The sequence below is a fragment of the Stenotrophomonas thermophila genome (assembly GCF_001499715.1).
GTDB classification, from domain to species: Bacteria; Pseudomonadota; Gammaproteobacteria; order Xanthomonadales; family Xanthomonadaceae; genus Stenotrophomonas; species Stenotrophomonas hibiscicola.
Window position 1 is genome coordinate 57,672 of record NZ_CVIW01000045.1, and the last position, 111,727, is coordinate 169,398.

The window sequence follows — 111,727 nt, forward strand, 5'->3', positions numbered from 1 at the left end:
GTAGCCGAAGATCCCTTCCGATTTGGCGCCAGTCAACTGATTGATCACCGTGTCCGTCCACCAGCCCTCCAACCGTTCGAAGACGTACTCCCGGTGCTCGCGCCGGACGCTTCGCATGTGCTTGTCCCTTATGAGCGCCGGAATGTCGCCGATGCGTGGACTTCCATCGAGGATCAGGATGCGTTCGAGAAAATCTTGCTTCTCCGGGTCGTTCAGTTCGTTGAACGCCGTGGCGATTGGCGCGATGAGCTTTGAAGTCGATTGGGCAAGCGCGAGATCTGCCAATTCGGTCAGCGTTTTCGCCTCGCTGGAGGCGATGGGCTGATCTGGAAGAAGGCGGGCTAGGAACGAGCCAGTCGATACTGCGCCGGTGGTGAACAGAAAGAACCGCAGGTTCGACGCAGCGCGGCCGTCCCGCTTGTACCGCGCCAGCCAGATGTTGACGGACTTCCAGAAATCCGTGGACAGGTCGGTCAACCTGTCGCCGACAGCCTTGTGTTTGAGTGAGGCCAAGGACTTGCCGCCGCCGCCGTCGATAAAGTCGAGGTCGTCGTCCTTTTCTAGGAATACGGCAGTGTCTTCCGGCAATTGAAGCAGTTGTAGCAGCGCAAGACGCGCCTGGTAGATATATCCTAGACCCTGCTCGCCGGCTGAAAACTTATCGGTGGGCGCCTCGGCCATGTCAAAGTCCTTGTACTTATTCTTGATGGCGGGCGCGACGATAGGGTAGGGGCGCATCGCACATCTTCCGATGCGCCGCACCAAGCTCCGATCCCCCTGGCTACGGCCGCAAACCCGCCCCATGCCAGTCTATTTTGGCAATAGTAACAAATCGTACTAGCTGGGGGGCTTAAGGGGGTTCGCGACTATGGCGTCGCATCGGTACTTCCACGACCTTGAGCCTGACGCGATTCTGGAGATTGTTGTGCTCCTCGAAGTAGCGCGCGGTAGAGTGTTTTTTGACCATGCCATTGAGCCGCAACTTAACCGATGAAAAGCATTTCTTTGAATCTGGAACCACCAGATGGAAATGCAGTCGGCGACCTTGGTACTGCTTCGCAAGGTATGCATCGGCCTTGTGCAGAATCCAGCGAACTTCATTGGCGCTGATGCGCTTTCCGAGCATGTACTTGCACTGGACGTAGATGGTCTCGTCATCGCGTTCAAGAACGAGGTCTATGCCGTTGTCCACGAAACCAAACTGGAGCCCTCGATAGGTCACCGCGTAGCCCTCGGCCTCAAACTGTAGACCGACATGACGCTCGTACACATAGCCCCATTGCGAAGGTGAGAGCGAGGCATAGAGGAAACTGTGAAGCACCTTTCCATCATGAACCACGTGTAGCAACTTCTCCGCACTGTCAAAAACCAGGCGGCCGGATCTCAATGCGCGCCCGAGTCGTAGCCGTTCCTTTGTCGCGCTGTCTTCCTTTGCGGTTTCAGTCGTCATGGTCCCTGCTGTTCGATGTCGATGATCCTTCTCTACGTTTACAAACGATAACGCAAGTGGGCGTCACCCGGCCGAGCCGGGTCGCGCTGTCGTGCTGCGCATCGAGCCTCGCTGCGCGAGTCTCGCCCCTTTGGGGCTTCCATCGTTCCCTCACTCCGCTCGGCTGACACCTTCGGCCCGGCTTCCAGCTCCAGGCCTGCGCGCTTCGCTTGCGTGGGGTCTGCGCCAACGCTGCGGCCGTTGCCTGTCCAGCCGTCTCCCCTGACTTCATCACCTTGTCCGCGACTGTAGCCCGTGGCCGTGCGCCATCAAGGCGCGCCGGGCCGTGTCCTCGCTGCGCTGCGGGCCGCACCACCCCGACGCTTTCCTCCTTGACGGCTTCCGTCCGCGCGCTCCTGACCGTCGCGGGCGATGAACTCAGGAAAGACGGTGGCAACGAGGCCGGCCCAGGTCTCCGCGCCGACCCCACCGGAAAGCCGAAAGGCGGGCTCCGAATCTAGGAATCCGGTGTGCGGTTTCAACGGCAAACCCCTTGTCAGGAGAAAAACCATGCAACTCGCAACCCGTTTCGCTTCCCGTTCCCCGGTGCTGCGCTCGGAATATCCCTTGTCCGACGACCAAATTCGCGCCGTAGCCCCGTCCATCTTTGCGGAGGCCCCGCATGAAAGCCGCTCGGAACGGTACAGCTACATCCCCACCGCCGCCTTGCTGACCGAACTGCGCAGGGAAGGTTTTCAGCCCTTCATGGTGTGCCAGACCCGCGTTCGGCAGGACGACCGCCGCGACTACACCAAGCACATGATCCGGCTGCGCCATGCCAGCCAGATCAATGGCCGCGAGGCCAACGAAATCATCCTGCTGAACTCCCATGACGGGACGAGCAGCTACCAGATGCTCGCCGGCATGTTCCGCTTCGTTTGCCAGAACGGCCTCGTTTGCGGCGACACCGTGGCCGACGTGCGCGTGCCCCACAAGGGCGACGTGGCAGCGCAGGTCATCGAAGGCGCTTACGAAGTCTTGCACGGCTTCGACCGGGCGCAGGCATCCCGCGATGCCATGCAGGCCATCACGCTGGACGACGGCGAGGCCGAAGTCTTCGCCCGCGCCGCGCTGGCGTTGAAGTACGACGAGGACAAGCCCGCGCCCATCACGGAATCGCAAATCCTGATGCCGCGCCGGCACGACGACAGCCGCGGCGACCTGTGGAGCGTATTCAACCGCACGCAGGAAAACCTCATCAAGGGCGGCCTGTCCGCCCGCGCGGCCAACGGTCGCCGCCAGACCACGCGCCCCGTGCAGGGCATCGACAACGGCATCCGCCTGAATCGCGCCCTCTGGCTGCTGGCCGACGGCCTGCGCCAGTTGAAAGCCTGAACCCCACGCGGAGGGGCTTTCATCATCCCGGCCCCTCCATTCCTCCCGCTGTTGTTTCGCTATCGAATGGAGATACCACCATGAACGCCGTTATCCAAACCGAAACCCGCGCCGTCACCACCGCGCTTGAAGTGGCCGACCCGACCAAGAACCTGATTCTGGTTCCGCTGTCGCGGCTGCTGGCGCGCCGCTCCAAGCGCAACGTGCGCACGACCCCGCGCCTGTCCATCCCCGAACTGGCCGCGAGCATTTCCCGCGTCGGCCTGTTGCAAAACCTCATCGTGATTGCCGCCGCCGATGGCGAGCAGTATGAAGTCGTCGCCGGCGACCGTCGCCTGACCGCCTTGAAGCTGCTGGCGAAGAAGAAGCGCATCCCCGCAGACGTTGAGGTGCCATGCCTGCTGGTGGCCGACGCTTCGGCGCGAACCGTCAGCCTTGCCGAGAACGTGCAGCGCGAGAACATGCACCCCGCCGACCAGTTCGTCGCCTTCGCCGCGCTGGTCAAGGAAGGCCGCCCGGTGGAAGACATTGCCGCCGATTTCGGCGTGTCCCCGCTGGTGGTGCAGCGCCGCTTGAAGCTGGCGAACGTGTCGCCGCGTCTGCTGGCCGACTACCGCGCCGAGGCCGTGACGCTGGAACAGTTGATGGCCTTGGCCGTCACCGACGACCACGCCGCGCAGGAAACCGCCTTTTATGGTGCGCCGACGTGGCAGCGCGGCCCGTCCGCGCTGCGCGAACGCCTGACCGAACGCGAAATCAACGCCACGCATCCGCTGGTGCGTTTCGTCGGACTGGACGCATACGCGGCGGCAGGCGGCGGCATCCGCCGCGACCTGTTCGCCGAAGGCGATGCCGGAACCTACCTGACCGACGCCACGCTGCTGGAAACGCTGGTGCGCGACAAGCTGGACGCGCTGGCCGAGGACGTGCGCGCCGAGGGTTGGGCGTGGGTGGATGCCACGCCGCACATCAGCCACGCCGACCGGCAGGCGTTCCTCAACGCGCCGCGCCAGCGCCGCGAACCGAACGCCCGCGAAGCCCGACGCATCGCTTTGCTGCAAACCCGCCTCGAAAAAATCGACGCCGAACTGGAAGACGCCTACGACGCCGAGGACGAGGACAAGACCGGGGTGCTGGAATCGCGCCGCGAACAGGTGGTCGAGGAACTGCAAGCCGTGGAGGACGACTTGCAGGACTACGCCCCTGACGTGCGCGCGGTGGCCGGTGCCATCGTCACGCTGGACCGCGAAGGCGAAGCCGTGATTCATCGCGGCCTGCTGCGCGAGGCGGAGGCCAAGGCGCTGCGCACACTGCAACGCCTGCGGCAGGGTTTCGACAGCGCAGAGAACGAAGCCGGGAACGATGACGAAGGCGAGGACGCCGAGCAGACCCGGACCGCCGCCGTGTCCGACCGGTTGGCCCAGCGGTTGAGCGTCCACCGTACCGCCGCGCTGCAAATCGAAGTCGCGCGGCATCCGCAGGTGGCGCTGGCCGCGCTGGTGCATGGCATGGTGCAGACCGTCTTGCAGCCCGACACCTACGGCGACGGCTTACCGCTCGGCTTGCGCCTGACCGTGCAGGACCGGCTGGAAGGCATGGCCCCGGACTGGCCGGAATCGCCCGCCGCCGTGGCGCTGCGCACGTTGCAGAAGGTCGCGGGCGAAGCCTTGCCGCAGGACAGCGCCGAATTGTTCACCGCGCTACTGGCGAAGTCGCAGGACGAGCTGGTGCGGCTGCTGGCCGTGTGTGTCGCGGCGACGGTGGACGCGGTGACGCCGCGTGCGGTGCAGCGCCAGCCCGGTGCGGAACTGGCGCAAGCCGTGGGGTTGGACATGGCCGTATGGTGGAAACCGACCGCCGAGGGTTATTTTCGGCACGTGCCGAAGGCGGCGATTCTGGAAGCCGTGGGACAGTTCGCGCCTGAGCACGTCACCCGGCTGGCGAAGTTGAAGAAGGCCGACATTGCCAGCGAAGCGGAACGGTTGGCCGAGGGTATCGGCTGGATGCCCGCCATCTTCCACGCCGAAGGCCCGCAGCAGGTCGCACAAGATGGGGCCACAGATGCGGATACCGAAGCGCCGGAGGATGCCGCCACCGTGGTGGATGAGCAGTCGCAGGCCGAGGCATTGGCCGCGTGACCGTGGCTGCAGGCAAGCGCCCCGGTTCTGGCCGGGGCGCTTCATGTCGAGGATTCCGCCCCTGAGCCGCAACGCCACGAGCCGCCCAGGGATGGCGGCGACCTATGCCCCCGGCACGGTACGCGCCCGTCGCTGGCATGGCGACGGCGACGTGCGCGGCTACCGTCCGCCTCGTGGCTTGACGGCCCGCGCCGACCTGACCGATCTGCATCCCATCACGGGCCGCGCCTTGCCGCGTGCCGAGTGGTGGATTGTCGAAACGAAGGAATAGCCCGCACCGGCCCCAAGCCGTTCCGCCTTGGGGCCGGTGGTCAAAAATCCGGGCGCGGCAGTGGCCGCGCCCGGTTTCAACATCCAAAGCAAAACGCCCCGTCGCCGCCTTCGATCAGGCGGCGACGGGGCGAGCGCGCAACGGCCTTGCGCGCGGGACGGCAATCGGCGCCCGCGACGCGGGCAAGGTTTCGATGGCGCCCGCCGCAAGGGGCGGGGCTTGTGGGGCTACGCCCCGGCTTGCTGCGGAAGGTTGTGCGAAAGCGTGCCGTCCTCGACGCTGGTGGTTCACCGCCTGTACGTCGCGAAGGACGGTTCACCGACACGCCATCCGGTCTCGCCCTATGGAGCTTCCACGCCGTGCCTCAAACACGTTGCCGCACGCTGCGGCAAGGGGCGTTCTCGTCTGTCGTTGGCGTGTTGGCCTTGCCCGCGTCAGGGCGCAAGCCAGTGCAGCCGTCACGCAGGGATGCCGAGTCGGCCATGTCTCCATTCGGGACAGGCGGCCCGTGCGTCCTTGGCTTGTCGTGAATCCTGGCGAGGGCGCGGCTGCGCCTTGGGCTTCATGGCCGCAACCTTCCAGCGCAAACAATTTCCCCGCCGCTGCGCGGCTTCCTCGCGCAGCAAATTCTTTGCGCTTCCAGGTTCTCCACGTTGTTGCGACCGCTGCGCGGTGCAGCCCGCCCATCCCCCGCCGGCCGGTTCACAACAAGGACGCACTGGCGCGACCTTGTTCAACCCGAAAGGAGAAAACATCATGGCCAACATCGGCACCTTCACCGCAGAGAAAGACGGCTTCACCGGCACGCTCCGCACCCTGACGCTCAACGTCAAGGTCAAGCTGGTTCCCAACGACAAGGGCGGCAACGAGAACGCCCCCGACTTCCGCCTCCAGGCGGCCAGCCACGACATCGGCGCGGCGTGGAAGAAGACCAGCGAGGCCGGGCGAGACTACCTGTCCGTGACCCTCGACGATCCTTCGTTCCCGGCGACGGTCTATGCCCGCCTGATCGAGAACGAGGAAGGTACGCACGACCTGATCTGGTCGCGCAGCAAGCCGGCGGCCTGACGGCCGCCCATCGCGCCCCGTCCATTGCGGCGGGGCGCCTTCCATCGGCGGTCTACGTCGCCGGTGCCGCGAGTTGGGCTTCCGTCGCGGCCATGAGGGTTGCCGTGCTGCACCCGAGCGCGCCGGCGATCTTGAAGATGATCGCCAGCGTCGGCATGTGCTCACCGCGCTCCACCTTGCCCATGTGGGAGCGCTCGATGCCGGCCAGGTTCGCCAATGATTCCTGTGCAATCCCGCGCTCCGAACGGAGCGCACGCACCGCCGCGCCGAAAGCCTTGGCCAGCTCGGCATCGAAGGTGGTGACGCCGGCCGGTCGGCCGGGCTGGACGGAGCGCTTCTGCATGGACAGAAGCGTCCGGTCGCGGGACAATTAAAACCACGTTATCTTTAACTCATCGATGGTTCGCTTCCGTGCTTTTACGGAAATCCGCATGGGCGGATTCCGACAGAATCGGGGAACCGCATCCGTGCTTTTCGAGACCTCCACAATTCCGCTTCCGCGTTTCCGTGCATGTACGGATTTGATGGCTTGCGCATCCATGCTTTTGCACGAAAACACAGACCCGTCTTTGCGGTTCCGCGCTTCGACGGAAAAGCGTGTCCGTGCATCCTCGGCTTCGTGGAGTTCCTGACCGTGACCCAGCCGCTGACCACCGCTGGCGAGCGCGCGCAACTGCTTGCCAACGGCGCGGCACGCGCCGCCGGCCAGAGCATCGACCCGCTGCCGGTGGTGCGGCTGTTCACGCCGGATGCGCACGCGACCTGGCTGCTGGCCGCGCTCGACCCGGCCGATGGCGATACTGCGTGGGGACTGATCGACCTCGGCATCGGAATGCCAGCGCTGGGGACGGTCAAGCTGTCCGATCTGGCGGCCGTCGTCGGGCCGCAGCAGCGGCCCGTCCTGCGTGACCTGTATTTCAACGCGGCTCGGCCGCTATCGGAGTACGTCCGGCTGGCGCAGCGCGATGGCTCGATCCCCGACTAGCCAAGGCTGATTGTGTCTTTCTCGGTCTAGTTCCAGACGACTACGGTCTGGATCGGCATTCATGTGTCATGGAGGCGCGGTTCTGACCGAAAGAGACATGATGCGCGGTGCGGCTTGCGGCAGGGTGTCCGGTGCTGCGCGCCTTTTTTGGGGCTGCGCGGCCGTCGCATTCGGACGACGCGTGCAAGGCTTCGGAGCCGATCGGTCTTGACACCCCTCGTTACGGCGTGAGTTTACGCACTCCTGATGGCGCATTGATGTCGTGATGCTGTAGATCCCGCGCCCGAGGCCCGTGGCGACGTTCCTGCCCGACAGGAGGTCGCGTCATGGCTGATCGAAGCACCGATTCCTGGTATCCCACCGCCGCGTACCTGTACGCGCTGCATTTGGACGGCCCCGCGCTGGCTTGGGAGTACCTGCGCCGCCATCCCGACTACCGGCGCGACTGGCTGCGCCGTCGCCGCCGGCCTGAGGCGGCGCACGCCTGGGGCCTGCGCCTGCTGGAAGACCCGGCCCTGGATGCGCGCGATGCGCATCCAGCCTGGTTTCCCGATCACGATGGCGTGATCCACCTCCACCCGGATGCCGACCCGCCACCCGAGGCCCATCCTTTCGAGTTCTGGCGCATCCCCGGTCACAAGCACCTGATCCACGACGGCAAGCGCCTGGTGCTGACGGCGCGCTGGCCTGGCTGCTGCGTACGGCTCGCACTGGCCCCGGGCCTCGCCGATGGCATGGCCTACCTGTATGCCGTCCGCGCGTGCACCGCGCCCTGCGCGAGCTACCGCACGATCACGACCGAACTGGACAAACTGGCAACGGTGGACGGGGCCGTGCCTGCGGCAGCGGCACGCTCGCGCCCCACATCCGCCGCACTGCTGGAACTCCACACCCTGCAGGCGCTCGACGCGACCCTTGCGGGCGCGTCCTTGCGCGAAACAGCCGCGGGACTGTTCGGCACCGAGGCGGTGGCCACCGACTGGTACACGGACGGCGGCCTGCGCTCGCGCGTGCGCCGTCTTGTGCGGCGCGGCCAATCGCTGATGCGCGGCGGCTACCGCCGCCTTGCACAGCTCGAATGACCTGGGGAGGGTCGTTTCGTCCACGCCGCAAAACGACCCTCGGCAGGACGCGCCGCTTTCCCAAGACTGCCTCCATCCGGTCGCGCTGTGTGGCCGGGCGTTCCTGACCGATGGAGGTTCATCCGATGCGACCCGCACCCTTGCGGCCTGCTGCCGCTGCCGCCACCACGCCGCCGCAACCCCAACGCTATCTCACCAACGACGAAGCGGCCGAGTACCTGCGGCTGTCGCCGCGCACGCTGGAGAAGCAGCGCGTGATCGGCGGCGGACCGAAGTTCCGAAAATTCGGTCGCCGCGTCATGTACGCGGTGGCTGACCTCGACGCCTGGGCCGACCAGCGCAGTTTCGAGGCCACGTCCGACCCCGAGTATGCCGAGCACCACTCGGCTGACAGCCGTGCGCGCTGATCGGCGGCTCGCCGGTGGCCATCGCCATGTCCAGCCCATCGCGGGAGCGGGAACAGCTCGACCTGTTCCGCGCCTTGCCGGGCGACATGGCGCCGCGCGACGCCCAGGACCTGATGGCGTATCCATTCTTCTCGCTGGCGAAGTCGCGGCGCACGGCGCCGATCGACTTCCGCAGCGGCAACGTCACCATCCGCGTGGAGGGCACGCAGGAACACGGCATCGCCACGATTTGGGATGCGGACGTGCTGATTTGGGCCGCTTCGCAGATCGTCGAAGCGCGCGACGCGGGCCTGCGCCCGTCGCGCCTGATGCACGCCACGCCCTACGAGATCCTGCGCTTCATCGGGCGCGGGGTGTCGCTGCGCGACTACCAACGCCTCAAGGCCGCGCTCGACCGGCTGCAATCGACCACCGTGGCGACCTCCATCCGCGAGACGACCGGACGGCGCCTGCATCGCTTCTCGTGGATCAACGAGTGGAAGGAGCTGGCCGACGCCCGCGGCACGCCGCTGGGCATCGAGCTGATCCTGCCGGACTGGTTCTATGCCGGCGTGCTCGACGCCGCGCTGGTGCTGACCATCGACCCGGCGTATTTCCGGCTGACCGGCGGCATCGAGCGATGGCTATACCGCCTGGTGCGCAAGCACGGCGGCAAGCAGCCCGGCGGCTGGCAATTCGACTTCAAACACCTGCACCGCAAGTCGGGCAGCACGGCCAAGCCCTACGACTTCGCCTGCGACCTGCGCGCCCTGGTGGCGCGGCAGTCCATGCCGGGCTACGTCCTGGGCATCGTGCGCATGCCCGAGGACGGGGCCGAGTTGCTGACCTTCCGGCCCGTGCCACAGACGGCACGGGGGTAACTGCGGGAAAACGTGTGGACGGCCTCGTGCTATCAGGCGTGCCGGGTATCGTGCTATCGGGCGTGTCCCTATCGTGCCATCAGGCGTGCGGAATCGCCGCAAAGCCAATAATGGCGCGGGTTTCGGCCCTCTCTAACTTCCCTAACTTCAAATCTCTAACTTTTGATAGAAGCGCGCCGTTTCGGTGGACAACCACGAGACGGCACGGCCAAGCCGGCTTTCCAGCACGGAGGGCCGCGCCATGATCGTTGCGTTGCTCAACCAGAAAGGCGGCGTCGGCAAGACCACGCTCGCCACCCATATCGCCGGCGAACTGGCGATGCGCGGCCAGCACGTCGTCCTGCTGGACGCCGACCCGCAGGGTTCTTCGCTGGACTGGACGCAGCGCAGAAGCCAGCAGGGCTTGCCCCGGCTGTTCAGCGCCGTGGGCCTCGCCCGCGAAACGCTGCACCAGGAAGCGCCGGAGCTGGCCCGCCGTGCCGATCACGTCATCATCGACGGCCCGCCGCGCATCGCCGCCTTGGCGCGTTCCGCGCTGCTGGCGGCCGAGCGCGTGCTGATCCCAGTGCAGCCCAGTCCCTACGACGTGTGGGCCAGCGCCGAGATGGTGACGCTCATCCGCGAGGCGCAGGTGTTCCGGCCGCAGCTAGCGGCGGCCTTCGTCATCAACCGGCGCATCAGCACCACCATCATCGGTCGCGAGGCGCGGCAGTCGCTCGCCGAGCAACCGCTGCCGGCGCTGCACGCCGAGGTGCGCCAGCGCATCGTCTTCGCCGACAGCGCGGCCGCAGGTCGGCTTGCACGCGAGACGGCACCGGACAGCGCCGCCGCACGCGAGATCGCCGCGCTGACTGACGAGCTGCTGCGGTGGCCGACATGAGCCAGCGCAACGGCAAGCGCGTTGGCATCGGCGCACGTCCGCCCGCGAACCCGCACGCCGAGGCGTGGATTCGCCAGAGCGATGCGGACGGCCTCCAGAAAGGCGACCTCTACACCGCGCGCCTGACCCTCGACATCACGCCTGCGATGCGCGCGCGCATCAAGGTGTCGGCGTTCACCCAGGGGGTGACCGTCGCCGAACTGCTGCGCGCTTTGCTGGAACGCGAGTTTCCGGAGACGACACCATGAACGCGCAATTCTCGGCGGCCACGGCTGCCCCGCCGCCATCGCTCGCGGTGTTCGCCGGCCAGGCCGGCGCCGCACCACTGACCCGCGTATCGCTCGCCTACGTCGAGCAGCGCATCAACCTCTACCTGCGCTTTGGCGAACCAGCGCGCACCATCCGGCTTGACCGCTGGCGGCGCGTCGCGGTGTTTCTGCCGGGCGCAATGTTCTGCCGCATCCGCTGGCAAGCCAACGACTACGGCACGATCCGCTGGCAGCTCATGGTGATGCAGGCTTGCACGCCGCTGGACGCGGCGCAGCGCATCCCGGGCGTGCTGCCCGGCGCGTGCCTGCTGCTGCAGGCCGAAGGCGAACCCGCCGTGCGCGCCGTGCTGGCGCAGCTCGACGCCATCGAGGCGCTGGGCATCGCGCCCGCCGACGTGTCGCCCGCGTACTGGCGCACGCTCGGCAACCGTCTCGCCGCGCGCCTGCCGCTGCCGGCATACACCGCCGAGCGGCACGCCGCCTGGCTGGCCGGGAAGGTGCTGCCATGACGACCATTTCCCCATCCTGCATCGCGCCGCATCCTCGCTCGCGCTTGCGCGCTCGCCTCGTGTTGGCGGGCCTGTCCGCCTGCGGTCTCGCCGCGCTGGCCTGGGCGTCCTTGGTGTCGCCGCTGCCGCGCCTGACCTACAACCCGTCCGATAGCGTGGCGGTCGGCTGGTATCGCGTCGAACCGCTCGACCACCGTGCCGGTTCGCTGGCACCTCCGTTGCCCGTGGACAGCATCGTGCTCGTCCCGCTACCGGCCGGGGCCGCCGCGCTGGCTGCGCAGCGCGGCTACCTGCCGACGCGCGTGCCGCTGCTCAAGCGCATCGGGGCCGTCGCGCCGCAGGAAGTGTGCATCGTCGGCCGTAGCGTGCGCATCGACGGCGTGCCGGTGGCCACCGCGCTGCCCGCCGATCGGTTGAGCCGGCCGCTGCCGTCGTGGACGCAGTGCCGCCGCCTCGAACCGGGCGAGCTGTTCCTGTTGAGCACGACCAATCCGGCGTCGTTCGACAGCCGGTATTTCGGGCCGGTTGCTGCATCCGCCGTGCTCGGCATCGCGCATCCGATCTGGCTGGAGGCACGCCGATGATGGCCGCCGATTCGCTGCGCTTCATCGTGCCATCCGGCGTGCCGTCCTGCTGGCCGTCGTCGTGTCGTCGCGCGTACCGTGCGAGCGCATCCGCACCGCACGTCGCGCAACATCCGGCGTCGCTTTCCCACGTGCAGGCGTCTTGCCTCGAACGCGCCCGGCTGGTGGCCGTGGCCGAGTTCGCCGGCGCGCTGGCTGCGAGCAGCGCCGCGCCGTCGGGCCGCCGACGCCCGGAGCGACAGCGCGGGGCAAAGGCGGAAGGCAAGACAAAAGGGTTCGGCACTTTGCCGACCGCAAAGCCAGTCTGCACATGGGGGGAACGCGGCACGGAGCAGCTTCGCCGCCGTGCCGCGTTCGGCGCGAGGGTCGCGCCAATGCAGGCATGTCCGCGTGCTTCGCACGCCAGGACACCCCGGAGCTTGCGGGGAGCGCAACCGTGACCGACCGCCGCGACGACGATTTCCGTGTGCGTCCCAGCGCCCCGAAGAACCATGGCGAGGGCTTCGTTTCCAAGGTGCTCAAGCAGGCGGGCAAGGTCAGTGGTGGCAAGTCGTCAGTGCGGCGCCCCACTGGCGCACGCACGGGCCAGCGTCCTGGCTCGCGGCTTGGGCGCGGCCATACGGCGGCACGCTTTGCCGGCGCAAAGCTCACCCGCATGTCGCGGCGTGTGACCATCAAGACTCTGCTGGTCAATCAGCGCAACGCCAGCCCGCAATCGCTCGCCAAGCACCTGCGCTACATCGAGCGCGACGGCACGGGCCGTGATGGCGAACCGGGCCGGGCCTACGGGCCGCAGACGGATGAAGCCGACCTCGACGCTTTCAAGGAACTCTGCGCCGATGACCGGCACCATTTCCGGTTCATCGTTTCGCCCGAAGACGGCGCGGAATTGGGCGACCTGTGCACCTACACGCGGCATTTAGTGAACCGCATGGAAGCAGACCTGGGCACCCGGCTCGATTGGGTGGCGGTCGATCACTGGAACACAGACAGCCCGCACACGCACCTGATCGTGCGCGGGCGCGACGACACGGGCAAAGACCTCATCATCGCCGGCGACTACATCGCCCACGGTTTCCGCCATCGCGCCGCCGAACTGGCAACGGAATGGCTGGGGCCGCGCACCAAACTGGAGATCCAGCAGACCTTGCAGCGAGAGGTGGAACAAGAGCGGTGGACAAGCCTCGACCGCACCTTGCAGCGCGAGGCCGACGACGATGGCCGGATGCAGATCGAACGCTTCAACGAACCGGCGCTGCAACGCCAACGCCTGCTGCTGATCGGCCGCCTGCAACGCTTGCAGCGGCTTGGCCTAGCCGACGAAGTACAGCCCGGCACCTGGGACATTCATGCCGATGCCGAGAAAACCTTGCGTGCCTTGGGCGAGCGTGGCGACATCATCCGCGCCCTACAGCGGGCCATGAGCGGCCAGCCGCGCGAGCTGGCGGTGTTCGAGCCGGGCGAGGGTGGCCGCGCCATCGTCGGCCGCGTAGCCGCTAAGGGGCTGGCCGACGAGCTGCACGGCCGCGGTTATCTGGTCATCGACGGCGTGGACGGCAAGGCCCACTACGTTGCGTTGGACGCCCGCGACGAACTGGCGAACTATCCCACCGGTGCGGTGGTGGAGGTGCGCGGTTCCGCCGAGGCGCGGGTCGCCGACAAGAACATCGCCACGCTGGCGAGCGATGGCCTGTACCGCACCGATCATCATCTTGCCATCGAGCAAGGCCGGGCCAAGGCTGGACGCGATCCGCAGGAGGTTGTCGCGGCCCATGTCCGTCGGCTGGAAGCCCTGCGCCGGGCCGGCATCGTGGAGCGCGTGGCCGAAGGGCTATGGAAGGTGCCTGAAGACCTGGCCGAGCGTGGCCGCCAGTACGACGCGCAGCGTCTGGGTGGTGTCGCCGTAGAGGTGAAATCGCACCTGCCCATCGAGCGGCAGGCCCGCATCATCGGCGCCACCTGGCTCGACCAGCAACTGATCGGCGGCGGTCGGGGATTGGGCGACCTGGGCTTTGGTGGCGACGCCAAGCAGGCCATGCAGCGGCGCGCCGTCTTCCTCGAAGAGCAGGGGCTGGCCCAGCGGCGCGGGCAGAGTGTGATCCTCGCCCGAAACCTGCTGGGGACACTGCGCGACCGGGAACTGGCGCAGGCCGCCAAAGATATTGCCGCCGAAACCGGCCTGGCGCATCGTCCCGTCACGGATGGGCTGCGCGTTGCCGGGATCTACCGGCGTAGCGTCATGCTTGCCAGCGGGCGTTATGCGATGCTCGATGGTGGCATGGGTTTCTCTCTTGTGCCCTGGAAGCCAGTGATTGAGCAACGGCTGGGGCAGCAGCTTGCTGCGACGATACGCGCTGGCTCGGTGTCGTGGGAGATAGGGCGTCAGCGATCGATTTGACGTTTCGTCACCACGGATCAATGCGTCGGTCCAGGGTTGGTTCAATCAGTTCACGGTGATGATCGTCATGATACGTCTTGGATTGCAGTTGATCTTGCAGGAGTCGGGGCAGCGAGCGATCGGAGCGGCGACAGAGCCTAAGCCGTGGACTTTCGGATGTAAGGAAGAATCAGGTACACCTGCAAGCAGGCAGCGAGTCCGGCTTCGAGCCAGATGAAGACATTGATGCGCGGAGCGATGCTGCACATGGGCGCGAAACGGTAGTGACCCAGCACGAGCAGGTTGCAGCCGACATAGCCCATCAGGACAAGAACACCGGCGTTGCGCGGCCCGAGCCGGATCAAGCGATAGGCCACCCATGCCAGCGGTGTCATCAGGAACCAGAATGCATCGATCATGGACCGATTGATCCAGGGCGGTTCCGGGTATTCGGCGAAGAACAGGAGATTGTCCGCGTAGTGAAGGATGCTCCCCAGCACCGTGGCGAGCAGGATCCATTTGAGGCCGCGTTGCCAGCGCTCTGCTTTCATCGTGCCGGTACTGTAGGCGCCAGGCTCGCGAACCACTCCAGCATTCCTCGCCAGTAAGGTTCGGCCGGCGCTCGGAAATAGCCCATGTGTCCGACCGTGCCTCCCGCTTGCCTGGGATCAAGGTCCTTTCGCTGCAGCGGCGCGTTACGGTAAGCCTCGACGAACGCGTCACGCGATCGTGGCGAAGCCCACAGGTCGTCCAGCGCATTGGCCGCCACGATTGGCGTTTGCACGGTCGCGTATTCCCGCTCGATCCCGCGCATGGCCGGATCGTCGAAGAAATAGCGAGGGAACTGGCACCAGTGCCGCCATTGCCGGTACGCATCCGCGGGCAGGTCTTCGCCCATGCGCAGCATCGCCCAGGGGCAGTAGCCCTTCCACCAGGTCAGCACAGGCAGTACCAGCTTCCACATGGCCAATACGCGCAGCCGCTCGCCCAAGGGCATGTAGCCATGCCAGCCGGCACCGGTGCCGAAGACGTAGAAGCCCGCCACCTTGCGATGGTTGGGCAGCAGACCGAAGGCGTGCCCACCGTAGGAATGTCCGACGACGTACAACGGCACCGATGGATCCTCCATCGCGTCGACGGCGGCCGCCAGATCTAGCCGCGCCCAATCCAGCAGGTCCATGCGGAACCCCCTGAGCGAGCGCGGACGCGATCGACCGATTCCCCGGTAATCGAAGGTCAGGACCTCAAAGCCCTGAGCGCTCGCGAATCGGGCGAAGCGCTGGTAGAAGCCCTGCGGAACCGCCGTGGCGCCGGCAACAACCACGTGCCCGCGCAACGGGTTTCGGGCCGGATAGCGGCAGGCGCCCAAGACATAGCCGTCGGCAGCGGCCAGCTCCACAGCAAGGGTGTCATCAGTCATGGTGGACTCATATATGACAGTCGTAATAGAACTGATACGCTAAACTATGACAACTGTCATAACAAGGGTTTTTCTCCATGAGCCCCCGCCAATCCGATGCCCGGCAGCGCGTCGTCTCGACTGCGGCCGAGATGCTGGCGCGACATGGCCTCAATGCAACCAGCATCCGCGAAATGGCCAAGCGCGCCGAGGCACCAGTCGGTTCGACGTACCACCACTTCCCCGGTGGCAAGCAACAGGTGGTGGTCGAGGCGGTGCAGTTCGCCGGAGCACAAGTCAGCGCGAGCCTGGAGCGATACCTGCAGGCGGGCACCGCGGCGGGCCTGCGCGGGTTCCTGGGAATGTGGCGTGAAATCCTGCTGCGATCGGACTTCCGCCTCGGATGCCCGGTAATGGCCGCGGCAGTCGAAGAACCGATCGACGAGATCGCTGCCGAAGCCTTGAGCGCAGCGGCGCAGGTTTTCAGTGACTGGGAGGCGAAACTGGCCGCCTCCCTGGCTACGCAGGGGCATCGGCCCGAATCTGCATCCAGGCTTGCCACTTTGATCATTGCGAGCGTGGAGGGTGTGATCGTTTTGTGCAAGGCACATAGAAGCATTGCGCCGTTCGATCGGATTGCCGGGGCGTTGGAGCGCCTTGTCGCGTGAGCTGTACAAGTCCAGCTGCATCCATCTGTCCGCACTTGGCCAACAGCAAACGGCCACCCGTTGAACCGGTAGGTCGATCAGAAATTTGTGGTTTGGCCGATGAGGACGCTTGGTGCGTACAAGTGGAGGTGCGATCGGAGTGACCGCAGGGTCATGCGTTTCGCTCATAGTGATCACCGGGCGGCCGCGGTCGGCCATGCATGGCAACAGGAGCCGGGCGAGCAGGTAGTGGGCGAGGTGGTTGACCGCGAGGGTCAATTCGCAGCCGTCCGCACTGCGAAGATCGTTGCTGGCGTTCTGCATGCCGGCATTGAGAATCAGGATGTCGATACGGGCATCGCCGAGCTGCTTTTTTCACCCTGTCTGCGAATTCGCGGACGCTGGTGAGTGAAGCGAGGTCCAGTGGAATGATCTCGACACCAGGTGGCACGGTCCGTCCGCTGCCTCGGGCACCGGTCATGACCCGTATGCCGGGCTGAGCGGCGATGTGCCGGATGGCATGCGTGCCCAATCCGGTGGCACCGGTCATGACGACGATGCGCCGCGCCTTGGTGTGATTCGTGCTGATGCACCGTTTCCGATCAACGCAGGCTCTGGTGGAGCGGGGGACTGGCTCGTCATCGCGATTGGCCTTTCATGCACGCGCTAGCGTGATGGCACGTTCGGGACAGGCCGAGACGCAAAGGCCACACGCTTCGCACGCACCCGCGTTCGGCATGAACGCCTGTTTCCAGCCGTGGGCAAACCCCTTCACCTTGCCGACCCACGAGAGATCGGCCCGCTCGGACTTGGGCAACACGCCGAGCACGAACACGTCCTTGGGGCAGGCGGGAACGCAGTCGCCCTTGCCCTCGCATCGATTGCGGTCGAGTACCGGCACGAATTTGCCGGGCGCTTGCTTGCACGGGGCAGCTTGAGTTTTTGGATCGCTTTTCATGAGGTCCTTGCAGGGCGGGCTACTCGATTGCAGCCACGCACGTGGTCATAGCGAAAGGGTTGTGGGGCATGGCGTAAAGTGTCTCAAAGTGTCGATGTGGCATCAAGTGACATTTTAATGTAGGATGGCGCCTATGACAGAAAAAAATCTCGGCCTGCGCGAGCGGCACAAGGAGAACACCCGCCAAGAGCTGTTCAGCTTCGGGCTTAGGTTGTTCATGGAGCAGGGCTTCGACAACACCACGATCGACCAGATCGTTGGGCCGTTGGGCATCGCCAGGCGCACCTTCTTTCGGTACTTCAAGGTCAAGGAAGACTTGGTCTTTGCATGGAATGCCGAGAAGACGGCCGAGCTTGTCGACGAACTGAACGGCAGGCCGCCCGAGGAGGCGCCTTTCGAAGCGGTTTGCGGGGCGCTCTCCAGCCTGCTCAGGCGCTATGACGCCAATCCCGACATGGCCTTCGCGCTAATGCGCCTGTTGAAGGAAACGCCTTCGCTGGTCGGCAGGGAATGCGAGAAGCGGATGATCTGGGAGCAGGCGCTTGCGGCCGCGCTGGTGCAGCGCGTGGGTGAGCACGCGATGAGCCCCCTCAAGGCGCGAATCGTCGTGGGCACGGTCATGGCCGCATGGACGGCTGCTCTCGACGAATGGTACGAAGGCGGCGGCCAGGCGGATCTACGGCCCATCGTGGAGAAGGCATTCTCCATGGCCCGCGAGCGATGACAGCGGCCACGTCCGACAACGTGTCGCATCCGCGCGATGGCCGCGGGTCGCTTCACGCCGCATGCGCACTGGCGGCCATGCTTTGCGTTGGCGGCTGCACGACACAGCCGCCGTACTCAAGGCCCCAGCTCGACATGCCGAATGCATGGGCCAATGCGCGGGCTAGCACGCCTGTCGATGGCGCGGAATCGGTGCGCGACGACTGGTGGACGCAATTGGGCGACCCTGCCATCGACGTGCTCGTCGCTTCTGCCTTGGCCGATAACCCGACGCTCGCGCAAGCGGCTGCACGCGTCGATGAAGCACGCGCAGGATTGGGCGCGAGTCGCGCCAGACGTGCTCCGCAGCTTGATGGCAATGGTGCGCTGTCGCGAGGCAAGTCGCAGAGTCAGACGGGTGGCACCGACACGATAAACGCCACCTCGGGTTCCTTGGGCACCAGTCTCTCGTGGGAGCTTGACCTGTGGGGACGCGCCCGTGCGACGGAAGAGGCGGCTCGCAGCCGTCTCGATGCGCGCAACGCCGATGCAGAGGAAGCCCGACTGTCCCTGGTGGCGCAGATCGCCGATGGCGTCGTGGCCTTGCGCGCCTGCAACTATTCGCTTGCCATTCGCGATCAGGATATCGGCTCGCGTGAAACAGAGCTTTCGCTGATCCGGCAGCGCCTTGCCGTCGGCAATGTCGCACGCGTGGAAGAAGCCAGCGCACTGAGCGCGCTGGCCTCCGCGAGAACCAATCGTCTGAGCCAGGAAGAGACCTGCATGACCCTGGTGGACGCCCTGGTTGCGCTCAGCGGTCGTGAGGCAACGACGATTCGGAGCCTCATGAGCCGGCCACCTTTGCCGTTCGGCGGTGCCTCGACGGCATCCGCTATCGGCCAACAGCATGAAACGGCGGGCATTGTGCCCACCGCACCGCCAGCCCGTCCGGACCTTCCCGCAACTGTCCTTCTCCAGCATCCCGCCGTCCGGTCGGCAGAGCGGGAACTTGCAGCCAGCTATGCCGAGATCGGCGTTGCGCGTGCCGAGAGGCTGCCCCGCGTCGATCTGTCCGCGCTCCTCACCGGGCAGTGGATTCGCACGCTGGGTTCGACGATCCACTTCGATACTTGGTCCGCCGGTGCGGCGGCGTCCGTACCGATTTTCGATGCAGGCCTAGGCGCTGCCAACGTGGATGGCGCCGAAGCGCGATACCGCGTAGCCCTGGCGGGCCTGGCATCCACGCTGCGTACCGCCACGCGTGATGTCGAGGATTCTTTGGCCGCGCTGTCGTCGGCCGAGCAGCGTGCGGACACGTCCCGGCAGGCCGCCGATGCGGCGGCTGTCGCGCTGCGAGCGAACGAAGCCCGGTATCGCGCTGGCGCCATCAGCTTGTTCGAGCTGGAAGGCTCGCGCCGACAGTTCAACGGCGCGCAGGAAAGCGCCATCGCCGCTGCTTCCGATCGTGCGCGGTCCTGGGTCTCCCTCATGCGCGCCACAGGGAACCCGCCGTTGTCGGCCGCAGCATTGGGACAGCCCGTGGCCATGGAATCGGCCGACACCCCGACCGAAACCCCTGTCGCCGGCAACGAAAGTCATCGCTGATGAGCCAAGAACACCGCAACCCGCCCACTCAGGGGCACTTCCGAAGGACCCGGACTGCGTATGCCGTGGGCGCGATTGCTCTGATCGCGGCGGTACTGGCGGTCGCCGTCGTCAAGCGCGACCGGACTCCTGCCGAAGCCATTGCCATTGCCGCTGCCGTGCCGGCGCTCACCGTAACCAGCGCCGCCCCTCGGGAAGTCTCGTGGCCGGTGGAGATCAGGGCTTCGGGCGCGATCGCTGCGTGGGAAGAAGCCAGCATCGGCGCACAGATTGGCGGCTATCAGCTCATCGACGTTCGCGTCAATGTCGGGGATGTCGTCAAGAAGGGGCAGGTCATCGCACGTTTCGATCCGGCTCTGCTGCAGGCGGATCACGCGCAATTGAAGGCGAATGCCGATCAGGCCGCCGCCAACCGCCAGCGTGCTCTGACGCTGCAGAGCAGCGGCGCCATGAGCGATCAGGACGTGCTCCAGCTCGTGACGCAGTCCAAGACCGCCGACGCCTTACTCGCCGCCAATCAGTTGCGGCTGCGTTACACCGACGTCACCGCGCCGGACGATGGGATCATCAGCGCCAGAACGGCAACGCTCGGCACCGTCGTTCCCGTGGGCCAGGAACTGTTCCGCATGATTCGCCGGGGACGCCTGGAATGGCGCGGCGAATTGACCGCCGAGCAGCTCGCCCAAGTCGAGGTCGGGCAGGAGGTCGCGCTTGAGCTTCCCGACGGCAAGACCGCGAAGGCGACGGTTCGCCAGACCTCGCCCATCCTGGACAGTGCCGCGCGTCTGGCCATCGTTTACGCCGACATCGAACCGAGAAGCACGGCACGGGCCGGCATGTACGCTAACGGCAGGCTTGGACTCGGGACTGGTCCGGCGCTGGCCGTGCCCGCCGAGAGCGTGGTCATCCGCGATGGGCGCAACCATGTCCTGGTACTGGCCGACACCAGCGCCACGCCCCGTGTTTCGCTGCGAAGCGTCACCGTCGGCCGACGTAATGGCCGGGAGGTCGAGATCACCGGGGGACTTGGCAAGGACGAGCGTGTCGTCGTCCAAGGTGCAGGGTTCCTCAAGGATGGTGACTTGGTGCGTATCTCCCAAGGACAGCCAGCGGGAGCGGCTAGGCCATGAACTTCGCTACTTGGTCCATTCGCAATCCCATCCCCTCGATCCTGCTGTTCGCGCTGCTGGCGCTTGCCGGGTTGTGGGGATTTCAGAAGTTGCCGACACAAGACTTGCCCGACCTTGATCTGCCGATGGTCACGGTGGCGTTGTCGCAGCCGGGCGCGGCCCCCGCTCAGCTCGAAACGGAGGTCGCACGCAAGGTCGAGGACGCGCTCGCGACCTTGAGCGGGCTGAACCATCTGACCACATCAGTCACGGATGGCTTGGTGTCGATCCAGGTGCAATTCGTACTGGAAAAGAATCTGTCGGACGCGCTGATCGAGACCAAGAACGCGGTGGACGGCATTCGCTCCGACCTCCCGCCTGATCTGCTGCAACCGACGGTCAGCGCGTCCAACAGCGTCGGTGCTCCCGTGCTCACCTATGCCATCGCTTCCTCCCGCCTCAGCGAGGAGCAGCTTTCCTGGTTCGTGGACGATACAGTCGCCAAGACCGTGCTCGGTGTGTCAGGTGTTGGCCGGTTCGAGCGGCTTGGCGGCATCGAACGCGAGGTTCGGATCGAGGTCGATCCGCTGCGCATGTCTGCCCTTGGCATCACCGCGGCGGATGTCTCCCGAGCGTTGCGCCAGGTACAGCAGCAGTCCTCGGGTGGCCGCGGGCAGCTCGGCGGCGAGGAGCAGTCGGTTCGCACGATCGCCACGGTTCGCCAAGCATCGGAGCTTGCGGGCCTGCGGATCTCGCTATCGAACGGCACGAGCTTCAGGCTGGACCAGATCGCGACCATCATCGATGGTCAGGCTGATCCCACGCACGCGGCCTTGCTCGATGGCAAGCACGTGGTCGGCTTCAGCGTGTATCGCGCCAGGGGCTTTGACGAAGTGCGGCTGGCCGAGGGCGTTCGCGAGGCCCTGGCCGGCCTCCAGCAGGCCGATCCGGCGCTCAGTCTGACGGAGATTTCTGGGTCGGTCGGCCAGACGCTGGAGCAGTACGAAGGTTCGATGGCCATGCTGTACGAGGGCGCCATCCTGGCGATGATCGTCGTCTGGCTCTTCCTGCGCGACTGGCGGGCGACACTGATCGCCTCGACCGCTCTGCCGCTGTCCATCCTGCCAGCGTTCGCGGCCATGGCCTGGCTAGGTTTCACGCTCAACACCGTCACGCTGCTGGCGCTCGCGGTGGTCGTCGGCATCCTGGTCGATGACGCCATCGTCGAGATCGAGAACATCGAGCGCCATCGCCACATGGGCAAATCGATCCGGGAGGCCGCAGAGGATGCCGTGACCGAGATCGCCCTGGCCGTCATGGCGACCACCATGAGCCTGGTGGTCGTATTCCTGCCGACCGCCATGATGAGCGGCATTGGCGGCTTGGTCTTCAAGCAGTTCGGCTGGACCGCCGTGATCGCCGTGCTCGCGTCGCTGCTCGTCGCGCGCCTGCTCACGCCAATGATGGCGGCCTACCTGCTCAAGTCCGAGCCGATTCCCGAGAAGGAAGATGGCCGGGTCATGCGCTGGTACATGGCAACGGCGCGCTGGTGCCTGAAGCACCGCAAGACCACCTTGGGTGGCGCGGTCATCTTTCTGGCCGCTTCCGTCGCCCTTGTGCCCTTCATCGAGACGGGTTTCATCCCGGCCTCCGACAGTGGCACGACAACCGTGAGCATCGAGTTGCCGCCGGCCAGTTCGATGGGGGACACATTGGCGGTTGCCGAGTCTGCGCGCAAGGCCGTCAGCGATGTGGATGGCATCGCCCACGTCTTCGCCACGGTGGGCACTGCGCAGAGTGCCGGGCCAGGAGGCTCGCGTGCTGGCGAGGTTCGGCGTGCGTCGCTCACGCTCACGATGGGGCCGCGAGGCGATCGGCCATCGCAGCAGGTCATTGAGAAAGCTGTGCGAGAGCGACTGCTCAACGTTGCAGGCGCGCGCTTCGCCGTCGGTGGTGGAGGGCCGGGTGAAAAACTTTCGATCATCCTCGCCAGCGACAATGCCGAGGTGCTCAAGGCGAGCGCAGAGGCGGTGGAATCCGAACTGCGCGACGTCAAGGGCCTCACGGGCATCGCCTCCACCGCGAGCCTAGAACGTCCCGAGATCATCATCCGCCCCGACCCAGAACGCGCGGCCGAGCGTGGCGTGACGACCGCAGCGATCGGCGACGTGGTACGGGTGGCGACGAGCGGCGATTTCGATTCGCAGGTCGCGCGCCTGAACCTGGACAACCGGCAGGTCTATATCCGTGCGCGCATTCCCGATGCAGCACGGCAGGACATCGACACGATCGGCAACATGCGCGTGCCGGGCCGCGATGGACCGGTGCCGCTTGCCAGCGTTGCCACTCTGTCCGTGGAGAGTGGTCCTGCGCAGATCGATCGCCACGACCGCCTTCGCAACGTCACCATTTCGGCTGACCTGGGGGGCACCGCACTCGGAACGGCGCAAGCGGCAGCCGCCAACCTGCCTTCGATCAAGTCCCTTCCATCCAGCGTGAAGGTGGTCGAGGCCGGCGATGCAGAGATCGTCGCCGAACTCGGCGCGGGCTTCGGTATGGCGCTCGTGGTTGGTGTCCTGTGCATCTACTGCGTGCTGGTGCTGCTGTTCAGGGACTTTCTTCAGCCGATCACCATCCTCTCGGCCATACCGCTGTCCATTGGCGGCGCGTTCCTCGCGCTGCTGGTCACGCGCAGCCAGTTGAGCGTGCCTTCAATGATCGGGCTGGTCATGCTGATGGGGATCGTCACCAAGAACTCCATTCTGCTCGTCGAGTACGCGGTCATCGGCATGCGCGATCGCGGCTTGTCGGTTCACGACGCCTTGCTGGACGCGTGCCACAAGCGCGCGCGTCCCATCGTGATGACCACCATCGCGATGATCGCCGGCATGTTGCCCATCGCGCTGGGGCTTGGCGCGGATTCGAGCTTCCGCCGGCCTATGGCCATGGCGGTGATCGGCGGCCTGATCACATCGACCGCATTGAGCCTGCTCGTCGTGCCTGCCGTGTTCCTGTACGTGGACAAGTTCGAGAAATGGCTGGCATCGCTCGGTTTCTTTCGGCACACCGAGCGCGCCACCGCCGGCGCGGGGGCGCTTGAACGATGACACAGCAGCCTTCGCCACGACGCAGCACTCTCGCGGCGCGTCCGTCGCCTCCCTACATGGCGTGCGGAGTGTGGACGGAGTGGAGCGAGACGACGCGGGGTCGTCAAAACGAGATGGAAGTCAGGCGGACGGTGAAGTGCGGCCGTCTGCCGATGGTCCGCGAGCCCATCGGCGCATTTTGATGGCGCGGTCCGCCAGCGGCCGTTCCCCTGCATGGGGAGAGGCATTCTTCACGTTCTCCTTGAAAGGGATCAATCATGTCATCACGCCTTCATTGCGCAGCCCGGCTGCGACACCAGCCGTCTTATGCGGCGCTACCGATTCTGGTCGCAGGCATTTTTTCCACCCCCGCCGCATTTGCTCAGGCCGACGATACGAAGAAGTCTGCGAGAGGCCAGGCCATGGCCGAAGCCGAGCGCAGTGAATCGACGTGGGGGATCGGCGTCGCCGGTGGCATGCAGTACCGCGTTTACCGGGACTTCGATAACCGCGTGCGTGGCTTGCCGATGATCACCTATGAGAACAAGTGGATTCAGATGGCAGGTCCTGGCTTGGACGTCAAGCTCCCGTCGTTGGGGCCGGTGTCTTTCAGGCTGCGTGGCCGGTATGCCATGGAGGAGTTCGATTCTGGCGACTCGCCGTACTTCGCGGGTATGCGCGACCGGGATTCGAGCTTCTGGGTCGGCGGTGCCGCCATTTGGCGCACCGGCATTGCCAATCTGTCCGCCGAAGTGCTGACCGATGCCATGAGCAACAGCGAGGGAACGCGGGCGACGCTGCAGATCGATCGGCGTTTCACCGCAGGCCCGATCGGCCTGACACCGCGGCTCGCGGCAGAGTGGGTGGACAGCAAGTACGTGGATTACTACTACGGCGTGAGGTCGGACGAAGCGCAAAGCTGGCGCCCGGCCTACAGCGGCGGTTCCTCGGTCAATACCGAAATCGGACTGCGCGTTGACTGGCAGCCTGTGCCCAAGCACACGGTGTTCCTCGATATGGGCGCCAAGCACATGGGTAGTTCGATCCGCAACAGCCCGCTGGTCGAAAAGAGCACGCAGTACGGCGTGGGCCTCGGCTACCTGTATCGGTTCTGAGAAAGCGATTCACGGCATGGCCCGTTCAGGGGCTTTTGCTGTGTTTCGGATTTGACTCGAAATGAGCGGGACGCGGGGCATCGGGAATGTGTGCTGGCCGGCCACTTCCAACTGCGTTCATCTCGATCTTCTTTTGTGGGGAGGGGTAGCTATGGCAACTCGCAATGGCTCCAGACGTTTCAGGAATCTCGACGGTAGCGCGGCTCCCGGTACCGTGGTGCCAGCATTTCGCATGTTGGTCCTGGACAGCCTTGCCGGGCGTGGCCGCGGTGTTCCAAGAAAAGCACCCGTCCCATGTGTCGAGGCCGACCTCGCAGCGATCGCCAATCCGCCGGGACCTGGAGAAGGCGCTCGCCTCACCTGGATTGGACATGCAAGCTGGCTGGTGCAGCTAGAGGGCAAGTCGTTTCTCATTGATCCGATCTTTGGCGACCTTGCCCTGGGGCCGGGGGGCGAAATGTCCCGGCCGGCGTGCTGCCCGAAAACCTGCCGCCCATCGATGCCGTGCTGATCACGCACAACCACTACGACCACCTCGATCTTCCCTCCCTACAGCAGGTCGATGCGCCGGTGATCGCCGGCCTGGGCATGCAGGCGTTCCTCGCAAAGAAGGGCATTCCCGCAAGCGAACTGAATTGGTGGGAATCCACCGCGCTTGGCTCCGCCAAGGTGTCTTTTGTGCCTGCCCAGCATTACAGCCGTCGTGGCCTCACCGACGCCAACGAAACGCTATGGGGCGGATTCGTCGTCGAGGGGCCATCCGCCAGCATCTATCACTCGGGCGATACGGGATATTTCGACGGCTTCCGGGAAATCGGCCGTCGCTTTCCGGCGATTGACGCGGCGCTTCTACCGATCGGCGCCTACGAACCGGCTTGGTTCATGCGGGCGCAACACATGAATCCAGAGGAAGCTGTCCAAGCCTATCTGGACTTGGGTGCGCGGAGCTTTTTCGCCATGCACTGGGGGACGTTCAAGTTGACCTACGAGCCGCTCGATGAACCTCCGGTTCGCCTGGCGGCGGAGTGGAAAAGACTTGGGCTGGCTGCATCAGAAAAGCGAGTTCTCGCCGTCGGCGAAACCACAGAAGTGCGACGTCCAAATGAATAAGCCGGCTCTACATCGGCGACCCGCGCCGTCACCCGCTGCAACGCCACGCCAACAACGCTTCATCGACGGCGCATGCGAGCCGACCATGTGCCAAGCTGAAGTGCCAGGGCTGGAGACGCTTTGCTCCATTCGCTTGGCGGCGAAGCGCTCCGGCCGCTTGCCCCATGTAGCGAGTGAATCCCCTGCGTGGAAAGGCTGGATGGCGATTGGGGCGATGCTCTGGAGTGGCTCGGCGCTGGCTGAGGAGCGCTGCGACCGCAAAGGCATTGCGGCCGAATCCACAGTGAATCTGCGGATCGACAACGACATGTTCGGCGGTCTCGGGCAGGACCAGGGCTACTCCAATGGCTTCCTGCTCACGCTGGTTTCGCCGAACCTGATCCACCGTGCGGATGACCCATGCCTGCCCGATATCGCCAGACGGTTGAACCACGCGTTCTCCGGCTTGCAGCCTGGCGGGTTCGATGAGTTGAACATGACCATCGGGCTCGGTCAGACGATGTACACGCCTACCGACCGCGAGCCGCGCGAACTCATTGCGGACGACCGGCCTTACGCCGGCGCATTGATGTTCAGCGTGGGCTACAACGCTCGAAAAGGCGACGACCTACGGACTTCGCAACTGCGGTTGGGCATCGTGGGGCCTGCTGCCAAAGCCGGAGAAGTTCAGGACTGGTGGCACGGCGTCATTGGCGTGGACAGGTTCAATGGCTGGGACAACCAACTGCACAACGAACCCGTGGTGCAGTTCATTCACGAGCGGCGCAAGCGCTTCGCGTTGCAGCAGCCTGCTGGTCCATGGCGGTGGGATGCAATCGCCCATTGGGGCGGCAGTCTGGGCAACTTCGCCACCTACGCCAATACCGGGATTGAGTTTCGGTTCGGCTACTTGCTGCCGGACGACTTCGGTACGGCGCCATTGCGGCCGGCGGGTGAGAACACATCGCCGATCCGTACGAGCCCGACAGAGGGCTGGCGCGGCCACTTCTTCGTCGCTGCCGATGCACGTTGGGTCCTGCACGACATCACGCTCGACGGCAATACCTTCCGCTCCAGCCACAGCGTGGACAAGCGCCCACTGGTTGCAGACATCGGCTTCGGTTTCGCATTTACCCATGGTCACTGGCGTTTCGCCTTCGCGCGCTACCACCGGACCCGCGAGTTCGAGGGACAGCGCGAACGACCGGCCTTTGGGAGTTTCACCATTGGCAGGCGGTTCTGATGGACGAAATCGCGTTCTCGTTACAGCGACTAGAACGTCGCGCAGATGGCCTGACTCAAGGAGAAACGAAGTGAGACCCATGAGCTCGAAATACATCGTCGTGATGACCGGAGCCACAAGTGGCTTTGGCCGATTCACACTGCAGGATCTGGCCGCTTCCCCCGACACAAGGGTCATCATAGGCGCTCGTGGAGAAAATCGCGCCGCGCCGAAAGGCGTTGATGTGCTGCCGCTTGATCTTGCCTCTCTAGCCAGCGTCCGCGACTTTGCTGGCGCGGTGATACGGCAGCTTGGGGATGAGCGTATCGACATCCTTGTCCTCAATGCAGGCCTTCATGGCACACCCGCCGATCAGCGCAGCGCCGAGGGCTATGGCCTCACGTTCGCCGTGAATCACCTTGCTCACTATCTGCTGGCGCGCCTGCTGCTGCCGCATATCGCTGAGCAGGGTCGAGTGGTGATCACGTCGAGCAACATGCACAACCCGCCCATCAAGGCGATCGGGCCCAAGACGCTCGACCTTCGGGAGTGGGCGTATCCGTCGAAAGGCGGTTCGGGTGACGGCATACGCTCCTACACGGCCTCGAAATTGTGCAACCTCATGACGGCGTTGTGCCTGGCCAGACAGGACGCGGTGATAGCACGCCAGATTGATGTCATCGCTTTCAATCCTGGCCTTACGGGTGGCGCCGCCGGCCGTGAAGCGTCAGCTTTTCAGAAAGCGATTCTCGGCATCGTGATGCGCACGATCTTTCCTGTAGTCGGGCTCTTTCGTCCCGAGTTCGTCATGAACGCACCCGAACACTCGGGCAGGATGCTGGCTGACGTGGCACTGGGAACACTTTCCCCACCGAACGGACGCATCTACGTCTCCCTGGTCGAGGGAAAACCTACGTTCCCCGATCCCTCGGCGCTGGCATGCGATCGTGATGCACAAGACCGATTGTGGCGGGAGAGTGCCAATATGGTTGGTCTTGAGGAGTCACTCGCATGAGGTTCCCGAGAGGGTTGGTTCGCTCCATAGGTCACCTAATCGGGAGCTTTCTGCAATGGACAACCTGACTCATACCCTAGTCGGCGCGGCTTTGGGGCAGGCAGGGCTCAAGCGCCGGACAGCACTCGCAATGCCGGCATTGATGATCGGGGCGAATCTGCCCGACGTAGATGTTCTGTGTGCTTTCTTTGGCAACGGTCTCGTGTGCCGGCGAGGCTGGACGCACGGTCCGGTCGGATGGCTCGTCTTGCCCGCGGTTCTCACGCTCGCGCTGGTGTGGTTCGACCGATGGCAAACGCGCAGAGCGCCGAGGCCTGGCGCCAGGCCAGTCGTCAGGCCCCATCAGCTTCTGCTGCTCAGCTATATCGGCGCGTTGTCTCATCCTTTGCTTGACTTGATGAACAGTTGGGGCATCCGCCTTCTGATGCCGTTCTCGGAGCGATGGTTCTACGGCGATGCGCTTTTCATCGCCGACCCTTGGATCTGGCTCGCGCTTGGCTTGGGAATCTGGATGTCCCGACGCCGCGAGCGCTCGGGCACAAGCAGAGCCGAGCGTCCGGCGGTAGCTGCCTTGCTGGTGGCCACGCTCTACAGCGGGGCTATGGCTGCCGGCGGGCGGGTGGCGGAACAGCGTGTCGCTCGCCAGTTCAAGGTTTTGGGCCTGGGGCAGCCGCTGCAGGTGTTGGCCAACCCCGTCCTCGCCGACCCGTTTAGGCGCCGGATCATCGTGCGGACGGCGGATGCGTACGGCTTCGGCGACTTCCGCTGGCTTCCGTCGGCTCACTTGTCGTTGGATCGCCAACTCGTTCCTACGCATATGGACCAGCCGGCCATTGCCCAGGCGGCTCGGCAGAGCAAGGTGGTGGCCGATTTTCTGTATTGGTCGCGCCTGCCGTTTGCGACGGTCCACTCCAGCGCTGGAAGAACCGTCGTGACGGTCGGTGACGCGCGGTTCGGGGCGCGGCCGGATGCCGGAATTTTCTCGGTAACGGCCACCGTGCCGGCAGAGCAGGGCGCTCAAGCAGCTACCGATCATTAGCGACGCGTCATCGAGACGTCCAACTCGCCCGGCAGCCTCATTTGCCTTGCATGAGCAGCACGATCCGACCAGGCGGGCGCGGGCCGAGTTCCGCATTCCTGATGGTGGCCAAGGCATCGGTGAACGGTGCTTCCAAGCCGATCCATGAGCGCAGTTTGCCTTCGTTGGCCAAGCCTGCGAGTTCCTGTAGGTTCTTGAACCCTGCCGTGGCGAACACCATGCTGTAGCGCCCTGAAACGAAGCCGCGCAGCATCCTGCCAGGGGTGGGGTTGATGTCGACGAAGCGGCCTTTCGGTTTCAGCAACGCCAGTCCCTCGGAAACGGACAGCGTTCCGAGGGTGTCGAACACCGCGTCGTAACGCCCGTTCGATGCGAACGACGCCTTGTCCGCATAGGTGAATACCGGATCGACGCCGGCGGACCTGACGCTGGCCACGGAAGCTGGGCCGCAAGAGCCGCTGACGTGCGCGCCATGCGCCTGCGCCAACTGCACTGCGGCACTGCCCACGGCGCCACTGCAGCCATTGATGAAGATGCGCGAGCCCGGCTGCGCCTTGGCAGCACCGACGATGGCGGCCCAGGCGGTCGCCGCCGGAATGGGAATACATGCGGCCTCGCTGAACGAAAGGGAGGCGGGCTTGCGAACCACCAAGCGTGCGTCGGCATCAACGACTTCGGCAAACGCGCCCTGTTTCTTGATCTCCACCGTGCCGAACACTTCGTCACCGGCCCGAAAGTCTGTGACGTCGGTGCCGACCTGCTCCACCACACCAGCGAAATCCGAGCCCATGCCTTGCGGGAATTTTCTGCCGGTGACGATCTTCATGACGCCTTGGCGGATCTTCCAGTCGAGCGGATTGATGGCCGCAGCCTTGATCCGGACCCGCACCCGTCCCGGGGCGAGCTCCGGCAATATGTGCTCTCCCAATGACATCGTTTCGGGGCCGCCGTAGCGGCCGAATTGCACTCGTTTCATGGACCTTCCGTTTGCTGGTTGATTGCGGCCGTCTGGCTGCTTCTATGGGGCTATGGGTTCGAACTTGCCGAGGCATTGGAGTCCCCGGCGATGTTGGTGACGGCAGTCCGAGGACTCTCCTCGTTGCCCAGCGTGGCCAACATGACCGAAGTCTGCCAATCGAAGTACGGATTGAACGTGAGCCTCGCGTGGACCTTGCCGTCCTCGCGGTAGCCCCAATCCGAGTACCACACGGGCGCTCCCTGTTCGCAAGCTTGAGCCACGCGTTCGGCTTGACCGTTCAGACAGATGCGAAGGCTGCCCTTGTCGCCATAGAGCGGATTGGCCGGTGAGAACATCAGGCCCATGTGCGAAAACTGGCTGATGTGCTGCTCAGGAAGCCGGTCGCCTCGGATCAGGATGCGTGCAGCGTCGGTCAATGCCTTCGGTTTCGTTCCGTACCAGATCAACCGGCTTTGCGGATTCGTGAAACGACGCTGGAAGACATCGAGCAGGTAGTCCGTATCGAGAACGGAATCGTGCTGCGCGACCACCATGAAGACTGGCTTGTCGTAGGTCCGCTCGCGCAGCAGACGCCGCGCGATGACGCTGGTGCGATAGAACTGCGCGTATCCGTTGGTCGGCACGTTCATGTATCGCACTGGGGTTTGCATGGGGAACGAGCCATTGGGGCTCATCAGCCAGGGACGGACCAGCGCAGCCAGCGGCGCAACCCAGTCGAACGGCATGCTTTTGAAACCGGGCGAGAACAGCACCAGGCCCGCGATCTCTGGATGGCCGTAGGCGTACTCCAACACCAGGTTGGCGCCGGTGGAGAACCCGCCCAGGTACACCGGTCCGTCGACATCGTTCTCAAGCGCCAGCGTCTGCTCCTGGACGATGCGCTGCCATTGCTCGGCCGTCACGGCCAGCAGGTCGTCGGGGCGCGTGCCGTGCCCGGGAAGGAGTACCGTGCGCACGAGAAATCCCTGTGCGGCCAATGCATGCGCGACGTCATGGAACGACCAGGGCGAGTCGCCCAGTCCGTGGACCAACAGAATGCCTTTTTGTGGCGGCGCATCCATGCCTTGTGAAGCGGGGCGCCACTCCTGCGGACCGTTCCACTGCAATTCCGCTTCCTCGTCGGGCAGCTGGAAATTGCGCGCAGCGCGCATTGCCATGAGCGTTTCGCTTCGGTAGTCGTCGAAACTCACCGAAGCAATTGGCCCATCGACCTTTGGCGCCGTCGTGCAAGCGCCCAACAGGCTGGAGGCGGCCAAGGCAAGCGCCGCCAGCGCAAGAATTCCGAACAGGCGAGAGGCCCAAGGGCGACGCCCCGATTTACGCCAATTCGGCATGGTCTTCTTTCGTCAGGTGGATGTTGCCGGCTGCGATGTTCTCTTCCAGATGCGCGATGGCACCTGTACCGGGAATGGCGAGCATCACCGGAGAGTAGGCCAGCAACCAAGCCAGGGCGATCTGGGCGGTGGTGGCGCCATGCCGGGCGGCGATGCGCACCAGCCGCCCGTCGTCGAGCCTTTGCAAGCCGCCGCCCAGCGGGAAGAACGGGCAGAAGGCAATGCCATCGGCAGCGCATGCGTTCAACAGGCTGATGTCGTCGCGCTTGCCGAGGTGGAAGTGGTTCTGAACCGCCGCCACAGGCGCGATCGAGCGCGCCTGGGCGAGGTGCTCGATGTCGACATTGCTGATGCCAAGGTGCCGGATGAGCCCTTCCTCGCGCAGCTTGGCCAAGGCTTCGAAGCGCTCGGCCAGCGACTCGCCGTGCGGCACCGTCATTTCGCCGATGCGCAGGTACACCAGGTCGAGGCGATCCAGCCCCAGGCTGGCCAGATTCTCTTCGACAAGCCTGCGCATATCGGCGCCCGTGGCGGGCCGATGGCTGCCCTCCGTGTTGAACACGACGCCGACCTTGGTCGCGATCACCAAGCCGGAGTGATAGGGATGCAGCGCCTCTCGGATGAGTGGATTTGCGCGTACCGAACCATCGCTGCTCTGGTAGAACTCTGCGGTGTCGATCAGGTTGACACCGAGTTCCACGGCCCGGCGCAGCACCGCGCGTCCAGTTTCCGGGTCGCGCGCCGGGCCGCGAAAACCATTGCACGGCAGGCGCATGGCACCGAAGCCAAGCCGGTTGATGGGAAGATCCCCGCCAAGGCGGAACTCGTTGGGATTGGCAGCGGACGTGTTCATTACGTTCTCCTGTGAAGTTGGAATACGCGCGAGGCGCGAGTCAAGCGCGTCCAAGCCGCTCGGCGACCCGGTCGAAGATGTATTCGGTGGCCGTGGCGTAGCCCCCAATCTGGCAGTGCGACTGCGCCGTCGACGTTTCGTCGAACAACAGGTATTCCTTGGGGCACTGCAAGGCGTCATAGAACTTCTTGGCGCCGTGGAAGACCTCGCCGGTGCCGTCCAGGACGAACGTTTCGCAGGTCACTTGGTCCAGAATGGCCGAGTTGTCATAGGGCTGGAGGGCCTGCACTACATCCTTGATCGAGTTGGGCACGCCGTGCTTCCAGGCGTAGTCACTCACCAGATTCCGCAGCTGCTCAGGAAGCTCGGCCAGCGGCCGGTTAGCGAAATGTTCCAGTTGCTTGATGATCTCGCGCCCCCAGCTGATGTTGCCGGGGTCAGTGATGCAGAGCTTGATGCGTTTGTCGAACGCGGCGGCGCGGGGTGCCAGATAGCCGCCGAAACTCAAGCCCATCAACGCGATGTTGGACGCATCGATCTCGGAGAACTTTTCCAGCGCAAAGTCGATCAGTGGGCTGACGACCCTCTCCCAGTCCGGGCGGAACGTGAGATTGTTCAACCTCAGTGCGAATCCCTGGCCTGGACCATCGTAGGTAAGACAATGAATGCCGCGCTGAAGCGCGCCCTCGCAAACCCATCGCGTGTCTTCGGCCCAAGTATCCCGACCGGGCGTGACGATCAGCAGCGGAGCCTTTTCTTCCGCGTGGGGTGACCTGTAGAAATAGCCGGGAAGAAAGCTGCCCTCGTACGGGATTTCAATGCGCTCACCGGGGTAGCCGGACAGCTTTATATAGCGCTCGTAGCAGGTGGAGCTGGCGACTGCATACTCACGCATGCGCTTATCTTCGAACCGGCTGAAGTACAGCAGTGCGCCGCGCCAGTAAGTCGAAGCGCGGAGGTAAGCGGTCGATGCAGTAACCCGCTTGTCTTTCCTTTCCGCTTCTTCAGCCCTGTCTTGCAGCCGGCTGGCCAAGGTGGCCCACGCATTGATCCAGGATTCTTCATCGCTGCCGTTGAGCTGGTACACGACGTCCATGACTTCACCGAAATCGGTCATGCCGTAGGGCATCAGGCTCAACGTGTGTTTGATCAATGCATCAATCAGGACGTTGTCATTGAAGAATTGTGGTTGCGCCCAATGCTTTCCCGACAGTGACGGGGCACTTCCACTGGCGCTTTCTCCATTCATGCTGTTGGATTCGGTCGGATTCTTGCCTTGAGTGTTCATAGTTCGTCTCCTGCTACTTGGGCGCCCCGAGGGATGCGCCGTGGAGGAAAGTACTGACGGCTTGGTCGACGATCTCGTCGACCTCGCCATCGGACAACGGAGCGGAGGCCAAACCCGAGGCTGCGCGCAGCTTGGCGTTGCTGGCCACCATGCTGATGAACTGTTCGGCCAGCGACTGGGCAGGCACCGCGCTTGAGAGCCCCTGTCCAGGCAGCTGCTGCTGTTGCTGTTGCGCGATCCATGCAGCGAGAATGCTTACGGCCTTGCCGTAGCTGACGTCCCACATTGCTTGTGCGACATCGGGAAAGCGCCGCCCCTCGTTGACCAACAACCGGTGCAGCGCCAAGGTGCGTGGCGACAGCGCCGATTTCAGCAACTGCCTGCCCAGCCGTGGAAGCACATCCGCGGGTTGCCCGGTGATGTTTAGCTGTTCCAGCGGCTTCGCCACTTCCGCGCACAGGCGGGTCATCGCCTCCTTGAACAAGCCTTCCTTGCCGCCGAAGTGGCTGTAGATGGTGCTGCGCGAGCCGCCGACGCGATCGATCAGGTCATCCACGGCAACGCCATCGAAGCCGCGCTCGAGAAACAGTTCCGCCGCCACGGAAGTTAGATCCCGCAGGCGCTGAGCCCCCTTCGCAGTCCGGTGCTTGGGAGGGAGGGTTCGCTCTTTGTCAGCCAAGTCGGTTTGCCTTTGTTTGCTCTCAATATGTACTGTACTATACAGTACAAAACAGAGCTTGCCAACCACCTTGTCCTTTTCCAACCAAGGCGATCGCCACCGCTGGCTGGGGGCGGCCGCGACCAAAGAATGGATTGCGCGATGGAGATCAGGCATCTGCGATGCTTCATGGCAGTGGCGGAAGAGCTTCACTTCGCGCGGGCGGCTGAGAAACTGCACATTGAGCAGTCGCCGCTTTCGCGTGCCATCAAAGAACTAGAAGAGGATCTTGGCGTTCAGCTATTCGCCCGCACCACCCGCAGTACCCGACTGACGCGCGCGGGCCGAATGTTCCTGGAACACGTGCCTCGTGTATTTGCCTCGCTGCAGCAGGCTCGTGACAGTGTGAAAGCCGCCGCCAACGGCTTTCACGGCCAATTGCGCATCGCTTTGTCTGACGGCATCACGCCTACCTGCTTCTCGGCCCTCTTGGCACTTTGCCGACAGGAAGAGCCTGAGATCGAGATTCGCTTGACCGAGATTCCCTTGTCGCAGCAGATCAAGGGACTGTACGAAGATCTCTACGACGTGGGCTTTGCTCAGTTGGATGAAGCAGGTGATGGACTTCTTGCAGAACCGATCTGGCATGATCCATTGATGGTGGCGGTGCCTGCACGTCATCCGTTGCTCGCCTACAAGCGCATACCTCTGGACGAGATGCTGCGCTATCCCTTGGCACTCTGCGATCCGCAAGCATGCGAAGGACACGCCCGGCAAGTTGATCGCGCTTTGCGTCAATCGAGTCTGGAGCCGTTGATCGCCGAACGAGTGGCGTCGTTCGATCTGATGATGACCCTGGTATCGGCAGGTTTTGCGCTGGGATTGGCAGGCGCGTCGCAGATTGCCGCAGGCCGCGAACCAAGCGTGGTTGCCCGTCCACTTGCTGACCGTTCGCACGTGCTCACGACTTACCTGTTGCGCATGGATAGGGAGCCGTCGGATGCCTTGGCTCGTTTCATCGAACGAGTCTATGCCATTGAACCACCAAGAGGAAAAACCTCTGCTGTGCGAGAACGAACTGACCCACCTGAGGAGATTGAGCCATGAAGAGGATCATCCCACTTCTGCTTGCTGCAACGCTGGCGGCGTGCAGCAAACCAGAGCCAACCGAGACGAGTGGCAAGTCCGCGCCAATCGAAACGGCGGAATCGCTCGCCGCCAATCCCGAACGCCTGAAGGAACTGCGACAGCGGTGCAAGACAGACCGCGCCAAGCTGGGCGACGAACTATGCAACCGCGTGGCCGAGGCGACGAATCGGCGCTTTATGGGTGATGGCGAAACCCGATACACGCCGCCGAAAGAGCAGCCGAAATTCTGATCGTGGGCGAATAGGCACGGGTTTCCGCTTCCTCGCCCGATACGCCGCAATGTGCCCAAGCTTGCGGCGTCTTCCTGCTATTAGCCCTCGCGCGAAATCTTGCTTTTTCCTCGACCTTTGTCCCGATAACGGTCTTTGACCGGCCCTTTACCTGACCTCGATTCTCGCGGGTGTGGCACGCCTTTGTGTGCCGCATGCCACACGGGAGAAAGCGGAGGCCGGGATGCAGGGTCAAGGTGTGCTGTTCGGGCAAATCGGTGTCGTGTTGGGCATCGTGATCGCCGGCGTGTGGGGCGCCACACAATGGACAGCCGCCGCCCTGGGCTATCAAGTACGCCTGGGCTCGCCCTGGTTCGATTTCTTCGGCACGCCGGTCTATCTCCCTTGGCGGCTCTTCGAGTGGTGGTACTTCTACGGCGCCTATGCGCCGCGCGTCTTCGACACCGGCGGCGCCATCGCGGGCGGTAGTGGTCTGGTGGCCGTAGTGATCGCTATCGCGATGTCAGTCTGGCGTTCGCGGCAGTCGAAGCTGGTCACGACCTACGGCTCGGCGCGCTGGGCCGAAGCCGCCGACATTCGCAAGGCGGGTCTCGATAAGCCGGCCGGCGTTTTCCTCGGTCTGCATCGCGGCCAATACCTCCGGCATGAAGGGCCGGAACACGTCCTGACCTTCGCGCCGACGCGCTCGGGCAAGGGCGTCGGCCTGGTGGTGCCGACGCTGTTGAGCTGGCCGGCGTCCGCCGTCGTTCACGACATCAAGGGTGAGAACTGGCAGATCACCGCTGGCTGGCGCTCGCGCTTCTCGCATTGCCTGCTGTTCAACCCCACCGATGTGAAGTCAGCGGCCTACAACCCGCTGCTCGAAGTCCGACGCGGCGCGCATGAAGTGCGCGACGTGCAGAACATTGCCGACATTCTCGTTGACCCCGAAGGGGCGCTGGAGCGCCGCAACCATTGGGAGAAGACCTCGCATGCGCTGCTGGTCGGCGCCATCCTGCACGTGCTCTACGCGGGAGAGGACAAGACGCTGCGCGGCGTCGCCAATTTCCTCAGCGATCCAGCATGCCCGTTCGAGCTGACGCTGCACCGGATGATGACGACGCGGCACTTGGGGGATGCGTCGCATCCGGTGGTGGCCTCGGCCGCGCGCGAAGTTCTCAACAAGAGCGACAACGAGCGATCGGGCGTGCTGTCCACCGCCATGTCGTTCCTCGGCCTGTACCGCGACCCGACGGTGGCCGAAGTCACCTCACGCTGCGACTGGCGCATCGCCGACCTGATCGCATCCGAGCATCCCGTCTCGCTATATCTCGTCGTGCCGCCGTCCGACATCAGTCGCACCAAGCCGCTGGTGCGCCTGATCCTCAATCAGGTTGGACGGCGCCTGACCGAATCGCTAGACGGCAGTGACGGCATCGCGCGCCGCCACAAACTGCTGTTGATGCTCGACGAGTTCCCGGCGCTGGGCCGACTCGATTTCTTCGAGACGGCGTTGGCGTTCATGGCCGGCTACGGCATTCGCAGCTTCCTCATCGCGCAGTCGCTCAACCAGATCGACAAGGCCTACGGCCAGAACCATTCCATCCTCGACAACTGTCATGTCCGGGTGACGTTCGCCACTAATGATGAACGCACGGCCAAGCGCATCTCCGAAACGCTGGGCACGGCCACGGAGCTGCGCGCGCAGCGCAACTACGCCGGACATCGGCTGGCACCGTGGCTGGGCCACCTGATGGTGTCGCGGCAGGAAACGGCGCGACCGCTGTTGACGCCGGGCGAGGTGATGCAGCTCCCGCCCGACGAGGCCGTGGTGATGGTGTCCAGCGTGGCCCCCATCAAGGCGATGAAGCTGCGTTACTACGCTGATGCCAACTTCAAGCGGCGCGTGCTCCCACCGCCCGCACTTGCTGCCGGGCGCTACTTGGATGCGCCGCCAGCCCGGCCCGACAACTGGAGCGGGCTGGCCATCCCCGCCGTTCCGGCTGCGTCCGCCACCGTCGGCCTGGTGGACGACGACACCGGCACCGCGGATGACGGCGGCCCGCGCCGGCAGCCGGAGCTATCCGAGGTCGCCGAGTACAGCCCCGAACCGCGGCCGGCCGACAACGACCTGGCGCTGCTCGATGACGACGCCCTGCCGTTGCCGCTTCCTCGCCAACTAGACCCGGCCATGCAGCGCACGGCTCGGCTGGCGTCCCTCGACCCCGACGACGGAATCCAGCTATGAGCCAGTACCGTCTCAACCTGTTCATTCCGCCCGAGCACGCCAAGCGCCTGGACGAACTGGCTGCCAAGAAAGGCGTGTCCAAGTCGTCCATCGTCGCGGCGGCGCTGGCGTCCTGGCTGTCGCCCGACGCGGGCGACCAGCGCGAAGCCGCCATCGCCAAGCGGCTCGACCGGCTGTCGCGCCAGTTCGAGCGTCTGGAGCGCGACCAGAACATCGAGATTGAGACGCTGGCGCTGTTCGTCCGCTATTTCCTGACGGTCAGCACGCCGGTGCCCGAAGCCCATCAGGAAGCGGCCCGTGCACAGGGCAAGGCGCGCTTCGAGCAGTTCGTCGAACAGCTTGGCCGCCACCTGCTGCGTGGGCGCAGCCTGGTGCGCGACGTGGTGGAGGAACTGCAGCCGGATACGGCACGGCTGGACGATGCGGCGGCGCTGGCCGAGGCGCAGGAGCGTGCGTCATGAGCGCCGTACCGCAGTCCTTTACTACCACGTCGCTCGACCGGCGCATCCGCATGTTGCGCACGGCGATGGGGCCGCTGATCGCCGCCGCGCTGGAAGACCCGGACGTGGTGGAAATCATGCTCAACCCCGACCACACGCTCTGGGTTGATCGGCTGTCGTCGGGTCGCGCGCCGCTTGGCGCGGAGCTGTCCGAGGCGGACGGCGAACGCATCATCCGTCTGGTCGCCGCCCACGTCGGTGCGGAAGTGCATCGTGGCCAGCCGCTGTTGACCGCCGAATTGCCGGAAACGGGCGAGCGCTTCGAGGGCATCCTGCCACCGGCCGCGCCGGGGCCGGCCTTCGCGTTGCGCAAGCGTGCGGTTGGCGTCATCCCGCTGGAGCGCTACGTCACCGATGGGATGATGACCGTCGAGCAGGCTGCGTTCCTGCGCGGCGCGGTACGCGAGCGGCAGAACGTCCTGATTGCCGGTGGCACCAGCACCGGCAAGACCACGCTTGCCAATGCTCTGCTCGCGGAAATCGCCGCCACCGGCGACCGCGTGCTGGTGCTCGAAGACACGGTGGAACTGCAATGCGCGGCGCGCGACCACGTGCCGCTGCGCACGCGCGCCGGCGTCGTGTCCATGACCGAGCTGGTGCGCGCCACGATGCGCCTGCGCCCCGACCGCGTGATCGTCGGCGAGGTACGCGGCGGCGAGGCGCTGGATCTCATCAAGGTATGGGGCACCGGCCACCCCGGCGGCATCGCCACGATCCATGCCGGCTCCGCGCTGGGCGCGCTCCTGCGCCTAGAGCAACTGATTCTCGAAGTGGCCGTGAATCCGCCGCGGGCGCTCATCGCCGAGGCCGTCAACGTCGTGATCCACATCGCCGGTCGCGGCCGCCAGCGCCGCATCGAGAGCATCGCCCGCGTCCTTGGCTTCGACGGCGTGGGCTACCGCCTGGCGGACGCGCTGGAGGCGCCGCTTCCCGAGCTACCGCTGTCTTTCCCGTCCCCCGACCACCTTGGAGAACTGCCATGACGCAGACGCATGCCCCTGCTTTCCGCCTTTCCGTAAATCCGGCTTCGTGTTCGGCGCGCCTGCGCCGCTTGGCCGGGCCAGCGCATCACGGTCTGCTGCTGGCCGCCGTGATGCTGATGACAGCCGGCACGGCGAAGGCCGCCGGCTCCTCGATGCCCTGGGAAGGGCCGCTGCAGTCCATCCTCGAATCCATCCAGGGGCCGGTCGCGCGCATCGTCGCCGTCATCATCATCATCGCCACGGGCCTCGCGCTGGCCTTTGGTGACACGTCGGGCGGTTTCCGCAAGCTCATCCAGATCGTCTTCGGGTTGAGTATCGCCTTCGCGGCGTCCTCGTTCTTCCTGTCGTTCTTCAGCTTCTCCGGCGGGGCCGTCGTATGAGCGCGACCATAGACCTGCCGGGCTTCGAGGTGCCGCTGCATCGCTCGCTGACCGAGCCGATTCTGTTGGGCGGCGCGCCGCGCACCGTGGCCATCGCCAACGGCACGCTGGCCGCCGCCGTGGGCTTGGGCCTGCAACTGTGGATTCCCGGCGTCGTGCTCTGGATCGTCGGCCATTCGCTGGCGGTGTGGGGCGCGCGCGTCGATGCGCAGTTCATGCCTGTGTTCGCCCGGCACATCAAGCACAAGCCGCTGCTGGACGTGTGACGGGAGGACGCCGCGATGCTGAATCTCGCCGAATATCGCCAGCGCCCGGCCTTGCTCGCCGACTGGCTGCCGTGGGCTGGTTTGGTCGCGCCCGGCGTGGTGCTGAACAAGGATGGTTCGTTCCAGCGCACGGCGCGGTTCCGTGGGCCTGATCTCGACAGCGCGACGCAAGGCGAGCTGATCGCCACGACGGCGCGCTTGAACAATGCGCTGCGCCGGCTCGGTGCCGGCTGGGCGCTGTTCGTCGAGGCCGAGCGCCGTCCGGCGGCGGACTATCCGCACTCGGATTTCCCCGAACCGCTGTCCTGGCTGGTGGACGAGGAACGCCGCGCGACCTTCGAGGGTGAGACCGAGGACGAAACGCTCCGAGGGAGCGTTTCGCGGTCGAACGGCAACCACTTCGAGAGCGGCTATCACCTCACGCTGCAATACCTGCCGCCGGAGGAGTCCCGCGCCCGCGCGGCCAAGCTGCTCTACGAGAACACACCGACCGCCGGCGTGGATTGGCGCGAACGCCTGACCGCGTTCGTCGCGGAAACCGGGCGCATCTTCGACCTGCTCGACGGCGTGATGCCGGAAATCGACTGGCTCGACGACGCCGACACGCTGACCTACCTGCACACGACCGTCTCGACGCGGCGCTACCGCATCGACGTGCCGGCTGTGCCGTTCCATCTCGATGCGCTGCTGGCTGACATGCCGCTGGTTGGCGGCCTTGCACCGATGCTGGGCGACGCACACCTGCGCGTGGTGACGGTGCGTGGCTTTCCGACCTCGACCTGGCCGGGGATTCTCGATGACCTCAACCGGCTGGGCTTCGCCTACCGCTGGAGCACGCGCTTCCTGTGCATGGACAAGGCCGAGGCCGAGAAGGAGCTGGGCCGCCTGCGTCGGCAGTGGTTCGCCAAGCGCAAGAACGTCCTGGCCCTGCTGCGCGAGACGATCTTCCAGCAGGAAAGCCCGCTGGTTGATACCGACGCCAGCAACAAGGCTGCCGATGCGGACGCCGCCCTGCAGGAGCTGGGTAGCGACCAAGTGGCCTTCGGCTACGTCACTGCCACGGTGACGGTGCTCGATGTCGACGCCGACGTGGCCGACGAGAAGCTGCGCAGGGTGGAGCGAGTCATCCAGGGCCGCGGCTTCGTGACCATCCCCGAAACCCTCAATTCCGTGGAGGCGTGGCTATCGTCGGTGCCGGGCAACGCCTACGCCAACGTGCGCCAGCCCATCGTCTCGACGCTGAACCTGGCGCACCTGATGCCGGTGTCGGCGGTATGGGCCGGGCCGGAGAAGAACGACCACCTCGACGGCCCGCCGCTGATCGTTACCCGCACCGAAGGCGCGACGCCGTTCCGGCTGGTGACGCACGTCGGTGACGTGGGCCACACGCTGGTCGCCGGCCCGACCGGCATGGGTAAGTCCGTCCTGCTCGCCACGCTGGCGATGCAGTTCCGCCGCTATCCCGGTTCGCGCATCTTCGCCTTCGACATGGGCCGCTCCATGCGGGCGACGGCGCTGGGCCTCGGTGGCGAGTATTACGAGCTCGGCGCCGATGGCGCGATCGCGTTCCAGCCACTCGCGCGCATCGACCAGGAGGGCTATCGCACCTGGGCGGCCGAGTGGGTCGAAGGCCGCCTGTCGCACGAAGGCGTCGCCGTCGGCCCCGACGAGAAGGTGGCCATCTGGTCGGCACTCGGCAGTCTCGCCGGTGCGCCAGTCGAACAGCGCACGCTCACGGGCCTGTCGGTGCTGTTGCAGTCGAACGCGCTGCGCCAGGCGCTCTCGCCCTACGTGCTCGGCGGCGCGCACGGCAAGCTGCTCGACGCCGACCACGACCGTCTGGGCGCGGCCGACGTGCAGTGCTTCGAGATGGAGGAGCTGATGCACAGCAAGGCCGCGGTACTGGCCGTGCTGGGCTATCTATTCGCGCGCTTCGAGGAGCGTTTCGACGGTGCGCCGACGCTGCTGATCCTCGACGAATCCTGGCTGTTTCTCGACGACCCGGTATTTGCCGCGCGCATCCGCCAGTGGCTCAAGACGCTGCGCAAAAAGAACGTCAGCGTCATCTTCGCCACGCAGTCGCTGGCCGACATCAAGGATTCGAGCATCGCGCCGGCGATCATCGAGAGCTGCGCCAGCCGCATCTTCCTGCCGAACCCGCAGGCCACCGAGCTGCAGATTCGCACGATCTACGAAGGCTTCGGCCTCAACAGCCGGCAGATCGAGATCGTCGCGACTGCGCAGCCCAAGCGTGACTACTACTACCAATCTCGCACAGGCAATCGCCTGTTCGACCTCGACCTGGGGCCGGTCGCACTCGCATTCGCGGGTGCTTCGACGCCCCAAGACCAGCGCGCCATCGACGGCGTGCTGCGCGATGCCGGCGCTTTCGGCTTCGCCGGCGCCTGGTTGCGTCATCGCGGCCTCGATTGGGCGGCCGACCTGCTGCCGTCCGCGCCCTCCGCCGCGTCCTTTCTCGCTCGTCAACCCCAGGAGATTTCGCCATGAAAACCCGTGTGCTTTCCACGGCGCTTGCCGCCGTGCTGTCCGGCTCGCTGCTGCTCGCGCAGCCGGCGTCGGCCATCACCGTCATCGACCCGACCAACCTCGTGCAGAACACGCTGACCGCGATTCGCACGATGGAAATGATCGAGAACCAGATCAACCAGCTCCAAAACGAGGCGCAGATGCTCGCCAATCAGGAGCGTAATCTGGCGAGCCTGCCGTTCAACGTGGCCAACCGGTTGCGCTCGACGCTCGCCACCACCGAACGGCTGATCGCTCAGGCGCAGGGACTGGCGTTCGAGGTGCAGAGCATGAACGCCGAGTTCGCGCGTTTGTATCCAGAGCAGTACGCCGCCACCGTAAGCGGCAACCAGATGTACCAGGATGCGCGCCAACGTTGGCAGAACACGCTCAACGGGTTGCAGACCGCGATGCAGATGCAGGCGCAGGTGTCGCAGAACCTGTCCGACGACGAGGGCGTGCTGGCCGACCTGGTGAGCCAGAGCCAGTCCGCGACCGGCGCGTTGCAAGCCACGCAGGCGACCAACCAGCTTCTGGCCCTGCAGGCGAAGCAATCCATCCAGACGCAGCAGCTCCAGCTCACGCAGGGCCGTGCGACGGCGCTGGAACTGGCACGGCAGGCCGCCGCCGTCGAACGTGGCCGCGAAGTGACGCGGCGCTTCCTCGGCACGGGCACGGCGTACACGCCGCAGCCCGTCACCTTCTACGGCAACTGACGGACACGGCCATGAAACGTGCGCCCGTCCTGTTCGCCTTCGCGTGCCTGCTGGCCAGCTGCGGCCGGCCGCAGGCGCTGTCGGTCGATGCGCTCGCCGCCGACCCGGCGCGGCTGCACGCGCTCACCGCGCAGTGCCGCCGCGGCGAGCAGGACGGCGCGTTCTGCGCGCGGGTCGCGCAAGCCGACCTCCGCCGCTTCCTTTCCGGGCAGGCCGGCCCGGACGAATACCAGACGCTCGCCGACCTGCCGCCGATTCCGGCCAGCTTCGACGAACCCATCGCCGCAGTGGAGGGCCGGCAATGAACGACGTCGCCATCATCGATCGCTTCCTCAACACGTTCTCCACCTACATCGACTCCGGCTTCGGCCTGCTGCGCGGCGAAGTCGCGTTCCTGACCGCGACGCTGGTGGCCATCGACATGACTTTGGCCGGTCTCTATTGGGCGCTTGGCCACGCCACCGGTCAGGGCGAGGACGTGATAACCAAGCTCATCCGCAAGGTGCTCTACGTCGGCGCCTTCGCCTACATCATCGGCAACTTCAACTGGCTGGCCAGCATCGTGTTCCGCTCGTTCGCGGGCCTGGGCATGACCGCCACCGGTTCGCTGAGCATGGAGACGTTCCTGCAGCCGGGACGGCTGGCCAAGACCGGCATTGATGCCGGCATGCCCATCCTCGACCAGATCAGCGAGATGGCCGGCTTCCCGGAAGTGTTCATCAACATGACGCCCATCGTCGTGATGTTCCTCGCCTGGCTGGTGGTCATCGTCTGTTTCTTCGTGCTGGCGGTGCAACTCTTCATCACGCTGATCGAGTTCAAGCTGACCACGCTCGCCGGCTTCGTGCTGGTGCCGTTCGCACTCTGGAACAAGACCGCGTTCCTTGCCGAAAAGGTGCTCGGCAACGTCGTGTCGTCCGGGGTCAAGGTGCTGGTGCTGGCCGTCATCGTCGGCATCGGTACGGGGCTGTTCGCTGAGTTCCAGGTGACGCCGGACGAGCCGTCCATCGACCACGCATTGGTCGTGATGCTGGCCTCGCTTGCCTTGCTGGCGCTCGGCATCTTCGGGCCGGGCATCGCCACGGGGTTGATTTCCGGCGGGCCGCAACTCGGTGCCGGCGCGATGGCCGGCGCAGCACTGGGCGCAGCGGGAACCGCCGTCGCGGTCGGCGCGGCTGCTACCGGCGTCGGCGGTGCCGTGGCGGCCGGGGCGCGTATGGCGCCAGCCGCCGCGAAGATGGCCGCCAGCGGCGCGCGTGCCGCTGCTTCAACCGCTGGTAGTGCGCGATCGGCGTTCCAAGCCGGTTCTGCCGCTGCCGGCGGCGGCGCGAAAGGCGCAATGGCGGGCCTGGGAAACGTCGCCAAGACCGGCGCCAAGGCAGTCGGCCAGAAGGCCGCTGCCGGGGTGCGTTCGTTCGGGCAACGCGCTGCCGCCGCGTTTCGCGCGGACGGCGCTGGGCCCGCAGGCGGTGCTGCCGCATCAGGTCAAGCCGCCAGCGGAGAAGCCCCGACCAATCCCGCCGGCCAACAGCAACCCGCGTGGGCCAAGCGGCTGCATCGCCGCCAGCAGATTGCCCATGCCGCCACCACCGCCGCGCACACGCTGCGCGGTGGAGACGGCGGCGGCTCGGCACAAGGACCGAGCCTGGGCGATTCCGATTCATAAGGAGAACGAGCGATGCGATTCAAGCGACCGCAGGTGCGCTACGCCGATACGCCGCAGCCTGCCACCCCGTATCAAACCGCCGCGCAGGCGTGGGACGAGCGCATCGGCTCGGCTCGCGTGCAGGCGAAGAACTGGCGGCTGATGGCCTTCGGCTGCCTGGTGCTCGCGCTGCTGATGGCCGGCGGCCTGGTCTGGCGCTCGGCGCAGTCCATCGTCACGCCCTACGTGGTGGAAGTGGACAAGACTGGCCAGGTACGCGCGGTGGGCGAAGCCGCCACGCCGTACCGGCCGGCCGACGCGCAGATCGCCTACCACTTGGCGCACTTCATCACGCTGGTTCGCTCGCTTTCCGTCGACCCCATCGTGGTGCGGCAGAACTGGCTCGACGCCTACGACTACACCACCGACCGCGGCGCGGCCGTGCTCAACGAGTACGCACGCACCAACGATCCGTTCGCGCGCGTCGGCAAGCAGTCGGTGACGGTGCAGATCACCAGCGTCGTGCGTGCCAGCGATGCCTCGTTCAACGTGCGCTGGACGGAACAACGGTTCGTCAACGGCGCACCGGCTGGCACCGAACGCTGGAACGCCGTGGTTTCCATCGTCCAGCAAACCCCGCGCACTGAGCAACGCCTGCGCAAGAACCCGCTCGGCATCTACGTCAACGGCCTGTCCTGGAGCCGCGAGCTGGATGCGTCCGAAGGAGCCAAACCATGAACTCGCATTTCCGTACTTACGCTTTCGTGCTGACGCTCGTGGCCCTGTCGGGCTGCGCCTCGCAGGGCAAGCCGCCACCGCGCATTTCGCTCGATGCGCCGGTCCAGGCTCAGCCGCTGCCCGAACCGCCCAAGCCGGTCGAAGTGGTGGAGGTGCCGACGGTGCTGCCGATGCCAGCGCAGATGAAGCCGCTGCCGGAGCCGGACGACACCAAGCCCGCACCGGAACCCGCCGACGAAACCGTGCGCGTGTCGCGCGCCAACGCCGAGGCGCGCATCGCGCCCACGCGCGAGGGCTACGTCAATGCGATTCAGGTCTGGCCGTTCACCGATGGCGCGCTGTATCAGGTCTATGCCGCGCCGGGGCGCGTCACCGTCATTTCGCTCCAACCCGGCGAAGAACTGGTGACGGTAGCCGCCGGCGACACCGTGCGCTGGATCGTCGGCGACGCGTCCAGCGGCGCCGGCAATGAGCTGCGCGTCAGCGTGCTGGTGAAGCCCATCCGTTCGGGCCTCAAGACGAATCTGGTCATCACCACCAGCCGGCGCACCTACCTGATAGAGCTGACCTCGACCGACAAGGCGTGGATGGCCTCGGCGTCCTGGGACTATCCGAAAGACCGGATGCTGGCCTTGCAGCGTCAGGTGCAGGCCGCACAAGCGGCGGCTCCGGTCGATAGCGGCTTGTCGCTGGAGAACATCCGCTTCCGCTACGCGATCAGCGGCAGCAATCCGCCGTGGAAGCCGCTGCGCGCCTTCGACGACGGCGAGAAGGTCTATATCCAGTTCCCGCCCGGTATCGCCCAAGGCGAACTGCCGCCGCTGTTCGTTATCGGCGCGCAGGGTGACGGCCAACTCGTCAACTACCGCTTCCGTTCGCCGTACTACATCGTGGACAGGCTGTTCGGCGCGGCCGAACTTCGCCTGGGCGGCGACAAGGGCGACGTGGTGCGCATCGAGCGCACGGATGGCACGCGGGGGAACTGACCATGAGCCAGGACGAAACCCCGGACGTGCCCATTCCCGATGCCGCGCCGAAGGTCGCACCGGAGAACGTGATGCTGCGGGCGCAGCCGCGCCCGGTGACGCGCCTCAATCGGCGCACGCTCGCCGTTCTCGCCGGATGCCTGGCGGTCGCGGTCATGGCTGCCACAATGTGGTCGCTGCAACCGAAACCGCGACGCAGCGACAGCGACCCGGCTGAGCTTTACAACGTCGACCGCGTATCGAAGTCCGAAGCACTCGACCAACTCCCCACCGACTACTCCAAGCTGCCGCCGAAGGTGCCGGAGCTGGGGCCGCCGCTACCGGGCGACTTGGGGCCGGCCATCGTGAAGTCGCAGCCGCCGGCGGTGGCCAGCTACTCGCCACCCGGCCAGGACGCGGCGGCGGCCGAGCGCGATGCACTGCGCAAGGAGGCCGAAGCGGCGGCGGGTTCGTCGGTGTTCTTCCGCTCCGGCAATCAGCACGCCACCGCCGCACCCGCGCAGGCCACTTCGGCCGTGCCGGCTTCCGGCCCGGCGGGCTTCGACCCGCAGGCCGCCGGGCCGGCCTCGACGGCGGCGCAGCCCGCCGACCCGACCGCCGTGCAGAACCGGCAAGACCAGAAAGAGGCGTTCCAGAAAGCCGGAATCACGGAAACCCGCAATTCCGGCAACCTGCAAATGCCGGCCTCGCCGTATCAGGTGATGGCCGGGACAGTGATCGCGGCGGCGCTGGTGACGGGCATCAAGTCCGACCTGCCGGGCGATGTGATTGGCACAGTGACGGAGCCTGTGTACGACACCGCAACCGGCCGCTACCTGCTGATCCCGCAGGGTTCACGCATTTTCGGCCGCTACAACAGCCAGGTTGCCTATGGGCAGAGCCGGGTTCAGGTCGTCTGGAACCGGATCATCCTGCCGGACACGTCTTCGCTGACGCTCGACAACCTGGCCGGTACCGACCAGGCCGGCTATGCCGGCCTGGAGGATGGCGTCGATTGGCATTGGGATCGCATCTTCGCCGGCGCGGCGCTGACGACGCTGCTGGGCGTCGGCGCCGAGCTGGCGGCGCCGGAGAATAGGCAGGACGGCGATCGCGTCATCATCGCCGGGCGCGACAGCTTGCAGGACAGCGTGAACCAGGTCGGGCAAGAGATGACCCGGCGCAATCTCAACATCCAGCCGACTTTGACCGAACGGCCCGGCCTCCCGGTGCGCATCATCGTCAACCGCGACCTGGTACTGCGGCCGTACCAGCCGCTGTTCTTCAACCGGGGGACTTCGCGATGAGCACGACGCGCAGGCTGCGGCTGGGGCCGCTGCCGAAAACCGAGAGCATCAAGCTGACCTTCGCATGCCCGGCCAGCCTCAAGGCCGACCTCGACCGCTACGCGGCGCTGCACGCGCAGACCTACGGCGAGGCGGTCGATGCCGTGGCGCTGATCCCGCACATGCTGGAGGCGTTCATGGTCGGGGATCGCGGTTTCAGGAGGGGAGGGCACGCAGCTCCGAAGCCTGCGACGAAGTGACGAGTGCAGGAAGACCGCTGCGCTCGCCTGCGCTATCCTAGAGGCCGATTGACGATGGTGTTGCCAGAGTCGTCGCCCCTCAAATCCCTCCATCTTCCGTGCCAGACAAAGGTCTTGCCGGGTGACGGTAAAAGCGACGGTAAGGCCTCATGTCGATCACAGCCAATCCCTTTAACCACGCGGGTTTGGGTGGCCTGTTGATGATGGAGTGGGAATGAGTTGAAAGAACGAGGGCGCCGAGAGGCGCCCTTGTTGTTTAAGGTGTCCGCTATCCATCAGGCAAATGGCAGGTAGTGGGGCAGCTGTTCTCCCAATGGTCTCATCGTTCGTGAGGTGGAGTTTGTACACATGCATTGATAACGCATCGAATATGCACTACTCAATGAGTTGACCCTTCTCAGGGGCACAATCATGACCCGGCACTCTACCAGTTCCTGGCGACACCTCACCGAACGGATAGAAACTACGACTCACCTAGACGGGCTAGCTGATCTGGTACTCAGTCGATTTCTTGATGGGGTTCTTGGAAGAGGCGCCTACTGGGTGAGCGGCGCCTACGCATCGAATCACCAAGATGCTTGGATGCGAGGCCGTGGCCTTCTTTTGAGCCGAACGGATGTCGTCTGGAGCGTTGCTCGGTGGCCGAGCCTCTCCGGATCCTGTTACATGCCGAGTTGTTAGTCTGACACTAAGGCCCTAAGATCAACCCGCGTCAAAGACCGATCCCGCTATGAGGTGCGTTTTGAATGCGGGATATAAATGGGGGATACAGCGGAAACCATGTGACAATGAGCTAGGCGGCTGGGATCTTTCAACACAGGAGGTGTGATATGGCTCTCTACAAATACGCGAACCGTTTGGCCCAGTCGCAGCATGCTGCGTTCGATGCAACGCATACGCCGGGTACGAGCGCACCGCACCCAGGAATATACCGCTGCACATCCTGTGGAGATGAGATTGCAATCGCAGGTGGCCACACACTTCCGCCTCAAAACCATCAGCAGCACGATCCCGCCAACGGTCAGATCAGGTGGCAGCTTCTAGTTTATCCAGTGCAGCAGGGCTAGCGAAAAACCTGGTGGTAGTGTTCCCTCTCGACCCAAAGCGGACATCTGTAAGTCTACCGGAGCGAGCTTGCGGTGGGGCCCGGTGGCGGAGAGCTTCTTCAGCGCAATGAAGAAGGAGTGACTCTAACGGCTGTGCAAGCCGACAGGCCACCGGATCAGATGTCTTTGACTACATTGTGGTGCTTTACAACCCAGTCCATCTGCTTAGTTCTGCTTATGCTCTGTCAGTTGTAGAGTTTGATCTGTGTAACACGCAAAGCGGTTCCTGAGTGTCTGTGGAACTCTGGCCGGTCGAGTCTGCTCAATCGGCATGCCAGTCAACAAGCGGCAACCGATATGTCGGGACTAATAAGGAGCACCGGATACCGCGCTTCGGGCGCGTTTAGCGATACACCTCAGACCACAGAACCCTATGGAATCGCAATGCCCGCACTTCATATCTTCATCGACACCAATGTATTTCTGAACTTCTACTCATTCCCAGAGGACAAATCCTCTGTACTTGAAGCCCTTATCAAGGTCCTCGGGCCGAGCAAGATCAATCTTCACTTGCCTAAGCAGGTGGAGGATGAATTCTGGAGGAACCGGGAGTCGAAGATTCACGCGGCGGTACTCGAGTTCAGAAATGCCAACCTTCCCACAGCGGTTCCGAACCATATGCGAGGTGCCGAAACTGCCACTCATTACAAGGACGCAATCGACGCAGCAGAGAGCGCTCGGAAGAAGCTTGTCGCGCACGTGTTGGGCTTGGCCGTTCTAGGAAAGCTTGAGATCGACACGCAGGTCACGGAAGTGTTCGCACGGGCAGTAAGATACCCTGATTCGGACCAGGTATTGGCTAGGGCTGTGGCCAGAATGCATAAAGGAAACCCCCCGGGTAAGGTTGGAAACATCGGGGATCGTTACAACTGGGAGATGTTGCTGGAGCAGGCGCCTAATGAGGATCTCTATATCATAACGAAAGACGGTGATTTCAGTTCTTTGCTTGGAACTTTGGACAAGAATCCTCGCCCGATGGCGTTCTTGGCCAAGGAGTGGGCGGAGAAAGCGCCTGGGCGTAATTTGTATGTCCATACTTCTATCCAGGCGCTTTTGAGTCACTACGAGAAGCTTGCAGCCCAACCTCAGGAACCCCAGGTGCCTGTGGAGACTGCGGTACCCGCTCCAGTTCCAGTGCCGGAGGTGGTGCCTCAGCTTTCTGTCACGCCGGTGCCTAATGCCGCCGATCTGATGGTCCAGCAGGCCAAGCAAGAGGCGATAAGCGCCCTGGTTAAGAGTGAGAGCTTCGCGCAAACCCATCAGGCGATCGCTACGCTTAGTTCGCTAATGAACTGGATCAATGTGGCGGAAGCGAACAAGCTTTTCGAGGCCGCCTTGGAGAACCACCAGATTAAATGGATCCTAACGGATTCGGATGTCAATGGCTTCTACCTCGACCTGCTGAACAAGCACTCACTACACGCGGAAGATGAGCTGGTCAACTTGATGATTGAGGAGCTCGGACTCCTGACCGATGACGATCCATTTTGATGATTGAGGAGTTCGGATTCCTGATCGATGAAGATCCTTGGAGGTGACGTGCCGTGGGGTCGTCTAGACAATGCTCTCGGAGGCTCGGTGTTCACACGCTACGACGCCACCAGATGGCGGGAGAAGACCGTCGCACACTGTGCCCGTCACGCGGTAGAGCCGGGTAAGCGCGGAATCGAGATGTGAACTTAGAACTCCCCTCACAAAAGCGCATCGTGCGGGGTGATCACTTAGTAACGTAGGCCAACATAGGCGCTGACGCTTGCCCGATCGCAACGATTCCTGTCACCACCGTTACTAGGTTCGCAAGAGTAGCGAGACGATCCATAAAGGACTTTCCCTCAGCAGTGGACATGCTGATCTTGCCACTCTCGCTGAGGTTGGCGTGCGCAACCGAACACAGCACTGCATCCAGAATCGGTGCGGCGCCCGTGATGAAGTATGTGTCGATCGTGTTTACTACCACCTTGAGTCGATCCAACAGAACCTTCTTCAGATCGTCAGGGAATGAGGACTGCAGTACAAAGTCAATCAGTTCGTTGGTACTACTACGAATCTCTTGCAACTGCTCAGAGGTCAGGGCCTTTCCGGGCTGCTTGGACTCAAAAAGCTCATCCATACTACTGAGGAACTGAATGGTGTGCGTATCGATAGGCGACATGTAGTCAGCCCAGCGGGTTCCAAATATGTTGCGGCTGAATGCAGAAAAGAAACATCCAACCATATGCTGGTGAGTGTTTCGAGCAAACTGCCGAGGATGATTGGACTCCAGCTGAGCTACAACTTGACCAGGAAGCGCCATCACACGCCCCACCCTGTCCAAGAGCGTAGGTGTGTGATCGCGTTGGACGCCGAGAATTACACACCATGCGTCATGCGCAACGATTGTAGGGTCTATGTCTCTTCCAGCTTCAACGATTGACAGTAGGCGACCTGCGGGGTTGTCTCCGTACATCCACTTCTCCTGCTAAAGGCGGCTATGCACTGGCTTCACTGCCGTGACGATTGAGATATCGCCGGCTAGGCGGAGCTTAACTCGGTCAATCTCAAGAATATCTGATTGCAACGAAGCTTAGCCTGACATGTTAACCACCCTCCACCCATTAGATTGCAGTGCAGCCAACTGTGGAGCAGTCACGCGATCTTTGTGAGTTGCGATAGCTAACAGCTCAGTGGGACGGGACATGCCAACGTAGAGACCTCGATATGCCCCCTTGATCGATTTAGGACCGCTGGGCATCGGGGATCCATTGGCAATGCTCTCCATGGCCGCCCCAATGTCATGCCGTTTCAGGTGATGAACTATTCCATCAAGAACTAAAGTGGCTAGGTGCGTCTCCCCCTTTACGGATGCAGTGGTTCCAACCTCAACTGACACCGTTTTTCCGCTATGAGAGACAACGACTGAGTTGTTCAATAGGCAGGAATCGGAGCTGGCATCATCATCCGTCTCCAGCGCCGCTGCGAATTCACTCTCATCGATCTCATCTTTCAGAAGAGGTTTCAGTACATCAAATATCAGAGAGATCGTCTGTGGCCAGGTGCTCGTCCCAATCAAATCTCCAGTTACCGCTAGCCTGTATCGAAGGCTACGGATCGGCGCAACGTCAATACCCTTTCCCTCAAGCGCTCGTAGAAGCCCGCTCGCGTCTCGCACGTCACGAACGATTTTGCTCCCTCCTGCTCGCAAACAGAGCAGGAGGGCGCGGGAGATGTCGCGAGTGCGCTTGGACAGGTCGACGGGAGCGCCCCCCATCCCGGAGGGGCTGCCAGAAGTGATCTGACAGACTCCTTTCCGCTTGCGCCAGATGCAGTCATCGAGAACAGAGGGTAGTAGTCAACGACATGGCGGCCGAGTCCCAATTTTGATGAGCCGGTCTTTCTTGAGCAGATCGCCTTGATGGGCAGCCCAGCACGATCCTGGTCACTCAAAGTATCGATGACTATTTGACCGAATCGACCGATAACGTCACCAACGTTTCCGTCGTCATACAGAATCACTACCGGCGCGTGCTCGCCCTGTCGCTCGGATACAACTTGCGCAGGATAGTCTTGAACAGAGGAAACGATTGCCGCAATGTCCTTTGGAAAACGTTTAGTAGAACTTACGGTGAGAGCCCCTTCTTTCGGAAAGGTGAGTTGCCCTTCATCCTTTCCATTGTTGAGTATCCTCTGGTTGCGGTCGCCGAATCTCTGCATAGTCACTGAGTCTCCGAAGATTGAGTTCAGAAGATGTTCTTGCTCAGAGTCGGTATCCTGCATTTCATCAATGAGAACCAGTGGATATCTCCATGACGCCGCGCGGGTTACAGAGGGTTGCCTCTTCAGTAGGTGACTCGCGAAAGCAAGCATATCCGCGTGGCGGAAAATTCCTTCGGAAGTCAGTTGATGTTTGATCTCTTCGGCTTGCTTCCATGTAGGTGAGCTCTCGCCAGGAAGACTTCCGATCTCCGTGCCGAGCTTGAGGTCTTCGCCGACGTGGATGAGCGTCCCGACGACATCGTCGCCATTAGGCTGCCTTTTCGCCCAACCCCTGAGAGTCCACTTCCTTTGCATTAAGTAGAGAGCATTTCTTTCAAACACGTCATTGTCGATGGAGTCGATCTCAATACCCTCAGACCGAAGCAGGGGCAGAGCAAGATGCGTGTTGATAAATGAGTGAATAGTTCCTATGAAGTGTGGATACGACAGTAGTGATGCGCCATGAGCATTCGATGCCAGGCGCTTCGAAATCTCCGTGGCTGCTACGTTTGTGTGGCTTATTACACAGATACCTCTGTTAGCGTGCTTCCACTTAGACGACAGCAGTATCAGTTTGGCAGCAAGGAGCGTAGTTTTCCCGCTTCCCGGAGCGGCCTGTACGTCACAGGAAGTCATCGCTTGAAGAACTGTGGCTCGTTCAGGGTCAGTGAAGTCCAAGCCAGGCATCAGATCAGCTAGTAGCGCCAAGTCTTCATCAGTGATTGTAGGCAGGGTCATGCGATCTCCTCTTGCGCGGGCTCAGCGTCATCATTCCCCGCTGAGGCGCATGCCCTTGGTGCACCAGTGGTAACGTGAAGCAGAGCTTCGCGAAGATAGCGGGGCAGCATGTCCAAGAGATCCTGTCCACCGCCATAGTTTCCACTGGCGAGAAGTCGAGCCGCGAACTGCGCGGCGACTGCCTTGGAGGCATCGCCTTCGTAGAGTGGCTTATAGATCTCACATGCCATAGCAACTTTGTCGCCGGCATGTTTGCCTTGGAGGATCGCCCATGTTGCAGCCGCCTCGACCTCCAGATCGGGAATTTTGGATTCGTCGAACTTAAGCCCCTGAGACTTCTTAGCGCAAGCTAGGCTTACTGCGGTGAAGATAAGTTGGGAGCAGCCGCTCAGTGCGAGATCATACTCAAGCGTCCATTGATCTGAGACAAAGACACGGACAGACTTTTCATCCTCCACCTCGACCCTGTCCTTCTTCCTCTGTACCACTGCAGCAACCTCCGCTGTGGTGTAGTCCTTTTCAAATCGCTTCTGGCCCTTCTTCTTTGGCGGATCGACGTAAGTCGCCTGCGTTGGAACGATATCTCTGTCAGTAACGCAACCTACTGGGATGCCAACCGAATCGGACCCGCCCGCGCGTTGGAAGATTCGTGCGTAGTGGTACAGCCCGACATCACCGACGTTGACGATCGACACGCCGTGGGCTGAAAGAGACAGCCCGGCTGCCTCAGCGAGCGCCGGAAGTAGCAAGGCTTCACCTGGTCCTTCTACTACCAAGATGCCTCGCGCGAAGAACAGGTTCGCCTTTGTTGCATCAAGAAAGCGCTCCAGGTACTCGAAATCAAGCTTATCCAGACGGGTGTCCGCCTGCCGGAGCGGGTATGTCCTAGATTTCCTGACCAGGATAAGTGACTGCAAAGGAGCGGTGGTCGCAAGGGAAGGGCTATGAGTTGAAAGGATCACCTGCACTGGGGATTGATCGTCCGCGCTCTTGCTCTCCATCAGTCGGAGCACTCGGTCCTGAAGCTGAGGATGCAAGTGCGCCTCGGGTTCTTCAATGAGTAGCAGCGGAAGTCCCTCTTCGTCACCACTCAACAGAACCAATTCAGTTGCCATGAACAGTGCGTTGTTGTATCCAAGCCCGCGAGCGCATTTCGCATCCTGATCAACGGCTTCCGGTGGAGTTAGCGACAGCTCGAATCTTTCAAGAATCTGAGTAAGACTACTGGACCCAGCGATGCGGATCCGGGAGGAGAGTGCCTCCCCTTCGAACGACATTCGGGAAAGGTAGTTGTTATTGATTTCATCTTGGACTGTGCCGATGGTCTCATGGCGCTGAATGTCATACTGCGCGCGACTCATCATCCCCACAAGCGTCGCCGGGGGAGTGCCGCCTTCAGGATCGAAGTCATTTTTGTCTTGAGAGACCATTGACTTGTGAGCGCCGAGTATCTGCGAAAGTCGCGACAGCCTGCCGGGCCGAAGCTCAGCCTCTGCATCTCGCAGAGGGCGTAGATAAGTCGCCCTGACCAGTTCTCGCACAGCAGCACCGACCTCGGGGCCTGAGCCATCCGCCCCACATCGGGTAACCGAGAACACTCTTGACCGCCTGCCTGGAGTGGCCGGTAGGCGTGTCGCTTGCAGATGAAGGATCAGCGATCTAGTGCCGTCCTTCTCGTAGGTAAGCCATTCCAGAACAGCTGCCTCTTGGGAGACGGACAGTTCCTTCAAGCATGCCTGGATTGTCAGTGTCTCAGCCTGCGCTGCACCATGCACATGAAAGTCCGACTCTTGGATTCGAACGCTCTCATAGCTCGTGGTCCAAAGGAGGAGCCGGATGGCATCGATGATAGTCGTCTTGCCGGCGTCGTTCTCCCCGATAAGGACGTTCAAGCCGTTGTTGAGCGTGAGGTCCAACTTCGGTGATGACTTTGTGTCTCCAAAGCCTCTGAAACCGCTCGCTTTGATGCTATGCAGGTACATGATCCATTTCCCTATTGGCTCTAAGTTCCGTAACTGCAATACCGACTAATCCTTACGGTAGGTGAGGTGGCGGAGCGTGCCCAAGTCGCTCTGCAATTTTCCGCTGCTGAGACGTCAGCGCCGGCCAGATGAGGTGCACTCGACTGGCGGGCATGGCTTTGAGGTCGTCCCTATGTTTATCATTTGATAGGGATACCTTGAAGAAGCTGGGGTTGTGATCGATCTGGTGCTTCTTGAGGCGCCAAAGCACAACGAACGCGTACTTCGGCGTCAGCTTTCCGTTCTTTCTGTAGTAGGCGAGCGCATTAGGCAGGATGTCTCCCTTTCCGGTTCCCTCCCTTGCCTCGGCGTCACTAACTCTCTGCAGCCGTTCGATGCAGCTGTCTTGGCGCATCCTTTCCGTAAGCCTAGAGAGCTTAGCGCGCGCGTCGACCTCGCTTAGCTTCCGGCCATCTTCATAGACGGCGACCTTGAATCTAAGTATGCAGGTCGAGCCGACGAGCATCGTGTTCTGGGTCAGCTGATTCGCAATCTCGAACTGGTACCGAAGCTGCTCTTGCTCACACAACTCGCAGCAAACTGTCGGCTGCTCGTGATCGATCGTTGTCTCGGTGAACCTCCACTCAGAGAAAGCTTCTGGAAGAGTATTCGCTACAGAAAGCGGGACGATGTTGTCCCTCACGCGTTCAATGAACTGCTGCACTTGATGCTCCCTCATCTGCGCAATCTGGCTTCGTATCGCCGAACTAAGTCTAAAGCGCTATGCTTTTCCATGCCCCTTGCGTCGTGTGGAAAGAAGCGCTCAGATCAAGCGTCTTCAACACTCAGCTTGCAGGAGCTATATCTTGGGCCGACCTTAGAAGGTCGAGTGTGGTAGTGCGCAATTGCTTTTCGCCCATGCAAGGGCTCATAGTTCGCCATCGATACCGTGACCCAGTTCACATGCCTGTTCAATACTAAGCTCAGCCAGAATGTCGAACAAGCCCTTGGCAATCCAAGGGTGGACCGCCGAGGGAACTGTAGACACGTACTGTCCATCTAGTTATCCGCTTATGGTCGGAAGTGGGGTTAGCTAATACCCGACTCGATCAAATCTGCTGAACGTGTTCTCGCTCAGCCTCACTCACTCCGGCCTAACCTCCCGACAAGCCCACTCAATCAGTCCCCGGCAAGCCAGAAATAGCCCATCAACTACCCCCTCATCCAAATGCCGCTCCGGCTCCGCTGCTACCCGGCAGCGGTCTGCCGCGTGCAGCAGCTCCAGCACCGTCAGCGCCCCCACCATCGCGCGCTCGCTCCTGGCAAGGCTCACACGGCGGCCGGGTGATACATCGGTTTCCGGCCAAGGGTGCCCATCAGCCCCCTCGCAGCCCCTCATGCGCTTGAGGATGCCGAGCAGGGAGTTTAGGTCGGGCAGGGGAGGGTCGTCGTTGATGGGCTCAACAACGCTGTACGAAGAGAGGGTGTCGGATTCGTTCATGGCGTCGGCTTCCGTGGCTGTGCTTAACAGCGCCACCGCGAAGAGGTGGCGGACGATGCGCGGCTGCAAACCGGAAGAAGCGATGTCATAAACCGGTGGGCCCGAAAGCCCCCACGCACCGCCCGCCAGAAAGGCCGACGGATTGCCCGCCGGCACCGGTTAAGGACGGTGCCGACGGGCAAGCGCAAACTACAGACATCGCTTTCTTCGGGTTTGCAGACCCGAGCCACCCGTTGTCGGTGGCGCGCCATGGTGTTTACGCTGCCGCTCCAAATGCCAATAGAAATTCGCGAAGGAATCGCTGAATCCGAGAGCGAAGAACTATTGTTGCACGCACAATTCGTGCAGCAGGCGACGCCTGCAGACGCATTCGCGCAGATACTCTGTTAGTTACGAACCAAAGTGGCGCAATCGCCCGTGCCACAAACGAATAGCGCGACAGCCTTCTTTGCAACGGTTCTTAGTCCGCCTCGCCAAACAACGGCACGCGATCAGCCGCACAGCCCGAAAGGCGGTTCAAAACCGACAACGCCAGCGAACCTTGCACCCTCAACCAACGCCAGCCTCAGCCGCGTTCGCCACCAACAACTCAATCATCGCCCGCGCCGCAGCCGATTGCCGCCGGTGCGGCGCATAGATCACCGAGAAAGGCCGCGAACGCCCGCGCAACTGCGGCAGCACCTCCACCAGCTCCCCACGCATCAACCGCTCCCGCACGATGAACTCATAGCTCTGGCAGATGCCGATGCCCTGTTCGGCCAGCGACACCACGCCCAGCACATCGTCGGAGGTCTCGATGGACGAGCGTGGCAGCCAGTCCACGTCGCGCCCGTCGTCGCGGAAGATCCACGGCGCCAGCCGCCCGGTACGCGGCATCACGAACGGCAGGCACAGGTGCTGCTGCAGATCGTCCAGCGTCTGCGGCGTGCCGCGGCGTTGCAGGTAGTCCGGCGCGGCCACCAGCAGCAGTGGGGCGTCTTCCAGCTTGCGTCCCACCAGCCCACTGTCCGGCAGTTGGCCCAGGCGGATGGCCAGGTCGAAGCCTTCGGCCACCAGGTCCACGTTGCGGTTGGTGATGTTCAGTTCCACCTGCACCTGCGGGTACTGCTGCGCAAACCGCGCCAGCACGGGCGGCAGCCGGTAGTGGCCATAGGTGGTGGGCACGCTCAGGCGCACGCGGCCGGCCAGCGCACCGTCCTGGGCCAGTACGTCGCGCTCGGCGTCGTCCAGCAGGCCGAAGGCGGTGCGCACCTGTTCCAGATAGAGCCGCCCGGCGTCGGTCAGGCCCACGCGGCGGGTGGTCCGCTGCAGCAGCTGCCGGCCCAGCCGCGCTTCCAGGCGGCTGACCGCCCGGCTCAGCACCGAGGGCGTGGTTGACAGCGCCACCGCGCCGGCCGTGAACGAGCCGTGCTCGACCACTGCCAGGAACACCTCCACATCGCCGAGGTAGTCGAACTTGCGGCTCATTTGGCTCTCCGGCGAACAGATGTTTTGCGATGGGGCCAATTTATCGCCGCTGCGGCGATGAATAAAGTGGCCGCCATTCCCCGATAGGAGCTACCCCATGAACCTGATGACCCGGCTGGCCGCCGCGCTGGCCCTGACCCTGGCTGCCAGCGGCGCGCATGCCGCCAACGTGCTGGTGGTGTTGTCCGACGAAAACCACCTGGACCTGAAGGACGGCAAGGTGCTGTCCACCGGCTTCTATCTCAACGAGCTGATGCAGCCGGTCAAGCTGCTGCTGGACGCGGGCCACGAGGTGACCTTCGCCACGCCGCAGGGGCGGGCGCCGACGGTGGATGCGTCCTCGGTGACGCCGGCGTACTTCGGCAAGGACGCCGCGCAGCTGAAACTGCACAAGGAACTGCTGGAGAAACTGGCGCTGACCTCGCCGATGGCCTCGCCGGTGGTCAGCCTGGCGCGCGTCGAGCAGCAGGGCTACGCGCGTTTCGATGCGGTGTACATTCCCGGTGGCCACGCGCCGATGCAGGACCTGCTGAAGAGCCCGGCACTGGGTCGGCTGCTGGCCGACTTCCACCAGCGCAACAAGACCACCGCGCTGGTCTGCCACGGGCCGATCGCGCTGCTGTCCACGCTGCCGGATGCGGCGGGTTTCGTGGCAAAGCTGGACGCGGGCGCGATGCCGGCCACGCCGAAGTGGATCTACAGCGGCTACCAGATGACGGTGATCAGCAACCAGGAAGAAGAGCAGGCCAAGCCGCTGCTGGGCGGCGGTGAGATGAAGTTCTACCCGCAGACGGCGCTGCAGCGTGCGGGTGCGAAGTTCAGCAGCAACGCTACGCCGTGGACCGGGCATGTGGTGGTGGACCGCGAGCTGATTACCGGGCAGAACCCGGCTTCGGCGCTGGAGGTGGGGCAGCGGTTGGTGGAGCGGTTGAAGTAAGCCAGACAGCACATCTGTTTTTTCGGTGAGTCCTGCGCTCGGCGCGCGGGAAGCCCACTTCCTACTCGAAGGATAAACCTCGTGGATCTTCAACTGGCGGGCAAGACCGCACTCGTCACCGGCGCGACCGCCGGTATTGGCCTGGCTATCGCGCGCACGTTGGCACGCGAAGGCGTAAGCGTGACCCTCACCGGGCGTGACCCGGGAAAGCTGCAGGCAGCCATGGCCGAGATCAGCGCTGGGGCGCCGGGCGCGCAACTGGCTACGGTGGTGGCTGATCTGGCCAGCGCCGACGGCGCGGCGGCCGTGATCGCGGCACAGCCCGATACCGATATCCTGATCAATAACCTGGGCTACTACGAAGCGAAGGCCTTTGCCGACATCAGCGACGATGACTGGATGCGCATGCTGGAGGTCAACGTACTGTCCGGCGTGCGCCTGTCGCGGCACTACTTCCCGCGCATGCTGGAACGTAATTGGGGCAGGGTGATCTTCATGTCCAGCGAGGTAGGTGCGTTCACGCCGCCGGACATGGTGCATTACGGGGTGAGCAAGTCGGCGCAGCTGGCGGTGTCGCGTGGCCTGGCTGAGCTGACCCGGGGCACCGGGGTGACGGTCAACAGCGTGCTGCCGTCGGCCACACGCTCGGACGGCATTGTGGAATACCTGCGCCAGACCGCGCCGCGACCGGGCATGACCGATGCAGAGATTGAAGCGCACTTCTTCCAGACCTACCGGCCCAGTTCGCTGATCGCGCGGATGATCGAGGCCGACGAGATCGCGGCGATGGTGGCGCTGCTGGCAAGCCCGTTGGGCGCGGCCTCCAATGGCGCGGCGGTGCGCGTAGAGGGCGGCACCTACCGGTCCATTCTGTGATGCGGCGGTTGGGCCGGTTTGGCGCGTGATGTGGCGCGTGGCACCATGGCGGACCGGCGCCGCTCTTCGGGCGGGGCCGTTTTTCCCAGGGAAGCCTTCAACACGACATGCGAACGTCCTTCTTCATTCTCTCCGCCCTGTGCCTTGGCCTGCTGGGTGGTTGCGCCAGCGGGCCGGAGGAACACGTCTGGAACCGTGAGGTCACCAGCGCCTTTGTGGCCGAAGACGGACAGCTGTACCTGCTGCCGCGCTATGACGCGCCGATGCGCTTCAATGCCGCGCCGTTCCGCGAATATCGGGCGCTGATGGACAGCCCGCTGCGCGAGGCGGTGGCCTGCGCGCAGATGTACTTCCATGAGGATTGGCGCGACCCGGTCAACAAGGCCAAGGTGCACGGCAGCTATGCGCTGCTGCTGCGGCCGGAGCAGGTGACGCCGGAGCAGGCCGCGCAGTTCAAGCTGGAGCGGATTGAGGTCCCCCCGCGCGAGGCCAAGGCCGTGGAGGAGCGGGCGCGCTACTACCTGCCGATGGACCGGACCCGCTACGCGCTGGCGTTTGATCGCGCCTGCAATCTTTCACGGAAGGGCGGCAGCTATTACAGCGCGCTGTTCGAGGGCGACGGCGAGCAGGTGCAGTTGCCGGAGGCTGCGGCACTGGCGGAGAAGGGTAAGCTGGCACAGCCGATCAATGCGCGGGCGCAGCGGATCCTGCCGGAGAGGGAGGACAAGCCGGGTGTGGGTTCGGCGGCGGGCAAGGTCCTGGGCGCCGCGTTGGTACCGGTGGCGGTTCCGGTGTTTGTGTTGAGCCTGCCGTTCCTGGGGCCGGATCATTGGAAGTAATGGGGCGCTGAGGGAGAGCATCCACGCATGGCGTGGATCTACTTGGGCATCGCCTGAACGTTCATCCTGGAGATCTGTGTGCCCAGCACGCTGGAAACTGTTTTGAAGACCGTAGGTTTCATTATCCTCGCGGCCCTTCCGTTGGTGATCCTCTGGTTCACCCTTCGGCGAATGTCAGCAACTGCTCGCTCGTCCGTAGAGACGGGGCTGCATTTGCATGCCCCTCGCCGGATCTCCGGAACATCCATGACCTTGGTGATGGTGGATGGCAAAGAGGATCGCGAGCACTATTTCTTTGATGCGGAGTCCTTTTACCTGCGGCGTGGGCCGGTGCCCACGGCGGTTCCGCTTTCGCAGATCACCTCAGTCACACGAACGTCCGACGTCATCTATTCGCGCTATGTCTGGCAGGTGTGCTTCAGCAGAGCATCGGGTAGAAAGTGCGTGACGTTCACCAACAACCTGTCGCTGTTCAACCGCGACTTCCTGCTCTTTCTGGAGGCGGTGCGGAAGGCCAATCCGCTGGCGACCGTTGATCGAGCGAGCGTTCTCTTCTAGAGCGTGTTTGAAGTTCGGTATGAACAGTGTCACTGCAATGGCATGACTGCGCGCAGCTCCTGTTCGGCCAATGCGATCGATGAGAAATGGGCGTTTGTTGCGCGGTATCTGATGCCGAAGCACTCTCATGCGTGGCAGTGCAAGTATGATCTGCGATGAACACGCAAAGCCCGTAACATGGAACGAGGTCCGCTCGGTTCTGCGCGCGATGCGAAACGTCGGCCTTGTCACCTGTGACGAAGATGCATTTGAGACGATTGTCGAGGCGACTTACGTTTATGGCATGCGGTCAATCTCTGCGGAGTAGTTCCTGATGATGTGCCGATCGACGCTGGATGTATCCCTGATTCACGCCTACGCGCTTCCTCTCGGCATATGCGTGGCAGCAGCCGTGGTTCTGATCGCAATATGGCTTGCATCCCGCTCTGGCGGGGTGCCAGCCAGGAATATTGCGCTCGGCTCGGCGCTGGCCGTTGTTGTCGTAGTTGCCTTTGGCCTCGTATATCAAGCGCGGACAGCGTACATCGCCGTTACAGATGGCCAGCTGATTGGGTCAGCAGCGTTTGTCCGACTGCAGCTCCCGCTTTCCAGTGTCTCGTGGCAGGACGCTTCCGATGCTTCAAGGATCACGCTGCCTCACCGGCAACTTGGGACCAGCACAGGGGGCGTTGAACTTGGCAAGTTCCGCATGCAGAACGGTCGCAACGTCTTCGTGCTGCGCACGGACCGTAGCTCTGTTCTCGTCACAGCCAGAGGGGATACTGACTTGATTCTGGACCGACGCCTTCACGAACAGCTCAAAGCATGCTTGGATCAGGTACGTGAGATCGGCGGCCATCGAGGAAGATTGCAATGATCAGCAGGAAGTACTGGTTTACCAGGAAAAAGTACGGATGGGGTTGGGGGATACCGTGCGCATGGCAGGGCTGGCTTGTGTACGCAGTCGCATTCGGCCTGCTGCTGGCGGGTCCGTTTCTGTTCTCTCCATTTCGCGAGCCCATCGCATTTCAGCTCTACACGTGGACCGTAGTGTTGGTCCTTGTCCTTATCTGCTGGATTAAAGGCGCCCCGCCCGGTTGGCGGTGGGGGGAGTAGAACGGCCGCAGAAGCTATTTTCGGACCTGTTCGATTTCGATCCGCCGGGCAAAGCATGGATGCATTGCCCTTGTGGGAGTCGGACAGCATCGCCAGCAGGCCACGGCTGCGCCCCCTCTGAGGCGTACCGCCCGTTTTGAATGAATGCTGGACACTTCCCTCGGCGGCTACCCAACGCGTTTTAACCGTTGATTGACCAAGGTAGCGCCGCTTAAAGGGGCGCGCCGGTGAAGCTACACTGGCCACCTACGCCCAATGGAAGCTTGCCCATGTTCAGTGGAAAGGTTGCGGTGGTCACCGGTTCCACCAGCGGTATCGGTCTTGGCATCGCCACCGCGCTGGCGCGGCAAGGTGCCGACATCGTGCTGAATGGCTTCGGCGACGCGGCGGAAATCGAGCGCATCCGTACCCAACTCGAAACTGAGTTCGGTGTACGGGTGGCGCATGATGGCGCGGACCTTTCCCGTGGCGAGGCAGTGCGCGGACTGATCGACCACGCCGTGGCGACGATGGGGCGCATCGACATTCTGGTGAACAATGCGGGCATCCAGCACACCGCGTCGATCGAGGAATTCCCGGTCGAGAAGTGGGACGCGATCCTGGCGCTGAACCTGTCGGCGGTGTTCCATGCAACGGCGGCGGCGTTGCCGCACATGAAGCAGCAGGGCGCCGGCCGCATCATCAACATCGCATCGGTGCACGGACTGGTCGGCTCAGTGAACAAGTCGGCCTATGTGGTGGCCAAGCATGGCGTGGTCGGCTTCACCAAGGTGACCGCGCTTGAGAATGCGGGCACCGGCATCACCGCAAACGCGATCTGCCCAGGCTGGGTGCGAACGGCGCTGGTCGCGCAGCAGATCACCGCGTTGGCCGAGCGCGAGGGCACGGATCAGGAGTCCGCCGCGCGTGCGCTGCTGGCCGAGAAGCAGCCGTCGTTGCAGTTCGTGACGCCCGAGCAGCTGGGCGAGATGGTGGTGTTCCTGGCCTCGGACGCGGCAGCGCAGATTACCGGCACGGCGCTGCCGGTGGATGGGGGCTGGACGGCGCGCTAGCTGGCCGACACGGGAAGACGTGCCAGCAGGGCATCCCAGTCGGACACGAAGCAGCCGTTGTGGCCGCGGTTGCATTCGGTGATCCACGCGTCCAGTGATTCGCTTTGTGCGCGGTAAGCGCTGACATCGCCCAGCACGGCGAAACGCAGGCGGTAGTTCACCAGCATCTGCAGCCATTGCCCGGCCATGCCGGAGCGCAGCTCGAAGAAGTCTGCCGAAAGGCGCTGCACCGGCACGGCAATCCACTCGGCCTGATGCCCGAGGGCATCGCCGACCACATCGCGCAGGCCGTTGGCATCGAGTGCGGGGCCCTGCGGCGCGATGCGCAGGAGGCCGGTGGTGCCGATGTGTTCAATGGAATCATTCATGCTGGAGGTTCTGCAGTTGACGCAGCCGGGCGAGGATGTCTTCGCGCAGGCCGGGGATGTAGTGATAGGCGTCTGCGAGCAGGGTGACGTCCGCCGTCGGGACGAGCCGCTTCATACGTTCGGCGGCGGCAGGGGTGTCGATGAGGGCATCACGCGCGCCCATGACAAGGGCTGCCGGCGGATGCAACGTAGCCAGGCGCTCGTCGCTGATGCGGGGAATGCGCAGCGGACGTGGCCGAACCTCGGCACGGATCAATGCCAGCAGGTCGAGCAGCGGCTGCGCACGTGCAGGTGCATGCAGTGGCGCGGGACCCATGACCGCGCGGCGCAGGCGCTCGCGTCCCCATCGGCCAAGCAGCAACAGTGGCAGCGCCTTGAGCAGGAATGCACGCTGGCGCCCGATACCCGAGGGGCTGACCAGGACCAGTGCGTTGACCCGGGCAGGCCTTCGCAGCGCGTAGTCCAGTGCCAGGAAGCCGCCGAACGACAGGCCCACGAATGCTGCGCTTTCCACGCCAAGTGCGTCGAGGACATCATCCAGCCATTGCGCATGCGCGTCGCTGTCCAGCGCAGGTTGCGTGCCTTCGCTGAGGCCCGGTTCGCCAATGATGTCGACGGCATGCACGCGGTAGTACTCGCTCCAACGTTCGGCATCGAACATCCAGCTGGCGGCATTGCTGTGGGTGCCATGCAGCAGCACCAGGGCAGGGCCGTGTTCCGGGCCGCAGCTGACCACAAATGTCGAACCGGCGCGGGTGGCGAGATGGTGCGATTCGTGTGGTACCGGCCAGTCCGAAAGCACCTGGCGATAGGCGGCAAGTACGTGCTGCGTGGGAATGCCGGGGCGCTGCCGCTTCATGCGCTGCGGTCCTGCAGCAGACGCTGCAGGCTGACCAGCAGCGCCGTGGAACCTGCCAGACCACCGATCACGATCAGCTTGAGCACATCGTGCTCAGGCGAATAGATCGTCTCCATGCGCAGCGGCTCATCGTCGGCCTCGCGGCCGGTGACGCGCGCATGCAGGGCACGGACCAGGTCGGCGGCACGTGCCGCACCGCATCCGGGAATGTCCACCACTGTGGTCAGCTGTGGGCGCGCAGCGGAGGGCTCACGCACGGTGCCGGTGAACACGTCGAGGTCTTCGGCGGTGATGCGATAGGACTTGCCGATGCGGGTCGCGCGCAGTTGGCCGCTACGGATATGCCGCAGGACGGTTTTGGGGTGCAGGCTGAGCTGCTGGGCAGCCTGATCGACGGTTAGCAACGCGGGGGACATAACGGAACTCGAGAACCATGTGCTCCCTATTGTTCCATGAAATGCAATGTGCGGGAGCGATTGGGAATTGCGCGGCGGCGGCGACAGGGGGCCATCTGCCCGGTGCCGCTCGCGCGGCCCAACCCTCCCGACGGCTACGCTGGCTTGGCAAACACATCCAGCCCCTTGCCCGTCTCCAGCAGCGACTTCAGGCTCGACAGCACGATCGGCCAGCCCTGGCGGATGCCGGTATCCATGCCGCTGCCCGGCTCCAGCTCCTCATGGGTAACCGTCAGCCGCACCATGTCCTGGTAGGGCACGATGTCGAAGGTGACCCGGCTGTAGGCGTCCGGGTTGTCGGCCTGCGAGGTGGCGGCCCAGGTGATGACCAGCCGCGAGGGCGGGGTACTTTCCACCACCTCGCCGACCAGTTCGACCGAGCGCGTTTCGTTGGCGCGCACATGCTGCCAGCGCGAGCCGGGCTTCCAGTCCGAGATGTTCTCGTGGCCCCAGTAACGGCGGGCGATCTCGGGGCGGGTGATGGCCTCGAACACCTTCTGTGGCGTGGAGGCGATGTAGATCACGTGGATGAAGCGGGTGGACTCTGCGGACATCGTCATTCTCCTTCCAGTTCGCGTTTCAGGTCATGCAGCAGGCTCAGGCGCTGCTGCTCGAACTTGCGTACCCAGCGCTCATAGACTTCATGCAGTGGCACCGGGTTGATGAAGTGCAGCTTCTCGCGGCCACGACGCACGGTGCTGATCAGGTTGGCGTCTTCCAGCAGGCCCAGGTGCTGGGTGACCGATTGCCGGGCCATGTCCAGGTGCTCGCACAGCTGACCGAGGGTCTGACCGTTGTCTTCGCAGAGCAGGTCCAGCAGCGTCCTGCGTGTGGGGTCGGCCAGGGCCTTGAACACCTTGTCTGCATTCATGCGGGGCGTCTTCAGTTCCAGTTGTCGATCCTGACGTCGCGGGGGTTGGGCTGGCCCTTGCCGGTTTCCAGCAGGGCTTTGAGGCTCATCAGGAACACCGCCCACTTGGTGCTGCAGTGGGAGGTGAACTCGACGCGTTCCTTCCAGCCTTCGTGGGTGAACAGCACGATGCAGTAGTCGCCTTCCTGCTTCAGCGCGAAGCGCACGTGGGTGCCGATCCATTCGGCAGGGCCGACCAGGAACTTCCAGAGAGCACCAGCTCACCGGGAATGAGCTGTTCCAGCTGCATTTCCATGGCGCCGATTTCCTGGCCGTTGTTGGTGAAACGGAGCTTTACCGTGCCGCCGACGTTGTAGTCGCCATGGGCGTCTTCTGCCCACCAGGCGGCGACGCCTTCGGGGGTGGCCAGTGCTTGATACATCTGGCTTGCGGGGGCCTTGATGCCGACCCGGTGTGCGATATCCACCATTGCAGGTTCCTCGCATGGGCCGGCAGGTGCCGCCCTTGAGTGGACTATATGCAGGTAACTACCTGCATGTCAAAACCGGCCATGAACGCCCGGATGTGGTAGTGCCGGCCGCTGGCCGGCATCCAGGTGGAGTTGGGTGCGTGCAGTTGCCGGCCAGCGGCCGGCAGTACCAGATGCTGCCCACCCGGCCGCGGATAGTTGACAGAGCGTCAACCTACTAGTAGGTTGACGGCATGAAAGAGCCGCTCTCGCCCAAGGCCCAAGAGATCCTGGCCCACGCCCGTTCGCTGCTGGAGGCTGGTGGCTACAACGGCTTCAGCTACGCCGACGTGTCGGCGCGGGTGAACATCAGCAAGGCCAGCATCCATCACCACTTCCCCAGCAAGGCGGACTTGGTGCGCACGGTGGTTGAGCTGTACCGGGCCGAGGCGCGCGAGGGCCTGGCGCTGCTGGATCGCCAGCTCGACGACCCGCTGCAGGAACTCAGCGCGTATGTGGAGTACTGGTCCAGCTGTATTGCAGGGGAGACGTCCTCGTTCTGCATCTGCGCGATGCTGGCCGCCGAGGCGCCGATGATTCCGCCGGAAATTGCCGAGGAAGTGCGTGGACATTTCGAGGACCTGAGCGGCTGGCTGGCCCTCACCCTGGAAAAGGGTGCGGCGCTTGGGCAACTGCGCCTGCAGGGTTCGGCGGCGGACGAGGCCAAGGCGTTCATGTCATCGGTGCATGGCGCGATGCTGGCCGCGCGCGGTTTCGGCGATGCGGCGACGTTTGCTGCGCTGGCACGGCTGGCCATCGCGCGGGTGAGCGCGGCGACCTGAGCGATGTGTGGTGGGCCTGCGGCGACGCGGGCCTTCTTTTTGAGTCCAATGCCTACCTACTAGTAGGTTAATACTGTTCCGGAGATATGTCCATGTCGCACCCTCTGTCCACGCTCGGCGTGATCCATACCGCTGTCAGCCTGATCCCGGTGTTGAGCGGCCTGTATGCCTTCATCCGCCACCGCGCAATCGATCCCGCCACCCGCGCGGGCAAGCTGTACCTGGTGGGGCTGGTGCTGTCGGTGGCCACCTCGTTCACCGTCTCCAGCACCGGGGGGCTCAATCCGGGCCACGCCTTCGGGGTGGTCGTGCTGCTGGTGGCATTCGGCGGCGTGCTGGCCGCGCGGCTGCGCTGGCTGGGGCGCGCCGCGCGTTACCTGTCGACCTTCGCACTGTCGTTCAGCTTCCTGCTCTCGTTGGTGCCCGGCGTCAACGAAACGCTGACCCGCTTGCCGGCAGCGCATCCGATTGCAGCGGCGCCGATGGCCCCGGTGGTGCTGCACACCCTGCTGGCCTGCCTGGTGGTGTTCGTGATCGGCTTTGCCGCGCAGTGCTGGAGGCTGCGAAACCGTGCCTTGGCAGGACGATCCTGAGACGCCGCCGGTCACCCCTGCGTGGCGAGTGCGGCCAGCAGTGCCACCGGTTCGATCAGTGCAGCCGAGCGCGCCGGGTCAAGTTGAATGTGCCCGCTGCAGAAGCCGAACGATTGGCCCGCGGCACGCTCGGGGACGCGTGTGGTCGCGTCGGGTGCCTCAATCTCCAGCACTTCGTCCACGGCCAGCGCCAGGGGTGCGGTGCCGGCGTTGATCAACAGCATGGCCGGGCTGCCACCCTCGAATGCCGGTTGGCCGCTCATGCGGCGCAGGTCGACGACGGGTAACGGTTGCCCACGGACCTCCAGGGTCGCCCTGCCATGGAGGTCTGCAGGGCTGAGTCTCTCCGGACCGCGAATTTCGACCGCCGCCTGGACGTCGATGGCGAACAGGACGGTGCCTGCACGCACGACGATGATCTCGAACAGGTCGGCAGGCGATGCGCGTGTTTCCGTTGCAGGGTGGGCGGGTACGGGCATGCGATGGGCGTGGCGAAGACAATGGGAAGGGGGATCTGGATGATGACGCCTGAACGCAGCGCGCGGCCGCGGCGGCGTGCGCGTGCAAGGCGACGGTTCAGTGTGTATCAGGCGTTTGCGCGTGGCGCGCCGACGCTGCCGACGCGTGGAAAATGCGGACGGAGCAGGCCGACGAGCTGGTCCATGCCCGGGATGGCGTGGCCGAACTCGTCCCAGCGCGCATTCACCAGGCCGGATACCACGATCTGTCCGGTCTCGATGTGGGTCATCGCCCAGTACGGAACGGCGCGGGCGCCGATTGCCATGTCCAGTACCGGGGCGACGGCGGCGTGCGAACGGCTGTCCTGGATGCGGCGCCTGACCGCCGCCATGCCATCGGGCGGGCCTTCGATGTACTGGAAAAACCGCTGGCCGTCGACGATCAGCGCACCGGTAACGTCCACCCGACGATTGAACGCGGCAGATTGCAAGACGATCTGGCGGAGGGCGTGATTGGACAGCCCAGCCGACATGCGGCTGGAGTAAGCAAATGCGTGGAGCATGGAAGGGGCTTCTTGTGACGCCCGTCACTATACGTGGGGCGCCGTAGCCTGCCGTGAGCCTTTCCTCACGCATCACCTGGGAGTGATGCGTTGGATCAGCAGCCCACCAGCCGATCCGCGCCAATTCCGCCGCGATGCTGGCTGCGGTATTCGGTAGGACTGGCGTCCACCTGGCCGCGGAAGTGCCGGCGGAACGACTCCTGCGAACCAAAGCCGGCCTGCTCGGCAATCCACTGCAGCGGCCGGTCAGTGGTTTCCAGCAGCTCGCGGGCGAATGCCACGCGCTCGCGGATCAGCCAGTCGATGGGTGACAGGCCGGTGGCTTCCAGGAACTGCCGCTGCAGCGTGCGCTGGCTGAGCGCGGCCTGCTCGGCAAGACTGCCCAGCGAGTGCGGCTCGCGCAGGTTGCGGCGCATCCATTCCATCAGTTTTGCCAGACGCGAGGGCTCGCCATGGGGAATGGCGCGGCTGACGCGCTGGCTGCGCCCGGCATCACGCCATGGCGCCAGTACCAGCCGCTCGGCCACCAGGTTGGCCACGCGCGCGCCGTAGTCCTTGCGCACCATGTGCAGCATCATGTCCATGCCGGTGGCCGAGCCGGCCGAGGTGATGATGCTGCCGGTATCGACGTACAGCACGTCCTCGCGCACATCGATGCGTGGGAAGTCGCGCGCCAGCGCTTCGGTGAGGCGCCAGTGGGTTGTGGCCTGGCGGCCATCGAGCAGCCCGGCCCACGCCAGCACGAAGGCACCGGAGCAGATCGAAGCGATGCGCGCGCCACGGCCGTGGGCACGGATGAGTGCATCAAGCAGCGCCTGTGGCGGGCGCTCGCTGGGCTCGCGCCAACCGGGAATGACGATGATGTCGGCGTCATCAACTGTGCTGAGGTCGTAGGGAAGCTGCACCTGCGTTCCGCCAAGCATGCGCAGCGCACCGGGTTCACCCGCGCACAGCTGGGTGCGATACCAGGCCACGCCGAGCTCGGGTCTTATCGGCGCGAACAGGCCCACCGCACAGCCGAATTCGAACAGCCCCTGGCCGTGGCAGGCGACGATGGCAACGAGCGGCGCAGCGGGGTCGGCGGGTGGGCTGGGCATGGCTTGATGCTACGGGCGGCGGTGCGCGGCGCTGAGTGGCGCGCGGGCATGAGATGATGCCTGTAGAGCATGTGCACGGGTGACATTCCTGGCTTGGGGCGCCCGACGGGGTAGGGTCGACTGTTAGTCGACTATCGCGCGCAGCGCGGGCTTCCAGGCGGTATCGCCAACAGCAGTCGACTAACAGTCGACTCTACCCCGTCGGTTGCCGACCGCCGCCGGTCGCCCCCCCCCCGCCGCACATCATCCAACGTCGATTGCCCATCGCCGTGCCAAGGGCGTGCCGTGCAGGCCTGCCTAACGTCATTACCAGCAATCATGTGGCTGGCCGGATATGACGGTTGGGTGACGCGATCCCGCCTGTTGCCGCGGGTGAACAGGCCCTTGAATGGAAGCGTGTTTCCGGCCCACCCCCACGAGCCCCCATGCCTGCCGCCCACGCCCCTGTCCTGAGCCCCCTTGCTGTCCTGATCGCTGCCGTTCTGGCCGCGTCGCCTGGCCACGCGGCTGAAGCCGATGCCGATCCCGCTGCCACCGCCGCGACGGCCAACGTGGCCGCGTCCACGCTGGATGCCGTGGTGGTGACCGGCTCCCGCACCAGTACGCGTACGGTGAAGAACAGTTCCACGCCGATCGACGTGATCTCCGCCGAAGACCTCACCGCGACCGGCCAGGCCAACCTGCTGGAAGCACTGCAGCGCGCACTGCCGTCGCTCAGCCAGATTGGTGGCTACCAGAGCGACCAGGAGAGCCTGATCCGTGGCTACCAGCTGCGCAACCTGTCGCCCGGCTACACGCTGGTGCTGGTGAACGGAAAGCGCCGCAATGCCAGTGCCTATGTGAGCGGTGCCAACGGCGGCGGCTTCCCAGGCCACGCCTGGGCCGACCTGGCGCTGATTCCGGTGTCGGCCATCGACCATGTGGAAGTGCTGCGTGATGGTGCGTCGGCCATTTATGGCTCCGATGCGATTACCGGTGTGGTCAACGTGATCCTGAAGTCGCAGGCGCACGGTGGCGAGTTTGCCGTGGAAAGCGGGCAGAGCATTGATGGCGATGGCTCGCGAACCAGCGTGCGTGCCAATGTGGGCCTGCCGTGGGGTACCGATGGCTTCGTCAACCTGTCCGGCGAGACCACGCGGCAGCACCACGCGATCCGTACCCGCCGTTACATCGATGGCTACCTGAGCTATCCGGCGGTGGATGCCAACGGCAACCTGGTCGCACTGCGTCCGAACAACCGGCTGCCGGCCGGTGCATCGCCGAACCCGGCCGAGGCCGACCGCGATGCCGAGGCCAACACCATCCTCAGTTCGCCATCGTATGCGCTGAAGGCCTTCGCAGTGAATGCGGGCCATGGCCTGGGCGAAAGCGCGCAGTTCTACGCTAACGCTACGGCCAGTGACCGCACCGCGCAGGCGATCCAGAACTTCCGTCTGCCGGCGACCATCTTCACCACTTACAAGGCTCCAGGCGTGCTGAGCGTGTTTCCCGATGGCTTCCTCCCGGTGCTGGAAACCAAGGAGAAGCAGTACACCGGCACCGCGGGCGTGAAAGGCCAGATCGCAGGCTGGGACTACGACGCCAGCCTTACCGGCAACCGCAGCACGGTGCGCACCTATACCCGCAACTCGGTGAACTACTCGCTGCCATACCCCGGTTCGCCTACCGACTTCTACGACGGCAAGCTGGACTACCAGCAGGGTATCGCCAACCTCGACCTGCGCCGTGGCTTCGAGGTGGCTGCGTTCGCCTCGCCGCTGGAAGTGAGCGCAGGTGCCGAGTACCAGCACGAACAGTACGAACGTGGGGCGGGGCAGTGGGAGTCGTATACCGGCTTTGGTGCTGCGGCCTTCGTCGGCTATTCCACTGCGGACGCGGTGAAGGCTACCCGCAACAGCAAGGCGGTCTATGTGGGCGCGGCCACCAATATCACCTCGCGCTGGTATCTGGATGCGGCCGCGCGCTGGGAAGATCACTCCGACTTCGGCAGTGTCTCCACCGGCCGCCTGACCACGCGCTTCGACTTCACCGACGCGCTGGGCGTGCGTGCCACGGTCAGCAACGGTTTCCACGCGCCCAGCCTGGGCGCGCAGTACTACCAGGCCACCGGCAGCTGCCCGTGCGGCACCACGCTGGTGGCGCAGGTGTCTTCGCCGGCGGCGGTTGCGCTGGGTGCGACGCCGCTGAAGCCCGAGAAAGCCACCAACTACAGCCTGGGCGTGACCTGGGACCCGAGCCCGGCGTTCCACCTGGCCGTGGATGCCTACCAGATCGACATCCGTGGCCAGCTCGGCCAGTCCAGCCAGATCGGCTACAACGCGCAGGATCCAGCGCGCATCACCGACAACAGCGGCACGGTGCTGACTGCGGCGCAGAAGAACACCATCGATGCGCTGCTGGGTTCGGCCGGCATCAGCATCCTGCCGGGTGATGCGTTCTATGCCAGCTACTTCACCAACGTGGGCAATACCCGCACACGCGGTGTCGAGCTGACCCTGGAGGCCAACCAGGAAACCGTGTGGGGCAAGCTGCGCTGGAGCTATGCGGCCAACGTGGGGCGCACCACCATCCAGAAGGTCAGCGACATTCCGGCGGCGCTGCAGGGGCTGCCGAACATCAACCTGCTGACCAAGAGCAGCGAGTACGCGCTGCGCTTCCGTACGCCCAGCTACACGCAGGTGGCGGGGTTGGGCTGGCAGAAAGGGCGCTGGCGCTCGAACGTCGACTTCACCTACTACGGCCCGATCAAGCGCCTGAACAACGGCGTGGAGTACAAACAGCCGCCGGTGCTGGTGACCAATCTCTCCGGTGGCGTGGAACTGGGTGCGGGCTGGAGTGCGGCGCTGGGCATCAACAACGTGTTCGACAAGCGCACCCGCAAGGTGCCGGAGTACGCGCGCAGTGCCACCGATGTGGCGAGCATCGAGACGACCTGGGACAACGGCGACGTGTTGAGCAACGTCGGCGCGTACTGGTACGGGCGGGTCAGTTACCGGTTCTGATCTGGAGCAGTCGAGCATGGCTCGACTCTACAAAAGGCGAAGGGCGGCCGGACGTAGTCCGGCATCATCAAGGAGCAGTTCATGTCTTCTGCATTGAAGGTGGTTGCATTGGTGGGGTCGCCGACTAGTTCGGCGACGTCGCGTACGTTGCTGCTGGTGCGGTACCTGCTGGCGTCTTTGCAGGAGCGGGTGCATGCCAACGTGGAGCTGGTGGAGCTGGCGCCGATTGCACGCTCGCTGGGCCAGTCACTGTCGCGGGGTGAAGTGGAACCGGCAGTGGAACAGGCGCTGCGGACCATGGAGACCGCCGAACTACTCGTGGTGGCAGCGCCCGTGTACCGTGGATCGTATCCGGGCCTGTTCAAGCACCTGGTCGACTTCATCGAACTGGAAGCGCTGGTGGATACGCCGGTACTGCTGGCGGCAATCGGTGGCAGTGAGCGCCATGCGCTGGTGATCGATCACCAGCTGCGGCCGTTGTTCAGTTTCCTGCAGGCGCACACGCTGCCGATCGGGGTGTATGCCACGCCGGCTGACTTCGATGGCGAGCAGATCAACAGTGCAGCTTTGCAGGCGCGCATCGCACTGGCGGCCGAGCGCGCGGCAGGGCATCTGGCTTCGCAGGCGCTGGCGGTACCGGCGCCGCTGCGAAGGATCGCCTGACGGCATAACCGGCGGCGCTTTGCTTATGGCCAAGGCGCATCTGCATGGCCGGATCTGACCGCCGATTGTCGCCTGGCATCGCCGTGCCGACCGCCGTCATCTCTAGCATCGATATCGAAGCGGCATCGCATTGCCGCCCCCCGATGAGGACGACCCCGTGAGTCTGGACGCAACCGACAAGCCCATCCTGTTCCTGCTCGACCGTGAGTTCGAGGACGGACAGATTCCCGGCCAGCGCTTCTTCTGCCGGCACAGCCTGTTGCTGGAAGGTGCTCTGTCGAGCATCGACGGCCTGGACGCGCAGCTGGACGTGCGCCGCATCGGTTTCGCACGGCCGCGCCGGGAGGTGATCGCCGAGATCGGCGAGCAGGACCAGTCGCTGCCGAAGCTGGTCCTGCCGCAGGGCGTGCGAAGTGACCTCGCGAGTGGCGTGCACCAGGACCGCCAGTACATCTCCGGTGCCGAGCCGATCCTGGCCGCGCTGAACGGGTTGCTCGGCATTCCCGCGGCCCATCCCTGAGCGAGGACGCGACCATGAGCTATCAGATCAGCGTGTTGGACAAGAGCCCGGTGGCCGAAGGCGCCTCGCCGGAGCAGGCGCTGCGCAACAGCCTGCAGCTGGCGCAGCGCGCCGAACAGCTGGGCTATCACCGCTACTGGTTTGCCGAGCACCATGCCGCGCCGACGTTGGCGAGTCCCGCACCGGAGGTGCTTGCGGCGTGGGTGCTGGCGCAGACCCGGCGCATCCGTGTCGGCAGCGGCGGGGTGATGCTGCGCCACTACGCGCCGTACAAGGTGGCGGAGAACTTCAACCTGCTGGCAGCGTTGGCGCCAGGGCGCGTGGATCTGGGCGTGGGCAAGGCACCGGGCGGCCTGCCAGCGTCGACTGCCGCGCTGGCGGCCGGGCGCCCGGCGTTCGCCGACTTCGACCAGCAACTGCGCGATCTTGAGGGCTATCTGTCCGGCGCCGAAGCCGATGTGCTGGCGCGGCCGGTTCCGCAGCAGGCGCCGGAGCGCTTCCTGCTCGGTGCCAGCCCGCAGAGTGCACGGCAGGCGGCCGAGCTGGGCTGGCGCTTCGTCTACGCCGCGCACTTCGATGGTGATCCGAAGCACATCGAGGCCGCGTTCGACGCCTACCGCAGAGTCGCCTCGCAGCCGCCGCTGCTGGCCACGGTGGCCTTCGCCGCACCGACTGCGGAAGTCGCTTCGCGCCATATCGGTGCGATGCGCGTCTACAAGCTGCACCTCGGTCCCGGGCAGGCGGTGAACCTGCCCAGCGCCGAGGCAGCTGCCGAGTACGCGCGCCAGGTGGGGGTGGCCGACTTCCGCATCGAGGAGACGCGCCCCAGCGTGCTGTCCGGTGATGCGCAGCACGTGCGTGGCGAACTGGATGCGCTGCACCGGCGTTTCGGCGTGGGTGAATTCATCCTCGATGCACCGGTGGCCGACCTCGACGCACGCCTGACATCCCTTGAACTGCTGTCGCCCGCGCCGCGCGCGGCGGTGGCCTGACCTGCAGGAGCGATTCCCATGAGCACCACCCCGCGCCACATTCCGTTCGGCATCATGCTGCAGGGCCCCGGCAGCCACATGCATGCCTGGAAGCATCCGTCCAACCCGGCCGATGCCAGCGTCAACCTGCAGTTCTACATCGACATCGCGCGCACCGCCGAGGACAACGGCATCGCCTTCGGCTTCGTTGCCGACGGCCTGTACATCAACGAAAAGTCCATCCCGCACTTCCTCAACCGCTTCGAGCCGATCTCGCTGCTCTCGGCGCTGGCCACGGCAACGAAGAAGATCGGCCTGGCCGGCACGCTGTCGACCTCGTACAGCGACCCGTTCACCGTCGCCCGCCAGTTCGCTTCGCTGGATCTGCTCAGTGGTGGTCGTGCTGGCTGGAACGTGGTGACCTCGCCGTTGGAAGGTTCGGGTCGCAACTATGGCCGGCCGCACCCGGAGCATGCGCTGCGCTACCAGATAGCCGACGAATATCTGGAGGTGGTGCAGGGGCTGTGGGATTCGTGGGATGACGACGCCTTCGTGCGCGAGCGCGACAGCGGCACGTTCTTCGCACCGGAGAAATTCCGCCGCCTCGACCACAAGGGCCGCTTCTTCCAGGTGGAAGGCCCGCTCAACATCCAGCGTTCGCCGCAGGGACAGCCGGTAATCTTCCAGGCCGGTTCGTCTGACGATGGCATCGCGCTGGCCGGCAAGTACGCCGATGCGGTGTTCACCCATTCGCCTTCGCTGGAAGAAACCCGTGCATTCACCCAGAAGGTGAAGAACTCGGCAATTGCGCACGGCCGCAGCGGCAATGAGGTGAAGATCTTCCCGGGCATCGGCCCCATCGTCGGCCGCACCGCCGAGGAAGCCGAAGCCAAGTATCAGGCGATTGCCGCACTGGCCACGCTGGAGGATGCACTGGCGTACCTGGGGCGCTTCTTCGATCACCACGATTTCAGCCAGTACGATCCGGATGCACCGTTCCCGGAGCTGGGTGACATCGGCAGCAACTCGTTCCGTTCCACCACCGACCGTATCAAGCAGGATGCGCGTGAGAAGGGCCTGAGCCTGCGCCAGGTGGCACTGGAAGCAGTGAGCCCACGGCCGAACTTCATCGGCACACCGGAGCATGTGGCCGATGAGCTGATCCGTTGGTTCGATGCCGGTGCCAGCGATGGCTTCATTCTCGGCTTCGCCGCGCAGCGCGAAGGCCTGGACGATTTCGTGACCCAGGTGCTGCCGATCCTGCAGGCGCGCGGCTACCACCACCGCGAGCTGGAAGGACAGACCCTGCGCGAGCATCTGGGCCTGCCGTACAAGGCCAGCCGCCATGCGACCGACGCCGAACCGGCGCGGAAGGCGGGGTAGGGCGATGAGCGGAGAGAACTCGGTAGCGCCGGGCCATGCCCGGCGGGATTCCGCGTCCATCGGCGTGCTGCCGGAAATTGCAGCACGCGCCGAGGCTGCCATCGCGATTCGCCACGATCTGCATCGGCACCCGGAGTTGGCCTTCGAGGAGCACCGCACCAGCGCCCGTGTGGCCGAGTTGCTGCAGCAGTGGGGCTATGAGGTGACCACCGGTCTCGGCGGCACCGGCGTGGTCGGCACGTTGCAGCGTGGGCAGGGCGGCCGTCGGCTGGGGCTGCGTGCGGACATCGATGCCTTGCCGATCCACGAAGACTCGGGGCTGGCCTACGCCAGCCAGACCGACGGCCTGATGCATGCCTGCGGTCATGATGGTCACACCGCCATCCTGCTGTCCGCCGCGCATTACCTGGCCCATCACGGCAATATCGACGGCACCTTGCAACTGGTGTTCCAGCCAGCCGAGGAAACCGGCTCGGGTGCATCGAAGATGATTGCCGACGGCCTGTTCGAGCGCTTCCCGGTGGATGCGATCTATGGGCTGCACAACTGGCCCGGCGTACCGGTCGGCCACTTCGGCTTCGTCGACGGCCCGGCGATGGCGTCGGTCGACTGGGCGCGGCTGAAGGTGATCGGCAAGGGCGGCCACGGTGCCGAGCCGCAAGGCAGCGTGGACCCGATCCTGGTCGCCGCGCACATCATCACTGCATTGCAGAGTGTGGTGTCGCGCAATGTCGACCCGCGGCAGATGGGCGTGGTCACCGTCGGTTCGATCCACGGTGGGCAGGCCGCCAATGTGATTCCGGACGTGGTCGAGCTGAAGCTGACCGTGCGCGCATACCTGCCCGAGGTGCGCGACACGCTGCGCCGCCGGGTGACCGGGATTGCCGAGCAGACCGCTGCCGCTTTCGGGGCACGCGCCGAAATCGAGTTCCCGCGTGGCTTCCCCAGCGTGATCAACCACCCGCAGCAGACCGCCTACATCCGCGACGTGGCCGTACAGGGCTTCGGCCACGAACAGGTGGTGCCGGAGTTCGCGCCGCGCACCGCCAGCGAGGACTTCGCTTTCCTGTTGCAGGCACGGCCCGGGAGTTTCGTGTTCGTCGGCAACGGCGACAGCGCACCGTTGCACAGCCCGCGCTATGTGTTCAACGACGCCGCCATTGCACCCGCTGCCAGCCTGTGGGCGCGGCTGGCCGAAGACTATCTGGTGAAGGACGTGGCATGAGCAGCAACGAACGCTTTCTCTATACCTCGGTGGATGACCCACTGGCGCGGCCGCTGTTCGATGGCCTGGAGCAGGAGTACGACAGCCGCTACGCCGACGTGCGTCGCCGCATCGGCGGCAGCGCCCGCGAGGAGCTGCAGCGCTACCCGGCGCAGGCCTTCGCCGCACCGGTAGGGGCGTTCGTGCTGCTGCTGCGTGATGGCGCTGCCATCTCGGGTGGCGCCTTCATGCCGCACCGCGATCCGGATACCGCCGAGTTCAAGCGGATCTGGACGCTGCCCGGGCTGCGCCGGCAGGGCATCGCGCGGCGCGTGCTGCAGGAGCTGGAAGAGCAGGCGGCGCGGCAAGGGTACCGGCGGGTGTTCCTGACCACCGGCTTCCGCCAGCCTGAAGCGGTTGGCCTGTACCTGAGCCATGGCTACACCGCGCTGTTCGATCTGGATGCGGATCCCGAAACCATTGCGCACCTGCCGTTCGAAAAGCACCTGCGGGCACCGGCGCCCGTCATCGTGCCTGCGCAGACCCAGCTGCAAGGAGCCCACGCGTGAGCACGCCTTCGACCGCGCTGGATGGCATTGCAACCCGGCCGGCGCCAGCACCGGCGCTGAAGATCGTGCCGGCCCGGCACCCGCTGCAGGTGTTCGGCACAGTATTGGCACTGGCGCTGATCCTGATCGGGTTGCAGTCCGTACTGGGTAATCCGCGCTGGGGCTGGGGCACCTTCGCTGAGTGGTTCTTCGCACGTCCGGTGCTCGAGGGCCTGGGCCGTACGCTGCTGCTGACCGCGCTCGGTACCGGTCTCGGTTTCGCGCTGGGCACCTTGCTTGCGCTGGCCCGCGTCTCTGGCTCGCCGCTGCTGTCGGCGGTGTCGTGGGGCTACGTTTGGTTGTTCCGCTCGATCCCGCTGCTGGTGCTGTTGCTGCTGCTGAACAACCTGGGCTACCTGTACAGCACCATCGAGCTGGGCGTGCCGTTCACCGGCATCAGCCTGTTCTCGTACCCGACCACGCAGCTGATCGGTGTGTTCACCGCCGCGGTGCTGGGCCTGACCCTGAACCAGGCCGCGTTCTCGGCCGAGGTGATCCGCGGTGGCATCCTCTCGGTCGACCACGGCCAGTACGAGGCCGCGGCCGCACTCGGCCTGCCGCGCGGTCGCCAGGTGCGCCGCATCATCCTGCCGCAGGCAATGCGTTCGATCCTGCCGGCCGCGTTCAACGATGTGATTGGCCTGGCCAAGAGCACCTCGGTGGTCTACGTGCTGGCGCTGCCTGAGCTGTTCTACACCGTGCAGGTGATCTACCGCCGCAACCTGGAAGTGGTGCCGCTGCTGATGGTGGCCACGGTCTGGTACCTGGTGATCCTGACCGTGTTGTCGCTGCTGCAGCGGCGCGTGGAACAGCGCTTCGCGCGCGGCCAACTGCAGCGCGAGCGTTCGGTGTCGCGAGTGTCATCGCCTCCGCGTGTGCAGAGCGATGCCGCGCAGCGCGTGGCCAACCGCCCGCGCATCGCCACCCAGGTGGAAGCGGGCGAGGGCGCTGCGGTGTCGCTGCATGGTGTGGGCAAGGTGTTCGGCGATCAGCCGGTGCTGGAAGATGTGAACCTGGAGCTGCGCGCTGGAAGCGTGACGGTGCTGATCGGCCCGTCCGGCGCCGGCAAATCCACGCTGCTGCGGCTGATCAACCACCTGGAGCGTGCCGACAGCGGCTATGTGGCCGTGGGCGGCCAGCTGATCGGCTATCGCCGCGATGGCGACACCCTGTACGAACTGCCCGAGCGCGAGATCCGTCGCCGTCGTGCCGAAGTGGGCATGGTGTTCCAGGGCTTCAACCTGTTCCCGCACCTGACCGCATTGGAGAACATCATCGAGGCGCCAATCGCGGTGCGCGGCGTGCCGCGTGCGCAGGCCGAGCGGCAGGCGCGCACGCTGCTGGAGCGGGTCGGCCTGGCCGACAAGGCCGATGCCTTCCCGCGCCAGCTGTCCGGTGGCCAGCAGCAGCGCATCGCGATCGCCCGCGCGCTGGCGTTGCAGCCAAAGGTACTGCTGTTCGACGAGCCGACCTCGGCGCTGGACCCGGAGCTGGTGGCTGAAGTGCTCAGCGTGATCGAAGAGCTGGCCCGTTCCGGCACCACGCTGGTGATCGTCACCCATGAGCTGGGCTTTGCCCGCCGCGTGGCCGACCACGTGGTGATGATGGACCAGGGACGGGTGATCGAGCAGGGTACGCCCGAGGCCCTGTTCGAGCGCCCGCGCCAGCAACGCACCGCCGATTTCCTGGCCAAGACCCTGTAACCCCGGAAGGAACACCATGAGCCCTGCAGCACCCCTTCGCCCCTCGCGCAGCACCCTGTTGATCGTGGGGGTGCTGGTCATCGGCATCGCCGGCATCGTCTACTCGCGCGTGCGCCAGGCCCCGGAGGCTGCCGCTGTGGCCGCGACCAGCCTGGCCGGTACCAACACCGCCGTGCTGAAGGGCACGCTCGACCCGAAGGCGCAGGCCTTGATTCCCGCGGGCTACCGCTTCGTCACGCCGGGCGCATTCACCGTGGCGACCCACCCGGGGCAGCTGCCGCTGGCCGACTACGGCGCCGACAGCAAGGACGTGGTCGGCATCGAACCGGACATCGCGCGGCTGATCGCGGATGCGTTGGGCCTGAAGCTGGTGATCGTGCCGGTGGCCTGGGCCGACTGGCCGCTGGGGCTGGAGTCAGGCAAGTACGATGCGGTGCTGTCGAACGTGACGGTCACTGAAGAACGCAAGAAGAAGTTCGATTTCTCCAGCTACCGTTACGACCTGCTGGGCATCTACACGCGCAGCGACGGGCCCATCCAGAAAATCGAAAAGCCGGCCGATGTGGCCGGGCTGAAGGTGGTGGTCGGTGCCAGTACCAACCAGGACCAGATCCTGCGCCAGTGGGACCAGCAGAACATCGCGGCGGGATTGAAGCCCGTGGAATACCAGTACTTCGATGACGCGGTGGTCGGCCGATTGGCGGTGATCACCGGCCGCGCCGATGTATCGTTCGAGCCCAATGCTACCGGCGCCTATTCGGCGCGCGACGGCAAGGTGCGGCGCGTGGGCCTGTTCCCTGGCGGCTGGCCGAATGCCGCAGCGATCTCGGTGACCACGCGCAAGGGCAGCGGCCTGGCCGACGCGGTGACGCAGGCGTTGAACACCCAGATCGGCAGCGGCACTTACGCGCAGGCGCTGAAGCGCTGGAACGTGGCCGAGGAGGCGGTGCCGCAATCGCAGACCAACCCGCCGGGATTGCCGACGTTGCAATGAACCCGGGCGTGGCCCGGCGCGACCTCCGCTTTTGTAGAGCCGAGCCATGCTCGGCTGCTTTACCAACGCGCCTCCAGCGTTTTGAACGGTTTCGCCAGCCGCACACCCTCGGCATCGAAGTCGGAAACGCTATGCCCATCCACACGCACCGTCTTCGGCATGGTGCGCGCCGGCCACCAGACTTTCACTGCCGTCCCGCTGCGCAACCCCTTGCCCAGCGTGACCGTCAGCATGCCGTCGCGCTGCCGCGCCTGCATCTGCAACGTGCCATACGCGGTCGGCAGCCGCTCCACCGCCAACCCATCGTCCGCCACCCACGACGGCGGCGTGCCCGGCAGCAATGACAACGCATCATCGTCTTCGCGCATCAGCATGCCGAACAGCGTGCGGCCATACTCGGCACCAATCCAGGTATGCGGCATGTCGCCCAGGTAGCGGGGGAAACGCAGCCGCGAGTGCACGACCTCGGCCAGTACCTGCCACTCAAGCGGGCGCCGATCATGCAGCAGCCCCTGCAGCAGCTCATCGGCAACCTGCGGTTGGCCCAGGTGCACATAACTCAGCACGTTGCGGATCTCATACGGCGTATAGGCGTACAGCGCATCGGGCTGGCTGCGCTTGCGCACATCCTCCAGATAACGCGCGAAGGTGGTCCGCAGTGCCTCGGCGGGCAACACGCTCTGCGCACCGGTGGGGTCCAGTGCGATCGATACGCCGGTTGGATCGCCATCGCCCAGGTCGGCCGAGGAGGGAATGAAGTCGATGCCCTTCCACGCCATCGTCGCCTGGATAGAGGCGTGCAGCGCGTCGTAGAGCAGCTTGTATTGCTCGCGCGCCCAGGCAGCAGTCTCGTGGTCGCCCAGTGCCTCGGCCAGCCACGCACCATCGTGCCACCCCTTCAGGCCCCAGTAGTCATCCCAGTAGCTGTGGGTGGGCGACGGATAGCCCTCATGGCTGATCGACGGCGCAAGAATACCCGCGAATCGTTCCGGCGCCGGCTGGTCGGCCTTGTAGCCGGGCACCAGCGTGCGCTCGCGCAGTTCCTGCAGGAAACGCAGCGCCGCTTTCACTTTCGGCAGATAGGCACGTACCGACTCGGGCCCGCCATCCAGGCGCGCGACATCGGCCACCAACGCCACGTACTGGCCCTGGCTGTCGTACTCGATGTCCGAACCAAAGCCGGTGTTGACACTGCCATCGTCGTTGAGGATCGGCGAGACCAGGCCGTTGGCATGCACGCCGTGTTCGCTGTACCAGGCCAGGTAGTCGCGCGCGACGCGTGCTTCGCCCATGCGCAGCAGCACCGCCGAGGTGGCCATGCCGTCGCGGATGAAAGAGCGGTTGTAGTTGCGGGGCCCGGGCTGCATGGCAGGGCCGGTCTGGTTGATCAGCATGTAGGCGGCCTGCGCGCGCAGCATGTCGACCAGCGAAGGATCGGGCAGGCGCAGCCCGACCTGGCCCAGCCGTGCCTGCCAGTCCGCGGAGGCCTGCGTGGCCAGGGAATCGAACGCCGTATTGGCATCGCGGGGCAGCGTCGCCAGATCGAGCGCGGGCGCCTCGGGCAGTGCGCCCTTGCTATCGGCGGTGGCAGTACCCAGCGGGAACGCGACCACGATGGCATCGCTGGTTCCCGGCGCCAACGAGACGCGGTAGTTCAACGCAGCCGAGGCAAGACCCTGGTCATCACGTGCCTGTTGCGCGGAAGGCAGTTGGCCGGCAGCGATGTCCGCGGTGATTTCCGTTGCGCCATCCCTGCCAAATGGCGCTGCGCCGGATGCAGTCACCGGCGTGAGCGACTGCAGCAGCGTGCGTCCATTGATGCGCACGGCCTGTCCATCGATCGCCACATCGCGGATGGGTGACAGCCCGCCGTTCTGCCACGGTGGATTCATCTGCATCGGGCGCACGACCAGGCTGAGCGTGCCGTCGATCCTGGTGCCGCCGGTGTTGTGCAGGCAATGACGCAGGAAGGTCACCGGCTGGCCGTTGCGCTCGATGGCAAACACTTCACTGCGCAGCTCCAGGCCGGGTTGCGGTGACCAGGTAGCGGAGGGCATCGGCTTCCAGCCGTCCCGCAGTGCATGCTGCACGTTCTGCCCGGCCGCACCCGCAGTGTTCCCATCGGCGCTGCGCCAGATCGGCTGCACCAGCGGCGCGCCCTTGAATGCTTCCAGGTTGCCGTACTCGTCGAAGATCGATTTCTGTCGCCCGGCATGCACGCCGACGGCAGTCCAGTAAGTCTGCTGCATCTGCAGCGAGGCCGGGAACAACGCGCGCTGCGCGCCGCTGGCGACGATCTGATACTGCTTCATCGGTGTCATCACGGCTTTTGGGCCGAGCAGGCGCAGGCGTGCCACCTTTGGTGCAGATCCATCCACGCTCAGGCGGAATGCACGCACGGCCTGTGCGGCGTTGGCGGCCAGCCAGCTCTGGCGGTGGCTGGCCGCCTGCGCATCGTGCGTGAGGTCCTGCCACCGGCCCTGTGCATCCTGAACCTGCAATCGGGCAGGGCCGCGGCTGCCATCAGCCCAGTCGACCACCAGACCAGCCGTCGATCGAGCCTGCGGCAGCGTGATCTCTAACGCATGGGATCCATTTGTCCCGGCCGGAATCGGAACGGTGCCGCCGCCTTGCCAGAGCGCTGCTGCCTGCGCTGCGTCGATACCGCTGATACGTGCGCTGAGCGTGCTGTCCAGCGGCTCCATCTCGAAGATCGACACGCCCCAGTCGGAGGTGCGCTGCGGGCTGGCCAGCCGCAGGTAGCGCGCCTGCCGCGGCGCGAAGTACAGCGTTTCCACATCGCCCAGTGAATCGGCCATGGTGTACGCGGTCTGCCACTGCGTGCCATCCATTGAGGTCTGCAGTGAATAGCCTTCCGGGTTGGAGACATCCCAGGTGAGGCGGGCGCCCGCCAGCTGGGTGGGCGCGCCCAGGTCGATCTGGAACCAGTGGCCGGGGCTGAAGGCGCCGCCGGTGACGGTCTTCGGGTCGCCGTCGATCAGGTGGCCGATCGCCATCGACGGCACCTGCTGCGAGGAACTGCTGGCCTGCCATTGGCTGCGCGGGGGGAGGGTCTGTGCCTGCGCGCTGTAGGCCAGCGCGGCCAACAGCAGGGCAGCGACAGGACCCAAGTGGAAAAGCGGGGTGGAGACCTTGGAGCGTTCGGCGCGCAACGTCATTACGGACAGCCTCGCAGGTTCGGCCGGAATCGGGCGAGCGCTACGCTAGCAAGGGATGTAATCGGTTACATGACGCACTGCAGCGGCGCAGGCCGCTTCTGCGTAGAGCCGAGTCTACGCTCGGCTGCCGTTCGGGTAGGCGCAGCCGAGCATGGCTCGGCTTTACATGGTTTCCGGCAGGTCACGCGCACCCGCTGTTACAACTCCACCGTCTCCCACCAGCGCGTACCCGCCTGCGGCGCCTGCATGTCCAGTGCTTCTCCCATCATCGGCGTGGCCACCGGCACGTTCTTCGCCGCGGCCAACGCGGTGATCCGCTCGAACGGCTGCTGCCATGCGTGCAGGGCCAGGTCGAAGGTGCCGTTGTGGATCGGCAGCAGCCACTTGCCGCGCAGGTCCAGGTGCGCCTGCAGCGTCTGTTCCGGCTGCATGTGCACGAACGCCCAGCGCGGATCATAGGCGCCGGTCTCGATCATGGTCAGGTCGAACGGACCGTACTTTTCGCCGATGGCCTTGAAGCCATCGAAGTAGCCGGTGTCACCGCTGAAGAAAATGCGGAAATCATCGTCCTGGATCACCCATGACGCCCACAGGCTGCGATCACTGTCGCCCAGTCCGCGGCCGGAGAAATGCTGGCCGGGGGTGGCGGTCAGGCGCAGGCCATTGGCCTCGGTCGATTGCCACCAGTCCAGCTGTTCGACCTTGCTGGCGTCCACGCCCCAGGCGATCAGCTGGTCGCCGACGCCGAGCGGTGCAATGAAGCGAGCGGTCTTGCCGGCCAGCTGCATCACCGCTGCGTGGTCGAGGTGGTCGTAGTGGTTGTGCGAGAGGATCACGCCGGCGATCGGCGGCAGTTCATCGATGCTGATCGGTGGTGCATGGAAGCGGGCCGGGCCCATCCACTGCACCGGCGAGGCGCGTTCGGAGAACACCGGGTCGGTCAGCCAGTACTGGCCGCGCAGCTTCAGCAGGATCGTGGAGTGCCCCAGCCGGAACAGGCTGCGATCCGGTGCAGCATCCAGGGTGGCGCGGTCCAGCGGCAGCACCGGAATCGGGTGCGCGGGCACGGTGCCCTTGGGTTTGTTGAAGAGGAACGTCCACCAGATCTCCAGGCCGTCGCGCAGGCCCATCGCTGGACGGGGCAGGGCATTGCGGAACTTGCCATCACGGTACTGCGGCGACTCGGGGAAGTCGGGAAGGGACCAGGACTTGCAGAAGGTGTAGGCGGTCACGGCGAGGATTCCAAGCAGGAGGACAAGGAGCAGGCGCTTCATGGGTGACGTCCGCTGAGTACACTGCACAGTGTAGTTTCGCGTTTTCCAAAAGTACACTACCAAGTGTAAAATGGAGGCATCCGTTCAGTTATCCGGTTCCCGCCATGACCCGTGTCCCGCAACGCCTGACAGACCGCAAACGCGAAGCCATCGTGCGCGCGGCGGTGGAGGAATTCCGTGCCTGGGGCTACGAGGCGACCAGCATGGACCGTATTGCCGAGGCGGCCGGGGTCTCCAAGCGCACCGTCTACAACCACTTCCCGAGCAAGGAAGCGCTGTTCTCGATGATCCTGGAGGAGCTGTGGGAGCGAAGCGTTGCCAGCGACACATTGCCGTACCGCGCCGACCAGCCGCTGCAGGCGCAGTTGCTGCAGTTGCTGGGGCAGAAGCTGGAATTGCTCAGTGATGCCAACTTCATCGATCTGGCGCGGGTGGCGATGGCCGAGATCATCCACTCACCGGAGCGTGCGCAGGCCATCGTCTGCCGCATGGGCGAGAAGGAAAGTGGCGAGAGTGCGTGGATCCGCGCGGCCATCGCTGACGGCCGGCTGCGCGAGGTCGATCCGGAGTTCGCCGGCCACCAGCTGCACGGGCTGGTGAAGAGCTTTGCGTTCTGGCCCCAAGTTACGATGGGGCAGGCGCCGTTGAACGCACAGGAGCGTGCACGCGTGGCCGAATCGGCGGTGGCGATGTTCCTGGGTTTCTACGCGGTCTAGCTGGCGGCGAAGCGGAGGAACTCGTCGGCCGGCAGCGCCGCCGAGTACAGATAGCCTTGGCCGACATCCACGCCCAGGGCCCGCAGCTTCTGCTCCTGCGCCAGGGTTTCGGTACCTTCGGCCACCACGATCGCGCCGCAGCGGTGCGCAACCTCGACGATGAAGCGCACGATCGACTGCGACTTGGCGTCGGACAGCGTGGCGATCAGTGCCTGCTCGATCTTGACCTCGGCGATGGCCAGCTGCGAAAGCAGGATCAGGGTTGAATAGCCGGCGCCGAAATCATCCAGCGACAGGGTGACCCCGGCTGCCAGCAGCTGTGTGATGTTGGCATCGACCACGTCGCGCTCGACGATTTCGGTCCATTCGACGATCTCCAGGCGCAGCATCGCACCGGGGATGTCATGCAGTTGTAGCAGTTCCTGCAGGCGCAGGCCGAAGTCGGGCAGGCGCAGGGATTCGGCTGACACATTGACTGCGATGGTCAGCGCCGCGCCGTCCTGCCGGCAGTGCTGCAGGAAGTGCACCGCCGACTGCAGCGTGGCCCATTCCAGGTCTGCCAGCCGGCCCTGCCGGCGCAGCAGCGAGATCACCCGCATCGGTGCAATCGGCCGGCCTTCGCCATCGCGCATGCGCAGCAGCGCTTCGGCGCCGACCAACTGGCGGTCCTGCAGGCGATGCTTGGGCTGGTAGCACAGCGGTGCATCGCCCTGCTGCAGCCAGCGTTCGAGAGCGACTTCGATCAGGGCGTCGATCTCGCTGTCGCGCTGGATCGGGTCGTCGAAGAACACGACGCCCGATTCGATCGCACTCATCGTCAGGGTGATCGCCCGGAACGGCAGGTGACCGTCGTCTGTATTGGTTGGGGGCTTGAGTTCGACTACCGCGCAACGGAACAACGGGCGGAAACCCGGCCAATCGCGGCCCACCCGTTCGGCCAGGTTGCTGGCCAGCTCGGTGATCTGCGGTTGCGTACGTAGTTCGGACAAGGACAGGTCGCGCACCAGGATCGCCAGCGCGGCATCGCCGAACTGGTAGATCTCCAGTTGCCCGGCCGGCAGCGAGGGCAGCAGCCGATGTACTTCTTCGGTGCTGTCGCGCTGCCACAGGCCGCTGTCCTGCAGCGGACCGTAGCGCAGGCGCAGATCGCGCAGGTTGCCCATCTCGGCCACGATCAGGCAGGCCTTGCCGAGGCCGTCGTTGTCTCGCCAGTACTGCTGCAGACGTTCGCCCAGCGCACGCATGTTGGGCAGGCCGCTGATCGGATCGATGCGCAGCCAGGCCTGTTCGCGCTGGCGTTGGGCATCGATCTGCGCATCGTTGTAGACCAGTGCGAACACCGCGCCGAGCATCAGCAGTGAGAGTGGCAGTGCCAGCAGGCGCTGGATTGCCAACTCCTCCACGGGTAGCTGATGGGCGCCGATGATTGCTACCCCCAGTGCCAGGCCTAATGCAGTGACGACGATACGAACGCCCCAGGCGTGCAGGATCATGCGCAGCGAGAGTTCATTGAGCATGCGCGGGTGCAGGCGCCTGCGCAGCCAGACGCCGGCCAGCATCTGCAGCGTGGCCTCGAGGCCGGCAGGCAGGAAATACTGGGTGCCGGCGAACTGGTAGCGGGCCAGCAGGCTGGCGCCCAGGCAGGCCAGGCCCCCGCGCCAGCCGCCGAGCAGGCCGCTGACCAGCAGAATGTCGAAGCCGAGGTGCAGCTTGACCACGCCCTGGGTGTAACGGGCCACGAACCAGGAATTGAACAGGTAGATCAGGCCCAGTGCCACGCCCAGATACAGGCGTCGGCCTTCAATGGCATGGCCGGCACGGCGGGTGGCGATCAGCAGCACCCCGATCATGCCGATCACTGCGGTGGCCTGCAGCAGGTACAGCGGCAGGCTGGGCAGGGAACTGTCCAAGACCTGGGCCGAGACCCGTGACAGCGCATCCATAGCATTCCCGCCTGTGACCGACGGCCGGTGAGGAGCAGGGTAAACCACGACCGCGCGCGCGGCCACTGATGGTGCCCTGCGGCGGCCGGCCAGGTCAGTAGCGCGGGTCGGCGATGGCCGGCAGCACCAGTTCGCGCACGAAGCCGGACGGTGACAACTGCAGCAGCGCGCGCACCATCGCAACGACGTCGTGCACCGGCACCAGCTCACCGACGCCGCGCGCTGCGGCCTCTGCCACCGGCACCGACAGTGCATCGTCGGTGTTGAGGTAGCCCAGCTGCAGGCCGGTCACCGCCAGCCGGCGATCGCGGAAGCCCTCGCGCAGTGCATCGGCAATGCCGTTGAGCGCGAACTTGGATGCGCCGAACGCCACTTCCGGGCGGCCGCTGCGTGGCAGCGCCGAGGTCGAGCCGGTCAGCACCAGCTGCGGGCGTGGTGCGCCCAGTACCCGCGGCAGCAGGCGCTGCAGCAGCACCAGGGTCGCGGTGATGTTGACGTCGACCAGTTGGGTGAGCGCGGCATCGCTCTCGTCGAGGAAGGCGTACTCGTCGCTGAAGGCGGTCTCTTCCCAGATGCCCAGGTTGTGGATCAGCACATCCAGATCGGCCGGTGCCTGCGCTGCGATGTGATTGGCAGCCAGGGTGGGTTGGGACAGATCGGCCTCGATCCACTGCAGGGTGACACCCTCGGGGCATTGAAAGTCGCGCGGACGGCTGCGCGAAACGCCGACGACGGTGTCGCCCGCACTGCACAGGCCTTCCACGAACGCCCGACCCAGGCCCCTGCTGGCGCCGATGACCATCAATTTCATGTTGCTTCCTTGTTGTACTGCGGCGGCCTCAGTCGGCAGCCAGAATGGTGTCCCAGTCGGCGAACGCGCGCAGGCCGCTGCGCTCGGCGGTAATGATCGAGGCGGTGTTGTCGAGCTGGCAACGGTACTGAGGCTGCAGCCCGGCCGCCTGCGCGGACACGGCCATGGCGTGTACCAGCTGGCGCGCGTGCCCGCGACCGCGGGCCTCGGGCAGGGTCAGCACGCCCATGTCGGCGAGGGCTGGATCCAGGCTCCACGGGTACATGCTTCCTGCGGCAACCAGCCGCTCGCCATCGAAGGCGCCGAACACCTGCCAGTGGTCCAGCTCGACCCAGGCGGCATCGAGATCCTCTTCGCTGGCGTTGGCCTGGAACACATCGAACGCGGCTGCGTCGGCCGGGTCGAGACGGCGGATATGTGGTGGTGCAGGGCGCGCGGCCAGGGCCGCAAGTTCTGCGGCAGGGAAGTAGAAGACACGATCCGCACCATGCGTGCGCTGGCCGAGCTGCTGCAGGCGCTGTTGCAGCTGTGCCAGTGTCCAGTGCGGTTGCGCGTGCAGGTGCAGGCGAGCCGCCAGGGCAGGGCGCAACAGTGCGCGAGCGGGGCCCACGACCGGCTGCAGCAGCATGCCGTCCTCGCCCTCATCGAAATCATCGCTGCACGCCAACTGCAGCTGTGGATCGTCCCGCAGCGTGCGCTGCCCGGAGAACACGCCGCGCCAGGTCGCATCGATCAACGGGGCAAACACATCATCCATGACCGGTGTCTCGCTCAGTGCCGGGGCAGGTCCACCTGCAGGCCGGCGGCCTTCCATTCGGGGTAACCGGCGGCGAGCCGCTGCGCGGTCAGTCCGGCCTCGCGCAGCATCGCCACCGCATCGTTAGACAGCACGCAGTAGGGACCGCGGCAGTACGCGACAATGTGGACGGCACGCGGCAGTTCGTCCATCCGTGCGCGCAGTTCTGTAACGGGAATGTTCAGCGCTCCGGGCAGGTGGCCCAGATCGAATTCCTCGCGCGGCCGCACATCCAGCAGCACCACGCTACTGCGTTGTTCCAGCAGCTGCTCCACGGTCAGTCCTTCCAGCGCATCGCGGCGCTGCAGGCTGTCGTGGATCACGCCGTGCATTTCGCTGCGCTGGTGGTCGGCATAGTCGCGCAGTGCGGCCAGCAGGTTGCCCAGCGGGCCATCACCGCTGCGGTAGAGGATGCGCTTGCCGTCACGGCGGGTCTGTACCAGGCCGGCACGGCGCAGCTGCTGCAGGTGCTGGGAGGTATTGGCCACCGACAGGCCGGTCAGTTCGGCCAGGCGTTCTACGGCGCGCTCGCCCTGGGCGATGTGCTCCAGCAGGGCCAGGCGATGGGCATGGCCGAGCGTGCGGGCGATCTCGGCCAAGGCCTCAAGCGGCGAGGGTGGTGGCTCTGTTGCAGCGTTCATGCGGGGCACGCTAGCATCGCTCTATCATTCAAGCAAATAATTGAAGGTACGGGATATGTCTGGCCAGGCGACATTCGCGATGGATGCGGTGGTAGTCGGCGTGGGAGCGACCGCAGTGATGGACCTGTGGGCGGTGGTGCAGCGGCGGCTGTTCGGCATTCCCTCGTTGGATTTTGCGATGGTGGGCCGTTGGCTGGGGCACCTGCCCCGCGGGCGCTTCCGCCACGACGGCATCGGCTGCGCGGCAGCGGTCGGTGGCGAGCGCGCGCTGGGCTGGACCGCGCATTACGTGACCGGGGTGGTTTTCGCGGCGTTGTTGCTGGCCGTGGCAGGGAGCGATTGGGTGCACGCACCCACCCTGTGGCCGGCGCTGGCCTTCGGCATCCTCAGCGTTGCTGCGCCGTTCTTCATCCTGCAGCCGGGCATGGGTGCAGGCATTGCCGCTTCGAAGACCCTGGCGCCGGGCAAGGCACGCCTGCGCAGCCTGGTGGCGCACAACGTGTTCGGCGTGGGCATGTACCTTTCCGCGCTGCTGTTGGCCGCGGTCCGTGCAGGATGAGCGAAAATCGGCGGGGTCACCGGCAACAGGAACACCCCGGCATGGAAGCACCCAATCCCTTCACTGATGGCCTGCCGCTGCCGCTACCATGGGCATGGCAGGAAGCGTTGGCCGATGCGCGCATCGAGCGGCAGTCGATCGGCGTATCGCGCGCGTATGTAGCCCGGGTGCAGCGACCAGGCCAGCCCGATGCCTTCGTGAAGTCGGAAGTGATCGACGCCTTCAGTGAGCTCGGTGATGAGATCGCGCGCCTGCGCTGGCTGCAGGAACAGGGACAACCGGCGCCAACGGTAATTGCCACCGCCGAAGAAGCGGGCCGGCGCTGGTTGCTGATGAGCGCGCTGCCCGGCCGCGACCTGGCTTCGTCGCCGGAACTCGCGCCGCAGCAGTTGGTGGAACTGCTGGCCGACGCGCTGCGCGGGCTGCATGCGTTGCCGGTGGCAGCCTGCCCGTTCGACCAGCGACTGGCCTCGCGCCTGCAGGCCGCGCAGGCCCGCGTCGAAGCGAGCCTGGTGGATGCCCATGATTTCGATGATGAGCGCCTGGGCCAGAGTCCACAGCAGGTCTTCGCCGAACTGTGCAGCACCCGGCCCGATCATGAAGATCTGGTGGTCTGCCATGGCGATGCCTGCCTTCCGAATCTGATGGTGGCCGAGGGGTGTTTCAGCGGGTTCATCGACTGTGGGCGACTGGGCGTGGCCGACCGCTACCAGGACCTGGCGCTGGCCGCGCGCAGCCTGGTCCACAACTTCGGCGACACGCGTTGGGTGGCGCCGTTGTTCCAGCGCTATGGCGCGGTGGCCGACGAGCGTCGGCTGGCGTTCTACCGGTTGCTCGACGAGTTCTTCTGAGCCCGCGCATGGCTGGCGATGGCCGCGCAGATCAGGCCACCGACCACGCTCAAGTGTTCCAGCGCGAAGAACAGGGCCAGCTGCTGTTCCGCGCCGTGCTTGGTCCAGAAGGTATGCACGACGACGATGGTCAGCAGCATGAACACTGCCAGCGCGCCGCTGCCCAGCCAGAGCAGGCGATCAAGCAGCAGGCACAGTACGCCGCCCAGCAGCACCACCGCGCTGGCGAGGTTGAACAGCACAGGCGGTTGCAGCCCGGCGGCCTGCATTTCGGCCACGCTGTTGTCCCACGCCAGCAGCTTGGCCAGGCCTGAGGACAGGAACACCACGGCCAGCAGCAGCCGGGCGAGGAACCACAGCACGCGGCTGTCGAGCAGGGTGGTGATCATCCGTGGCATGCAGGAACTCCGGGTTGGGCATGGAACAGGTCGCGCAGCATCGGGCCTCAACCGCAGTTGAGGTCAAGGCTGGCTGAACGGAGCCCGATGGTGGCCAGGTCGACATCTACAAAATGGACGAACGTTCGTTCATGATTGTGGCATGAGCCGAATCGACCGCAATGAGCAGCGCGTGACCCTGATCCTGCAGGCGGCCCTGCGGTGCTTCCTCGCCAAGGGATTCCACCAGACCAGCATGCGTGACATCGCGCAGGCGGCTGGCGTCAGCCTGGGCAACCTCTACAACCACTTCCCGGGCAAGGAAGCGATCATCCTTGCAGTGGCAGTGGCCGAGAGCGAAGAACTGGCACCGTTGCTGCGTCGACTGGCCGCGTCCGAAGGCGAGCGCGCACAGGTACTGGATTTCCTTCAGGACTTCCACGCACTGTGCCGCCAGCCGGAATGGGCGACGCTTGCCGTCGAAGTGCTGGCCGAGAGCGCACGCAATCCGGCCGTGGCCGAGGCATTTGCGGCCAATCGCAGGCAATTGCAGGCGACCCTGGCCGAAGCCCTGCAGCAGGTGGCACGGCGCGAACGTCGGCGTCCCGTGCTGGCCCCGGCATTGCAGGCGCAGGTGCTGCTGGATGCCATTGAAAGCGATGCGCTGCGTCGGGGGCTGGGCGAAGCCGATGGCATCGATGAGGCCCCGCTGGATCTTGGCCTGCTCGCGCTGCTGCTCGGGGCACGCGCATGAGTGCCGTTGACCGGCGATTGCACGGCCTTGATCTGGCGCGCTACCTGGCCTTGGCCGGCATGGTGCTGGTCAACTTCCGCCTGGCGATGGCCGTGCCGGCAGAGGGTGAGGGTTGGTTGGCAGGGTTCTTCCATCTGCTGGAAGGCAAAGCCTCGGCGACGTTCGTCACCCTGGCCGGTCTTGGCCTGGTGCTGGCCACGCAGCGGCAGGGGTGGTGGCCGGCCAGCGTGCAGACCTGGAGGCGCGCGCTGTTCCTGATGGTGCTGGGCCTGCTCAACCTGACTCTGTTCCCGGCCGATATCCTGCACTACTACGCGGTGTATTTCGCGTTGGCGGTGGTGTGGCTGCGTGCGTCGCCGCGGGTGCTGCTGGCCAGCATTGTGGGCCTGGCGGCGTGTTCGTTCTGGGCGTTGCTGCACTGGGACTACAGCCAGGGATGGAACTGGCAGACGCTGGAATACGCCCACCTGTGGCAATGGCCGGGCGCGGCCCGCAACCTGGTGTTCAACGGCTTCCATCCGCTGCTGCCGTGGCTGTGCTTCTTCCTGCTGGGGATGCTGCTGGCACGCCTTCAGTTGTCGCAACCGCGGGTGCAGCGAGCATTGCTGGTGCTGGGGCTGCTGCTGATCGCGGCCGGCCATGGCGTTCAGCAGCTTGGGCAGGGAACGCCCTGGCAGGTGTGGCTGGGAACGCAACCGATGCCGCCGGGACCAGCCTACGTACTCACGGGTGCGGGCGCAGCGTGCAGTGTCATTGCCGCCTGCCTGTGGCTGACGCGTGTGCAACCAGGGGACTGGCTGGAACCGTTCACCGCGGCCGGGCGCATGACCCTGACCCTGTACGTGGGCCACATCCTGCTGGGCATGGGCACGCTGGAAAGCCTGGGGCTGCTTGATGGCGGTGCATCGCTGGCGTCGGTGCTGCTGTGGGCGCTGTTGTTCCTGATGTTGGCCACGGGCTCGGCGTGGCTGTGGTCGTGGCAGTTCACACGCGGCCCCCTGGAAGCGGTGATGCGACGCATCGCAGGCTAGTTCTCTGGTCGCGGTGAGCTGATGTTGTGACGGACATGTCTGTGTCGCGGCGAATGCATCTGCGATAGTGGCAGCAGGCAATACTTTCCGCTTGCATCCATGTCATTCGCTTCGGCGCAGCATCTCGGCGAAGTCCTGCAACAATCCTATGGCATCACTGCCACCGCCGTGGTGCCACGCCCGGTGGGTGCCGACGCCAATGCCAGCGTGTATCGCGTCGATGCGCGGCACGGGCAGTGGTGGTTGAAATGCCGCACCTACCAGGTCGCCCCAGCGGTGTGGGACAGCCTGCATTGGCTGCGCGGCACGCTGGGTATCGATGAGATCGTTGCGCCGTGGCCAGCATTGACCGGCGGCGCATCGGTACAGCGGTGGGGGCTGCAGTTCACCCTGTTCCCTTATGTGGAAGGGCAGTCCGGATTCGAGGCGGCGTTGAGCCGCACGCAGTGGAAGCGGTTGGGCGAGGTACTGCGGCGCCTGCACGGCGCGCAACTGCCAGCGCAACTGCAGCAGGCGCTGCCGATCGTACGGCTGGAAACCGCGGCGCTGGAGACGGTCGGTCAATGGCTGGCCGGCGAAGGCCTGGCGGCCGCGAAGGACGGGCTGGGCCGCGCATTTGTTTCGGTATGGGACCAACAGCATGCGCGCATCGCGGCGCTGCATGCGCAGGCACGGGAGCTGCTCGTGGCATTGCAGGACGTACCGGTAGATCTGCATCTGTGTCACACCGACCTGCATGCCGGCAACCTGCTGATGGGCAATGACGGGGGCCTGCACCTGATCGACTGGGACGGCCTTTCGCTGGCCCCGCGCGAGCGCGACCTGATGTTCATTGGTGCGGCGGTTGGCGGGCGCTGGGGGCGCGAGAACCCGCTGGGCTTCGAGGAGGGCTACGGCAGCGACCGCGGCGATCCGCGCTGGATCGCCTGGTACCGGCATTGGCGCATCCTGCAGGACCTGATCGAGTTCCAGCAGGTGCTGTTGGGCAGCGATGGCGAGGAGCGTTCGCCGCAGTTGCGCCGGCAGTCGTTGCACTATCTGGGCGAGCAGTTCGCGCCGGGCAATGTGTTCGATGCGGCGGAGCGGGTGTATCGCGCGCTGGATCAGGTTCTGAGCCGCTGCCAGGATCGCCCCGGGTAGAGTCGACTGTTGGTCGACTGCTCTTCGATTGGAACAGGCGAAGCCCGCGCTGCGCGCGAGAGTCGACTAACAGTCGACTCTACCCAGGGCCTTTCCATGCACGGTCCATTGGCTTGTCCATGCAGGTGGTTCTTATTCGGCGGGCTTGGCTGCTGCAGAGGCCGCTGCGCTTGCGGCGCGGCGCGACAACACGGCTTCGCGGTGGGCGATGTAGGCGTTGGCGGCGAGGATGATGCCGGCACCGATGATCGTCCAGCGGTCCACCGTTTCGTTGAACAGCAGCCAGCCGAACAGCGTTACCAGTGGCAGCTGCAGGAAGCTGATCGGGGTCAGGGCGGAGACTTCGCCCAGCCGTAGCGCGCGGGTCCACAACAGCTGGCCGACGGTGCCGAGCACGCCGGTGGCCAGCAGCCACAGCCACGCCATGCCGGAGGGCCAGACCCAGACGAACAGTGCCGGGACCAGCGACAGCGGCACCCAGAACACGTAGGTGTAGAGCACCACGGTGTCAGCGCTGTCGACACGGGTCAGCTGCTTGATCTGGATCGCCACCAATGAGCTGAGCACGGCGGCTGCCACCGCTACCAGGCTGCCCGCGGTGAAGCCGGCGGTACCGGGGCGCACGATCACCAGCACACCGATGAACCCAACCACCACCGCAGCCCAGCGGCGTACACGCACGGTCTCGCCCAGCAACAGCACGGCGGCGATGGTGACGAACAACGGCGTGGAGTACGAGAGGGAAACCGCCTGCGCCAGTGGCAGATGGCCCAGTGCCCAGAATGCGCACAGCATCGAACCCAGGCCAATCGCACTGCGCACGAAATAACGCGGCAGCTGCTGCGTTTTCAGTGGTGCATGGCCGGGGCGCAGCAGCATCGGCAGCAACGCGAGCAGGCCAAAGGCATTGCGAAAGAACGCCACTTCCTGGGTTGGTACGTACCGGGTGGCGTAGCGGATGGCGACGGCCATCAGGCCGAATGCCATCGTGCTGCCGAGCATCAGCAGCGCCGCCCGCATCGGGGTGGCGCTGGGGGAGAGGACGGGGGTGTTCACCACTGTGCGCCGAGCAGGCGGGGCTCCGGTTCGATCGGCACGCCGAACTTTTCCAGCACCGAGGCCGAGATGCGTCGCGCCAGCGCCAGCAGCTCAGCACCGGTGGCGTTGCCGTGGTTGACCAGCACCAGCGCGTGGCTCGGCGCAACGCCGGCATCGCCTTCGCGGAAGCCCTTCCAGCCGCAGGACTCGATCATCCATGCCGCCGAGACCTTGCGCTTGTCGTCCTGTTCGGCCGGGAACACCGGCAGCTCGGGGAAGTGCTGCAGCAGTACGTCCACCTGTTCCAGTGGCAGTACCGGGTTCTTGAAGAAGCTGCCGGCGTTGCCCAGCACATCCGGATCGGGCAGCTTGCGGCGGCGGATCGCGATCACCGCATTGGCCACGTCCACGGCACTGGGCAGCTCCACGCCCTGTGCCTGCAGTTCCTCGCGGATGCCGGCATAGTCCATGCGCAGGTCGTGCAGCAGCGGCAACTTCAGCTCGATGGCGGTGATCAGGTAGCGATCGGGCTGCTGCTTGAACACGCTGTCGCGGTAGGCGAAGCCACACTGTTCGTTGTCCAGCCGCACCCAGGCCTGCTCCTGGCAGTCCCAGGCTTCAACGGCCTGGATGAACTCGCCGACCTGCGCGCCATAGGCACCGATGTTCTGGATCGGCGCGGCACCGGCCGTGCCGGGAATCAACGCCAGGTTCTCCAGGCCGGACAGGCCTTCCTGCAGCGACCACATCACCAGGCCATGCCAGGACACGCCAGCGCCGGCGCGGATCACCGCATGGTCGGCGCGGTGCTCCAGGAAGCTGATGTCCCGGTTGCCGAACACCAGCACGGTGCCAGGCAGGTCTTCGGCGATCAGTACGTTGCTGCCGCTGCCCAGCACCAGCAGCGGGCCGCTGGCCACCTCGGGCAGTGCCAGCACCTCCGGCAGCAGCGCGGCATCGTGCAGTTCCAGCAGCTGTGCGGCGCTGGCCTGCACGTGGAAGGTGTTCAGTGCCTGCAGCGGCGCATTGCGGGTGAGCCTCCAGCGCAGCGGGGCGTTGCCGTCGATGGTGTCCATGGGCGCGCTCACAGGGGGGCCACCGCGCCGCGGCTGGGCGCTTCGCGGCGGCGACGGATCGCCTCCACGCATTCAGAAACCAACGCCGGTCCACGGAAGATCAGGCCGCTGTAGCACTGCACCAGCGCGGCACCGGCCGCCATCTTGGCCACCGCGTCGGCACCGGACAGGATGCCGCCGACGCCGACCAGCGGGACCGATTCGGGCAGGCGCGAACGCAGGCGGCGCAGTACCAGCGTGGACTGCTCCAGCACCGGCGCGCCGGACAGGCCGCCGGCTTCGTTGGCCTGCGGATCGCCGGCCACCTTGCTGTGGTCGATGGTGGTATTGGTGGCGATCACGCCGTCCACCTGCAGTTCGCCCAGTACGCGGGCGGCGGCATCGATGTCGCGCTCGCTCAGGTCCGGAGCCACCTTCACCAGCATCGGCACGCGGCGACCATGCCGCGCGGCCAGGGCTTCCTGGCGGTCACGCAGCTGGCTGACCAGTTGGCGCAGCGCGGTTTCTTCCTGCAGCTCACGCAGGCCGGCGGTGTTGGGCGAGGAGATGTTGACCGTGATGTAGTCGGCCAGCGGATAGACCTTGTCCAGGCAGGCGATGTAATCGTCCACCGCCTGTTCGTTGGGGGTGTCCTTGTTCTTGCCGATGTTGATGCCGAGCAGGCCGCGACGGTTGCGCGCGCGTTCGACGTTGCGCACCAGCGCGTCCACGCCCGCATTGTTGAAGCCCATGCGGTTGATGATTGCGTTGTGCGCCGGCAGGCGGAACAGGCGCGGCTGCGGGTTGCCGGCCTGCGGGCGCGGGGTGATGGTGCCGATCTCGACGAAGCCGAAACCCAGCGCGAACAGTGCGTCGATGTGCTCGCCGTTCTTGTCCAGTCCGGCAGCCAGGCCGACCGGATTGGGGAAGGTCAGCCCGAACACCGTGCTGGGCATCGGCGCGATGCGTGCGGCCAGCAGCGGCGTGGTGCCGGTGCGGTAGGCCAGGTCCAGTGCGGACAGGCCGAGGCCGTGGGCGCGCTCGGCGTCGAGCGAGAACAGGAAGGGGCGGGCAAGCGAATACATGCGTCGGTTCAGTCCAGCGTGCCGAGGAAGGCTCGGGTTCGATATTCAAAAGCAACCTGGCCGTCGACCGCGTGGGCGGCGAACAGGTCCTGCAGCGCGTCGATCATCGGCGCGTGGCGAGGATGACCGGATTGGGGTGCGTAGGAGGAGGAGAGCAGGCGCCCGCGCAGGGCGTCGAAATCCAGATGCTGCACGTTCGGCAGCTGCACCCTGCCGCGCAGCCCGGCGCCGAACCAGGCCTGCATGGTGGCGTCGTCCTGGTAGCGCTCGGCCACGGCGGTGTAGTCGGTGCCGTAATCCAGCAGCAGCTGTTCGTAGCCGACCAGGAACGGGCTGGCATCGAGCAGGCGCGAGTTCCAGTAGATCAGTGCCAGGCCACCCGGACGCAGGATGCGCTGCCACTCGGCGCGTACCGCCACAGTGTCGAACCAATGGAAGGCCTGCGCGACGCTGACCAGATCGATGCTGGCATCGTCCAGCGCGGTGGCCTCGGCGCGCCCGTCGACCGCGCGGAACTGCGGATACTGCGGTGCCAGCCACTGTTCGGCCGCGCCCCGCATGGCCGCATTGGGCTCGACCGCGATCACGGGGTGACCGCTGGCCAGGAGCAGGCGGCTGGAAATACCGGTACCGGCGCCGATGTCGGCGACCATCGCCTCGCGGCTGACGCCCATCGGGCCGTGCAGCCAGTCCAGCAGTGCGGGCGGGTACCCGGGCCGGTAGCGGACGTAGTCGGCAACGCGGCTGCTGAAGCGTTCAGTGCTGTCGGAGGCGGTCATGGCGTCAGTTCGACATCGCCGCCAGCCACGCCAGGCCACCGAAGAACAGGATGAAGACCAGGATGGCGGCAAGCACGGCGCCGACCATGACCCAGCCCAGCACAAGGCCGGTAACGGCCATGCCATCGCCTTCCAGTTCAAGCGGGCGGCGCCGGATTTCGGCGCGGGCCATGTGGCCGGTGATGATGGCCACGATGCTGGCCACGAAGGGCAGGACGGTCCAGCTGGCGATGCCCATGACCAGGCTGACCACGGCCAGGGCGCTTGTCTGTCGGGGTGCCACGCTCATCGGGGTCCTCCTTGGCAGTGTGCACATGATAGTGCCTCTGCCCGGGCAATCCCATGCCCGGCGGATGTGATGGCAGGCGTCGACCTTGGTCGACGAACGGCATTTCAGCCAGGTAGACGTCGACCTTGGTCGACGAAAGCCATGCCAACCAAGGTTGGCACCTACCGGCGTGCCGGCATCAGCCCATCAACACCTGGCCGCCATCCACGTTGAGCACATGGCCGGTGACCCAGCGCGCCAGCGGCGAGCACAGGAACAGGGCGGCGTCGGCGATCTCACGCGGGTGGCCGAAGCGGCCGAACGGGATCTTCGCCAAGGTGCCGTGGTACAGGGCGGGGTCTTCGGTGCGGCGGCGGTCCCACAGGCCGTCATCGAACTCGATCGAGCCCGGTGCGATGGCATTGACCCGGATCCGGTCCTTGGCCAGCGCCAGCGCCTGTGACGTGGTGTAGTGCGAAAGCGCGGCTTTGGCCGCGGCGTACGGCGCGCCACCGGGGCGCGGCTGCTGCGCGGCAATCGACGACAGATTGAGGATGCAGGCGTCGCTGGAGGCACGCAGCCATGGCAGTGCCAGGCGCGAGGCACGCACGGCCGCCATCAGGTCGATCTGCAGGCTGGCGGCCCAGCCGTCCTCGTCGTCGACCATGCCGTAGCCCGTGGCATTGTTGACCAGTACATCGATACCGCCGAGGGCATCGGCGGCGGCCTGCAGCCAGGCCTGGATCTGGCCGGGATCGGCCAGATCGGTAGAGAACGCGTGCAGTTCGAAGCCCTGCGCCCGTGCATCGGCACGCAGGGCATCCAGGCCTGCCTGGCTGCGGGCGCAGGCCGAGACCTGCGCACCGGCACCGGCAAAGGCCAGTGCCATTTCACGGCCGATGCCCTTGCTGCCGCCGGCGATGAGCACGCGGCGGCCGGTGAAATCAATCACCGGCTTGCCACCCTGTAGAGCCGAGCCATGCTCGGCTGCATTTCCTGCGGTGTTCATGGCGCATCCTGCCGGGCATGGCCCGGCACTACAGATTGCGTTACAGGTCGAACTTGATGCCCTGGGCCAGCGGCAGCGAATCCGAATAGTTGATGGTGTTGGTCTGGCGGCGCATGTAGACCTTCCACGCATCCGAACCGGATTCGCGGCCACCGCCGGTGTCCTTCTCGCCACCGAAGGCGCCGCCGATCTCCGCACCGGACGTGCCGATGTTGACGTTGGCGATGCCGCAGTCGCTGCCGGCGGCCGACAGGAACTTCTCGGCGGTCTTCAGGTTCTGGGTGAAGATCGAGGACGACAGGCCCTGCGGCACGCCGTTCTGCATGTCGATGGCTTCGTCGATGCTGTCGTACGGCATCACGTACAGGATCGGCGCGAAGGTCTCGTGCTGGACCACGGCGTCGCTGTTCTTCAGGCCAGAGACGATGGCGGGCAGTACGAAGTTACCCGGTCGATCGATGCGGGTGCCGCCGGTTTCGATGGTGCCGCCGGCGGCCTTGGCCTGGGCGATGGCATCGAGGAACTGCTGCACGGCGCCTTCGCTGTTCAGCGGGCCCATCAGGTTGGCGGCATCGGTCGGGTCGCCGATCTTGCCTTCCACCTGCTTGTAGGCCTTGACCAGGGTGGCCAGTACGTCGGCGTAGATCGAGCGGTGCACGATCAGGCGGCGGGTGGTGGTGCAGCGCTGGCCGGCGGTGCCGACCGCACCGAACACGATGCCCGGCACGGCCAGCTTCAGGTCGGCGGTTTCGTCCAGGATGATGGCGTTGTTGCCGCCCAGCTCCAGCAGGCAGCGGCCCAGGCGGCGCGCGACCTTCTCGTTGACGGTGCGGCCGACCTGGGTCGAGCCGGTGAAGCTGATCAGCGGCACGCGGCGGTCATCGACCATCTTTTCCGACAGCGCGGTGCCGGCATCATTGATCAGGAAGAAGATGTCCGGGAAGCCGGCCTCGCGCAGGGCCTCGTTGCAGATCTTCAGCGAGGCGATGGCGGTCAGCGGGGTCTTGTTGGACGGCTTCCAGATGCACACGTCGCCACAGATGGCGGCCAGGAACGAGTTCCAGCTCCACACCGCGACCGGGAAGTTGAAGGCCGAGATGATGCCGACCAGGCCCAGCGGGTGGTACTGCTCGTACATGCGGTGGCCGGGGCGCTCGGAATGCATGGTGTAGCCGTACAGCATGCGGCTCTGGCCCACGGCGAAATCGGCGATGTCGATCATCTCCTGCACTTCGCCGTCGCCTTCCGGCTTGCTCTTGCCCATTTCCAGGGCGACCAGCGAACCCAGCGCATCCTTGTGCCTACGCAGCGCTTCGCCGCACAGGCGCACGGCCTCACCGCGGCGCGGGGCAGGCGTGGTGCGCCAGACCTTGAAGGCTTCCTGCGCGCGGGCGACGACGGTCTCGTACTCGGCCTCGGTGGTCGCGCGGACCTGTGCGATCGGCTCGCCGGTGGTCGGGTTGACCGGGGTGATCAGCTCACCGCTGGTCGCGCTCGACCACTCCCCGTTGCCCAGGTACGTGCCAGCGTTGATCGCGTCCAGGCCAAGGGACTTGAGCAGCTCGGAAGACATGCAGACTCCTGTGTTTCGTTACGTTGTTTTGGCGCCATCGCGGGCAGGGTGGGGGACGCGATGAACAGAACCGCCGATGGTAGCAGAGGGTGGTGGTTGGGCTTTGGTGCGGTGCGGGGTGGGCCCCGGCGCCAGCGGACCGACATGAGGCGCGCAATCGCGTTCCTTTATTGACGCGAAATGACGCATGTTGATTCAAATTGACACAGTTGGGATTTTCAGTTTTTTCAATGGCTTAGGTTCAACTGATGACGCCTTTCCAGTTCTGTGTCTTAACGGAATTCCTATCTTTTGGTCAAAATTTCATCCACAATTCCTCCACATTTGATTGAAACAACCTCGATGATTCCGTGCTGGCTGGGGAGTCCATGCACGTGGGCACTGGTTCCGCGCCCCCTCGAGCCGAGATATGGAGAAGTGCATTGCTACATGGATCAGTAGAAGACCTTCCCGCAGAGCGGGCCCGGGCGGGCCGCCGCCGTGTTGAAGCGCGCGCTGCCCTGGAGTTGGGGATGCGCTTGGGCGACATGTTGTTGCTGCCGGGGATGGCAGTGCTTTCTCACTTTCTTTTGTACGGAACAGGTGCGCCGGATTCTTCCCAGCGAATCGTATTTGGTGCGGTGGTTCTCAGCGCTGTCGTTTGCTTCTCAGTCGCGCCGTTGTATCGGAACTGGCGGATGCGAGGGCTTCTCGCTGATCTCTGGCTGCTGCTGTTGGCGTGGTCTGCCACTTTTGCGCTGTTCTCGCTCTACGTCGTCCTGGTCGGGCTTGCCGATGTGGTGCCGTCGACGTGGCTGATTGGCTGGTATGCCTTTGGCCTGGGATCGATGGCGGCGCTGCGTGTGCTGCTGAGGGTGCAGTTGCATCGGCTGCGCTCGCGTGGGATGGACCGCGAGCGGGTCCTGCTGGTCGGACTTCGCGCCCCGGCCCTGAAACTGCACCGCCTGCTGCGTGGCAAGCCGGAGCTGGGCAAGGAAGTCATTGGCTACTTCGCCGGTGCAGGCGATATCGCCACCCGCCGTGGCGGTGATGCGCCGCGCCGACTGGGCTTGCTGGCTGAGGTCCCGCAGTACATGGATCAGCATCGGGGTGAGTTCGATCAAGTCTGGGTGTCGATGCCGATGGGGGATGCCGCCGCGGTCAGGGACATGCTCAAGCAGATCGAGCGATTTCCGGTGCCTGTGCGTCTGATCCCTGATACCACGGGCCTGGGGGCGCTCAACCCCGGTCTGCACCAAGTGGGTGATGTGCCGATGATCGGTGTGCGGCAGGGCTTGGCAGACCACCGGTTTCGCCTGTTCAAGCGGATCGAGGACATCCTCGTGGCTGGTGTCGCGGTGGTCCTGCTGGCGCCGTTGTTTGTCGTGCTCGCCATTGGCGTGAAGCTGAGTTCGCCCGGGCCAGTGCTGTTCCGCCAGAAGCGTCACGGGCTGGGTGGCAAGGAGTTCTGGATGCTCAAGTTCCGCTCCATGCGCGTGCATGCAGAGGGAGAGGGGCAGATTACCCAGGCTAGGCGCGGTGATCCGCGAGTCACCCGGTTCGGCGCCTTCCTGCGCCGCAGCAGCCTGGACGAACTGCCGCAGTTCTTCAACGTGCTGGGTGGAAACATGTCGGTGGTCGGGCCGCGCCCGCACGCGATCCAGCACAACAACCACTACGAGCGCGTGATCGAGCGCTACATGCATCGTCACTACGTCAAGCCTGGGATTACCGGCTGGGCGCAGGTGCACGGCCTGCGTGGCGAGACGCCGGAGCTGCGCTCGATGAAGAAACGCGTGCAGTACGACATCGATTACATCCGGCGCTGGAGCCCGACGCTTGACGTGCGGATCATTGTGTTGACTGCACTGAAGGTGCTGGGGCAGAAATCGGCGTATTAGTGCAAGGTTTGTGCCGGGATGCGTCGGTAGGCTCGTGTGGATGCATCTGGGTGGCAGCAGCGCGCTGCATTTCTCGTGTATTGAAGAACTGATGGAAACCGTTGTCCGTGTTCAAGAATATTCTGGTTGTGTGTGTCGGCAACATCTGCCGTAGCCCGTCGGCGGAAGTGATGCTGCGTGAGGCTGTGAGCGGCAAGGGCATCACAGTGTCCTCGGCCGGCCTGGGGGCCCTGGTTAACCACGGTGTGGATGCTACCGCGCAGGCGCTGTTGACCGAGCATGGCCTGGATGGCAGCAGCCATCGTGCGCGGCAGATCGACCGGAGCATCCTCGCAGCTTCGGATCTGGTACTGGTGATGGAGCGCAAGCATGTCCATCGCATCATCGAAATCGCGCCGGAGGCGTCGGGCAAGACCTTCCTGCTGGGCAAGTGGCAGTCCGATCGCGAGATTCCCGATCCTTATCGCCAGCAACGTGCTGCATTCGAGCACGTTTACACTCTGATGGATGAGGGGGTGAAGAGCTGGGTGCGTTACCTCTGATTGCACAAGCCCTTGGAAATTGCGCTGCGGATGAAAGGCCGGGGGCTGTCAGGCGCCCGGCCTTTCTCATTCCCCGACGTTACGCAGATTGTCATAGAAGAAGCGTTCATCGCGGTCGCCCGTCATGCCGTACAGGCCGTACTTGCGGCCGAGCATGGCGCCGCCATCGCGGATCAGCGGGTTCCAATTGAAGGCGGCACGGCCGCGCGTGGAGCGTGGCAGGAATCCATCGAGCGGAATACTGAAGTAGATGCCCTTGTCGAAGCTGCCTTCACCGAAGTCACGCGCCGAGACATTGGTCTTGGTCGCATACGCGCCCATGGTCACGCCGTTGTCGAATACGCGGGCCAGGTCCAGAGTGGCACCCTTGTCGCCGGCCAGGTACTGGCCCACCGACAGCGAGCCGATGATGCGTTCACGGGCGTCGAAGGCATAGTAGAGCGTGGCGTGGCCGGTGGTGACCCTATAGTCGCGGAGGCCCCAGTGCTGATCGTAGTCGCGCTGCTGCACCCGGTTGAGATTCACGCCAACCGCCCAGCGCTCGCCGCTTGGGCGATACAGCAGTTCGCCGCCGACGCCGGCATACATCCACTCCAGGTAGCCTGCGTAGGCGATGCCATACAGGTCCGGTGCCAGCCGTCCGGCGATGTTGGCCTGCAGATTGGGCAGCATGATGTCGGAGGTGGTCAGGTATTGGCGGATGTCCGTCCGCACGCGTGGCAGGCGGCTTGGGGCGTTGTACTTGAACTTGTGGTAGTTGTTGGTGACATCAGCACTGACGGTGCCGGTCAGCCAGATGTTGTCGCGCAGGAACAGGCTGCCCGAGTAATTGGCTGCGATCTGGTACAGGATGAAGCCATCAGGGCCGCCAAGATTCTGCCGGTAGCCGATGTTGAAGCCGCCGCCGAATGGGTTGCGCTTGGGCGTGTACAGCGTTTCGCGCGCGAGCGCGCCGGGCGCCTGCAGTTCCGTGCTCCGCCGCAGTACGTCTTCGCTGACGGTGCCATCCAGGTACCCCGCGAACGCTTCGCGGTTGATTGACAGATCGGCGATCGGCATGCCCACGCGGGTGGTGCGCAGGGTGAACCAGTCGTAGTCATCGCCGGTCGCGTTGGCAAGAATGCGCGTCGCGCGTCCAAGGCCCTTGGCAGGATGCAGGTAGCGGGCCTGGTAACCGTCGACATAGAGTTCGTCGCCGCGGCGCGAAATGCGTTCGACACGGAACCCGGCATTGCGCTGCAGTTCGGTGCTGATTGCTGCCCAGTCGGTACTGGTGCCAGGAGCGGCACCAGAAGCGTCGCTGCTGGCGACTGATGCGCGCTGATCGGCGGCGGTTGTCGCGGGCAACAGCCGCTGCGGTGGCGGGTCGAACGGCTTCGGCGCAGCTGGCGCGTTGCCGGGATTGCCACGCAGGGTGAGCGAGAACATCGCCGCGTCGCCGCGCTCCCAGGCTGCAGTCAGTTCGACATTGCGGTTCGGCACATAGACCAGCCCCACGTTGAATGGCGTGCGCTGGCGGAGGTTGTTGTTTCGCGGTTCACGCCGGTAGTCGTTGCCGTCGTATTCCACTTTGAGCAACAGCTCATCCATCGGCGTCTGGTAGGTGATGCCGCCGAAGATACCGACCGGCCCCTTGAACATGTTGCTCAGGCCGAACTTTCCGGACTGCGTGATGTCGCTGTTGGCAATGGAGCGCCGGTCTTTGAAACGATCATCGATGGCGCCCAGTGGGTTCGAGAAATCGCCGCGATTGCCGATGTACCCGGTGGCAAGTCCGATCGAGGCATCGATCGGGCCGAAATTCTTGTTAGCAACCAGGTATTCGCTGGAAAAGAATCCGGTGCCGCCCAGATCGCGCACACCAAAGGCAAGCTGCGGGAGCAGGCGTGATTCCTGCCACAGGCGCAGTTTGAAGTCGATCGACTTGTCCTTGTAATGCTGATCGCCGGCAATGCTAGGCCCGTACAGCAAATTGTTGACGTTGATGTAGCGGAATGAGGCCTCCAGCCACGGGAATGGCTGAAGTGTCAGGTTGTAGCGGGCGTAGGGGGCGTTGTACGACGCAGTGAAGCTCAGGTCTCCGTCGCTTGCCATGCGCGCGGTAGGTGTCTGCAGAAGACCGATCCCACCCCATTCGTTGGCAGTGGGGGGCGGTGCCTCCTGGGCATGCAGTGCGCAGGACAGCGACAACGCAAGCGCGCTCAGTGCAAAACGGGCGGGGCGCACTGGGTGCGCGCGCAGGCAGGACTGGATCATCACGGGTTGACGGGCTGGGTGGCGATGAACGCGGCGAAATCGCTGTTGAACAGCGGGTCGATGCGCTTGATCAGGGAGGCGCGCACGGGCACGAAAACCGTACCCCCGGGCGCGACAGCCTGGGGATCTGCGCGGTTCCACAGGCCGATGCCCAACTGCTGGATTCGCCCGTCGGGCTGGATCACGTAGATGTCGTTGCGGTCGGCAAGGGGACTGGGATGACAGTCACGCAGATAGTCGCGTGCATCGCGATGCGGACCGTGTGGCAGCTCGCACTCCTGCTCCACTGCGCCCATGACAGTGACGGTGCGTGGCCGTAGCGGAAACCGCAGCCTGTCACCTGTGGCTAGCACCGGGTTGTTCGCAGGCTGGACCTGGATCAGTCGCGCGGGCCCGGAGATGGGCGTCCGGCCGGTGGCCGGATGTGTCTCCAGCCAGGTCTGCAATGCCTGCGCGAGCGTCACGACCTGTGCGTCGGCAGACTCTGCCAGCTGCCCGGCGCCATACTGCAGCCCCGCGCGCAGCCGCACCTGGGCCGGCAGGGCCTGCGGGCGTTCGAGACTTGCCCCCAGCAGGTAGGCGTCGGCCTTGGGACGGGCCAGCAGCAGGCCGTCGGCCAGACGGGCGCCGGTACGCAGCTCGTACTGCCCTGCTGCTTCAACGGCACCTTCGATATGTACCTGCGCGGCCTGGACGCCAGTGGCAGCGAACAGCGCGGCAAGCACTACCAGGTTGATAAATCTGAACGTCATGGCTCAGTCCTTGGCCGGGCGATAGGGTTTGAGCTGGGTCAGCTCAGCAACACGACCGGGCGCCAGATGCTGGCGGCTCTTCCAGATGAAGCCTGTGGCAGGATCGGCCCAGTAGACATTGCGGCCACTCATGCCACCGCCTTGCAGCTGCTCGTCGAACCGCTGCAGGGTCCGGCGCGAACCCAGTATCTCCACCTGCTCCAGTTCGCCCCTGCTCAGGATCCCGGTCACGGCTACGTCGACCTGGTAGGCGGGAATCCAGTCATACCGGCGCTGCACCGCAACGGGCGTGGTCACTGTACGCAGGTCATCGAAGGGCGAGGGTCCATCGATACGCGCGTGCCATTGCTGCCCGAGGCCGCTGCCACCCAGCAGCAGGCCGTGGGCGTCCATTTCGAACACCGCATGTGAACCCGCGAACCACTGCTGGCGGCCTCCATCGACGTAGCCCAGAACAGCCACTGCGGTGAGGTCGGGAGTTTCCACCTGCATCTGCGGGAAGCGGTTGCTGGCCACGCCTTCTGCGGTCGCCTGTGCCGGGCGATGGGTGATCAGCCGGAAGGTATCCAGTGTGGAGCGGCTGCCGGTGGTGCACCCGGTGAACAGCAGGGCGGCGACGGCGACCAGCAACAGCGCGCCATGGGCGCGATGTGCAGGGCGGTGGCAGGCCGCATCCATGCGAGCCATGTCAGTTGTCCTTGATTTCGGTTCCGGTACGCGCCGCGTTGTACAGGATATTGGTGAAGGGCAGCAGCTGATTCACGAAGCGGTTCCAACGGCTGACGCCGGCCGCGCCGACAAATACGACGTCGCCCGGCTGCAGATGGAACTGACTGCCGGCGGCAAAAGCGGTCGGAGAGCGCGCCTCCAGCTGATAGACCATCGAGGGCTCCTGTTGCAGGTCCGTGCTGCCGCGGATGACATACACGGCATTGCCGTTTGCGGTCTGTTGAAGCAGGCCGCGAGCGCGGCCGAGTGCCTGGTTCAGCGAGACATCACCGGTTCGGAAGCTGTAGGCGCCGGGCTGATTCACTTCGCCCACCACGAAGATCTCTTTGCGATCAAGGTAGGGCACGAAGATGGAGTCGCCATCCTTGAGGAGTAATTGGCGGCCGCCAAACTCGCGAGCCAGGGTTTCCAGGTTGATCGTGTAAGTGATGCCTTCCCGGCTGAGCTGGATGCCCGACAAGTCGGCCTGCTGGTTGTCCAGTCCGGATTGGCTGATAGCATCTGCCAGCGTCAGCGGCGAGGTGCCCAGGGCAATCGGCGAGGATCGCTGGGCAGCGCCTGTCACCCAGACCCGCTGGCTGCCATAGGTGAGGACGGATACGTCCACCTGGGGCGATTCCACGTACTTGGCCAAGCGGGTGCTGATTTCCTCACGGAGCTGCATCGGCGTCTTTCCCGAGGCTGTGACCTTGCCGATGTATGGGTAGAACATCGTGCCGTCACTCTGCACAAGGCGCCCTGCCAGAGCACCCTGCTGCTGGGGACCGGCCGGCACGGTCAATTCGGGGTGATCCCATACGGTGACATAGAGAATGTCGCCGGCCCCGACCGTGTACGGTGCAGGCTGGTAATCGAACAACGCAGCTGGCAGTGAATTCTGCGTCCGCGCGGCGTTTTCCTGGGCGATCAGCTTCGGCGTGATGCTGACGATTTCCAGCTGACCATCGCCGCTCTTGCGGTCGACGGCAACGTCGCTGCGGCGCAGGTGCTGTCCCGGCGCAAGCGCACAGCTGGACAGTGCCAGTGCGGTCAACGCAGCGGCAAGGAGGCGAGGGGTGATGTTATTCATGGGGATGAGAGTCTGGCAGGCATAAAAAACCCCCGCCGGGCCGCGCCCGGCGAGGGCCTGAGTGGTACGCAGTGCGCTGATCAGCCGCCGGTGCCGCCTGTACCACCGGTGCCGCCCGTACCGCCGGTGCCACCCGTACCAGGGCCGCCCGGACCCGGGCCGCCCGGATCAGTGCCGCCGCCGCCGTCATTGCTGCCGCTGGTGCTGTCGCCGCCGATGCTGTACGCAACGGCCGCGGCGGCCACGCCGATTACGGTGGTGCCCACGACAGCAGCGGTCGAGACGCCTGCAGCTTCTGCTCCGGCAACTTCCGCCGCAGTGGCCTCCGTTCCGGCCGTAGCCTGCGCTTCCTGCGCGAAACTCATCATCGGGGAGGCGGACAGGGCCGCCAGTGCCACAACTGCGATCGTCTTCTTGAACATGGGAGGCCTGCTCCGTCAGGGAAAATTCCTTTCACATGTTCTTCGGATGAATCCTTGCTGTCAAGGTTTGTGATTGCTATCGCCATGATGGCCGCTGACTGGGACCGAATGGCCGCGTAGGCCGTGGCGCTCGAACGCTTGCGCGCGGCCGGACAGTGTCTTCGCCGCGGCCTTCACGAGGTCATGGGTGTGCAAGTCTGCAAGCAGTATCGGGGAGGTCACGGCGGCGGCAATGGCCAGCAGCGCGGCGCGGCCACGCACGACCAGCATGTTGCCCAGAGTATGTCCGCCACGCAGCACCCATGCCGACGCGGCCAGGCCGAGGCTGAGTCCCATGACGATTTCGGATGGGGAGTGGGCTCGCAATGGCAGTCGAGAGTAGCCGATCGCGAGCGCTAGGCCTGCGCCCACGACGGCCCAGGCCGGCAGCTGTCGGCTGCGTCCGCTGGCCAGCAGCCAGAAGGCCACGGGATAGAGGGTGCTGGACATGGCGGCGTGCCCGGAGACGCCGGTGAAATCCAGATGCTTCAAGCCGAAACCCCAACCCATGAAGGCAATCTTGCTCGCTAGCGTGGTTGCGGCAACTACAATCATTGCCGCTGCCCAGCGCCATAGCAGGTGTCGGTGAGAAGGCGGCAGAAACAAGGCGAGTACAGCGGCAAACGGAAACAAGGCGCGGCTGTCGCCGAGTGCAGACAGGCTCTGCCAGAAGGTCATCATGCGGCGACGGCAAGTGCAGCGGGGAGAAGCGCACAGATTACTGACGGTGGGCGTACTGCAGAACGCCCGGCGCTTGGTCCATTCAGCCAGACGAGGTATCCTTTTCTCCGCCGCCAATGGCCCCGTAGCTCAGCTGGATAGAGCGTCCCCCTCCTAAGGGGAAGGTCGCCCGTTCGAATCGGGCCGGGGTCACCACAATTCAATGGCTTAGCCCATGTCGGGCCCCTGCGACCTACGTTAGATTGGTCTACTTCGGAGCTTGCTTGGCACAGTTGGCACACACGGAATTCTGACCGGCATCTGGGAAGACCTAGATGCCGCTGCAATGTAAGACGCCAGGGGGGCGCGATGGCCGCAACTGTAAGTCACCAGTTCTCGGGGGTCTTCCTGCTAGATGAAGGCCAGCTGAGACGAATAAACGACATTATCGCTAAGCGACTTCCTGAAGTGGCTGATGGGGCATGCGAGATTCACGTGAGCCGGGCAGATTCATTTTCGTTCGTCACAGGGAGTATTGACGAGGTTTGTAGCGAAGAGAATGGCTCATCAGTTGAGATTGAGAGAATCAGGTTCGTGGCATCCAGTAGTGGGTTTTCGCTTCGTCTTGATGCTTCTCGGGAAGACGGGGTGAATCTTGGCATCGAAGGTAATGATCGAGATGCTGTCTTCCTGATTTACAGTGAGCTCAAGGCCTATATCGACCAAGGTGTAATGACGCGCAGGTGGCTTGGGGAAAATCCGTATCAATGGAAGTTGGTAGCGTTGGTTGTAGCGCTGGGCGCCACCTGCGC

General features: G+C 64.7%; 110 protein-coding genes, 1 tRNA gene and 1 pseudogene (2 of these 112 only partly in view). 66 read left to right on the forward strand and 46 right to left on the reverse strand.

Features of this window, described 5'->3' with window-relative positions; all coding sequences use genetic code 11:
- Window positions 1–738, reverse strand: the 5' portion of a protein-coding gene (locus BN1263_RS15930) for an ABC-three component system protein (RefSeq protein ID WP_260832977.1). Its footprint begins 543 nt before the window's first position; 738 of the gene's 1,281 nt are visible here — the first part of the coding sequence; it begins with the start codon at window positions 736–738; its stop codon lies off the left edge, out of view.
- 112 nt (window positions 739–850) lie between these two features.
- Entirely contained in the window at window positions 851–1,450 is a 600-nt protein-coding gene (locus BN1263_RS15935) for a restriction endonuclease (protein ID WP_058982483.1), read from the reverse strand.
- Window positions 1,451–1,999: 549 nt separating this feature from the next.
- Here BN1263_RS15935 and BN1263_RS15940 point away from each other — a divergent pair.
- The 4 genes from BN1263_RS15940 (at window position 2,000) to BN1263_RS15955 (ending at window position 6,301) form a co-directional block, all read left to right on the forward strand.
- The gene (locus tag BN1263_RS15940) at window positions 2,000–2,824 is read left to right on the forward strand and encodes a DUF932 domain-containing protein (RefSeq protein WP_058982486.1); all 825 of its coding nucleotides are present in this window, start codon (window positions 2,000–2,002) and stop codon (window positions 2,822–2,824) included.
- 131 nt (window positions 2,825–2,955) lie between these two features.
- Entirely contained in the window at window positions 2,956–4,962 is a 2,007-nt protein-coding gene (locus BN1263_RS15945) for a ParB/RepB/Spo0J family partition protein (RefSeq protein WP_448226387.1), read from the forward strand.
- Window positions 4,963–5,053: 91 nt separating this feature from the next.
- Entirely contained in the window at window positions 5,054–5,233 is a 180-nt protein-coding gene (locus BN1263_RS15950; protein ID WP_448226388.1) for a hypothetical protein, read from the forward strand.
- 756 nt (window positions 5,234–5,989) lie between these two features.
- Window positions 5,990–6,301 carry a DUF736 domain-containing protein gene (locus BN1263_RS15955; RefSeq protein WP_058982490.1) on the forward strand — a complete coding sequence of 104 codons (312 nt, stop codon included), beginning with the start codon at window positions 5,990–5,992 and terminating at the stop codon, window positions 6,299–6,301.
- Window positions 6,302–6,353: 52 nt separating this feature from the next.
- Here the strand turns inward: BN1263_RS15955 and BN1263_RS15960 are convergent, their stop codons facing one another.
- Window positions 6,354–6,644 (reverse strand): helix-turn-helix domain-containing protein, encoded by a 291-nt coding sequence (locus tag BN1263_RS15960; RefSeq protein ID WP_023436024.1) that lies wholly within the window; start codon window positions 6,642–6,644, stop codon window positions 6,354–6,356.
- Between the two features lie 186 nt (window positions 6,645–6,830).
- On the opposite strand from BN1263_RS15960, the gene BN1263_RS15965 reads away from it, so the two are divergent.
- From BN1263_RS15965 to BN1263_RS16005, 9 genes are all read left to right on the forward strand, one after another.
- A complete protein-coding gene (locus tag BN1263_RS15965; RefSeq protein ID WP_448226389.1) occupies window positions 6,831–7,286 on the forward strand; it encodes a DUF2958 domain-containing protein in 456 nt (151 codons plus the stop codon).
- Between the two features lie 326 nt (window positions 7,287–7,612).
- Window positions 7,613–8,368: a DUF2285 domain-containing protein gene (locus BN1263_RS15970; RefSeq protein ID WP_058982492.1), complete on the forward strand. Its 756-nt coding sequence runs from the start codon at window positions 7,613–7,615 to the stop codon at window positions 8,366–8,368.
- A gap of 125 nt (window positions 8,369–8,493) precedes the next feature.
- Window positions 8,494–8,775 (forward strand): helix-turn-helix transcriptional regulator, encoded by a 282-nt coding sequence (locus BN1263_RS15975; RefSeq protein ID WP_058982493.1) that lies wholly within the window; start codon window positions 8,494–8,496, stop codon window positions 8,773–8,775.
- 14 nt (window positions 8,776–8,789) lie between these two features.
- Window positions 8,790–9,635: a replication initiator protein A gene (locus tag BN1263_RS15980; protein WP_058982495.1), complete on the forward strand. Its 846-nt coding sequence runs from the start codon at window positions 8,790–8,792 to the stop codon at window positions 9,633–9,635.
- A gap of 241 nt (window positions 9,636–9,876) precedes the next feature.
- Complete coding sequence (gene parA / locus BN1263_RS15985; protein WP_058982497.1) at window positions 9,877–10,515, forward strand: ParA family partition ATPase; 639 nt, start codon at window positions 9,877–9,879, stop codon at window positions 10,513–10,515.
- Window positions 10,512–10,763 carry a hypothetical protein gene (locus BN1263_RS15990; protein WP_058982499.1) on the forward strand — a complete coding sequence of 84 codons (252 nt, stop codon included), beginning with the start codon at window positions 10,512–10,514 and terminating at the stop codon, window positions 10,761–10,763. Before parA ends, BN1263_RS15990 begins: the two co-directional genes overlap by 4 nt.
- Window positions 10,760–11,293 carry a DUF2840 domain-containing protein gene (locus BN1263_RS15995; RefSeq protein ID WP_058982501.1) on the forward strand — a complete coding sequence of 178 codons (534 nt, stop codon included), beginning with the start codon at window positions 10,760–10,762 and terminating at the stop codon, window positions 11,291–11,293. Before BN1263_RS15990 ends, BN1263_RS15995 begins: the two co-directional genes overlap by 4 nt.
- On the forward strand, window positions 11,290–11,877 hold the full coding sequence (locus BN1263_RS16000) for a S26 family signal peptidase (RefSeq protein WP_058982503.1): 588 nt from the start codon (window positions 11,290–11,292) through the stop codon (window positions 11,875–11,877). Before BN1263_RS15995 ends, BN1263_RS16000 begins: the two co-directional genes overlap by 4 nt.
- 436 nt (window positions 11,878–12,313) lie before the next feature.
- Complete coding sequence (locus tag BN1263_RS16005) at window positions 12,314–14,275, forward strand: relaxase/mobilization nuclease domain-containing protein (protein WP_058982702.1); 1,962 nt, start codon at window positions 12,314–12,316, stop codon at window positions 14,273–14,275.
- Between the two features lie 137 nt (window positions 14,276–14,412).
- Here the strand turns inward: BN1263_RS16005 and BN1263_RS16010 are convergent, their stop codons facing one another.
- Together BN1263_RS16010 and BN1263_RS16015 are read right to left on the reverse strand one after the other, a co-directional pair.
- The gene (locus BN1263_RS16010) at window positions 14,413–14,805 is read right to left on the reverse strand and encodes a hypothetical protein (RefSeq protein ID WP_058982705.1); all 393 of its coding nucleotides are present in this window, start codon (window positions 14,803–14,805) and stop codon (window positions 14,413–14,415) included.
- Window positions 14,802–15,674 carry an alpha/beta hydrolase family protein gene (locus BN1263_RS16015; RefSeq protein WP_058982504.1) on the reverse strand — a complete coding sequence of 291 codons (873 nt, stop codon included), beginning with the start codon at window positions 15,672–15,674 and terminating at the stop codon, window positions 14,802–14,804. The genes BN1263_RS16010 and BN1263_RS16015 overlap by 4 nt, the downstream gene beginning before the upstream one ends.
- A 77-nt stretch (window positions 15,675–15,751) precedes the next feature.
- Here BN1263_RS16015 and BN1263_RS16020 point away from each other — a divergent pair, with 77 nt between their 5' ends.
- Both BN1263_RS16020 and BN1263_RS20730 read left to right on the forward strand, forming a co-directional pair.
- Window positions 15,752–16,321, forward strand: coding sequence for a TetR/AcrR family transcriptional regulator (locus BN1263_RS16020; protein WP_058982506.1), 570 nt, complete (start codon window positions 15,752–15,754; stop codon window positions 16,319–16,321).
- Between the two features lie 153 nt (window positions 16,322–16,474).
- Window positions 16,475–16,708 carry a hypothetical protein gene (locus tag BN1263_RS20730; protein WP_186008980.1) on the forward strand — a complete coding sequence of 78 codons (234 nt, stop codon included), beginning with the start codon at window positions 16,475–16,477 and terminating at the stop codon, window positions 16,706–16,708.
- Window positions 16,709–16,955: 247 nt separating this feature from the next.
- Here the strand turns inward: BN1263_RS20730 and BN1263_RS20220 are convergent, their stop codons facing one another.
- Window positions 16,956–17,258 (reverse strand): 4Fe-4S binding protein, encoded by a 303-nt coding sequence (locus tag BN1263_RS20220; protein ID WP_080398850.1) that lies wholly within the window; start codon window positions 17,256–17,258, stop codon window positions 16,956–16,958.
- 133 nt (window positions 17,259–17,391) lie between these two features.
- On the opposite strand from BN1263_RS20220, the gene BN1263_RS16030 reads away from it, so the two are divergent.
- The 9 genes from BN1263_RS16030 to BN1263_RS16070 all read left to right on the forward strand — a co-directional run bounded on the left by BN1263_RS16030 (window position 17,392) and on the right by BN1263_RS16070 (window position 29,240).
- A complete protein-coding gene (locus BN1263_RS16030) occupies window positions 17,392–17,982 on the forward strand; it encodes an acyl-CoA-like ligand-binding transcription factor (protein ID WP_058982510.1) in 591 nt (196 codons plus the stop codon).
- 77 nt (window positions 17,983–18,059) lie between these two features.
- A complete protein-coding gene (locus BN1263_RS16035) occupies window positions 18,060–19,565 on the forward strand; it encodes an efflux transporter outer membrane subunit (protein ID WP_080398862.1) in 1,506 nt (501 codons plus the stop codon).
- The gene (locus tag BN1263_RS16040; protein WP_058982514.1) at window positions 19,565–20,695 is read left to right on the forward strand and encodes an efflux RND transporter periplasmic adaptor subunit; all 1,131 of its coding nucleotides are present in this window, start codon (window positions 19,565–19,567) and stop codon (window positions 20,693–20,695) included. The genes BN1263_RS16035 and BN1263_RS16040 overlap by 1 nt, the downstream gene beginning before the upstream one ends.
- Window positions 20,692–23,781 carry an efflux RND transporter permease subunit gene (locus BN1263_RS16045; RefSeq protein WP_058982516.1) on the forward strand — a complete coding sequence of 1,030 codons (3,090 nt, stop codon included), beginning with the start codon at window positions 20,692–20,694 and terminating at the stop codon, window positions 23,779–23,781. The genes BN1263_RS16040 and BN1263_RS16045 overlap by 4 nt, the downstream gene beginning before the upstream one ends.
- Before the next feature lie 257 nt (window positions 23,782–24,038).
- Window positions 24,039–24,875 carry a MipA/OmpV family protein gene (locus tag BN1263_RS16050; RefSeq protein ID WP_260832978.1) on the forward strand — a complete coding sequence of 279 codons (837 nt, stop codon included), beginning with the start codon at window positions 24,039–24,041 and terminating at the stop codon, window positions 24,873–24,875.
- Window positions 24,876–25,346: 471 nt separating this feature from the next.
- A complete protein-coding gene (locus BN1263_RS16055; RefSeq protein WP_222102699.1) occupies window positions 25,347–25,985 on the forward strand; it encodes an MBL fold metallo-hydrolase in 639 nt (212 codons plus the stop codon).
- Window positions 25,986–26,184: 199 nt separating this feature from the next.
- The gene (locus BN1263_RS16060) at window positions 26,185–27,207 is read left to right on the forward strand and encodes a lipid A deacylase LpxR family protein (RefSeq protein ID WP_058982521.1); all 1,023 of its coding nucleotides are present in this window, start codon (window positions 26,185–26,187) and stop codon (window positions 27,205–27,207) included.
- A 79-nt stretch (window positions 27,208–27,286) separates the two neighbouring features.
- The gene (locus BN1263_RS16065; protein ID WP_058982522.1) at window positions 27,287–28,201 is read left to right on the forward strand and encodes an SDR family NAD(P)-dependent oxidoreductase; all 915 of its coding nucleotides are present in this window, start codon (window positions 27,287–27,289) and stop codon (window positions 28,199–28,201) included.
- Window positions 28,202–28,256: 55 nt separating this feature from the next.
- A complete protein-coding gene (locus BN1263_RS16070) occupies window positions 28,257–29,240 on the forward strand; it encodes a metal-dependent hydrolase (protein WP_058982524.1) in 984 nt (327 codons plus the stop codon).
- Between the two features lie 37 nt (window positions 29,241–29,277).
- Here BN1263_RS16070 and BN1263_RS16075 read toward each other — a convergent pair whose 3' ends face one another.
- Genes BN1263_RS16075 through BN1263_RS16095 form a run of 5 tightly spaced genes read right to left on the reverse strand, consistent with a single transcriptional unit; the run spans window position 29,278 to window position 34,295 of the window.
- Entirely contained in the window at window positions 29,278–30,216 is a 939-nt protein-coding gene (locus BN1263_RS16075; RefSeq protein ID WP_058982526.1) for an NAD(P)-dependent alcohol dehydrogenase, read from the reverse strand.
- A 50-nt stretch (window positions 30,217–30,266) separates the two neighbouring features.
- Entirely contained in the window at window positions 30,267–31,553 is a 1,287-nt protein-coding gene (locus tag BN1263_RS16080) for an alpha/beta hydrolase (protein WP_080398853.1), read from the reverse strand.
- Window positions 31,537–32,406 (reverse strand): aldo/keto reductase, encoded by an 870-nt coding sequence (locus BN1263_RS16085; protein WP_058982528.1) that lies wholly within the window; start codon window positions 32,404–32,406, stop codon window positions 31,537–31,539. Before BN1263_RS16085 ends, BN1263_RS16080 begins: the two co-directional genes overlap by 17 nt.
- Window positions 32,407–32,446: 40 nt before the next feature.
- On the reverse strand, window positions 32,447–33,694 hold the full coding sequence (locus BN1263_RS16090; protein ID WP_080398854.1) for an alpha/beta hydrolase family protein: 1,248 nt from the start codon (window positions 33,692–33,694) through the stop codon (window positions 32,447–32,449).
- Window positions 33,695–33,707: 13 nt separating this feature from the next.
- Window positions 33,708–34,295, reverse strand: coding sequence for a TetR/AcrR family transcriptional regulator (locus BN1263_RS16095; protein ID WP_260832979.1), 588 nt, complete (start codon window positions 34,293–34,295; stop codon window positions 33,708–33,710).
- Window positions 34,296–34,514: 219 nt separating this feature from the next.
- Here BN1263_RS16095 and BN1263_RS16100 point away from each other — a divergent pair, with 219 nt between their 5' ends.
- The 16 genes from BN1263_RS16100 to BN1263_RS16175 all read left to right on the forward strand — a co-directional run bounded on the left by BN1263_RS16100 (window position 34,515) and on the right by BN1263_RS16175 (window position 50,820).
- On the forward strand, window positions 34,515–35,459 hold the full coding sequence (locus tag BN1263_RS16100) for a LysR family transcriptional regulator (protein ID WP_058982533.1): 945 nt from the start codon (window positions 34,515–34,517) through the stop codon (window positions 35,457–35,459).
- Window positions 35,456–35,731: an EexN family lipoprotein gene (locus tag BN1263_RS16105; RefSeq protein WP_058982534.1), complete on the forward strand. Its 276-nt coding sequence runs from the start codon at window positions 35,456–35,458 to the stop codon at window positions 35,729–35,731. The genes BN1263_RS16100 and BN1263_RS16105 overlap by 4 nt, the downstream gene beginning before the upstream one ends.
- Window positions 35,732–35,954: 223 nt before the next feature.
- Entirely contained in the window at window positions 35,955–37,958 is a 2,004-nt protein-coding gene (locus tag BN1263_RS16110) for a conjugal transfer protein TraG (protein ID WP_058982536.1), read from the forward strand.
- Window positions 37,955–38,419 (forward strand): ribbon-helix-helix protein, CopG family, encoded by a 465-nt coding sequence (locus BN1263_RS16115; protein WP_058982538.1) that lies wholly within the window; start codon window positions 37,955–37,957, stop codon window positions 38,417–38,419. The genes BN1263_RS16110 and BN1263_RS16115 overlap by 4 nt, the downstream gene beginning before the upstream one ends.
- Window positions 38,416–39,441, forward strand: a complete 1,026-nt coding sequence (gene trbB / locus BN1263_RS16120; protein ID WP_058982540.1) for a P-type conjugative transfer ATPase TrbB — start codon at window positions 38,416–38,418, stop codon at window positions 39,439–39,441. The genes BN1263_RS16115 and trbB overlap by 4 nt, the downstream gene beginning before the upstream one ends.
- Window positions 39,438–39,821 carry a TrbC/VirB2 family type IV secretion system protein gene (locus BN1263_RS16125; protein ID WP_058982542.1) on the forward strand — a complete coding sequence of 128 codons (384 nt, stop codon included), beginning with the start codon at window positions 39,438–39,440 and terminating at the stop codon, window positions 39,819–39,821. The genes trbB and BN1263_RS16125 overlap by 4 nt, the downstream gene beginning before the upstream one ends.
- Window positions 39,818–40,087, forward strand: coding sequence for a VirB3 family type IV secretion system protein (locus BN1263_RS16130; protein ID WP_058982544.1), 270 nt, complete (start codon window positions 39,818–39,820; stop codon window positions 40,085–40,087). The genes BN1263_RS16125 and BN1263_RS16130 overlap by 4 nt, the downstream gene beginning before the upstream one ends.
- 15 nt (window positions 40,088–40,102) lie before the next feature.
- Window positions 40,103–42,595 (forward strand): conjugal transfer protein TrbE, encoded by a 2,493-nt coding sequence (gene trbE / locus BN1263_RS16135; protein ID WP_058982545.1) that lies wholly within the window; start codon window positions 40,103–40,105, stop codon window positions 42,593–42,595.
- On the forward strand, window positions 42,592–43,329 hold the full coding sequence (gene trbJ, locus BN1263_RS16140) for a P-type conjugative transfer protein TrbJ (protein WP_058982547.1): 738 nt from the start codon (window positions 42,592–42,594) through the stop codon (window positions 43,327–43,329). Before trbE ends, trbJ begins: the two co-directional genes overlap by 4 nt.
- A gap of 11 nt (window positions 43,330–43,340) precedes the next feature.
- Window positions 43,341–43,634: an EexN family lipoprotein gene (locus BN1263_RS16145; protein ID WP_058982549.1), complete on the forward strand. Its 294-nt coding sequence runs from the start codon at window positions 43,341–43,343 to the stop codon at window positions 43,632–43,634.
- Entirely contained in the window at window positions 43,631–44,995 is a 1,365-nt protein-coding gene (gene trbL, locus BN1263_RS16150; RefSeq protein WP_058982551.1) for a P-type conjugative transfer protein TrbL, read from the forward strand. Before BN1263_RS16145 ends, trbL begins: the two co-directional genes overlap by 4 nt.
- Before the next feature lie 12 nt (window positions 44,996–45,007).
- The gene (trbF, locus tag BN1263_RS16155) at window positions 45,008–45,712 is read left to right on the forward strand and encodes a conjugal transfer protein TrbF (RefSeq protein ID WP_058982553.1); all 705 of its coding nucleotides are present in this window, start codon (window positions 45,008–45,010) and stop codon (window positions 45,710–45,712) included.
- A complete protein-coding gene (trbG, locus tag BN1263_RS16160) occupies window positions 45,709–46,698 on the forward strand; it encodes a P-type conjugative transfer protein TrbG (protein ID WP_058982554.1) in 990 nt (329 codons plus the stop codon). Before trbF ends, trbG begins: the two co-directional genes overlap by 4 nt.
- 2 nt (window positions 46,699–46,700) lie before the next feature.
- A complete protein-coding gene (locus tag BN1263_RS16165) occupies window positions 46,701–47,984 on the forward strand; it encodes a TraB/TrbI/VirB10 family type IV secretion system protein (protein ID WP_058982556.1) in 1,284 nt (427 codons plus the stop codon).
- The gene (locus BN1263_RS16170) at window positions 47,981–48,223 is read left to right on the forward strand and encodes a DUF2274 domain-containing protein (RefSeq protein ID WP_058982557.1); all 243 of its coding nucleotides are present in this window, start codon (window positions 47,981–47,983) and stop codon (window positions 48,221–48,223) included. Before BN1263_RS16165 ends, BN1263_RS16170 begins: the two co-directional genes overlap by 4 nt.
- 1,490 nt (window positions 48,224–49,713) lie before the next feature.
- Entirely contained in the window at window positions 49,714–50,820 is a 1,107-nt protein-coding gene (locus tag BN1263_RS16175; RefSeq protein WP_058982559.1) for a PIN domain-containing protein, read from the forward strand.
- 226 nt (window positions 50,821–51,046) lie between these two features.
- Here BN1263_RS16175 and BN1263_RS20580 read toward each other — a convergent pair whose 3' ends face one another.
- From BN1263_RS20580 to BN1263_RS16200, 6 genes are all read right to left on the reverse strand, one after another.
- Entirely contained in the window at window positions 51,047–51,775 is a 729-nt protein-coding gene (locus BN1263_RS20580) for a hypothetical protein (RefSeq protein ID WP_144435376.1), read from the reverse strand.
- A 617-nt stretch (window positions 51,776–52,392) separates the two neighbouring features.
- Window positions 52,393–53,799, reverse strand: a complete 1,407-nt coding sequence (locus BN1263_RS20230) for a UvrD-helicase domain-containing protein (protein ID WP_080398857.1) — start codon at window positions 53,797–53,799, stop codon at window positions 52,393–52,395.
- Window positions 53,796–55,781, reverse strand: a complete 1,986-nt coding sequence (locus tag BN1263_RS16185) for an ATP-dependent nuclease (RefSeq protein WP_080398858.1) — start codon at window positions 55,779–55,781, stop codon at window positions 53,796–53,798. The genes BN1263_RS20230 and BN1263_RS16185 overlap by 4 nt, the downstream gene beginning before the upstream one ends.
- A gap of 52 nt (window positions 55,782–55,833) precedes the next feature.
- Window positions 55,834–56,484 carry a hypothetical protein gene (locus BN1263_RS16190; protein WP_144435377.1) on the reverse strand — a complete coding sequence of 217 codons (651 nt, stop codon included), beginning with the start codon at window positions 56,482–56,484 and terminating at the stop codon, window positions 55,834–55,836.
- Window positions 56,485–56,904: 420 nt separating this feature from the next.
- A complete protein-coding gene (locus tag BN1263_RS16195; protein WP_058982566.1) occupies window positions 56,905–57,261 on the reverse strand; it encodes a hypothetical protein in 357 nt (118 codons plus the stop codon).
- A 549-nt stretch (window positions 57,262–57,810) separates the two neighbouring features.
- Window positions 57,811–58,728 carry a LysR family transcriptional regulator gene (locus BN1263_RS16200; protein WP_058982568.1) on the reverse strand — a complete coding sequence of 306 codons (918 nt, stop codon included), beginning with the start codon at window positions 58,726–58,728 and terminating at the stop codon, window positions 57,811–57,813.
- A 97-nt stretch (window positions 58,729–58,825) separates the two neighbouring features.
- Between BN1263_RS16200 and BN1263_RS16205 the strand changes: the two genes are divergently transcribed.
- From BN1263_RS16205 to BN1263_RS16235, 5 genes are all read left to right on the forward strand, one after another.
- Entirely contained in the window at window positions 58,826–59,665 is an 840-nt protein-coding gene (locus BN1263_RS16205) for a type 1 glutamine amidotransferase domain-containing protein (RefSeq protein ID WP_058982570.1), read from the forward strand.
- Between the two features lie 81 nt (window positions 59,666–59,746).
- Window positions 59,747–60,541 carry an SDR family NAD(P)-dependent oxidoreductase gene (locus BN1263_RS16210; RefSeq protein WP_058982572.1) on the forward strand — a complete coding sequence of 265 codons (795 nt, stop codon included), beginning with the start codon at window positions 59,747–59,749 and terminating at the stop codon, window positions 60,539–60,541.
- Window positions 60,542–60,648: 107 nt separating this feature from the next.
- Window positions 60,649–61,380, forward strand: a complete 732-nt coding sequence (locus tag BN1263_RS16215) for a hypothetical protein (RefSeq protein WP_058982574.1) — start codon at window positions 60,649–60,651, stop codon at window positions 61,378–61,380.
- A 78-nt stretch (window positions 61,381–61,458) separates the two neighbouring features.
- Window positions 61,459–61,938 (forward strand): hypothetical protein, encoded by a 480-nt coding sequence (locus BN1263_RS16220; RefSeq protein ID WP_260832980.1) that lies wholly within the window; start codon window positions 61,459–61,461, stop codon window positions 61,936–61,938.
- 1,364 nt (window positions 61,939–63,302) lie between these two features.
- Window positions 63,303–64,085 (forward strand): 3-hydroxybutyrate dehydrogenase, encoded by a 783-nt coding sequence (locus tag BN1263_RS16235; RefSeq protein WP_058982580.1) that lies wholly within the window; start codon window positions 63,303–63,305, stop codon window positions 64,083–64,085.
- Here the strand turns inward: BN1263_RS16235 and BN1263_RS16240 are convergent.
- The 6 genes and pseudogenes from BN1263_RS16240 to BN1263_RS21025 all read right to left on the reverse strand — a co-directional run bounded on the left by BN1263_RS16240 (window position 64,082) and on the right by BN1263_RS21025 (window position 67,107).
- A complete protein-coding gene (locus BN1263_RS16240) occupies window positions 64,082–64,453 on the reverse strand; it encodes a DUF4180 domain-containing protein (protein WP_058982582.1) in 372 nt (123 codons plus the stop codon). The two genes, BN1263_RS16235 and BN1263_RS16240, sit on opposite strands and share 4 nt — an antisense overlap.
- Complete coding sequence (locus BN1263_RS16245; RefSeq protein WP_058982584.1) at window positions 64,446–65,312, reverse strand: alpha/beta fold hydrolase; 867 nt, start codon at window positions 65,310–65,312, stop codon at window positions 64,446–64,448. The genes BN1263_RS16240 and BN1263_RS16245 overlap by 8 nt, the downstream gene beginning before the upstream one ends.
- The gene (locus BN1263_RS16250; RefSeq protein WP_058982586.1) at window positions 65,309–65,728 is read right to left on the reverse strand and encodes a helix-turn-helix domain-containing protein; all 420 of its coding nucleotides are present in this window, start codon (window positions 65,726–65,728) and stop codon (window positions 65,309–65,311) included. The genes BN1263_RS16245 and BN1263_RS16250 overlap by 4 nt, the downstream gene beginning before the upstream one ends.
- Before the next feature lie 134 nt (window positions 65,729–65,862).
- The gene (locus BN1263_RS16255) at window positions 65,863–66,321 is read right to left on the reverse strand and encodes an SRPBCC family protein (protein WP_058982588.1); all 459 of its coding nucleotides are present in this window, start codon (window positions 66,319–66,321) and stop codon (window positions 65,863–65,865) included.
- Window positions 66,322–66,323: 2 nt separating this feature from the next.
- Window positions 66,324–66,638: an ArsR/SmtB family transcription factor gene (locus tag BN1263_RS16260; protein ID WP_005416268.1), complete on the reverse strand. Its 315-nt coding sequence runs from the start codon at window positions 66,636–66,638 to the stop codon at window positions 66,324–66,326.
- A gap of 11 nt (window positions 66,639–66,649) precedes the next feature.
- Window positions 66,650–67,107 (reverse strand): annotated as a pseudogene (locus BN1263_RS21025) (SRPBCC family protein).
- Between the two features lie 233 nt (window positions 67,108–67,340).
- Here BN1263_RS21025 and BN1263_RS16270 point away from each other — a divergent pair.
- Both BN1263_RS16270 and BN1263_RS16275 read left to right on the forward strand, forming a co-directional pair.
- Window positions 67,341–67,928 carry a TetR/AcrR family transcriptional regulator gene (locus tag BN1263_RS16270; protein WP_058982591.1) on the forward strand — a complete coding sequence of 196 codons (588 nt, stop codon included), beginning with the start codon at window positions 67,341–67,343 and terminating at the stop codon, window positions 67,926–67,928.
- 92 nt (window positions 67,929–68,020) lie between these two features.
- Window positions 68,021–68,521: a hypothetical protein gene (locus BN1263_RS16275; protein WP_058982594.1), complete on the forward strand. Its 501-nt coding sequence runs from the start codon at window positions 68,021–68,023 to the stop codon at window positions 68,519–68,521.
- 11 nt (window positions 68,522–68,532) lie between these two features.
- Here BN1263_RS16275 and BN1263_RS16280 read toward each other — a convergent pair whose 3' ends face one another.
- The 3 genes from BN1263_RS16280 to ftrA form a co-directional block, all read right to left on the reverse strand.
- Complete coding sequence (locus tag BN1263_RS16280; protein ID WP_058982596.1) at window positions 68,533–69,000, reverse strand: chemotaxis protein CheW; 468 nt, start codon at window positions 68,998–69,000, stop codon at window positions 68,533–68,535.
- A 107-nt stretch (window positions 69,001–69,107) separates the two neighbouring features.
- Complete coding sequence (locus BN1263_RS16285) at window positions 69,108–69,542, reverse strand: BLUF domain-containing protein (RefSeq protein WP_058982597.1); 435 nt, start codon at window positions 69,540–69,542, stop codon at window positions 69,108–69,110.
- Between the two features lie 95 nt (window positions 69,543–69,637).
- Window positions 69,638–70,639: a transcriptional regulator FtrA gene (ftrA, locus tag BN1263_RS16290; RefSeq protein WP_058982599.1), complete on the reverse strand. Its 1,002-nt coding sequence runs from the start codon at window positions 70,637–70,639 to the stop codon at window positions 69,638–69,640.
- A 425-nt stretch (window positions 70,640–71,064) separates the two neighbouring features.
- On the opposite strand from ftrA, the gene BN1263_RS16295 reads away from it, so the two are divergent.
- The 9 genes from BN1263_RS16295 to BN1263_RS16340 all read left to right on the forward strand — a co-directional run bounded on the left by BN1263_RS16295 (window position 71,065) and on the right by BN1263_RS16340 (window position 81,687).
- Window positions 71,065–73,641 (forward strand): TonB-dependent receptor plug domain-containing protein, encoded by a 2,577-nt coding sequence (locus BN1263_RS16295; RefSeq protein WP_058982601.1) that lies wholly within the window; start codon window positions 71,065–71,067, stop codon window positions 73,639–73,641.
- A gap of 81 nt (window positions 73,642–73,722) precedes the next feature.
- Window positions 73,723–74,304: an FMN reductase gene (gene msuE, locus BN1263_RS16300; RefSeq protein ID WP_058982603.1), complete on the forward strand. Its 582-nt coding sequence runs from the start codon at window positions 73,723–73,725 to the stop codon at window positions 74,302–74,304.
- Window positions 74,305–74,461: 157 nt separating this feature from the next.
- On the forward strand, window positions 74,462–74,824 hold the full coding sequence (locus BN1263_RS16305) for a DUF3088 family protein (protein ID WP_058982605.1): 363 nt from the start codon (window positions 74,462–74,464) through the stop codon (window positions 74,822–74,824).
- Between the two features lie 14 nt (window positions 74,825–74,838).
- A complete protein-coding gene (locus BN1263_RS16310; protein WP_058982606.1) occupies window positions 74,839–75,816 on the forward strand; it encodes an LLM class flavin-dependent oxidoreductase in 978 nt (325 codons plus the stop codon).
- 18 nt (window positions 75,817–75,834) lie between these two features.
- Window positions 75,835–77,178 carry an LLM class flavin-dependent oxidoreductase gene (locus BN1263_RS16315; RefSeq protein WP_058982608.1) on the forward strand — a complete coding sequence of 448 codons (1,344 nt, stop codon included), beginning with the start codon at window positions 75,835–75,837 and terminating at the stop codon, window positions 77,176–77,178.
- 4 nt (window positions 77,179–77,182) lie between these two features.
- A complete protein-coding gene (locus BN1263_RS16320) occupies window positions 77,183–78,403 on the forward strand; it encodes a M20 aminoacylase family protein (protein ID WP_058982610.1) in 1,221 nt (406 codons plus the stop codon).
- Complete coding sequence (locus BN1263_RS16325) at window positions 78,400–78,951, forward strand: GNAT family N-acetyltransferase (RefSeq protein WP_058982611.1); 552 nt, start codon at window positions 78,400–78,402, stop codon at window positions 78,949–78,951. Before BN1263_RS16320 ends, BN1263_RS16325 begins: the two co-directional genes overlap by 4 nt.
- Window positions 78,948–80,693, forward strand: coding sequence for an amino acid ABC transporter permease/ATP-binding protein (locus BN1263_RS21030; RefSeq protein ID WP_080398859.1), 1,746 nt, complete (start codon window positions 78,948–78,950; stop codon window positions 80,691–80,693). Before BN1263_RS16325 ends, BN1263_RS21030 begins: the two co-directional genes overlap by 4 nt.
- A 16-nt stretch (window positions 80,694–80,709) precedes the next feature.
- Window positions 80,710–81,687, forward strand: coding sequence for an ABC transporter substrate-binding protein (locus BN1263_RS16340; protein ID WP_058982612.1), 978 nt, complete (start codon window positions 80,710–80,712; stop codon window positions 81,685–81,687).
- 59 nt (window positions 81,688–81,746) lie between these two features.
- On the opposite strand, the gene BN1263_RS16345 is transcribed toward BN1263_RS16340, so the two are convergent.
- Together BN1263_RS16345 and BN1263_RS16350 are read right to left on the reverse strand one after the other, a co-directional pair.
- On the reverse strand, window positions 81,747–84,866 hold the full coding sequence (locus BN1263_RS16345) for a discoidin domain-containing protein (protein WP_058982613.1): 3,120 nt from the start codon (window positions 84,864–84,866) through the stop codon (window positions 81,747–81,749).
- Between the two features lie 197 nt (window positions 84,867–85,063).
- Window positions 85,064–86,140: an MBL fold metallo-hydrolase gene (locus BN1263_RS16350; protein ID WP_058982614.1), complete on the reverse strand. Its 1,077-nt coding sequence runs from the start codon at window positions 86,138–86,140 to the stop codon at window positions 85,064–85,066.
- A gap of 104 nt (window positions 86,141–86,244) precedes the next feature.
- Between BN1263_RS16350 and BN1263_RS16355 the strand changes: the two genes are divergently transcribed.
- Window positions 86,245–86,856: a TetR/AcrR family transcriptional regulator gene (locus tag BN1263_RS16355; protein WP_058982616.1), complete on the forward strand. Its 612-nt coding sequence runs from the start codon at window positions 86,245–86,247 to the stop codon at window positions 86,854–86,856.
- On the opposite strand, the gene BN1263_RS16360 is transcribed toward BN1263_RS16355, so the two are convergent.
- From BN1263_RS16360 to BN1263_RS16375, 4 genes are all read right to left on the reverse strand, one after another.
- Complete coding sequence (locus BN1263_RS16360) at window positions 86,853–88,799, reverse strand: EAL domain-containing protein (RefSeq protein ID WP_058982618.1); 1,947 nt, start codon at window positions 88,797–88,799, stop codon at window positions 86,853–86,855. The genes BN1263_RS16355 and BN1263_RS16360 overlap by 4 nt on opposite strands.
- Before the next feature lie 94 nt (window positions 88,800–88,893).
- Window positions 88,894–89,610, reverse strand: a complete 717-nt coding sequence (locus BN1263_RS16365; protein ID WP_058982620.1) for an SDR family NAD(P)-dependent oxidoreductase — start codon at window positions 89,608–89,610, stop codon at window positions 88,894–88,896.
- Window positions 89,611–89,638: 28 nt separating this feature from the next.
- A complete protein-coding gene (locus BN1263_RS16370; RefSeq protein WP_058982622.1) occupies window positions 89,639–90,367 on the reverse strand; it encodes a GNAT family N-acetyltransferase in 729 nt (242 codons plus the stop codon).
- Window positions 90,368–90,381: 14 nt separating this feature from the next.
- The gene (locus tag BN1263_RS16375; protein ID WP_005409356.1) at window positions 90,382–91,047 is read right to left on the reverse strand and encodes an ArsR/SmtB family transcription factor; all 666 of its coding nucleotides are present in this window, start codon (window positions 91,045–91,047) and stop codon (window positions 90,382–90,384) included.
- A gap of 55 nt (window positions 91,048–91,102) precedes the next feature.
- Between BN1263_RS16375 and BN1263_RS16380 the strand changes: the two genes are divergently transcribed.
- On the forward strand, window positions 91,103–91,606 hold the full coding sequence (locus BN1263_RS16380; RefSeq protein WP_058982624.1) for a DUF2938 domain-containing protein: 504 nt from the start codon (window positions 91,103–91,105) through the stop codon (window positions 91,604–91,606).
- Window positions 91,607–91,647: 41 nt separating this feature from the next.
- Entirely contained in the window at window positions 91,648–92,457 is an 810-nt protein-coding gene (locus BN1263_RS16385; RefSeq protein WP_058982626.1) for an APH(3')-II family aminoglycoside O-phosphotransferase, read from the forward strand.
- Here the strand turns inward: BN1263_RS16385 and BN1263_RS16390 are convergent.
- The gene (locus BN1263_RS16390; RefSeq protein ID WP_058982628.1) at window positions 92,430–92,855 is read right to left on the reverse strand and encodes a DoxX family protein; all 426 of its coding nucleotides are present in this window, start codon (window positions 92,853–92,855) and stop codon (window positions 92,430–92,432) included. The two genes, BN1263_RS16385 and BN1263_RS16390, sit on opposite strands and share 28 nt — an antisense overlap.
- A 142-nt stretch (window positions 92,856–92,997) precedes the next feature.
- On the opposite strand from BN1263_RS16390, the gene BN1263_RS16395 reads away from it, so the two are divergent.
- The 3 genes from BN1263_RS16395 (at window position 92,998) to BN1263_RS16405 (ending at window position 95,759) form a co-directional block, all read left to right on the forward strand.
- Window positions 92,998–93,588: a TetR/AcrR family transcriptional regulator gene (locus tag BN1263_RS16395; RefSeq protein WP_058982630.1), complete on the forward strand. Its 591-nt coding sequence runs from the start codon at window positions 92,998–93,000 to the stop codon at window positions 93,586–93,588.
- Window positions 93,585–94,619, forward strand: a complete 1,035-nt coding sequence (locus tag BN1263_RS16400) for a DUF418 domain-containing protein (RefSeq protein ID WP_058982632.1) — start codon at window positions 93,585–93,587, stop codon at window positions 94,617–94,619. Before BN1263_RS16395 ends, BN1263_RS16400 begins: the two co-directional genes overlap by 4 nt.
- Window positions 94,620–94,718: 99 nt before the next feature.
- Window positions 94,719–95,759, forward strand: a complete 1,041-nt coding sequence (locus BN1263_RS16405; RefSeq protein ID WP_058982634.1) for an aminoglycoside phosphotransferase family protein — start codon at window positions 94,719–94,721, stop codon at window positions 95,757–95,759.
- Between the two features lie 132 nt (window positions 95,760–95,891).
- Here BN1263_RS16405 and BN1263_RS16410 read toward each other — a convergent pair whose 3' ends face one another.
- From BN1263_RS16410 to amaB, 7 genes are all read right to left on the reverse strand, one after another.
- The gene (locus BN1263_RS16410) at window positions 95,892–96,779 is read right to left on the reverse strand and encodes a DMT family transporter (RefSeq protein ID WP_058982637.1); all 888 of its coding nucleotides are present in this window, start codon (window positions 96,777–96,779) and stop codon (window positions 95,892–95,894) included.
- A 32-nt stretch (window positions 96,780–96,811) separates the two neighbouring features.
- The gene (gene murB, locus BN1263_RS16415; RefSeq protein ID WP_058982639.1) at window positions 96,812–97,873 is read right to left on the reverse strand and encodes a UDP-N-acetylmuramate dehydrogenase; all 1,062 of its coding nucleotides are present in this window, start codon (window positions 97,871–97,873) and stop codon (window positions 96,812–96,814) included.
- Between the two features lie 8 nt (window positions 97,874–97,881).
- Window positions 97,882–98,937: a quinone-dependent dihydroorotate dehydrogenase gene (locus BN1263_RS16420; RefSeq protein ID WP_058982641.1), complete on the reverse strand. Its 1,056-nt coding sequence runs from the start codon at window positions 98,935–98,937 to the stop codon at window positions 97,882–97,884.
- Window positions 98,938–98,945: 8 nt separating this feature from the next.
- On the reverse strand, window positions 98,946–99,716 hold the full coding sequence (locus tag BN1263_RS16425; RefSeq protein WP_058982643.1) for a class I SAM-dependent methyltransferase: 771 nt from the start codon (window positions 99,714–99,716) through the stop codon (window positions 98,946–98,948).
- Between the two features lie 4 nt (window positions 99,717–99,720).
- Window positions 99,721–100,005 carry a DUF4190 domain-containing protein gene (locus BN1263_RS16430; protein ID WP_058982645.1) on the reverse strand — a complete coding sequence of 95 codons (285 nt, stop codon included), beginning with the start codon at window positions 100,003–100,005 and terminating at the stop codon, window positions 99,721–99,723.
- A 178-nt stretch (window positions 100,006–100,183) separates the two neighbouring features.
- A complete protein-coding gene (locus tag BN1263_RS16435; RefSeq protein WP_058982647.1) occupies window positions 100,184–100,993 on the reverse strand; it encodes an SDR family NAD(P)-dependent oxidoreductase in 810 nt (269 codons plus the stop codon).
- A gap of 40 nt (window positions 100,994–101,033) precedes the next feature.
- Window positions 101,034–102,566, reverse strand: coding sequence for an L-piperidine-6-carboxylate dehydrogenase (amaB, locus tag BN1263_RS16440; protein ID WP_058982648.1), 1,533 nt, complete (start codon window positions 102,564–102,566; stop codon window positions 101,034–101,036).
- 512 nt (window positions 102,567–103,078) lie between these two features.
- Here amaB and BN1263_RS16445 point away from each other — a divergent pair.
- Both BN1263_RS16445 and BN1263_RS16450 read left to right on the forward strand, forming a co-directional pair.
- Window positions 103,079–104,446 (forward strand): undecaprenyl-phosphate glucose phosphotransferase, encoded by a 1,368-nt coding sequence (locus BN1263_RS16445; protein WP_260832984.1) that lies wholly within the window; start codon window positions 103,079–103,081, stop codon window positions 104,444–104,446.
- A gap of 107 nt (window positions 104,447–104,553) precedes the next feature.
- Complete coding sequence (locus tag BN1263_RS16450; RefSeq protein WP_058982710.1) at window positions 104,554–104,988, forward strand: low molecular weight protein-tyrosine-phosphatase; 435 nt, start codon at window positions 104,554–104,556, stop codon at window positions 104,986–104,988.
- Between the two features lie 66 nt (window positions 104,989–105,054).
- On the opposite strand, the gene BN1263_RS16455 is transcribed toward BN1263_RS16450, so the two are convergent.
- The 6 genes from BN1263_RS16455 to BN1263_RS16480 all read right to left on the reverse strand — a co-directional run bounded on the left by BN1263_RS16455 (window position 105,055) and on the right by BN1263_RS16480 (window position 110,936).
- Window positions 105,055–107,244, reverse strand: coding sequence for a YjbH domain-containing protein (locus BN1263_RS16455; RefSeq protein WP_058982652.1), 2,190 nt, complete (start codon window positions 107,242–107,244; stop codon window positions 105,055–105,057).
- The gene (locus BN1263_RS16460; RefSeq protein WP_058982653.1) at window positions 107,244–107,996 is read right to left on the reverse strand and encodes a capsule biosynthesis GfcC family protein; all 753 of its coding nucleotides are present in this window, start codon (window positions 107,994–107,996) and stop codon (window positions 107,244–107,246) included. The genes BN1263_RS16455 and BN1263_RS16460 overlap by 1 nt, the downstream gene beginning before the upstream one ends.
- 3 nt (window positions 107,997–107,999) lie before the next feature.
- Entirely contained in the window at window positions 108,000–108,683 is a 684-nt protein-coding gene (locus BN1263_RS16465) for a YjbF family lipoprotein (protein WP_058982654.1), read from the reverse strand.
- Between the two features lies 1 nt (window position 108,684).
- On the reverse strand, window positions 108,685–109,794 hold the full coding sequence (locus BN1263_RS16470; RefSeq protein WP_058982655.1) for a polysaccharide biosynthesis/export family protein: 1,110 nt from the start codon (window positions 109,792–109,794) through the stop codon (window positions 108,685–108,687).
- An 80-nt stretch (window positions 109,795–109,874) separates the two neighbouring features.
- Window positions 109,875–110,216, reverse strand: a complete 342-nt coding sequence (locus tag BN1263_RS20735; RefSeq protein ID WP_058982656.1) for a hypothetical protein — start codon at window positions 110,214–110,216, stop codon at window positions 109,875–109,877.
- A gap of 60 nt (window positions 110,217–110,276) precedes the next feature.
- Complete coding sequence (locus tag BN1263_RS16480) at window positions 110,277–110,936, reverse strand: phosphatase PAP2 family protein (RefSeq protein WP_080398861.1); 660 nt, start codon at window positions 110,934–110,936, stop codon at window positions 110,277–110,279.
- 118 nt (window positions 110,937–111,054) lie between these two features.
- Here BN1263_RS16480 and BN1263_RS16485 point away from each other — a divergent pair.
- Both BN1263_RS16485 and BN1263_RS20590 read left to right on the forward strand, forming a co-directional pair.
- Window positions 111,055–111,131 (forward strand) — tRNA-Arg (locus BN1263_RS16485).
- A 153-nt stretch (window positions 111,132–111,284) separates the two neighbouring features.
- Window positions 111,285–111,727: the 5' portion of a hypothetical protein gene (locus BN1263_RS20590; protein ID WP_144435378.1), read on the forward strand. Its footprint extends 343 nt past the window's final position; 443 of the gene's 786 nt are visible here — the first part of the coding sequence; the start codon lies at window positions 111,285–111,287; its stop codon lies off the right edge, out of view.

Coding starts and splice junctions, on each gene's coding strand:
- trbG (WP_058982554.1), top strand. CDS start 45,709: ATGAACTCGCATTTCCGTACTTACGCTTTCGTGCTGACGCTCGTGGCC.
- BN1263_RS16370 (WP_058982622.1), bottom strand. CDS start 90,367: ATGGATGATGTGTTTGCCCCGTTGATCGATGCGACCTGGCGCGGCGTG.
- BN1263_RS16105 (WP_058982534.1), top strand. CDS start 35,456: ATGAAGAGGATCATCCCACTTCTGCTTGCTGCAACGCTGGCGGCGTGC.
- BN1263_RS16235 (WP_058982580.1), top strand. CDS start 63,303: ATGTTCAGTGGAAAGGTTGCGGTGGTCACCGGTTCCACCAGCGGTATC.
- BN1263_RS16165 (WP_058982556.1), top strand. CDS start 46,701: ATGAGCCAGGACGAAACCCCGGACGTGCCCATTCCCGATGCCGCGCCG.
- BN1263_RS16015 (WP_058982504.1), bottom strand. CDS start 15,674: ATGACTGATGACACCCTTGCTGTGGAGCTGGCCGCTGCCGACGGCTAT.
- amaB (WP_058982648.1), bottom strand. CDS start 102,566: ATGTCTTCCGAGCTGCTCAAGTCCCTTGGCCTGGACGCGATCAACGCT.
- BN1263_RS16070 (WP_058982524.1), top strand. CDS start 28,257: ATGGACAACCTGACTCATACCCTAGTCGGCGCGGCTTTGGGGCAGGCA.
- BN1263_RS16110 (WP_058982536.1), top strand. CDS start 35,955: ATGCAGGGTCAAGGTGTGCTGTTCGGGCAAATCGGTGTCGTGTTGGGC.
- BN1263_RS20580 (WP_144435376.1), bottom strand. CDS start 51,775: ATGTACGGAGACAACCCCGCAGGTCGCCTACTGTCAATCGTTGAAGCT.
- BN1263_RS16185 (WP_080398858.1), bottom strand. CDS start 55,781: ATGTACCTGCATAGCATCAAAGCGAGCGGTTTCAGAGGCTTTGGAGAC.
- BN1263_RS16175 (WP_058982559.1), top strand. CDS start 49,714: ATGCCCGCACTTCATATCTTCATCGACACCAATGTATTTCTGAACTTC.
- BN1263_RS16285 (WP_058982597.1), bottom strand. CDS start 69,542: ATGCTCCACGCATTTGCTTACTCCAGCCGCATGTCGGCTGGGCTGTCC.
- BN1263_RS16325 (WP_058982611.1), top strand. CDS start 78,400: ATGAGCAGCAACGAACGCTTTCTCTATACCTCGGTGGATGACCCACTG.
- BN1263_RS16360 (WP_058982618.1), bottom strand. CDS start 88,799: ATGGATGCGCTGTCACGGGTCTCGGCCCAGGTCTTGGACAGTTCCCTG.
- BN1263_RS15955 (WP_058982490.1), top strand. CDS start 5,990: ATGGCCAACATCGGCACCTTCACCGCAGAGAAAGACGGCTTCACCGGC.
- BN1263_RS16465 (WP_058982654.1), bottom strand. CDS start 108,683: ATGGCTCGCATGGATGCGGCCTGCCACCGCCCTGCACATCGCGCCCAT.
- BN1263_RS16050 (WP_260832978.1), top strand. CDS start 24,039: ATGTCATCACGCCTTCATTGCGCAGCCCGGCTGCGACACCAGCCGTCT.
- BN1263_RS16320 (WP_058982610.1), top strand. CDS start 77,183: ATGAGCGGAGAGAACTCGGTAGCGCCGGGCCATGCCCGGCGGGATTCC.
- BN1263_RS16460 (WP_058982653.1), bottom strand. CDS start 107,996: ATGACGTTCAGATTTATCAACCTGGTAGTGCTTGCCGCGCTGTTCGCT.
- BN1263_RS16100 (WP_058982533.1), top strand. CDS start 34,515: ATGGAGATCAGGCATCTGCGATGCTTCATGGCAGTGGCGGAAGAGCTT.
- BN1263_RS16425 (WP_058982643.1), bottom strand. CDS start 99,716: ATGACCGCCTCCGACAGCACTGAACGCTTCAGCAGCCGCGTTGCCGAC.
- BN1263_RS16040 (WP_058982514.1), top strand. CDS start 19,565: ATGAGCCAAGAACACCGCAACCCGCCCACTCAGGGGCACTTCCGAAGG.
- BN1263_RS16245 (WP_058982584.1), bottom strand. CDS start 65,312: ATGAAGCGGCAGCGCCCCGGCATTCCCACGCAGCACGTACTTGCCGCC.
- BN1263_RS16395 (WP_058982630.1), top strand. CDS start 92,998: ATGAGCCGAATCGACCGCAATGAGCAGCGCGTGACCCTGATCCTGCAG.
- BN1263_RS16125 (WP_058982542.1), top strand. CDS start 39,438: ATGACGCAGACGCATGCCCCTGCTTTCCGCCTTTCCGTAAATCCGGCT.
- BN1263_RS16115 (WP_058982538.1), top strand. CDS start 37,955: ATGAGCCAGTACCGTCTCAACCTGTTCATTCCGCCCGAGCACGCCAAG.
- BN1263_RS16195 (WP_058982566.1), bottom strand. CDS start 57,261: ATGAACGAATCCGACACCCTCTCTTCGTACAGCGTTGTTGAGCCCATC.
- BN1263_RS16430 (WP_058982645.1), bottom strand. CDS start 100,005: ATGAGCGTGGCACCCCGACAGACAAGCGCCCTGGCCGTGGTCAGCCTG.
- BN1263_RS15970 (WP_058982492.1), top strand. CDS start 7,613: ATGGCTGATCGAAGCACCGATTCCTGGTATCCCACCGCCGCGTACCTG.
- ftrA (WP_058982599.1), bottom strand. CDS start 70,639: ATGCCCAGCCCACCCGCCGACCCCGCTGCGCCGCTCGTTGCCATCGTC.
- BN1263_RS15990 (WP_058982499.1), top strand. CDS start 10,512: ATGAGCCAGCGCAACGGCAAGCGCGTTGGCATCGGCGCACGTCCGCCC.
- BN1263_RS16060 (WP_058982521.1), top strand. CDS start 26,185: ATGGCGATTGGGGCGATGCTCTGGAGTGGCTCGGCGCTGGCTGAGGAG.
- BN1263_RS16065 (WP_058982522.1), top strand. CDS start 27,287: ATGAGCTCGAAATACATCGTCGTGATGACCGGAGCCACAAGTGGCTTT.
- BN1263_RS16310 (WP_058982606.1), top strand. CDS start 74,839: ATGAGCTATCAGATCAGCGTGTTGGACAAGAGCCCGGTGGCCGAAGGC.
- trbE (WP_058982545.1), top strand. CDS start 40,103: ATGCTGAATCTCGCCGAATATCGCCAGCGCCCGGCCTTGCTCGCCGAC.
- trbL (WP_058982551.1), top strand. CDS start 43,631: ATGAACGACGTCGCCATCATCGATCGCTTCCTCAACACGTTCTCCACC.
- BN1263_RS16045 (WP_058982516.1), top strand. CDS start 20,692: ATGAACTTCGCTACTTGGTCCATTCGCAATCCCATCCCCTCGATCCTG.
- BN1263_RS16035 (WP_080398862.1), top strand. CDS start 18,060: ATGCTTTGCGTTGGCGGCTGCACGACACAGCCGCCGTACTCAAGGCCC.
- BN1263_RS20735 (WP_058982656.1), bottom strand. CDS start 110,216: ATGTTCAAGAAGACGATCGCAGTTGTGGCACTGGCGGCCCTGTCCGCC.
- BN1263_RS16400 (WP_058982632.1), top strand. CDS start 93,585: ATGAGTGCCGTTGACCGGCGATTGCACGGCCTTGATCTGGCGCGCTAC.
- BN1263_RS16010 (WP_058982705.1), bottom strand. CDS start 14,805: ATGAAAGCAGAGCGCTGGCAACGCGGCCTCAAATGGATCCTGCTCGCC.
- BN1263_RS16375 (WP_005409356.1), bottom strand. CDS start 91,047: ATGAACGCTGCAACAGAGCCACCACCCTCGCCGCTTGAGGCCTTGGCC.
- BN1263_RS16480 (WP_080398861.1), bottom strand. CDS start 110,936: ATGATGACCTTCTGGCAGAGCCTGTCTGCACTCGGCGACAGCCGCGCC.
- BN1263_RS16410 (WP_058982637.1), bottom strand. CDS start 96,779: ATGCGGGCGGCGCTGCTGATGCTCGGCAGCACGATGGCATTCGGCCTG.
- BN1263_RS15935 (WP_058982483.1), bottom strand. CDS start 1,450: ATGACGACTGAAACCGCAAAGGAAGACAGCGCGACAAAGGAACGGCTA.
- BN1263_RS16145 (WP_058982549.1), top strand. CDS start 43,341: ATGAAACGTGCGCCCGTCCTGTTCGCCTTCGCGTGCCTGCTGGCCAGC.
- BN1263_RS15950 (WP_448226388.1), top strand. CDS start 5,054: ATGGCGGCGACCTATGCCCCCGGCACGGTACGCGCCCGTCGCTGGCAT.
- BN1263_RS16455 (WP_058982652.1), bottom strand. CDS start 107,244: ATGATCCAGTCCTGCCTGCGCGCGCACCCAGTGCGCCCCGCCCGTTTT.
- trbB (WP_058982540.1), top strand. CDS start 38,416: ATGAGCGCCGTACCGCAGTCCTTTACTACCACGTCGCTCGACCGGCGC.
- BN1263_RS15960 (WP_023436024.1), bottom strand. CDS start 6,644: ATGCAGAAGCGCTCCGTCCAGCCCGGCCGACCGGCCGGCGTCACCACC.
- BN1263_RS20220 (WP_080398850.1), bottom strand. CDS start 17,258: ATGAAAAGCGATCCAAAAACTCAAGCTGCCCCGTGCAAGCAAGCGCCC.
- msuE (WP_058982603.1), top strand. CDS start 73,723: ATGTCTTCTGCATTGAAGGTGGTTGCATTGGTGGGGTCGCCGACTAGT.
- BN1263_RS15975 (WP_058982493.1), top strand. CDS start 8,494: ATGCGACCCGCACCCTTGCGGCCTGCTGCCGCTGCCGCCACCACGCCG.
- BN1263_RS16200 (WP_058982568.1), bottom strand. CDS start 58,728: ATGAGCCGCAAGTTCGACTACCTCGGCGATGTGGAGGTGTTCCTGGCA.
- BN1263_RS16000 (WP_058982503.1), top strand. CDS start 11,290: ATGACGACCATTTCCCCATCCTGCATCGCGCCGCATCCTCGCTCGCGC.
- BN1263_RS16385 (WP_058982626.1), top strand. CDS start 91,648: ATGGAAGCACCCAATCCCTTCACTGATGGCCTGCCGCTGCCGCTACCA.
- parA (WP_058982497.1), top strand. CDS start 9,877: ATGATCGTTGCGTTGCTCAACCAGAAAGGCGGCGTCGGCAAGACCACG.
- BN1263_RS16350 (WP_058982614.1), bottom strand. CDS start 86,140: ATGAAGCGCCTGCTCCTTGTCCTCCTGCTTGGAATCCTCGCCGTGACC.
- BN1263_RS20230 (WP_080398857.1), bottom strand. CDS start 53,799: ATGACCCTGCCTACAATCACTGATGAAGACTTGGCGCTACTAGCTGAT.
- trbJ (WP_058982547.1), top strand. CDS start 42,592: ATGAAAACCCGTGTGCTTTCCACGGCGCTTGCCGCCGTGCTGTCCGGC.
- BN1263_RS16080 (WP_080398853.1), bottom strand. CDS start 31,553: ATGCCGAATTGGCGTAAATCGGGGCGTCGCCCTTGGGCCTCTCGCCTG.
- BN1263_RS16255 (WP_058982588.1), bottom strand. CDS start 66,321: ATGTCCGCAGAGTCCACCCGCTTCATCCACGTGATCTACATCGCCTCC.
- BN1263_RS16345 (WP_058982613.1), bottom strand. CDS start 84,866: ATGACGTTGCGCGCCGAACGCTCCAAGGTCTCCACCCCGCTTTTCCAC.
- BN1263_RS16260 (WP_005416268.1), bottom strand. CDS start 66,638: ATGAATGCAGACAAGGTGTTCAAGGCCCTGGCCGACCCCACACGCAGG.
- BN1263_RS16085 (WP_058982528.1), bottom strand. CDS start 32,406: ATGAACACGTCCGCTGCCAATCCCAACGAGTTCCGCCTTGGCGGGGAT.
- BN1263_RS15940 (WP_058982486.1), top strand. CDS start 2,000: ATGCAACTCGCAACCCGTTTCGCTTCCCGTTCCCCGGTGCTGCGCTCG.
- BN1263_RS16390 (WP_058982628.1), bottom strand. CDS start 92,855: ATGCCACGGATGATCACCACCCTGCTCGACAGCCGCGTGCTGTGGTTC.
- BN1263_RS16445 (WP_260832984.1), top strand. CDS start 103,079: ATGCGCTTGGGCGACATGTTGTTGCTGCCGGGGATGGCAGTGCTTTCT.
- BN1263_RS16435 (WP_058982647.1), bottom strand. CDS start 100,993: ATGAACACCGCAGGAAATGCAGCCGAGCATGGCTCGGCTCTACAGGGT.
- BN1263_RS16340 (WP_058982612.1), top strand. CDS start 80,710: ATGAGCCCTGCAGCACCCCTTCGCCCCTCGCGCAGCACCCTGTTGATC.
- BN1263_RS20730 (WP_186008980.1), top strand. CDS start 16,475: ATGCGTTTCGCTCATAGTGATCACCGGGCGGCCGCGGTCGGCCATGCA.
- BN1263_RS16405 (WP_058982634.1), top strand. CDS start 94,719: ATGTCATTCGCTTCGGCGCAGCATCTCGGCGAAGTCCTGCAACAATCC.
- BN1263_RS16470 (WP_058982655.1), bottom strand. CDS start 109,794: ATGAATAACATCACCCCTCGCCTCCTTGCCGCTGCGTTGACCGCACTG.
- BN1263_RS16205 (WP_058982570.1), top strand. CDS start 58,826: ATGAACCTGATGACCCGGCTGGCCGCCGCGCTGGCCCTGACCCTGGCT.
- BN1263_RS16240 (WP_058982582.1), bottom strand. CDS start 64,453: ATGAATGATTCCATTGAACACATCGGCACCACCGGCCTCCTGCGCATC.
- BN1263_RS16420 (WP_058982641.1), bottom strand. CDS start 98,937: ATGTATTCGCTTGCCCGCCCCTTCCTGTTCTCGCTCGACGCCGAGCGC.
- BN1263_RS16170 (WP_058982557.1), top strand. CDS start 47,981: ATGAGCACGACGCGCAGGCTGCGGCTGGGGCCGCTGCCGAAAACCGAG.
- BN1263_RS16275 (WP_058982594.1), top strand. CDS start 68,021: ATGTCGCACCCTCTGTCCACGCTCGGCGTGATCCATACCGCTGTCAGC.
- BN1263_RS16380 (WP_058982624.1), top strand. CDS start 91,103: ATGTCTGGCCAGGCGACATTCGCGATGGATGCGGTGGTAGTCGGCGTG.
- murB (WP_058982639.1), bottom strand. CDS start 97,873: ATGGACACCATCGACGGCAACGCCCCGCTGCGCTGGAGGCTCACCCGC.
- BN1263_RS16365 (WP_058982620.1), bottom strand. CDS start 89,610: ATGAAATTGATGGTCATCGGCGCCAGCAGGGGCCTGGGTCGGGCGTTC.
- BN1263_RS16020 (WP_058982506.1), top strand. CDS start 15,752: ATGAGCCCCCGCCAATCCGATGCCCGGCAGCGCGTCGTCTCGACTGCG.
- BN1263_RS16250 (WP_058982586.1), bottom strand. CDS start 65,728: ATGTCCCCCGCGTTGCTAACCGTCGATCAGGCTGCCCAGCAGCTCAGC.
- trbF (WP_058982553.1), top strand. CDS start 45,008: ATGCGATTCAAGCGACCGCAGGTGCGCTACGCCGATACGCCGCAGCCT.
- BN1263_RS16295 (WP_058982601.1), top strand. CDS start 71,065: ATGCCTGCCGCCCACGCCCCTGTCCTGAGCCCCCTTGCTGTCCTGATC.
- BN1263_RS16280 (WP_058982596.1), bottom strand. CDS start 69,000: ATGCCCGTACCCGCCCACCCTGCAACGGAAACACGCGCATCGCCTGCC.
- BN1263_RS16315 (WP_058982608.1), top strand. CDS start 75,835: ATGAGCACCACCCCGCGCCACATTCCGTTCGGCATCATGCTGCAGGGC.
- BN1263_RS16130 (WP_058982544.1), top strand. CDS start 39,818: ATGAGCGCGACCATAGACCTGCCGGGCTTCGAGGTGCCGCTGCATCGC.
- BN1263_RS16215 (WP_058982574.1), top strand. CDS start 60,649: ATGCGAACGTCCTTCTTCATTCTCTCCGCCCTGTGCCTTGGCCTGCTG.
- BN1263_RS15995 (WP_058982501.1), top strand. CDS start 10,760: ATGAACGCGCAATTCTCGGCGGCCACGGCTGCCCCGCCGCCATCGCTC.
- BN1263_RS16090 (WP_080398854.1), bottom strand. CDS start 33,694: ATGAACACTCAAGGCAAGAATCCGACCGAATCCAACAGCATGAATGGA.
- BN1263_RS16075 (WP_058982526.1), bottom strand. CDS start 30,216: ATGAAACGAGTGCAATTCGGCCGCTACGGCGGCCCCGAAACGATGTCA.
- BN1263_RS16355 (WP_058982616.1), top strand. CDS start 86,245: ATGACCCGTGTCCCGCAACGCCTGACAGACCGCAAACGCGAAGCCATC.
- BN1263_RS16030 (WP_058982510.1), top strand. CDS start 17,392: ATGACAGAAAAAAATCTCGGCCTGCGCGAGCGGCACAAGGAGAACACC.
- BN1263_RS16270 (WP_058982591.1), top strand. CDS start 67,341: ATGAAAGAGCCGCTCTCGCCCAAGGCCCAAGAGATCCTGGCCCACGCC.